This is a genomic window from Streptomyces sp. NPDC054842, assembly GCF_053611025.1.
In genome coordinates this window covers 1-115343 of record NZ_JBSGZN010000017.1, presented here as the reverse complement: position 1 = coordinate 115343, position 115343 = coordinate 1, and the positions used below count along the sequence as shown (strand labels likewise).

Annotated in this window: 70 protein-coding genes and 3 pseudogenes; 25 read left to right on the top strand and 48 right to left on the bottom strand. The window is 71.6% G+C overall.

Annotated elements, in window-relative coordinates; translation table 11 throughout:
* Window positions 1-100: 100 nt before the first annotated feature.
* Both ACWGIS_RS16105 and ACWGIS_RS16100 read right to left on the bottom strand, forming a co-directional pair.
* Complete coding sequence (locus ACWGIS_RS16105) at window positions 101-1498, bottom strand: glycosyltransferase (RefSeq protein ID WP_453363030.1); 1398 nt, start codon at window positions 1496-1498, stop codon at window positions 101-103.
* 89 nt (window positions 1499-1587) lie between these two features.
* Window positions 1588-1749, bottom strand: a complete 162-nt coding sequence (locus tag ACWGIS_RS16100) for a hypothetical protein (RefSeq protein ID WP_453363029.1) — start codon at window positions 1747-1749, stop codon at window positions 1588-1590.
* Between the two features lie 295 nt (window positions 1750-2044).
* Between ACWGIS_RS16100 and ACWGIS_RS16095 the strand changes: the two genes are divergently transcribed.
* Complete coding sequence (locus ACWGIS_RS16095) at window positions 2045-2629, top strand: sigma-70 family RNA polymerase sigma factor (RefSeq protein ID WP_453363028.1); 585 nt, start codon at window positions 2045-2047, stop codon at window positions 2627-2629.
* Window positions 2626-3378, top strand: a complete 753-nt coding sequence (locus tag ACWGIS_RS16090) for an anti-sigma factor (RefSeq protein ID WP_453363027.1) — start codon at window positions 2626-2628, stop codon at window positions 3376-3378. Before ACWGIS_RS16095 ends, ACWGIS_RS16090 begins: the two co-directional genes overlap by 4 nt.
* 208 nt (window positions 3379-3586) lie before the next feature.
* Here ACWGIS_RS16090 and ACWGIS_RS16085 read toward each other — a convergent pair whose 3' ends face one another.
* Window positions 3587-3730, bottom strand: coding sequence for a hypothetical protein (locus tag ACWGIS_RS16085; protein ID WP_453363026.1), 144 nt, complete (start codon window positions 3728-3730; stop codon window positions 3587-3589).
* 408 nt (window positions 3731-4138) lie between these two features.
* Here ACWGIS_RS16085 and ACWGIS_RS16080 point away from each other — a divergent pair, with 408 nt between their 5' ends.
* From ACWGIS_RS16080 to ACWGIS_RS16065, 4 genes are all read left to right on the top strand, one after another.
* The gene (locus ACWGIS_RS16080) at window positions 4139-4921 is read left to right on the top strand and encodes a CHRD domain-containing protein (protein ID WP_453363025.1); all 783 of its coding nucleotides are present in this window, start codon (window positions 4139-4141) and stop codon (window positions 4919-4921) included.
* Window positions 4922-4936: 15 nt separating this feature from the next.
* Window positions 4937-5674 carry a class F sortase gene (locus ACWGIS_RS16075; RefSeq protein WP_453363024.1) on the top strand — a complete coding sequence of 246 codons (738 nt, stop codon included), beginning with the start codon at window positions 4937-4939 and terminating at the stop codon, window positions 5672-5674.
* A 1233-nt stretch (window positions 5675-6907) separates the two neighbouring features.
* A complete protein-coding gene (locus tag ACWGIS_RS16070) occupies window positions 6908-8779 on the top strand; it encodes an Ig-like domain repeat protein (protein ID WP_453363023.1) in 1872 nt (623 codons plus the stop codon).
* 353 nt (window positions 8780-9132) lie between these two features.
* A complete protein-coding gene (locus ACWGIS_RS16065) occupies window positions 9133-9570 on the top strand; it encodes an ATP-binding protein (protein ID WP_453363022.1) in 438 nt (145 codons plus the stop codon).
* A 168-nt stretch (window positions 9571-9738) separates the two neighbouring features.
* Here the strand turns inward: ACWGIS_RS16065 and ACWGIS_RS16060 are convergent, their stop codons facing one another.
* Window positions 9739-10161 (bottom strand): ATP-binding protein, encoded by a 423-nt coding sequence (locus ACWGIS_RS16060; protein ID WP_453363021.1) that lies wholly within the window; start codon window positions 10159-10161, stop codon window positions 9739-9741.
* A 216-nt stretch (window positions 10162-10377) separates the two neighbouring features.
* Between ACWGIS_RS16060 and ACWGIS_RS16055 the strand changes: the two genes are divergently transcribed.
* On the top strand, window positions 10378-10743 hold the full coding sequence (locus tag ACWGIS_RS16055; RefSeq protein WP_453363020.1) for an STAS domain-containing protein: 366 nt from the start codon (window positions 10378-10380) through the stop codon (window positions 10741-10743).
* A gap of 124 nt (window positions 10744-10867) precedes the next feature.
* On the top strand, window positions 10868-11536 hold the full coding sequence (locus ACWGIS_RS16050) for a Type 1 glutamine amidotransferase-like domain-containing protein (RefSeq protein WP_453363019.1): 669 nt from the start codon (window positions 10868-10870) through the stop codon (window positions 11534-11536).
* A gap of 140 nt (window positions 11537-11676) precedes the next feature.
* On the opposite strand, the gene ACWGIS_RS16045 is transcribed toward ACWGIS_RS16050, so the two are convergent.
* The gene (locus ACWGIS_RS16045; RefSeq protein ID WP_453363018.1) at window positions 11677-12447 is read right to left on the bottom strand and encodes an aminoglycoside phosphotransferase family protein; all 771 of its coding nucleotides are present in this window, start codon (window positions 12445-12447) and stop codon (window positions 11677-11679) included.
* A gap of 621 nt (window positions 12448-13068) precedes the next feature.
* Here ACWGIS_RS16045 and ACWGIS_RS16040 point away from each other — a divergent pair.
* The 7 genes from ACWGIS_RS16040 to ACWGIS_RS16010 all read left to right on the top strand — a co-directional run bounded on the left by ACWGIS_RS16040 (window position 13069) and on the right by ACWGIS_RS16010 (window position 21544).
* Window positions 13069-14754, top strand: a complete 1686-nt coding sequence (locus tag ACWGIS_RS16040; protein ID WP_453363017.1) for a ribonuclease J — start codon at window positions 13069-13071, stop codon at window positions 14752-14754.
* A gap of 683 nt (window positions 14755-15437) precedes the next feature.
* Entirely contained in the window at window positions 15438-18737 is a 3300-nt protein-coding gene (locus ACWGIS_RS16035; RefSeq protein WP_453363071.1) for an RHS repeat-associated core domain-containing protein, read from the top strand.
* 57 nt (window positions 18738-18794) lie between these two features.
* Window positions 18795-19013, top strand: a complete 219-nt coding sequence (locus ACWGIS_RS16030) for a hypothetical protein (RefSeq protein WP_453363016.1) — start codon at window positions 18795-18797, stop codon at window positions 19011-19013.
* A 73-nt stretch (window positions 19014-19086) separates the two neighbouring features.
* Complete coding sequence (locus tag ACWGIS_RS16025) at window positions 19087-19362, top strand: RHS repeat-associated core domain-containing protein (protein ID WP_453363015.1); 276 nt, start codon at window positions 19087-19089, stop codon at window positions 19360-19362.
* A 984-nt stretch (window positions 19363-20346) separates the two neighbouring features.
* Window positions 20347-20478 carry a hypothetical protein gene (locus ACWGIS_RS16020; RefSeq protein ID WP_453363014.1) on the top strand — a complete coding sequence of 44 codons (132 nt, stop codon included), beginning with the start codon at window positions 20347-20349 and terminating at the stop codon, window positions 20476-20478.
* A 98-nt stretch (window positions 20479-20576) separates the two neighbouring features.
* The gene (locus ACWGIS_RS16015) at window positions 20577-20792 is read left to right on the top strand and encodes a hypothetical protein (protein WP_453363013.1); all 216 of its coding nucleotides are present in this window, start codon (window positions 20577-20579) and stop codon (window positions 20790-20792) included.
* A gap of 119 nt (window positions 20793-20911) precedes the next feature.
* Window positions 20912-21544, top strand: coding sequence for an SMI1/KNR4 family protein (locus tag ACWGIS_RS16010; protein WP_453363012.1), 633 nt, complete (start codon window positions 20912-20914; stop codon window positions 21542-21544).
* 32 nt (window positions 21545-21576) lie between these two features.
* Here the strand turns inward: ACWGIS_RS16010 and ACWGIS_RS16005 are convergent, their stop codons facing one another.
* The 11 genes and pseudogenes from ACWGIS_RS16005 to ACWGIS_RS15955 form a co-directional block, all read right to left on the bottom strand.
* Complete coding sequence (locus ACWGIS_RS16005) at window positions 21577-22461, bottom strand: 3-hydroxybutyryl-CoA dehydrogenase (RefSeq protein WP_453363011.1); 885 nt, start codon at window positions 22459-22461, stop codon at window positions 21577-21579.
* Window positions 22458-23447, bottom strand: coding sequence for a 3-oxoacyl-ACP synthase III family protein (locus tag ACWGIS_RS16000; protein WP_453363010.1), 990 nt, complete (start codon window positions 23445-23447; stop codon window positions 22458-22460). The genes ACWGIS_RS16005 and ACWGIS_RS16000 overlap by 4 nt, the downstream gene beginning before the upstream one ends.
* A 1-nt stretch (window position 23448) precedes the next feature.
* The gene (gene ccrA, locus ACWGIS_RS15995; RefSeq protein WP_453363009.1) at window positions 23449-24798 is read right to left on the bottom strand and encodes a crotonyl-CoA carboxylase/reductase; all 1350 of its coding nucleotides are present in this window, start codon (window positions 24796-24798) and stop codon (window positions 23449-23451) included.
* Window positions 24799-24946: 148 nt separating this feature from the next.
* Window positions 24947-28177 carry an AMP-binding protein gene (locus ACWGIS_RS15990; RefSeq protein ID WP_453363008.1) on the bottom strand — a complete coding sequence of 1077 codons (3231 nt, stop codon included), beginning with the start codon at window positions 28175-28177 and terminating at the stop codon, window positions 24947-24949.
* A gap of 196 nt (window positions 28178-28373) precedes the next feature.
* Window positions 28374-31505, bottom strand: coding sequence for a type I polyketide synthase (locus ACWGIS_RS15985; RefSeq protein WP_453363007.1), 3132 nt, complete (start codon window positions 31503-31505; stop codon window positions 28374-28376).
* A 5-nt stretch (window positions 31506-31510) separates the two neighbouring features.
* A pseudogene (locus ACWGIS_RS15980) lies at window positions 31511-38053 on the bottom strand (type I polyketide synthase); the annotation flags it as partial.
* A gap of 42 nt (window positions 38054-38095) precedes the next feature.
* Window positions 38096-43660 (bottom strand): annotated as a pseudogene (locus ACWGIS_RS15975) (type I polyketide synthase); the annotation flags it as partial.
* A 64-nt stretch (window positions 43661-43724) separates the two neighbouring features.
* Window positions 43725-46802, bottom strand: a complete 3078-nt coding sequence (locus ACWGIS_RS15970; protein WP_453363006.1) for a type I polyketide synthase — start codon at window positions 46800-46802, stop codon at window positions 43725-43727.
* A gap of 52 nt (window positions 46803-46854) precedes the next feature.
* Window positions 46855-47592, bottom strand: a complete 738-nt coding sequence (locus ACWGIS_RS15965) for a thioesterase II family protein (RefSeq protein WP_453363005.1) — start codon at window positions 47590-47592, stop codon at window positions 46855-46857.
* Complete coding sequence (locus ACWGIS_RS15960) at window positions 47589-48845, bottom strand: cytochrome P450 (protein WP_453363004.1); 1257 nt, start codon at window positions 48843-48845, stop codon at window positions 47589-47591. The genes ACWGIS_RS15965 and ACWGIS_RS15960 overlap by 4 nt, the downstream gene beginning before the upstream one ends.
* On the bottom strand, window positions 48842-49063 hold the full coding sequence (locus ACWGIS_RS15955) for an acyl carrier protein (RefSeq protein ID WP_453363003.1): 222 nt from the start codon (window positions 49061-49063) through the stop codon (window positions 48842-48844). The genes ACWGIS_RS15960 and ACWGIS_RS15955 overlap by 4 nt, the downstream gene beginning before the upstream one ends.
* Window positions 49064-49935: 872 nt before the next feature.
* On the opposite strand from ACWGIS_RS15955, the gene ACWGIS_RS15950 reads away from it, so the two are divergent.
* Window positions 49936-50787: a putative nonproteinogenic amino acid hydroxylase gene (locus ACWGIS_RS15950; RefSeq protein WP_453363002.1), complete on the top strand. Its 852-nt coding sequence runs from the start codon at window positions 49936-49938 to the stop codon at window positions 50785-50787.
* A gap of 791 nt (window positions 50788-51578) precedes the next feature.
* Here the strand turns inward: ACWGIS_RS15950 and ACWGIS_RS15945 are convergent.
* On the bottom strand, window positions 51579-52505 hold the full coding sequence (locus tag ACWGIS_RS15945) for a phytanoyl-CoA dioxygenase family protein (protein ID WP_453363001.1): 927 nt from the start codon (window positions 52503-52505) through the stop codon (window positions 51579-51581).
* An 877-nt stretch (window positions 52506-53382) separates the two neighbouring features.
* On the opposite strand from ACWGIS_RS15945, the gene ACWGIS_RS15940 reads away from it, so the two are divergent.
* Window positions 53383-54768 carry an aminotransferase-like domain-containing protein gene (locus tag ACWGIS_RS15940; RefSeq protein WP_453363000.1) on the top strand — a complete coding sequence of 462 codons (1386 nt, stop codon included), beginning with the start codon at window positions 53383-53385 and terminating at the stop codon, window positions 54766-54768.
* 109 nt (window positions 54769-54877) lie between these two features.
* On the opposite strand, the gene ACWGIS_RS15935 is transcribed toward ACWGIS_RS15940, so the two are convergent.
* The 12 genes from ACWGIS_RS15935 to ACWGIS_RS15880 all read right to left on the bottom strand — a co-directional run bounded on the left by ACWGIS_RS15935 (window position 54878) and on the right by ACWGIS_RS15880 (window position 84162).
* Window positions 54878-56110, bottom strand: a complete 1233-nt coding sequence (locus tag ACWGIS_RS15935; RefSeq protein WP_453362999.1) for a cytochrome P450 family protein — start codon at window positions 56108-56110, stop codon at window positions 54878-54880.
* A 171-nt stretch (window positions 56111-56281) separates the two neighbouring features.
* Window positions 56282-57043 carry an ABC transporter permease gene (locus ACWGIS_RS15930; RefSeq protein WP_453362998.1) on the bottom strand — a complete coding sequence of 254 codons (762 nt, stop codon included), beginning with the start codon at window positions 57041-57043 and terminating at the stop codon, window positions 56282-56284.
* A complete protein-coding gene (locus ACWGIS_RS15925) occupies window positions 57040-57984 on the bottom strand; it encodes an ATP-binding cassette domain-containing protein (RefSeq protein WP_453362997.1) in 945 nt (314 codons plus the stop codon). The genes ACWGIS_RS15930 and ACWGIS_RS15925 overlap by 4 nt, the downstream gene beginning before the upstream one ends.
* Window positions 57985-58252: 268 nt before the next feature.
* The gene (locus tag ACWGIS_RS15920) at window positions 58253-58936 is read right to left on the bottom strand and encodes a thioesterase II family protein (protein ID WP_453363070.1); all 684 of its coding nucleotides are present in this window, start codon (window positions 58934-58936) and stop codon (window positions 58253-58255) included.
* Between the two features lie 101 nt (window positions 58937-59037).
* On the bottom strand, window positions 59038-64023 hold the full coding sequence (locus tag ACWGIS_RS15915; protein WP_453362996.1) for an amino acid adenylation domain-containing protein: 4986 nt from the start codon (window positions 64021-64023) through the stop codon (window positions 59038-59040).
* The gene (locus ACWGIS_RS15910) at window positions 64020-71810 is read right to left on the bottom strand and encodes an amino acid adenylation domain-containing protein (RefSeq protein ID WP_453362995.1); all 7791 of its coding nucleotides are present in this window, start codon (window positions 71808-71810) and stop codon (window positions 64020-64022) included. Before ACWGIS_RS15910 ends, ACWGIS_RS15915 begins: the two co-directional genes overlap by 4 nt.
* A gap of 10 nt (window positions 71811-71820) precedes the next feature.
* A complete protein-coding gene (locus tag ACWGIS_RS15905; protein ID WP_453362994.1) occupies window positions 71821-79587 on the bottom strand; it encodes an amino acid adenylation domain-containing protein in 7767 nt (2588 codons plus the stop codon).
* 44 nt (window positions 79588-79631) lie between these two features.
* On the bottom strand, window positions 79632-80819 hold the full coding sequence (locus ACWGIS_RS15900) for an NAD(P)/FAD-dependent oxidoreductase (RefSeq protein WP_453362993.1): 1188 nt from the start codon (window positions 80817-80819) through the stop codon (window positions 79632-79634).
* Between the two features lie 230 nt (window positions 80820-81049).
* Entirely contained in the window at window positions 81050-81280 is a 231-nt protein-coding gene (locus ACWGIS_RS15895; RefSeq protein WP_453362992.1) for an acyl carrier protein, read from the bottom strand.
* Between the two features lie 36 nt (window positions 81281-81316).
* Complete coding sequence (locus tag ACWGIS_RS15890; RefSeq protein ID WP_453362991.1) at window positions 81317-82900, bottom strand: amino acid adenylation domain-containing protein; 1584 nt, start codon at window positions 82898-82900, stop codon at window positions 81317-81319.
* 79 nt (window positions 82901-82979) lie between these two features.
* Window positions 82980-83753, bottom strand: a complete 774-nt coding sequence (locus ACWGIS_RS15885) for an LmbU family transcriptional regulator (protein ID WP_453362990.1) — start codon at window positions 83751-83753, stop codon at window positions 82980-82982.
* 193 nt (window positions 83754-83946) lie between these two features.
* A complete protein-coding gene (locus ACWGIS_RS15880) occupies window positions 83947-84162 on the bottom strand; it encodes an MbtH family protein (RefSeq protein WP_453362989.1) in 216 nt (71 codons plus the stop codon).
* Window positions 84163-84725: 563 nt separating this feature from the next.
* Between ACWGIS_RS15880 and ACWGIS_RS15875 the strand changes: the two genes are divergently transcribed.
* Window positions 84726-85523: a thioesterase II family protein gene (locus ACWGIS_RS15875; RefSeq protein ID WP_453362988.1), complete on the top strand. Its 798-nt coding sequence runs from the start codon at window positions 84726-84728 to the stop codon at window positions 85521-85523.
* Window positions 85524-86257: 734 nt separating this feature from the next.
* Entirely contained in the window at window positions 86258-87367 is a 1110-nt protein-coding gene (locus ACWGIS_RS15870) for a serine hydrolase domain-containing protein (protein ID WP_453362987.1), read from the top strand.
* 335 nt (window positions 87368-87702) lie between these two features.
* Here ACWGIS_RS15870 and ACWGIS_RS15865 read toward each other — a convergent pair whose 3' ends face one another.
* Complete coding sequence (locus tag ACWGIS_RS15865; protein ID WP_453362986.1) at window positions 87703-88710, bottom strand: ParB/RepB/Spo0J family partition protein; 1008 nt, start codon at window positions 88708-88710, stop codon at window positions 87703-87705.
* Between the two features lie 628 nt (window positions 88711-89338).
* Between ACWGIS_RS15865 and ACWGIS_RS15860 the strand changes: the two genes are divergently transcribed.
* Complete coding sequence (locus ACWGIS_RS15860) at window positions 89339-90124, top strand: LmbU family transcriptional regulator (protein WP_453362985.1); 786 nt, start codon at window positions 89339-89341, stop codon at window positions 90122-90124.
* A 31-nt stretch (window positions 90125-90155) separates the two neighbouring features.
* On the opposite strand, the gene ACWGIS_RS15855 is transcribed toward ACWGIS_RS15860, so the two are convergent.
* Window positions 90156-90800 carry an FMN-binding negative transcriptional regulator gene (locus ACWGIS_RS15855; RefSeq protein ID WP_453362984.1) on the bottom strand — a complete coding sequence of 215 codons (645 nt, stop codon included), beginning with the start codon at window positions 90798-90800 and terminating at the stop codon, window positions 90156-90158.
* Between the two features lie 278 nt (window positions 90801-91078).
* Between ACWGIS_RS15855 and ACWGIS_RS15850 the strand changes: the two genes are divergently transcribed.
* The 3 genes from ACWGIS_RS15850 to ACWGIS_RS15840 all read left to right on the top strand — a co-directional run bounded on the left by ACWGIS_RS15850 (window position 91079) and on the right by ACWGIS_RS15840 (window position 95099).
* Window positions 91079-92431, top strand: a complete 1353-nt coding sequence (locus tag ACWGIS_RS15850) for a lysine N(6)-hydroxylase/L-ornithine N(5)-oxygenase family protein (RefSeq protein ID WP_453362983.1) — start codon at window positions 91079-91081, stop codon at window positions 92429-92431.
* 609 nt (window positions 92432-93040) lie between these two features.
* Complete coding sequence (argB, locus tag ACWGIS_RS15845) at window positions 93041-93949, top strand: acetylglutamate kinase (RefSeq protein ID WP_453362982.1); 909 nt, start codon at window positions 93041-93043, stop codon at window positions 93947-93949.
* 871 nt (window positions 93950-94820) lie between these two features.
* Window positions 94821-95099: a hypothetical protein gene (locus ACWGIS_RS15840; RefSeq protein WP_453362981.1), complete on the top strand. Its 279-nt coding sequence runs from the start codon at window positions 94821-94823 to the stop codon at window positions 95097-95099.
* Window positions 95100-95200: 101 nt separating this feature from the next.
* Here ACWGIS_RS15840 and ddaH read toward each other — a convergent pair whose 3' ends face one another.
* From ddaH to ACWGIS_RS15825, 3 genes are all read right to left on the bottom strand, one after another.
* Window positions 95201-96046, bottom strand: a complete 846-nt coding sequence (gene ddaH, locus ACWGIS_RS15835; RefSeq protein ID WP_453362980.1) for a dimethylargininase — start codon at window positions 96044-96046, stop codon at window positions 95201-95203.
* A gap of 465 nt (window positions 96047-96511) precedes the next feature.
* Window positions 96512-96976 carry a nuclear transport factor 2 family protein gene (locus ACWGIS_RS15830; RefSeq protein ID WP_453362979.1) on the bottom strand — a complete coding sequence of 155 codons (465 nt, stop codon included), beginning with the start codon at window positions 96974-96976 and terminating at the stop codon, window positions 96512-96514.
* Window positions 96977-97316: 340 nt separating this feature from the next.
* A complete protein-coding gene (locus ACWGIS_RS15825; RefSeq protein WP_453362978.1) occupies window positions 97317-98570 on the bottom strand; it encodes an MFS transporter in 1254 nt (417 codons plus the stop codon).
* A 534-nt stretch (window positions 98571-99104) separates the two neighbouring features.
* Here ACWGIS_RS15825 and ACWGIS_RS15820 point away from each other — a divergent pair.
* Window positions 99105-99241 (top strand): annotated as a pseudogene (locus tag ACWGIS_RS15820) (IS5/IS1182 family transposase); the annotation flags it as partial.
* 66 nt (window positions 99242-99307) lie between these two features.
* On the opposite strand, the gene ACWGIS_RS15815 reads toward ACWGIS_RS15820, so the two are convergent.
* The 14 genes from ACWGIS_RS15815 to ACWGIS_RS15750 form a co-directional block, all read right to left on the bottom strand.
* A complete protein-coding gene (locus ACWGIS_RS15815) occupies window positions 99308-100606 on the bottom strand; it encodes an MFS transporter (RefSeq protein WP_453362977.1) in 1299 nt (432 codons plus the stop codon).
* A 99-nt stretch (window positions 100607-100705) separates the two neighbouring features.
* Window positions 100706-102088, bottom strand: a complete 1383-nt coding sequence (locus ACWGIS_RS15810) for a M16 family metallopeptidase (RefSeq protein WP_453362976.1) — start codon at window positions 102086-102088, stop codon at window positions 100706-100708.
* A complete protein-coding gene (locus tag ACWGIS_RS15805; RefSeq protein WP_453362975.1) occupies window positions 102085-103392 on the bottom strand; it encodes a M16 family metallopeptidase in 1308 nt (435 codons plus the stop codon). The genes ACWGIS_RS15810 and ACWGIS_RS15805 overlap by 4 nt, the downstream gene beginning before the upstream one ends.
* On the bottom strand, window positions 103389-103937 hold the full coding sequence (locus ACWGIS_RS15800; RefSeq protein WP_453362974.1) for a GNAT family N-acetyltransferase: 549 nt from the start codon (window positions 103935-103937) through the stop codon (window positions 103389-103391). The genes ACWGIS_RS15805 and ACWGIS_RS15800 overlap by 4 nt, the downstream gene beginning before the upstream one ends.
* On the bottom strand, window positions 103934-104857 hold the full coding sequence (locus ACWGIS_RS15795) for an aminoglycoside N(3)-acetyltransferase (protein ID WP_453362973.1): 924 nt from the start codon (window positions 104855-104857) through the stop codon (window positions 103934-103936). Before ACWGIS_RS15795 ends, ACWGIS_RS15800 begins: the two co-directional genes overlap by 4 nt.
* The gene (locus tag ACWGIS_RS15790) at window positions 104854-107121 is read right to left on the bottom strand and encodes an alpha/beta hydrolase family protein (protein WP_453362972.1); all 2268 of its coding nucleotides are present in this window, start codon (window positions 107119-107121) and stop codon (window positions 104854-104856) included. The genes ACWGIS_RS15795 and ACWGIS_RS15790 overlap by 4 nt, the downstream gene beginning before the upstream one ends.
* Window positions 107118-108395 (bottom strand): TfuA-like protein, encoded by a 1278-nt coding sequence (locus tag ACWGIS_RS15785; RefSeq protein WP_453362971.1) that lies wholly within the window; start codon window positions 108393-108395, stop codon window positions 107118-107120. Before ACWGIS_RS15785 ends, ACWGIS_RS15790 begins: the two co-directional genes overlap by 4 nt.
* Complete coding sequence (locus tag ACWGIS_RS15780) at window positions 108392-109579, bottom strand: YcaO-like family protein (RefSeq protein WP_453362970.1); 1188 nt, start codon at window positions 109577-109579, stop codon at window positions 108392-108394. Before ACWGIS_RS15780 ends, ACWGIS_RS15785 begins: the two co-directional genes overlap by 4 nt.
* Complete coding sequence (locus tag ACWGIS_RS15775; RefSeq protein ID WP_453362969.1) at window positions 109576-110661, bottom strand: JmjC domain-containing protein; 1086 nt, start codon at window positions 110659-110661, stop codon at window positions 109576-109578. Before ACWGIS_RS15775 ends, ACWGIS_RS15780 begins: the two co-directional genes overlap by 4 nt.
* Window positions 110661-111527 carry a JmjC domain-containing protein gene (locus ACWGIS_RS15770; protein ID WP_453362968.1) on the bottom strand — a complete coding sequence of 289 codons (867 nt, stop codon included), beginning with the start codon at window positions 111525-111527 and terminating at the stop codon, window positions 110661-110663. The genes ACWGIS_RS15775 and ACWGIS_RS15770 overlap by 1 nt, the downstream gene beginning before the upstream one ends.
* A 76-nt stretch (window positions 111528-111603) precedes the next feature.
* Window positions 111604-111780 (bottom strand): hypothetical protein, encoded by a 177-nt coding sequence (locus ACWGIS_RS15765; protein WP_453362967.1) that lies wholly within the window; start codon window positions 111778-111780, stop codon window positions 111604-111606.
* Window positions 111781-111926: 146 nt separating this feature from the next.
* Window positions 111927-112442, bottom strand: a complete 516-nt coding sequence (locus tag ACWGIS_RS15760; RefSeq protein WP_453362966.1) for a hypothetical protein — start codon at window positions 112440-112442, stop codon at window positions 111927-111929.
* A gap of 125 nt (window positions 112443-112567) precedes the next feature.
* Complete coding sequence (locus ACWGIS_RS15755; RefSeq protein ID WP_453362965.1) at window positions 112568-113092, bottom strand: AAA family ATPase; 525 nt, start codon at window positions 113090-113092, stop codon at window positions 112568-112570.
* A 124-nt stretch (window positions 113093-113216) separates the two neighbouring features.
* The gene (locus ACWGIS_RS15750) at window positions 113217-114515 is read right to left on the bottom strand and encodes an aminotransferase class V-fold PLP-dependent enzyme (protein ID WP_453362964.1); all 1299 of its coding nucleotides are present in this window, start codon (window positions 114513-114515) and stop codon (window positions 113217-113219) included.
* A gap of 403 nt (window positions 114516-114918) precedes the next feature.
* Between ACWGIS_RS15750 and ACWGIS_RS15745 the strand changes: the two genes are divergently transcribed.
* Window positions 114919-115343, top strand: a 425-nt coding sequence (locus ACWGIS_RS15745) for a hypothetical protein (protein ID WP_453362963.1), incomplete at its 3' end; no start/stop codon positions are given.

Here is a 115343-nt window from a genome sequence, read left to right as displayed (position 1 = left end):
GACAGGAACGGGTGGCGCACGCGGAAGACCGTGCAGCCGTCCGCCGCCTGACTGGGAGTCGTGGCCGGCCGGGCCCTCCATCACCCGGCGGGCGCTCCGCTCATGTCCTTCCGACTGCGCCGGGCATGCCGCTGCCGCGCGCTACCTCGACGTGGGCGCGGGTGCCCCAGTGGTCGACACGGTGGCAGGTGGCCATCGCGTAGAAGTACATCGGGCGCAGCACCAGGGCCCGCCATGCCGAGGCCACGGGCGCGAGGGCGAAGAGGAGCAGGACCTGGCGCAGTCGCATGTCGGTGCGGTGGACGGTGAACAGGCGCAGGGCCATCAAGTAGCTCATGACGGTGCCGATGACCAGGCCGGCGGTGGCGAGGGCCGCGGCGTGCCCGCGCAGGCCGGGGTCGGTGAGGATCGCGGCGGGGATGGCGATGCCGAGGGCGATGTGGACGTACTCGGCGACGGTGCTCCAGAAGACGATGCCGGTCAGGGGCATGTAGCGCAGCCACCACAGGTGGCGCACGGTCGTGCCTCGCATCCAGCGCATCTGCTGGCGCAGGTAGTGCGACCAGCGTTCGGGCGCGAGGGTGAAGACGAGCGAGGAGGGCTGGTGGACGGTGTCTCCGCGGAGCAGCGCGTACATCGTGAGCATGGAGTCGTCGTTCATCTGCATCGGCCGGCCGCGAAACGATTCGTGCTCGTAGACGCCGGCGGCCTCGCGCACGATGTGCGCGCGGTAGAAGGCCAGCGTGCCGGAGTTGATGGTCACTCTGCCCAGAACCGACTGCGCGGAGCGCAGGCCACGGGTGAAGGGCAGATAGAACAGGTTGACCATCCGGGTGAGTGTGTTGGCGTCGTGGTTGAGGACGACGACCTGTCCGGCGACGGAGGTGACCCGTTCGTCGGCGAAGGGCTTGAGGCCCTCGGCGATGGCCTCCGGGTCCAGTAGCGAGTCGCTGTCGAGGGTGACGAAGACGTCCGCGTCGTCGGTGGCCAGCACGTGCATCTGGGCATGGCGCTTGCCGCGGTTGGCGGTCCGGTCCCAGGTGACCTCGACCCCGCGGGCCCCGGCCCGCCGGAGGAGTTCCGCGCGCACGTCGTCGTAGGTCATCGGGGTGCCGTCGTCGTGGACCGATCCGTCGTCGACGACCCGGATGCGGTTCACCGGTCGCGACTGGACCAGCAGAGAGTGCAGGCAGGCCCGGAGTGTCTCCGGGTCCTCGTTGTAGACCGGGATCTGCACGGTCACCGTCAGCAGGTCCAGTTCGGCCTGGTGTGCGGGTGACGCGTCCCGGGGGCGTTCCAGCCAGGACAGCGGTACCCACCACAGCAGCAGGAACGAGACCAGCCACGGCAGGGCCATGCCCCGGTGTCCGCCCGCGAGCGCGGCGACCGTGCTGTAGACGTGAGCGATGCCCCAGGCCAGGAAGCCTGTCAGCGGGATCGCGCCGAGCGCGACGAGCGCGGGGGACGACGCGTGCCAGGCCCGTGGCAGTGGAGCCACCCCCGGCCACCGCGCCGGCACCGGCTCCGCGGGTGCCGCCTCACAGACCTCGGAATCGCGCTCCCGGCCGGGCGAAACGGAACCGGGGTTCACCGCTCGATCGGGCCTTTGCCACGCCTGAACGACGCCCGCACCAGGACCGTTCCCACCAGCACGAGAACGGCGCTGAGGACCACCAGCCACAGCTGGCCGGTCGCCATTCCGGTGGCGGCCAACATGCTGCCGGGACCCACAACGGAACCGTAGGGCATGACATCTCCTCAGCCGTGAAATATCCGAGAAGCCCTTTATATGCAGAAACAGGGATCGCTGCCATCGCTGTCCTCAGTTGAACTGCCCCTTGGCGGCCAGTCCGCCCCGGAGGGTCACCCACGCACCGGGGAACGAGCCCGCGAAGCGTCTTCGTGGCAAGCGGAGGGCACCCGCGTGAGACCGTCAGTACTCACCGTCGGCATGGCGGGCTGAACACCCGGTAACTTCGGAGCATTGGCACGAAGCAAGTCCGTCCAATCTGACCCGTTTTGACCTGACCTGGAGCGTGGCGTGATGGAGAAGCCGGCACACAACGGGCGGCATCCGTCGGCTCGGCCGGACTTGGAGACACTGATGACCGAGGTGGTGGGCGGCGACCAGGAAGCCTTCGCGGTCGTCTACGACGCCACCGTCTCCCCGGTCCTGGGTGTCGCACGCAGCGTGCTGCGCAACCAGGCACAGGCCGAGGAAGTCGCCCAGGACGTTCTGGTGGAGGTATGGCGGACCGCCGCCCACTACCGGCCCGACCGCGGCACCGTCATCAACTGGATCCTCACCCTGGCCCACCGGCGGGCCGTGGACCGGGTGCGCTCCGTGGAGGCCTCGACCGCCAGGGAGCACAAGGCGGCGCTGCTGGACCATACTCCGGAGTTCGACGAGGTCGCCGAACAGGTCGAGGCACGCTTCGAACGCGAGCAGGTCAAGCGCTGCCTGAACGCCCTCACCGGCATCCAGCGTCAGTCGGTCACCCTGGCCTACTACCGCGGACTGACCTACCGCGAGGTCGCCGAGTCCCTCGCCCTTCCCTTGGGTACCGTGAAAACCAGACTGCGCGACGGCCTGATCAGGCTCCGGGACTGCCTGGGAGTGAGCGTATGACGACCGCCGACCTGCACACCCTCACCGGGGCATACGCTCTGCACGCACTGAGCGACAAGGAGGCCGCCGCCTTCGAACGCCACCTCGCGAGCTGCGAGGCGTGCGCCGTGGAGGTGCGGGAACTGAGCGAGACCGCCGCCCTCCTCGGCGTGGCCGCGTCCGTCACGCCCGGCCCCGAGCTCAAAGAGCACGTGATGCGGCGCATCAGCACGGTCCGCCAGGAAGGACCGCAAAATGCTTCCACCCCTTCCTCCCGCTCCGGTTGGCGGCCGCACCGCGCGTCGCGATGGGCGCTGGCTGCCTGCCTGGCCGCGGCGGCGGCCCTGGGCGGCACCACCATCTGGCAGCACGAGCGCGCCCAGGATGCCATCGAGCGGGCCCGCCGCACCGAGCAGCGAACCGAGTCCGTCGCAGCGGTCCTGGTCGCACCCGATGCCAAGACCCGCACCACGCAGTTCGCGGACGGCGCCACGGGGACCGTCATCGTGTCCGAGGCACTCGACCGGGCCGCCTTCGTCACCTCGGGACTGGCCGACCCACCCCCCGGCAAGGTGTACGAGCTCTGGTTCAACGACGGTGGCGGCGCCATGCGGCCGGCCGGATTCGTGAACACCGCCCGTGCGGCGACCGCTGTCCTGATGCGCGGCGAGGTGGGCGACGCCTCCGGTATGGGTCTCACCCTCGAACCCGCCGGCGGCTCCCTCAAGCCCACGTCCTCACCGATCGTGCTGATGCCATTCCCCGCCTGAGCGGCCCTACTTGACCCGCGCCGGTCGGCACAGGCTCCAGGCGCCGTGCACCATGGCGCCGGTTCGCGTGCCAGACTGTCCGGGCGCTCAACCGGCCGTGCGGCAGCTGGGAATGCGAGGTCTCACCGCTCCCCCGAGAACTGGACTTCGCCGCTCACGCCTTGCGCATCAAAGCTCGTAGGTGACGTGCTCGAAGTACGCACGGCCCTCAATGCTCACAGGCTCCGAACTCGGCATGGCGGGCAAGCATCGCGTACCGGGTGTCCTCGGTCTGGGCGAAGGGAAGCCTGGTGCGCTCCGCTTCCTTACGGGCCAGCACGATCAACTTCTCGAACTCCTCGTCCGTCATCACGAGTTCACCCCCTTTCCGCGTCTGGTGAGAAAGCCGTCGGTCCGACGGCGGCTGCACGGGTAATACGTCGCCGCGAGGGTGCACGGATGGGTTCCCGTCTTGTCGGTCTTCACGACGGGGAAATACGGCCGGCGCGGCAGCGGGCATGCGTCCGACGTCCGCTCCTGCCGCCGCGAGGAGGCATCACCGACGTGCAGATGTCACGGCCGTAAGAAACCTGCGCTCTCGGCAGTACGAAACCCCTCTGCCAGAAATCTCGCGGCGCCACCAAGCCGTCACGGGCGCGGTGTCGGATTCCTTGTACACAGCCGTCCTTCGCGTCCTGCCCCTCGTAGTGCGGCCGGCGGCCCATGGCGAGACCGTCCGGCCCCGCAGAGCGGACGGCCATCATGACGGAGGCAACTGATCATGACAGTTCGACGCACCATGCACCTCACCGCCCTGGCCGCTCTCCCCGCGGCCCTGGCGCTCGGCTTCGCCGGATCGGCCGTCGCCGACTCGGGGAACTCCTACCAGGTGAACCTGGAGCAGCTGAACAACACCGGCGCGAACGGAACGGCGGTGCTCAGCCTGGATGGCGACCAGCTCACGGTGAGGATCGAGACGGACGGACTGGTGCCCAACGCGCCCCACGCCCAGCACATCCACGGCTCCACCGACGGTCACGACTTCCACTGCCCCGACGGCAGTGCCGACAAGAACGGCGACGGAGTCGTCACCACCACGGAGGGCGTCCCCGCCTACGGCGACATCAACATCTCGCTCACCACCAAGGGCGACACCAGCAAGGACAGCGGGCTCGCCGTCGACCGCATGCCCACCGCCGACAGCAAGGGCCACGTGTCCTACGAGCGCACCATCAGCGTCTCGCAAGCAGTCGCCGACCACATCAAGGACCTGCATGTGGTCCAGCACGGCATCGACCCGAACGGCAACGGGACGTACGACTTCTCCAAGGGCAAGAGCGAGCTCGATCCCAAGCTTCCCCAGGAGGCGACCGCTCCCGCCGCGTGCGGCATGCTCCAGGGTGCGGCCGTGGGATCCATGCCGGCCGGAGGCGTCGAAACGGGAGGCGGCACCACGGACGGCGTCCAGTCGGCCGGGCTGCTCGCCACAGGTGGGATCCTCCTGGCCGGATCCGCCGGCGCCCTCGTCGTCGCCCTTCGGCACACCGCGCCTCGGGGACGTTGAGCCGGGGGGCCGGCCATGACGAACACGCCCCACAGCGGCGGCGAGCACGCGCGCAGGGTCAGGAAGCCTCACGGGCGGCGGACGCTCGCCACCGCGTCCGCCACCCTCGCACTTTCCGCCGGCGGCGCCCTCGGTGTCGGACTCGCCGACCAGCAGGACGCTGCGCCCCAGGCGCCCCGCGCAGTAGCGGCCACCGCACCGGACCCGCACGGGCCGCTCGTGACCGATTCCGACGCGCAGCGCGGCTCGCACGCCCGCGGCCTGGCGGACCCGGGTGACCTGCCCAACCACGATGTCCTTCCCGCCTCACCCCCCGTGGGTATCTCCATCCCCTCCCTGCACGTCGACGCCGCACTCGAACGGCTCGGCCTGAACCAGGACCGCACCCTCCGGACACCGAAGGACCCGGACAAGGCCGGCTGGTTCACCCAGAGCCCAAGCCCCGGCGCGCGGGGACCGGCCGTCCTGGCCGGACACGTGACCTGGAACGGCGAGCCAGGTGTCTTCTTCAGCCTGGGAGCGGCCAAGAAGGGCGCTCGCATCGAGGTCACTCGCGCGGACGGCCGCGTCGCCGTGTTCAGCGTCGAGCGCACCGTCCGCTACCCGAAATCGCAGTTCCCCACCTTGGAGGTCTACGGCAATCTCGACCACGCCGGTCTCCGCCTGATCACCTGCGGCGGACGTTACTCCGCCGCGGACCACCGCTACGCCGACAACGTCGTCGTGTACGCCTCCCTCACCGACGCCCGCTGACCTTCACGCTGCGCGGACTCGGGCACACCCGGGTGGCTCTGGTCGCATCGCCGGCCGGTACCGGGACCGTCCCGGTTGTCCGATCACGACAGTCGCTGCCGAGAAAGTCCGCGACGGTTCTCACCGGTCATGCCAGGGTGAGCGTGTGGCGAAGATCCAAAGGACGAAAAGCCTCATGCGCTGCTTGATTGACGGCGGCGGCGGTGGGTCCGCGTAGTTCGACGCGACCGACACGCCGGAGGTTGTCAGCGTGAACACCGCGATGCACGACTCCCGGAAGTACCTCCCCTGAGACGTGCCCACACTGCCATGATCGACAACTAGCATCGTGACGCCTTACCGCCTGGCGTGCACGAACTAGTTACGGCCGCCCTGCCGGACCCTGACCTGACAACACCGACGCCCGTCTCACCGCCGCATCAAACCTTCGTCAAGCGAGAGTGCTATCAAGTGCCGTCTGAAACGTTTTGCTACGGGTGCCTGGTCGGACTCTTTATAGCTGCGGCCATCCTGGAGATAAAGGAAAAACGAGGCGAGTCGCCCATGGGGGCAATCAGGACTGCCATGTTCGTGAGCGCCATGATCACGCTGGTGGCGGAGATCTTCTTCTCTGACTCCTGACCCGGCTGTGGCATCCGGGCGAGGTGACCGGCGTTGGTCCCCTTCGCTGTGATCGTCGTGCCCCTCGACGGCGGGTCCGAGGAAAAGGTGCTGCGGACAGTATGACGAAAAGGCATTATGGCGAAGTGCCCGATCTGCTGTGGGGCTCCTCGGGAGTGGCAGCAACCAAGCTTCTGGGACAACTACTTCGATCATGAGCCTGGTGCGGTTGCCGAATACGACCGGTTGCACGCGCCGATCGCGACGGGTCACGACGACATCGCCGAGGTGGCTTCCGCGGTCGGACGACCGGCGCAGCCCGTGCGGATGGATCGCCGGCCAGGACCCGTGTGGTGCGCGGGGCGCGGTCCCTGGCGCGGCCACGGAGCCGAGGCGCGCTCCGTGACGAGGAACCCAGTGGCGGTGTTGTCGGTGGCATGACTTACGCTTCGCTCACTCGCCACACGCGACACGCAGGTTCGCTCTCATCGGGAGGCCGCGCGCGTGGGCATCCACATTCGTTCCGGGGGGTTCGAAACAGTAGTGCGCAACCGCTCCCTCACGGCCGCCATTACGCTGGCGGCCCTCTTCAGCTCGGCGGCACTGGCCGCTCCCGCGGCATACGCCGACTCCGTGAGGCCCGTCACGGCCCTTGAGGACGCCACGGAGATGGTGGTGGACGGCAGTCACGGCCGAGTGTTCGTCAGCGACAGGTCCACGGACCGGATCGCCGTCACCGACGGGACCGGCGCGCTCATCGGCACCCTCACCGGTCTGCCACAGGTCCGCGGCCTCACGCTCAGCCCCGACGAGAGCACGCTGTACGCGGCGGTCTACGGCGCCGACAAGATCGTCGCCTTCGACACGGCGACCCTCACGCAAACCGCCGAGTATGCCACCGGAGACAAGACGATCCCGTCCCAACTGGCTTACGCCGACGGCCGGCTGTGGTTCGGCTACGGCGATCAGTGGGACTCGGGACTCGGCATGGTCGACCTGACGGCCGAGACTCCGACGGTCACCCTCGACATGGCCGTGGGCCACGACTTCTCCAGTCCTCCCGAGCTCTACGCCGACCCCGACAATCCGGGTACCCTGCTTGCGCTCGACGCCGGCATCAGCTCCGGTCCGATCGTCGTCTACGACATCTCCTCCGGCACACCGGTACTGCGGGTGACTGCCGACAAGGGTGGCTTCTACCACGATGCCGCGCTCACGCCCGACGGACGGAACGTCGTCGTGGCCGGCCCCGGCACCCGGGCATTGACCGAGTACCGCCTCTCCGACCTGGCGGAGGTCCGCACCTACCCCGTCGCCTCGGAACCGCAGACGGTCTCCGTCGCCCAGGACGGCACGGTCGCGGCCACTGTCCTCGACCCTGAAGGCGTCGGTGACACGTACGTCTTCCCGGCCGACCCGAGCAGGCCGGCCAGCGTGCGCAACCTGTCGCGCGAGTGGATGCCGTGGGGCGGTCACACCACCGACTGGTCGGCTGACGGCAGCAGGCTGTACGTCATCACCGACACCTACTACACGCCCCAGTTCCGGGTCGTCGACGAGCCCCGTAAGTATGCGGCGACGCTGACCGTGAACGCCCCCGCCAGCGCCACCCGCGCCAAGACCCTCACGGTGACCGGCACGCTCAAGGCCAACCTGGCCCTGCCCGCCGGCACACCGCTCACGGTCACCCGTACCGACATGGAATCGCCCAACGGCAAGTCGCTGGGCACCAAACCCCTCGGCGCGGACGGCAAGTTCAGCTTCACGGACACCCCGCCGGCCGGCGGCAAAGTGAAATACACCGTGAGCTACGCGGGCGACGCGGAGCACACCTCCGCATCCACCACCGACACCGTCGACGTCTCAAGGGTCACGCCCACACTGACGCTGAACAACAACGGCAAGGTCTACTCGTACGGGCAGGACGTGAAGTTCACCGCGCACCTGGGTACGACGTACAAGAACCGCACCGTGGAGATCTGGGCCAACCCCTACGGCGCAGACAAGCCGGACACCATGGCGAAAAGCGGCACTGTCGACTCCAACGGCAATGTGTCCGTCGTCGTGGACCTCAAGCGCAAGACCGAGCTGACGGCGAAGTTCGCGGGTGACGCCCGTTACGCGCCGAAGTCCGCGGAGAGTACGGTCGGCGCCAAGGTGTCGATCTCCACGTCGGTCAGTGGCTCGTACACGACGAAGTACACGTGGAATCACACGTACTCCTTCTTCCGCCAGTCCAAGGACCCGGTCGTCACGGCGACGCTGCCGCCGTACCCGAATCGCAAACAGAGGCTCCAGGTCCAGTACTGGACGGGCACCAACTGGACGACCACGTACAGCGAGTTCCACAAGCTCGACTCCGCGGGCCGCTCCGCCGTCCAGCTCACCGGCACCCCGCCGAAGGGCGTCCGCTTCCGGCTCCGCAACTCCTATCTCAGCGGTTCGGGCGACAGTGTGAACTCCACGACCTACGGCTCCTGGAAGTACTTCACCTTCACGAGCTGACCCGCTCATGGTGCCGCCACGGATGGGGTCGATGAAGCCGACCCCATCCGTGGCGGCACCACGCACCCCTCCTCACCGGTGGCGTGACGGGAGGTGGTCCGGCGGGAAGCTCCCGTCGCCTGTTACTCCCCTGTCCGGCGACGGCTACGCGGGTGCGCGTGCTGCCGCTCAGGGGGACAGAACGCCGGGTGCCGTGTCGCCCCGCTCCCCTGTTAATCTCACGATCCACTCACACGGCACCACGGGCTCCTTCCTGCCGTGGCAGGCAGGGGTGGCACGGAAAAGAGCAGCACTCGCGCCGAGGTACTCCAGCGGACCAGGCACAAGAGGCACTCGACGCGAGGTGAGAGCGAATGGACCAGACGGCAAGCAGCACGGCGCCCGCGCCCCAGGCGCCGCCCGCATGCGCCGCCTACGACGGACACACCTCCTGCATCGGCGCCGCCCGCCGCTTCGCCACCGCCTACCTCCGCCACGCACACACCCACTACGAGACCCCGCTCACCGACCGCGCCGTCCAGATGGCACAGCTGGTCATCAGCGAGCTGGTCACCAACGTCTGCCGGCACGCTCCCGGCCCCCTGCGCCTGGACCTGCGCCACCACCCACGCAGCCTGGAGATCACCGTCTGGGACAGCGCGCCCGCCGTCCCGACCGTCCACGGGCCGGACCCCGGCCGCGTAGGACAGCACGGGCTGGAGATCGTGTTGGCCGTCTGCGAACGCTACGACGTCCAGCCGGTGCCCGGCGGCAAGCGCACGATCGCTGTCCTGGCTCTCGCCGGCCCCTGACACCCGGTTTTCCTGCCCCGCCCGATCCGCTCGGGCCGGCGTCCCGCCCGGCAGCCACGAAGGGTGGGCCCAGCGCGCCGAAAGCGCCGCAGAAGACGCTGTGCCAGCCAGTCGGCCGGTGACGGGGGCCGGTGAGCCAGCGGGCCGGCGGGCCGGTCTCGCAGCCGGTCAGGATCGAGAGGGGCCGGGCAGGGCGAGCTGGGCTGTGATGCGTTTGCCGACCCGCTCCGCCTCGACGGTGAGGCTGGTGGCGACTGCTTTGACGATCTCCAGGCCGTGCTGGCCGATCCTGTCGGGATCCGCGGCCTGAGGTGCGGGGACCGTCGGGTCGCTGTCCCACACCACGACGTCCACGGCGGCCGCGGTGATGCGCAGGGTCAGCAGTACGGGTCCCGGGGCGTATTTGCGGGCGTTGGTGACCAGCTCACTGACCACCAGCTGGGTGAGTTCCACCACGCGGTCCGGCGCCTGGAGCCGGTGTTCACTGCGGACCCGGTCGAAGAAGGCGGCAGCGTGGGAGCGGGCTTCGGCGATACAGCCGTCGTGCCCGTCCAGGGCGTAGGCGGCATCCATCAGGTATTTGTCGGGCATCACAGAGCCCGCCCGACCCGTGCGGCTCGCGCAGTCGTGGTTGTTCTCATTCCCCGGTCACGTACGCACCGGTACCCGCCGTACTCATGCATACGCCACCTACGCCGCACTGATCCTGGCGGGCTCAGACGCTTGGCTGCACCCGGGGGACGGGATGGGGCACAATCATTCCCGCCTGCCCGGCCCGGGCCGGGCGCTGAGCGTATCGAGGAGCCCGTGACCACCACCCCGAAAGCGGACCAGCCCAAGAGGCTCTCCGCCACCTGCTCCGAGAGGGACGGCATCCGGGTCGTGGCCCTGCGCGGTGAACTCGACCACGACGTTCAGGACGTGGCCGGCCAGGCCCTGCTGTCCGAGGACGGCCGGGCGCCGCTTCGGACCGTGGTGGACCTCAGTGGCGTGACCTTCATGGACTCCAGCGGCATCAACGTCCTGGTCGCCGCCCACCAGCAGGCGGCCGGCTCCCAGGGGTGGCTGCGTATCGCCGCCGCACAGGACTCCGTGCTGCGTGTCATGCAGATCGTCGGCCTCGACCACGTCATCGACTGCCACTCCACTCTCGAGCAGGCCCTGACCGCCTGAGCCGCCCGGCACCGGGCGATCGTCATCTCGTACGTGCCGTCGCTGCGCGGCCCGCGGCCGCCTCGGTCTGATCGGTGATCTTGGACTCGTTGCGCGTGTCCGCGGGCCGTGCTTGGCTCGCCCGATGAACTTTCTGTTGACTGCGAGTGGCCTGCGCAACGAGACACTGCGGGATGCGCTGAGGGACATGCTGGGGAAGCCGTTCGAGTCGGCGAACGTCGTGTTCATTCCCACCGCGTCGGTCGCCGAGCCCGGGGACCACGGGTGGGTCGTCGAGGACATGACCCGGCTGCGCGGCCTCGGCTGGCGCGAGTTCGACATCCTGGAGCTGAACGGACTCCCCCGGCAGATGGTGCTCGACCGGCTGCTGCACGCCGACGTCATCTATGTCGAGGGCGGCAACCACTACCACCTCGCACGCAGCATCACCGGCAACGGCCTGGCCGACGGCTTCCTGGAGGCTCTGGAGAGCCGCGTCTACGTGGGGGTCAGCGCCGGGTCCATGATCTTCAGCCGTCATCTGACCGCCCACTCCGCCGACGTCATCGGGGACACGGCGGACCTGCATGTGCTCGGCGCGACGACCGTGGAGCCGCCGTTCGGCCTCTTCGACTTCTATCTCAAGCCCCACCTGTACTCGCCGGACTTCCCCGAGCGGGACGACGCGTGGGCTGATCGCATCGCCGCGCGGGCGGACTTCCCGATCTACTTCATCGACGATGAGACGGCCGTGCGCGTCAGGGACGGCAAGGTGGATGTCGTCACCGAAGGCCGGTGGCGCTTCCATCCGTGACGCAACGCCGCTCGTCGCAGCCGTGCGGGCGGCAGAGGCGCTCAGCCGGCTCACCTGCGCCCGGTACGGTCAGTGCCGGCCGAACAGGTCCGTCCGCGGCGCGCTGCTGGGCCAGAAGCAAAGTGCTCCGGGCGGATCGGCTACTCGAACAGGTGCCGGTGGGCCTTGCTCCAGTCGATCCGGTCGTCCAGTTCGGCCAGAAACCCGTCGGCGGCCCAGGTGCTCTGGGGCTCGTGACCCTGCTCGGCCAGGCGGCGTACGAGGTCGGCGTTGTCCTGCTGCCTGGCGATGACGGCGTCGACTGTCCCCGCGGCCGAGTCGAGGCCGTACGCGCCGCAGAAGTCCTCCAGCCGCGTTCGGCGGTCGGGCGGCGTCGAGTGGTGCAGCCAGCGCAGGCATGCGGCGTCGTCGCGGAACGGGGCTACGTATTCCAGTGCGTAGGCCACGTCGCGCATGCGAGGTGCCGGGTGGGCGAAGTCCCAGTCGATGATTCCCACCGGCTGGTACCCCTGCCAGACGACGTTCCAGGGGCCGAAGTCGCCATGGCAGACGACCTCGTCATCGCGTGGGCTGCCTGCGCCGGTGGACCAGTTCGCCTCCGGCGGAGGTGAGAAGCCGCTGCACGCGTCGTGGTAGTCGCGCAGCAGCCGGGCGAAGTTCCTCAGGCCACGGTCGTCCACGACCCTGGCCCAGCCCGACGGACCGGACTCACCCTCGATGTAGGTGAGGACCTCACGTCCCTCGTCGTCGATTCCCAGCGGCCGCGGCGCACAGGCGAAGCCGACCTCCGCCAGGTGCCGCAGCAACGCGTGGATGGTGGGCGTCCACGGTTGGACGGGTCTGCGGACGGTGTCGCCGATCCGCACCACTCGCCGATGGGCGCCGTCCTGCATCACATCCTCACTGGACACGCAGCTCACGTTACCCAGCCGCCCAGGGCGCGGCACCTGGGATTGCGCGAGAGGGTCCAGGCGCAACGCCCTTGCCGGTATCGCCAGTTCGCCTCTACGGCGGCCGGACCAGGTCGGCGCGAGTGGGCTCGCCCGGGCCGACGTCCTTCGCTCCTCTTGGCGTCGGAAGTTGTGCGGCCGCCTCCCATCGTCCGCGGTTCGTGGACCACCGGCGGACGACCCGCACCGGAGCGGTTTCGCATACTGGCGCCACGACGGCACGGGGAGGCGCGATGCGGGACATCACTGGAGGACGGTTCCGGGAATGGCGGAGGGGGCGTGCGCCGCGGCAGCGCTGCCCGGCGGGGGCGGCGGCCGGCGCGGCAGCGGGCCCAGGGCCGGGGACCGGGGCGGGCGGGCGGGGGCTGACCCCCTGGAGTGTGGTCTACGAGGTCGGGAAGGTGAGACGCCCGGCACCGCGGACCACCTCGCGCGGCCGCTTGTCCGCCCCTTCACCGAGAGCCGGCGGCACGAGTCGCCAAGGCTGCCGGGGCCCCCGTAAAGGCCCCCTTCGTGTGTCGACAGGCGCGAAGAGGCACAGGCAATGGATCAACCCCTCCCGCTCTCCGGTAGCGTCGAGCCATGAGTCATCCACATCCAGATCTGAAAGCCGCCCCGCCCCTTGCCGAAGGAGGGCTGCGGGTCATCGCCCTGGGCGGCCTGGGTGAGATCGGCCGCAACATGACCGTCTTCGAACACGCCGGCAAGCTGCTCATTGTCGACTGCGGCGTGCTGTTCCCCGAGGAGACCCAGCCCGGCGTGGACGTGATCCTGCCGGACTTCACCTCGATCCGGGACCGGCTGGACGACATCGTGGCCATCGTTCTCACCCACGGGCACGAGGACCACATCGGTGGCGTGCCCTACCTGCTGCGCGAGCGGCGCGACATCCCCGTCGTCGGCTCCAAGCTGACGCTGGCGTTCCTGGAGGCCAAACTCAAGGAACACGGCATCCGGCCGCGCACCGTGCGGGTGCGGGAGGACGACCGGCGGCGCTTCGGACCCTTCGACTGCGAGTTCGTGGCGGTCAACCACTCCATCCCGGACAGCCTCGCGGTCGCGATCCGCACCGGCGCCGGGATGGTGCTGCACACCGGCGACTTCAAGATGGACCAGTTCCCTCTCGACGACCGCATCACCGATCTGCGCGCCTTCGCCCGCCTCGGCGAGGAGGGCGTGGACCTCTTCCTCACCGACTCCACCAACGCCGAGGTACCGGGCTTCACCACCTCCGAGCGTGAGCTGAACCCGGCGATCGAGCAGGTGATGCGCACGGCGCCGCGCCGGGTCATCGTCTCCAGCTTCGCCAGCCACGTGCACCGCATCCAGCAGGTCCTGGACGCCGCCCACCAGCACGGCCGCAAGGTCGCCTTCGTCGGCCGCTCCATGGTCCGCAACATGGGCATCGCCCGTGACCTTGGCTATCTGAAGGTCCCCTCCGGTCTGATCGTGAGCACGAAGGAGCTGGAGAAGCTCCCGGACCACAAGATCACTCTCGTGTGCACCGGCTCCCAGGGCGAACCGATGGCCGCGCTGTCCCGGATGGCCAACCGTGACCACGTGATCCGCATCGGCAAGGGCGACACCGTCCTCCTCGCCAGCTCGCTCATTCCGGGCAACGAGAACGCCATCTACCGCGTGATCAATGGACTGACCCGGTGGGGCGCCCACGTGGTCCACAAGGGCAACGCCAAGGTGCACGTCTCCGGGCACGCCAGCGCCGGTGAACTCGTCTACTGCTACAACATCGTCAAACCCCGCAACGTCATGCCGGTCCACGGTGAATGGCGTCACCTGCGGGCCAACGGCGATCTCGCGATCCGTACCGGCGTCGACCCCGACCGGGTCCTCATCGCCGAGGACGGCGTCGTCGTCGACCTCGTCGACGGGCGCGCGTCCATCACCGGCAAGGTCCCCGCCGGCAACGTCTACGTGGACGGCATGGAAGTCGGCGGCGCCACCGAGGCGTCCCTCAAGGACCGGCTCACCCTCGCCTCCGAAGGCGTGGTCACGGTGGTGGCGATCGTCGACGCGGACACCGGCGCCCTCGCCGAGCCCCCGGACTTCCTGGCCCGGGGCTTCGTCCACGACGACAGCACCTTCGAGCCGGTCATCCCCGTGATCGAGAAGACCCTGGCCACCGCGGCCGAAGAAGGCGTCGGGGACGCGCACCAGCTCGAACAACTCGTCGGCCGCGCCGTGTCGAACTGGGCGTTCCGCACCTACCGGCGCAAGCCTCTCATCATCCCCGTCATCATCGACGCCTGAGGCCGACCCATCCGTGTCACCGGCCGGCTCCCCATGCCGGCCGGCGGCACGGCCGAACGTGAATGCGGGGCATCCGTGGCCCTGGCGGATATCGGACGGACGAGCGGCAAGGCAGGTGCGGCGTCTACGGAGCGCTCTCGCCCCTGGCGAGCAGTCGCCGGCCGACCGTGGCAGCGGCGTGGAACACCTGGTCGACCGGTGAGCTGACGGCAGCCCGGCGTCGCTTTTCCGGAGCGTCTCGCTTTTCCGGAGCGCGCAGCTCGGTCAATTCCCGGCCGCATGGCGCGGCATCCGGTTCGCAGTGGGTTTCGGAAGCGAACGGTCCGGCCGGAAGCGTCAGCAGAGTTTCGGTCATCCCTGTAAGCGCTGACAGGTCTGAACCTTCCGGGACTTCCCCTCACGGGTGTCGCTACGTTGACCTTTGCCCTGTTTAGGGCGAGGAAAAGGTAGGACTGATTCCGGGGCGTATGAAGAAGGGAATGGGGGGAACGGCGCCAAAGTCCGCACGTTTCTCGTGACAGGTTGTGTGTTCCTGGTGACTATCGGGGTTGCCGGGACTCATTTTCCTGTGGGGGGAAGTCGTGCACTCACGTGCCTTCGGCGCGCCCGTTCGGCGTGCCCGTAAGAGAGCGACCCGCATATCCATCGCGTCCGTCGTGGCGTCCGGCGCGCTCGCGCTGTCGATGCTGCCGGCCACCGCCGCGACCGCGGCGGACGACCCGAAACCGGTCTCCGCCTGGGGCAAGGACGCGCCCCGTTTCACCATGCCGGACGTCAAGGTCGGTTCCAACGAACCGGTCCCCACGAAGCCGGAGAAGACACCTTCGGAAGACCTCAAGGCCTGGCGCGCGGAACAGAAGGAACACGCCACCAAGCCGACCGCGCGGGCCGGGAAGGGCTCCCGTTCCGCGGCGCGGGATGCCGGCGCCCTGAGCCTCGTGCCGGAAGGCCAGGGTGATGTGCCCTGGCACCGCATCACCGAGTTCGCCATCACCGACGCACTCACCGCCCGGATCGACTACTCGACCGGCAACCTGATGCTCGCCGCGACCGACTTCCAGGTCGCGGGCGTGGGCCAGAAGCTGATGCTGGCGCGGACCTACAACTCCTTCGACGCCCCCTGGGGCAAGGTGTCCCAGCGCTGGTGGCAGCAGTACGAGCGCTACCTGTCGCTTGCCTCGAGCACCGAGGCCGTCTTCTACGACGCCAGCGGCGCGACGCTGCGGTTCAAGAAGAACACCGACGGCACGTTCGCCACGCCCAAGGGGTACTCGCAGGAGCTGAAGAAGAACAGCGACGGCACCTACACCCTGTCCAACTGGAAGTCCCACACCAAGGACACCTACGACACCAACGGAACCCTGACCAAGGTCACCGACCGCAACAAGGGCACCATCACCGTCACGCAGCACGACGAGGGCAGCGAGCACAAGGGCTTCAAGCTCACCGAGACCCGCTCCGGACGCTGGATCGACCTGCTGAAGACGGACGCCTCGCAGTGGCAGGCCAAGGACCACACCGGCCGCACCGCCGTCTTCAACCTCGATCCGGCCGGCAACCTCGCCACCACAACCGACACCGAGGGCAAGACGGTCACCTTCCGCTACGACGGCTGGGGCCGCGTCGACAAGATCACCACGGCCGAGGGACGCGTCACCGTCTTCACCTACGACGCCGCCAACCGCGTCACGTCCATGTTGCGCGGCACCGGCTTCAACAGCGACGGCCACACCGGCCCGACCTGGACCTACAGCTACGACACCACCTCGCCGACGGCCGCGGGCACCACCACGGTGACCGACCCCGAGTCGCACGCGACGAAGTACAAGCACGACGCCGACGGCCAGGTCACCGAGGTGACCGACGCCCTGACGCACAAGCGGTCCACCAAGTTCGACGCGAACCACAACATCGACTCCAGCACCGACGCGATGGGTTCGGGCACCACCCCGGGCAACGTCACCGAGTACGGCTTCAACAACCGTAACAACCTCGAGACGGCCACCCTGCCCACGGGCGGGGCGACGGTCAACCACTGGCAGACCATCGCCGGTGCCGGTGACGTCCCCTCCGACTCCACCAACCCTGACGGTGAGAAGACGGAGTTCAAGTACGACACCGCCGGCAACACGATGTCGGTGGCGCAGACCGGGACCGGCGGCGGCAACGTCTCCTACACCTACAACCCCGCCTCCCCCACCTGCGGCGGCTTCGAGGGCCAGCGCTGCACCGAGAAGACGAAGATGACCTCGACGAAGACGGTCACCACCACGTTCCACTACGACACCAAGGGCAACCTCGACACCGTCACCCCGCCCGCGCCCCTGGGCAAGACCACCTACACCTACGACGCGCTGGGCCGCACCGAGACCATGACGGACGGCCGCGGCATCAAGACCGTGTACGAGTACGACCAGCGCGACCGCATCAAGACGGTGTCCTCCACCAACGACACCGTCCGCTACTGGTACGACGGCGACGGCAACCTCAGCCAGCGCAGCGACGGTACCGGCACCATCACGTACAAGTTCGACCCCCTGCAGCGCGAGACGATCCGCACCCTGCAGGACGGCTCGCAGACCCTGCTCGCCTACACCCCCGCCGGTAACGTCGACTACTACAAGGACCCTGCCGGCACGACCGACTACACCTGGAACGAGGTCAACAAGCTCAAGGAGCTGAAGGACCCCCAGGGCCGGATCACCAAGTACGGCTACAACAACAACGACTTCCGCACCACCACCACCTACCCCGGTGGCACGGTGCAGACCGTCAACCCGGACAAGTCCAGCCGCCCCGAGACCATCAAGGCCACCTCGCCCCAGGGAACCCTGGTCAGCCTCTCCTACACCTACGGGTACGGCACGAACGCCTCGACGGACGGCAGCAAGATCCGCACCAGCACCGACGCCGGCTCCGGCCTGAAGCGGACCTACAGCTACGACGGAGCGGGCCGCTTCTCCTACGCCAAGGAGGAGAAGGCGGGCACGATCGCCGACTCCTGGCAGTACTGCTACGACCTCGCCGGCAACCTCACCAGCCAGGGCACCGACCCCGGCTGCCCGCGCGGCACCACCTACACCTACAACGACGCCCAGCAGCTGACGAACAAGTCGTCCACGACCGGGACTTGGTCCTACGACGCCATCGGCAACGAGACCGCGGCCGCCTCGACCGACGACTACATCCGCACCGGTGAAGCCTGGTCGGACCACTCGCAGATGACGTCGATCACGGTCAACTCCAAGACGTACGCGGGCCAGTACGGCTCCACCGACCAGAGCGAGCGGATCAAACTCGGCGACACGTTCTTCCACAACGGGCCGCTCGGCCTGTCCGCCAAGACCACCGCCGGCGTGGACATGGGATTCAACCGGGAACCCGGGGGCACCTTGAACTCCATGACGACCGGGGGCAAGGCGTACTACTACCTCACCGACGCGATCGGCAGCGTCATCGCACTGGCGGACGAGAACGGCAACAAGGTCGACTCCTACACCTACAGCCCCCGCGGCGTCCGCATCCTGGCCCAGTCCACCGAACCGGTCGCCCAGCCCTACCGCTTCGCCGGCAACTACCAGGACCCCACCGGCCTCTACCACCTCAAGGCCCGCTACTACGACCCCAACATCGGCCGCTTCACCCAACCCGACCCCTCCGGCCAGGAACAGAACCCGTACCTCTACGCCGAAGGCGACCCCGTCAACCGCATCGACCCCGAGGGCACCTTCAGCGTCGGAGGGGCGCTCGAAGGTCTGGGAAAGGGAAGTGATCTGTTGAATACGGGGATCGCCGCGTTCCAAGGCGATACCCGAGCAGCCTGGGCCAGCGTGGCGGGGTGGGCCGTCGGCACGGTAGCCGGTTTGGGATGCGGTGCCTTGACGGCGGGAACGGGAGTGGGGGCCGCAGCGGCTCCCGCCGTATGCGCAGGCGTGGGGTACTACGCAGGCGAGATCGTATCGGGCGCCATCAAGGGTGACTGAACGGCCCCTCAGTGCGGGAGAGGGCTTCGGCCCCTCCCGGCTTTCGAAGGGAGAGGTATGAAGCAGGAACGCTTTACCGACGCCAGTAACACCCGCCGCAATCTGCGGTGGACGACCATCGCCACCGTGCCGTGTGTCCTGATATTGCTCTACCTAATTTTGATGCAGGGCATCAGCGCCGCATGGATCGGGCTCGGCATTGTCGTCATGATCTGGGTTCTTCTCATATGGCGCTTCAAAGGCGTCGGCAGCGACGGCCTTCCACCTCAGCGCTGATCTCCCGTCGCAGGCGCGCGAAGAAGAGACCTCATGCAAGAAGCTGCGACCGAGACATAATTAGCCACGAGCTATGGGAAGGGTCGTCACATTACTGACGAGGACGGCAACGAGGTCGGCTCCTACGCCTACAACCTCCGCGGCGTACGCATCCTGGCCCAGCCCTACCGCTTCGCCGGCAACTACCAGGGCCCCACCGGCCTCTACCACCTCAAAGGCCCGCTATTACGACGCCAACATCGGCCGCTTCACCCAACCCGACCCCTCCGGCCAGGAACAGAACCCATACCAGTACGCCGAAGGCGACCCGCCAACCGCATCGACCCCGAGGGGTTGCTGTCTTTCGTAGATGTGGTGGGCGTTGTGGTTGGCACCGTTGCCAGCACCCTGTTGGACGGAGTCCTTGGCCCCGTGGCGGGAGGTGCAATCGCCGGATGCATCGGTGGCGGGATCACAGCAGCCATTGACGGATCCTCGATCGGACGGGCTTGCTTGGAGCAGGGGGCGTTGGGCGCTACAACCGCCGGCGCAGGAGCCCTGACCAAGCTGGGGGCGAAGGCGGTGAAGTCGTACCGTGCGGGATAGGAAAGCCGACTAGGCGCAGGTACTTCCTATTCTGTGGGGGGGGCGCTTCGGCGCCCCCCCCACACATGAAAAATGAGGAGCGCGAATGGACAAGTATTCATCTCGACTTACTGTCTTTCTGTTAGGACTTGTTGCTTTCGGGGTGACCGCATTGCTGGTCATGTGGTCGGTGAGCGGCGGGCCTTACGGGCTGCGCCTGTCACTCGGAATCATCTTGTTGCTCGCCCTGTTTGCTTACATGTTCTTCGGTGGCATATGGGCGAACAAAGGAAAGCGAACTGGCCAACAAGTGCACGGCCGGGACCGTTAAGAATCTGGGTTCTCCTCATATGGCGCTTCAAGGGCGTTGGCAGTGACGGCCTCCACCTCAGCGCTGATCTCCCGGCACAAGCACGCGAAGAAGGAGAGCTCATGCAAACCACTGCGGCCGAGACATAACCAGCCACGGGGCATGTGGAAGGGTCGTCGCCTCACCGACGAGGACGGCACAAGGTCGACTCCTCCGTCCACAGCCCCCGCGGCGTACGCATCCTGGTTCAGTCCAGCGAATCGGTCGCCCAGCCCCAACGCTTCGCCGCCTGTTTACGCCGACATGGGGTAACCGGCAGGCGAGTTCGTCTGTGGCACCCTCGAAGGTGACTGAACGGTTCCGGCAGTGCGAGACGGGGCTCGGGCTCTCACAGAGTCTGCGCACCCCGCCACGGGTTGCATCCGCAACACACGTTCTGCCTGCCCCCAAGGAGACATCGTGCGATCAACCGCAGAGTCGACTGTGCTGGCCTACAAGGGGCTTGATGGCGTTCCGCTCTGGCTGGTGTTCGGCATTGCCATCCTGGCCTTCATCGTCTTCACCGTCGCCCATGCTCGAAAGAGGAAGTAGCACCTGGAAGTCGAGCACCAGGCGGGGTGTCGCCCGCCACCATCGTGGGCGATGTCGAGCCACTTCAACCACTACTCGTAGGTCACGGAGTGAGGTTCTTGTCGGGAGATCTCGAAGTCAGGGCAACCATCGCGAAGAATGCGCTGTCCGTGACATTCGTGCTCGCGGTGCTTCTGAACCTGGCCGACGCTTTCTGGAACCCTTCGGGTGGCATCTGGGAAGCCGCCCGATTCGTCGCTACCGTCCTCTTCAGCGCAGCACTGATCGCATTCGCGGTGACACACATTCCTCTCCGCCGAAAGGGGAGCAGCTGAGCCACCCGCCGGGGCAGCAGTCCGGCAGGGAGACTCCGTTTGTCCCCACGCACGTGCGGTCCCCCAGACGCTTCCCGTGCCGGACACGATGTGTCAGTGGGCCGCATTAGTGTGACGCCGTGAGCGACATACAGGGGCAGGGTGTCGGGTCCGTCTTCACGTGGCGGGAGTTGTTGCAGCGCTGGAGTGAGGAGTGGCTCGATCCGGTGCTGTATGAGCAGGAGCGGGCCGAGCCGTTTCCCGACGCGGTGCGCGAGGCGCGTTGGCTGGGTGGTGCCGGCGCCACGCGCGAGGAGGTCGACGCGCTGGAGGGCCGTCTCGGTGTCGCGCTGCCGCGCAGTTATCGCCAGTTCCTGCTGGTGAGCAACGGCTGGCGCAACACCACCGCCGATATAGAACGGATACTGCCGGCCCAGGAGGTGGGGTGGACGCGCGACCTCGATGCCGACCTCGTCACCCTCTGGGCCGACGCAGACGGTCAGGCCGACGTCCGGGTCGAAGACGACGAGTACTTCGTCTACGGCGAAGAGCAGGACACGCTTTCGTTCCGGCCGGAGTACCTGGCGCACACACTGAAGATCAGTCATACGCCGAACGCGACGGACGTCTACCTCCTCAACCCGTGCGTGGTCACGGAAGACGGTGAGTGGGAAGCCTGGTACCTGGCGCAGTGGATGCCCGGCGCGGTCCGCTACCGGTCGTTCTGGGACCTGATGAACGACGAGTACCGAAACTTCCGCGACGAGGAGTGACCTGCCGACGGCGAGCCCGGCCGGCGGACCGGTCAGGGGTAGGTGTAGAAGCCGCGGCCCGACTTCTTGCCCAGGAGGCCGCCTTCGACCATGCGCAGCAGGAGCGGCGGGGGTGCGTAGAGCGGCTCCTTGAACTCCTCGTACATGGCCTGGGCGATGGAGACGGTGGTGTCCAGGCCGATGAGGTCGGCCAGCCGCAGCGGGCCCATGGGGTGGGAGCAGCCCATCGTCATGCCCTGGTCCAGGGTTTCGGCGGTGGCCAGGCCTGACTCGACCATGCGGACGGCGGAGAGCAGGTAGGGGAAGAGGAGCGCGTTGACGAGGAAGCCGGCGCGGTCGGGTGCGGTGATGGGGTGTTTGCCCAGGACGTCGCGGACGAAGTGCCGGGCTCGGGTGGTGACCGATTCGTCGGTGAGGACGGACGGGATGAGTTCGACCAGGGGCAGGGCCGGGACCGGGTTGAAGAAGTGCAGTCCCAGGACCTGGCCGGGGCGGCGCGTGGCGGCCGAGAGGCGGACGACCGGGATCGACGAGGTGTTGGTGGCCAGGATCGCGTCGGGGTCCTCGACGATCTTGTCGAGGGTGGCGAACAGGTCCAGCTTGAGCGGCTCGTCTTCCTTGACGGCCTCGATGACGAGGTGGCGGTCGGCGAGGTCGGCGAGGTCACGGGTGAACGTCACGCGCTCCAGGGCCGCGTCGCGTTGTGCGGTGGTGAGCTTGCCCTTGCTCACGCCGCGGTCGAGGGACGCGGCGAGGCGGCGCGGGGCGGTGGTGAGGGAGGATTCGGAGAAGACGGCGACGACGACGTCGAGGCCTTTCTTGGCGCACAGTTCGGCGATGCCGGTGCCCATGATGCCGCTGCCGACGACGCCGATCCGCTCGATGGCGGTGCTGTGGTGGGCGGAGGTGGTGGTCATGTGGGTGTCCCCCAGGTCAGAAGGGTGGCTCCGATGGACATGCCGCCGCCGAATCCGGCGAGCAGCACCAGGTGTCCCGGTGCCAGGGCCCCGGTGCGGTGGGCTTCGTCGAGGGCGATGGGTACCGAGGCGCTGCCGACGTTGCCGTAGCGGGTGAGGGTGCGGTGGGTGTGGGCGGCGTTCAGTCCGGCGCGTTCGATGACGTCGTCGAGCATGACGCCGTTGGCCTGGTGGGGGACGAAGTGGTCGACCGAGCCGATGTCGACGCCGGCGGTGCGGGTGAGGGCTCGCAGGGCGGGCGGGACGTGTTCGGTGACGAAGTCGCGGACGCCGCGGCCGTCCATCTTGAAGTAGTGGCCGCCGTCGGCGACGGTGGCGGCCGTGGCGGGTTGGCGGCTGCCGCCGGCTTCGACGCGGATCAGGTGGTGGGCGTCGCCGCGGCTGGAGAGGTCGGTGGCGATGATGCCGCTGGGGTGGGGTACGGCGCCGACGACGGCGGCTCCGGCGCCGTCGGCGAACAGGATGGCCGTCTTGCGGTCGGTGAAGTCCAGGATCCGGGAGTAGATGTCGGCGCCGATGACCAGGACGCGGGCGTCGGGGCGGACGGTCACCAGGCTGTGGGCCAGGGCGAGTGCGTAGACGAAGCCGCTGCAGACGACGTTGATGTCGAAGCAGGCGGCGCCGTAGGCGCCCAGGTGGTGCTGGACGAGGTAGGAGGTGGGGGGCTGGGGGAAGTCGCCGGTGGAGGTGGAGACGATGAGGTAGTCGATCTGACTGGGCGTCAGTCCCGCTTGCTCCAAGGCACGTTCGCCGGCTTTGACGGCGAGGTCGGAGGTCGCTTCGTGGGGGGCGGCGTAGCGGCGGGTGCGGATCTGGGTCTTGTCCTCGATCCACTGGGCGCTGACGCCGACGCGCGCGGCGACTTCTTCGTTGCCGACTTCGTGCTTGGGCAGGTAGGAGCCGGTGGAGAGGATGCCGATGCCCATGTCAGGCCGCCCGCGCGGGGGTGGTGGTGCGCAGCGGGTTGAGGCGTGCGGTGCCCAGCTGTTCGCGCAGGGCGGGGTCGGTCACGCCGAGGCCCTCCTGGGGGGCCAGGCACAGGACGCCGACCTTGCCGGTGTGCTGGTTGAGCTGGACCAGGCGGGCGGCTTCGCCGACGTCGTCGAGCGGGAACACCCGGGACAGGACCGGGGATATGTGCCCGAGGCGGACGAGGCGGTTGCACTCGGCCTGTTCCTGGAGGTTGGCGGCGTGGCTGCCGATGACGCGTTTGAGGTTCATCCACAGGTAGCGGTTGTCGAAGTGGTGGTCGTAGCCGGTGCTGGATCCGCAGGTGACGACCACTCCGCCCTTGCGGACGACGAACACGGAGATGCCGAAGGTGGCGCGTCCGACGTAGTCGAAGACGACGTGGGGGTCCTCGCCGACCCGGCGGCGGATCTCGCGGCCCAGGCGTTTGCCGAGCTCGATGGTCTGCTCGGGGGTGGGGGCGCTGTCCGTGCCCAGGCCGATGTCGTTGCGGTCGATGACGACGTCGCAGCCCAGGCGGCGCAGTGCGTCGGCCTTGGACGCGGAGCTGACCACGCCGACGGCGATGCCGCCGGCGTTCTTGACCATCTGCACGGCGAAGGCGCCGAGGCCGCCGGTGGCGCCCCAGATGAGGACGATGTCGCCCTGTTTGATGCGGGCGCCGTTGGCGCCGACGAGCATCCGGTACGACGTCGCCGCGGTCAGCAGGACGCCGGCCGACTCCTCCCAGGTCAGGTGGGCGGGTTTGGGCAGCAGCTGGCTGGCGCGGACCACCGCGTAGTGGGCGAGGCCGCCGAAGTTGGTCTCGTAGCCCCAGATCCGCTGTCCGGTGCCGAGCATGGCGTCGGCGTGGGTCTGGGGTTCCTGTTCGTCGACCTGGACGCAGCTGGCGACGACGTGGTCGCCCGGTTTCCAGTGGCGTACCCCGGCTCCGGTGCGTACGACGACGCCGGCCGCGTCGGAGCCGACGACGTGGTGGGGCAGGTCGTGGCGGGTGGCGTAACCGCCTTGTCGGGCCTGGCGCTTGAGGAATTCAAAGGTGGACACGGGGGCGAAGGTCGCGGACCACACGGTGTTGTAGTTGATGGAGCTGGCCATGACGGCGACCAGGACCTCGTCGGGTGCGATGTCGGGCATCGGTACCTGTCCCACGTGCAGTGACTTGCGTACGTCCTTGTCCTCGACGCCGTCGAACATGCCGGTGTCGCGGGCCAGGATGTGCGCGGCCGTGTAGGTGGCGGGCAGGTCGTGGCGTTCGAGTTCCTGCGGGCCGGCCCCGGACAGCAGGGCCTGGGTCAGAGAGTCCATGAGTTGCCTTTCTCCGTCGCCGGGCCGGGGGGTGGGCACGGGTGGGGCGCGGCGGATCGTTGGAGAGCGCGGAAGGGGGCCGAGTGCGGGAAGGGCTTGCCGGAGGGTGCTCCCCCGCCGGGGCGGGAGAGCGGGGCGGGGGCTCGCCCTACAGGACGGCGCCCTGCTTGGTGCGCCTGCGCAGGCTGGGCCTGCTGGACTGGCCGAGGTCCTTCCACATGTCCGACAGGCCGATGACGGTGCGTGCCGCGAACAGCCGGCGGATGGACACCTCCTGCTTGAGTTCGGTGCGGATCAGGCCGACGAGGCGGATCGCGCGCAGGGAGTTGCCGCCCAGGTCGAAGAAGTCCTCGTCGATGCCGACCCGCTCCCGCTCCAGGACGTCGGCGAACGCGGCGGCCAGTACCCGCTCGGTGTCGTTGCGCGGTGCCCGGTAGCTGCCCTCTTCGAAGGCGGGCTGCGGCAGTGCCGCCCGCTCCACCCGGCCGTCGGCTCCCACCGGCAGGGTGTCCAGGACGGTGAACACCGCCGGCACCAGGGATTCGGGGAGCCAGCCGGCGGCGAAGCGGCGCAGTTCGTCGGCGGCGACGCTGTGGCCGGGCGCGGGGACGACGTAGGCGGCCAGGCGCTGCGCTCCGGTGGTGTCCTGCCGGAAGGCCGCGACGGCGTACGCCACTGCGGTGTGTTCGCTCAGCACCTCCTCGACCTCGGGCAGTTCGACGGCGACGCCGCGGACCTCGCCCTGTTCGCCGGCGCGGGCCACGTATTCCAGGCGGCCACCGGTGCCCCAGCGCACCCGGTCGCCGGTGCGGAGCATGCGGGTGCCGGGCGGCCCGAAGGGGCAGGGCACGAAGTGCTGCGCGGTCAGGGCGGGGCGTCCCGCGTAGCCCGGGGTCACGCCGGGGCCGGCCACGTAGAGTTCTCCGCTCACGCCGACGGGGACCGGGGCGAGTCCCGGACCGAGGACGTACAGGGCGGTGTCGTCCAGGGGGCGGCCCGCGGTGCCGGCGTGGCGTACGGGTTCGTCGGCGGCCAGGCGGTGGCAGGCGGCGAACAGGGTCGCTTCGCGCAGCCCGTGGCCGTGGACGACGGCGAGTTCGGGGCAGGCGGCCTTGACGCGGCGCAGGGCGGCGGCGGACACGCGGTCGCCGCCGGTCCACACCTCACGCAGTCCGGCCAGGCTCTCGGGGCGCTGGGCGGCGATCCGGGAGAACTGGACGGCGGGCAGCCACAGCGTGGTGAGGTCGTGGGCGTCACGGGCCGCGGCGAGCGCGTCGGCGTCGAGAGCGGCACCGGCATTGGTGGCGGGGGCGGTGACGACGTGGCCGCCGTTGAGGAGCGGCTTCCACAGTTCCAGGGCGAGGGCGTCGTGGGTGGGCGGGGTGTGCCAGAGCACGGTGCTGTCGCCGGCGCCCTGACCGTGGTGGTCCTGGACGAACTGGCTCATGTTGCGGTGGCTCACGGTCACCGCGGGGTTCACGCCGGGCCGTGTGGAGGCGGGCAGTACCGCCAGCAGGCTGTCGGGGCGCGGCGGCCGTACCGTCTGCGTGGCAGCGGCGGTGGTGTCGTCGGTGGCGCCCCAGGCGAGGTCGGCGGCGGTCAGCACCGGCAGGTCGAGCTGCCCTGCCAGGTGTGCGGTGTGGGCGGCGTCGGTCAGCAGGACGCTCGCCGGTGTCTCGCGCAGCTGCGCGGCGAGGTGGTCGGCGGGGGCGTCGGGGTCGAGCGGCAGGTAGGCGCCGCCGGCCTTCGCGACGGCCAGCAGGGCGACGGCCAGGTCCGCGGAGCGGGGCAGGGCCAGCGCCACGGCGTTCTCACCGGTGAGGCGGCCGGCGAGTGCCTGGGCCGTACGGGTCGAGCGTTCGTCCAGCTCCCGGTAGGTGAGCGTGAGTTCGCCGACGGTCAGGGCCGGGGCGTCGGGCCGGTGGGCGGCCTGCCGGGCGAACAGCTCGGGGACCGTGGGGAGTTCGGTGTCGGTGGCCGGGCGGCGTGCGGGCAGCACCTGCTCGCGTTCGGGACCCTCGAGTACGTCCAGTGCGCCGACGGGCGCGTCGGGGGCGGCCACCGCGGCGCGGATGAACGCGATCAACTCCTCGCCGATGTGGCGCAGTTCGGCGCGGTGGTAGAGGCGGGCCGGGGCGTCGAGGCGGATGAACAGGTCGCTGTCGGCGCTGCCGTCGGTGTAGACGCCGATCGACAGTTCCTCGAAGGTGCCGGTCGTCGCGCCGCTGTAGCGGGCCGGGCTGTCGCCGAAGTGGAGCTGTTCCACGAATTCGACGACGTTGACGACGGCGCCGTAGCTGCCGCGTCCGCTCAAGGGGGTGCCGGCGGCGCGCTGGATGTCGGAGTAGTGGCAGGCGGTGTGGCCGGAGATGTCGTAGGTCTCCTCCACCAGGGCGTCGGCGACCTCGGCGAACGTCGCGGCGAGGTCGACGCGCGCCCGGACGGGCACCACGTTGACCGCGAGGCCGGGGGTGCGGCTGGCCACGCCGACGCGGTTGCCGACGGCCAGCGAGAGGAGGAACTGCGGGCGGTCGCAGCGGTGGCGCAGGAACACCGCGGTGGCGGCGCTGAGCATCTGCGACATCCACAGGCCCATGGACTGCGCGGTCTTGGTCCACACCTCGGCCTCGGCGTGCGGCACGGACAGGGTCCGGCTGACCATGCCGATGGTCTCGGCCACCTCCGACCAGCGGTCGGCGCTGCCGAGCGGTTCGGACAGGTCGCTGCGCTGGGTGTCGGACAGGGTCACGCGCGGCACCTGGGCCGGTGCGGGCGCCTCCGTGAGGTAGGTGCGCCAGAACTCGGTGTCCTGGGTGAAGGTGTCGGAGCCGAGGTACTGCGTGGCCTCGCTCGCGAAGGAGGCGACGTCCCAGGGGTGCGGAAGCGGCGGCACCTGCTGTCCGGCCGCCAGCGCCGTGTACACCTCAGCCAGGCGCTTGGAGAGCAGGCCGCCGGCACCGAATCCGTCCGAGATGAGGTGGTGGTAGGCGATCACCAGCAGGGAGCGGGTGGGAGCGAGGGTGACCACGCCGAGCCGGAACAGCAGGTCCTGCCCGAGGTCGAAGGGCCGGCGCACCAGGTCGGCCATGGCCTCGCGGGCCGCCTGCTCGGGATCGGCCTCGGCGCTCAGGTCGAGGAAGAAGGGCTGCCAGTCGCCCAGGTCGCGGGGCACCAGGCGCAGTGCGCCCTCGTCGTCGACGAAGTTGACGCGCAGCACCTCCGCCTCGGCCATCACGTGCCGGAACGCGGCGGCGATGACGGCCAGGTCCAGCTCGCCGTCCACGTCCCACATGGTCAGCGCATGGTTCGGCGTGTCGGGAGCCATTTCCTGCGCCCGCCACATGCCCTTGTGTGCAGACGACGCACCGAATGAACGCACAAGATCAACCCCTCGACAACAAGCCCGGTTTTCAGCGGAATTCGTGGATCGCCCCCCATCGTCGGGGGGTTTCGGTCGGCCGTTCAAGACAAGGTGGTGCCCGGCGGGACAGGTCGCGTTCGCGCTTGCGCTGTCCCGCCGGCGGGACACTTCCGGTGGGGCCGGGACGCCCGCCGCGGTGTGGGCGGGCGTCCCGTCACCGGGGATCGTCGGCCATCAGCGACACGATGTGCCCGGCGATCAGCCTGGGTGAGGGATGGCGCAGCACCACGTTCGGCTTGAGCTTGCGCCCCGTCGACGCGCTGAGGCGTTTGCTCAGCTCGGAGGAGAGCATCGAGTCGAAGCCGAGTTTCATGAACTCGTCGTCGGGGCCCAGCTGTTCGCTGGAGGAATGCCCGAGGACGACGGCCACCCGTTCCAGGACGTGGTCCAGGACCAGTGCCTGCGCGTCGTCGGGGGACAGCGCCGAGATCATCTCCGACAGCGGCACCAGGCGGTCCTGGTCGTCCTGCCCGGCCGGCTGCTCCGTCGCCTGTGCGGCCGGGGCCGCGCCGGCGACGGAGCTGAGCCAGTACCGGCGGCGGGCGAACGCGTACGTCGGCAGGTCCACCCGCCGACGCGTGGTGAACAGGGCGTCCCAGTCGACGTGGCCGCCGCGCACGTACAGCGCCGCCAGTGAGGTGAGCAGCGCCTCCACCTCGCCTCGACCGCGCCGCGAGGAGGACAGCACCAGCGCGTCGTCCACGTCCTCGACGGTCTCCTGCACGGGGACGGTCAGCACGGGGTGCGGGCTCATCTCGATGAACACCCGCGCACCGTCCTGGGCCAGTTGCCGTACGGACGATTCGAAGCGCACCTGCTCGCGGAGGTTGTCGTACCAGTAGCCGCCGTCCAGGCGGGCGGTGTCGACGGTCTCGCCGTACAGGGTGGAGTAGAACGGCAGCGCGGACGAGGCGGGCCGCACGTCGGACAGGGAGGCGAGGACTTCCTCGCGGACCCGGGTCACGTGGTGGGAGTGGGAGGCGTAGTCGACGGAGATGCGCCGGGCCTGCGCGCCGTCGGCCTTCATCTTCTCGACGAACTCGTCCAGCGCGTCCGGCTCCCCGGAGACCACCACCGAGCGGGGCCCGTTGATCACTGCGATGCTGACCCGCCCGTTCCAGGGAGCCAGCCTGTCCTGCACGTCCTGCGCGGACAGTGCCACCGAGGCCATGCCGCCGTGCCCGATCAGGTGCACCAGTGCCTTGCTGCGCAGGGCCACGGTCCGGGTGGCGTCGCGCAGGGACAGCGCGCCGCACACGTACGCCGCGGCGATCTCGCCCTGGCTGTGGCCCACCACCGCGGAAGGCCGCACACCCCAGGACCGCCACAGGGCGGCCATGGACACCATCACCGAGAACAGCGCGGGCTGCACCACGTCCACCCGGTCCAGGGTCGGTGCGCCGTCCCGGCCCCGGATGACGTCCAGCAGCGACCAGTCGACCCACTCGGCCAGTGCGGTCGAGCAGGCGTCCATGCTCTGTGCGAAGACGGGGAAGGCGTCGTACAGCTCGCGGCCCATGCCGGCCCACTGCGAACCCTGGCCGGGGAAGACGAAGGCGACGCCGCCGACCGGTCCGGCGGTGCCGCGGACCACGGCTGCGGACTCCTTGCCCTCCGCCAGCTCCGTCAGGCCGGTGAGCAGTTCCTCGCGGTCGCGGCCCAGGACGACCGCGCGGTGCTCGAAGCGGGTCCGGCCCGACGCCAGCGACCAGCCGGCGTCGGCGGCCTCCACCCCCGGCTCACGGGTGAGGTGGTCGCGCAGCTTGCCCGCCTGCAGGTGGAGGGCCTGGGCGCTCTTGCCGGACAGCAGCCACGGCACCAGTCCGCCGACGACACCCTCCCCGCCGCCCGGCTCCCGCTCCGGCTCCGGACGGGGTTCCTGGGGCGGGGCCTCCTCCAGGACGACGTGCACGTTGGTGCCGCTGACCCCGAACGACGACACGCCCGCCCGGCGCGGGCCCTGCTCCCGGGTCCACTCCCGCCCCTCGGCGAGGAGTTCGACCCCGCCCGCGGACCAGTCCACGTGCCGCGACGGCGCGCCCACGTGCAGGGTCTTGGGCAGGTGGGCGTGGCGCAGGGCCATGACGGTCTTGATGACGCCGCCGACCCCGGCGGCGGCCTGGGCGTGGCCCATGTTCGACTTCAGCGAGCCCAGCCACAGCGGCCTGCCCTCGGGCCGGTCCTGCCCGTAGGCGGCCAGCAGCGCCCCCGCCTCGACGGGGTCGCCCAGAACGGTCCCGGTGCCGTGCGCCTCCACCAGGTCCACCTCGGCGGGGGTGACACCCGCGTTCGCCAGGGCCCGGCGGATCACCTTCTCCTGGGCGCGGCCGTTGGGGGCCGTCAGCCCGTTGGAGGCACCGTCCTGGTTCACCGCGGTACCCCGGACGAGCGCCAGCACCGGATGGCCGTTGCGCCGCGCGTCGGAGAGCCGTTCCAGGAGCAGTACGCCCGCTCCCTCCGCCCAGCCCGTCCCGTCCGCCGTGTCCGCGAACGCCTTGCACCGGCCGTCCGCAGACAGCGCGCCCTGGCGGGAGAACTCGACGAACATCGCGGGCGTCGACATCACCAGCGCGCCGCCCGCCAGCGCGAGGGAGGACTCCCCCGACCGCAGTGACTGCACCGCCATGTGCAGGGCCACCAGCGACGACGAGCACGCCGTGTCCACCGACACCGCCGGCCCGGTGAGTCCCAGTTCGTAGGCCACCCGCCCGGAAGCCACGCTCAGGGCGCTGCCGTACAGCAGGTACCCCTCCAGGTCCTTGTGGCCGCCCTCCAGGAAGCGCCAGCCGTACTCGGAGGAGCTCACCCCGGAGAACACGCCGACCTCGCTGCCGCGCACGTCGGCGGGGACGATGCCGGCCCGCTCGAAGGCCTCCCACGAGGTCTCCAGCAGCAGGCGGTGGTGCGGATCGACCGCCAGCGCCTCACGCGGGCTGATGTTGAAGAAGTCCGCGTCGAAACCGGCCACGTCGCTCAGGAAGCCGCCCTGGCGGGTGTACGCGCCGCCGACGGCGTCGGGATCGGGGTCGTAGACGTCCCGCCACCCCCGGTCCTGGGGGAAGTCGCCGACGACGTCGCGGCCCTCGCGGACCACCTCCCACAGGTCCTCGGGCGTGGAGACGCCTCCCGGGAAGCGGCATGCCATGGCCACCACGGCGATGGGCTCGCCGCGGCCGGCCTTCAGTGCGTCGTTCTCCTGCCGCAGGCGGTCGCGCTCCTCCAGGAGCGTGCGCAGGGCGCGCTGGACCCGGACCGCCCCGTCGGCATGTTCGGCGGAGTTGGTCATGTTCCTTACCTCTTCTCGTCCAGGGCCAGCTCGACCAGTGCTTCCAGGTCCAGGTCCGACAGCTCGTCCGCGCCGGCCAACCCGTCGGGGTCCGCGCCCGGTGTGCCGCCGTCCGGTGCGGACGTCTCGGCGCACGCCAGGACCAGTTCCAGGACGCCCGCGGCGCGCAGCCTCTCGATCGGCACGGTGCGCAGTACCTCGCGGATCTCGGCGTCCTCGCCGCTACCTTCCGGCGGGGCGTCGTCGGCCGGACGCAGCAGGTCGCAGATGTGCTCACTCAGTTCGCGGGGGGTGGGGTAGCTGAAGACCAGGGCGGAGGGCAGCCGCAGCCCGCTGGCGGCGGCCAGACGGTTGCAGAGTTCGACCGCGGTCAGCGAGTCGATGCCCAGCGGGGTGAACGCCTGATCGACGTCGATACCGGCGCCGGAGGCGTGTCCCAGCACGACGGCGACCTGCTCGCGGACCCAGTCCAGGGCCGCCTGCCTGGCCTCGTCGGCGGGCAGCTGGGCCAGCTTCGCCGACAGCGCGGGCGAGGCGCCGGGGCGGGTGTTGTCCGCCCGGGTGCGACGGCTCGTGCCGCTGTCGGCGAGGTCGCGCAGCGGCGGCGGCAGCTCCTGCGGCACCCTGGCCCGCAGCGCGGCGACATCGAGGCCGGCCGGCACCAGGACCGTCCGGCCGCTCGCGCACGCCGCGTCGAACAGTGCCAGTGCCTGCCCGGTCGGCATCGGCGTGATACCCGCGCGCCGCAGCCGGGACAGGTCGCTCTCCTCCAGGTCCGCGGTCATGCCGCCGGCCTGTTCCCACCAGCCCCAGCACAGCGAGGTGGCGGGCAGGCCCGATGCCCTGCGCCGTAGCGCCAGTCCGTCCAGGAAGGCGTTCGCCGCCGCGTAGTTGGCCTGGCCAGCGGTGCCGAGCGTGCCCGCCAGCGCGGAGAAGTGGACGAACGCCGACAGCGTGTGGTCGCGGGTCAGTTCGTGCAGATGCAGGGCGCCGCCCGCCTTGGCGCGCAGCACGTGGTCGATGTCGGCGGCGGTCAGCGACTCGACGGTGCCGTCGGCGAGGACGCCGGCCGCGTGCACGACGGCGGTCAGCGGGTGGCGGGCCGGCAGGTTCGTGAGCAGTTCCGCCACGGCGGCCCGGTTCCCGACGTCGCAGGCGACGACCCTGACGAGCGCGCCCTCGGCCTCCAGTGCCGCGACGAGTTCGGCCGCGCCCTCGGCGGCCGGTCCGCTGCGGCTGGCCAGCAGCAGACTGCGTACGCCGTGTTCGGCGACCAGGTGGCGGGCCACGACCGCGCCCACTCCCCCGGTCCCGCCGGTGACCAGCACGGTGCCGCCGCCGAAGCCGTCGCCGACCTCCAGGACCAGCTTGCCGGTGTGGCGGCCCTGGCTCATCTCGCGGAAGGTGTCGCGGGCGTCGCGGACACCGCGCACCGAGATCGGGTTGAGCCGGAGGCGTCCCTTGGCGAACAGGGCCATGACGGCCGCGAACATCTCCTGGATCGTGTCCGGGCCCGCCTCGTAGAGGTCGAAGGCCTGGTACGCGACTCCGGGATGGTCGATGGCCACCTGGCGGGGGTCGCGGATGTCCGTCTTGCCCATCTCCAGGAAGTGCCCGCCCTCGGGAAGCAGCCGCAGTGAGGCGTCGACGAAGGTGTGGGCGAGCGAGTTCAGGACGACGTCCACCCCGCGGCCGGCGGAGCTGCGCTGGAAGGTGTCGAGGAAGTCCAGGTCGCGGGAGGACGCCAGGTGCGCGTCGTCCAGGCCCAGCGCGCGCAGTGCGGGCCACTTGGCGGGGCTGGCGGTGGCGTAGACCTCGGCTCCGGCGTGCTGGGCCAGCTGGACGGCGGCCATGCCGACGCCGCCCGCCGCGGCGTGGATGAGGACGCGCTGCCCCTTCCGGAGCCGTATCGCCCGGAAGAGGGCGTAGTAGGCGGTCAGGAAGGTGCAGGGCACGGACGCCGCCTGGGCGTAGGTCCATCCGTCGGGGACGGGGACGAGCATGCGGTGGTCCGCGACGGCGGTGCGGGCGAACGCGCCGGTGAAGATGCCGGCGACCCGGTCGCCGGGTGCCAGGTGGGTGACGTCGTCCGCGACCTCCAGGACGACTCCGGCGCCCTCGCTGCCGAGCCCGGCGTCGATGGCGGTACGGTCCACCAGTCCCAGCGCGATGGTCACGTCGCGGAAGTTGAGTCCCGCGGCCTGCACGGCGATGCGGACCTGTCCGGCCGTCAGGGGTGCTTCCACCTCGGGGCAGGGCAGCCAGGTCAGGTTCTCCAGCGTGCCCCTGTCCGTGATGCCCAGGCGGTGCGGGCCGGCCGGCGGGGCGTCCAGGCGCCGCGCCTCGGGGGCGACGGCGGCCAGCCGCGGTACGAGGCAGGCGCCGTCACGCAGCGCCAGCTGCTCCTCGGGCTGGGCGAGCGTGCCGGCGAACCGTGCCCACGAGCTGTCCGCCTCGTCGATGTCCACCAGCCGGAATCGGCCGGGGTGCTCGCTCTGCGCGGAGCGCACCAGACCCCACACCGAGGCGCCCGGCAGGTCCTCGACGCGGTCGCGGGCCGCGGTGGCCACGGCGTGGCGAGTGAGCACCACCAGGGTGGAGGCGGCCAGGGATTCGTCGGCGAGGAAGCGCTGCAGCAGGTCCAGGACGCGTTTGTCCGCCTCGCCGACGCTGTGCAGGACGTCGGCGCCGTCGCCGGCGTCCTCCAGGCACATCACGAGGTGCCCGGGGGCCCGGCCGGCCGTGGCGTCGCGCAGTGACGGGTAGGCCACGGCGTTCTCGCCGCCCGTCTCCAGCAGGCGGCGGGTCAGGGCGCCCGAGGTGCCGAGCACCCCCCAGCGTCCCCGGTGGGGTGCGGGCGCGTGGGCCGTGGCCGGCCGCCAGTCCAGCGCGTACAGCGGCTGTCGCCCCGCTCCGCGTGCCGCGCGCACCTGTTGGGCGACGGCCGGGCGGAACGTGAGCGTCTGGATGTGTCCGCAGGCCCGGCCGTCCTCGTCGGCGAGTGACACGGACACGGCGCCCTCACCCACTCGGGACAGGCGCACCCGCAGGCTGCCGCCGACGGGCCGGTCGATGGTGACACCGCTCCAGGAGAAGGGCATCCAGCCCTGCTCGCCGGTCACTTCGATGACGCCGCCGGCGACGACCGCGTGCAGGACGCTGTCCAGCAGTGCGGGGTGCAGGGCGAAGGCGTCGGCGGGCGGGGCGTCGGCGGTGTCGGGCAGGGTGGCGAGGGCGTAGACGTCGTCGCCGTGCTGCCAGACCTCGCGCAGCCCGCGGAAGGCGGGGCCGTAGTCGAACCCGGCGTCCGCGAAGGAGTCGTACAGGGCGTCGATGTCCAGCGGGCGGGCGCCGGCCGGCGGCCACGCGGTGAGCGTGTGGGTCTCGGGCGGTGTGCCGGGCGCCAGGTCGCCTCTGGCGTGGCGGATCCAGCCGCCCTCGGTGGCCGGGTCCTGGTCGGGCCGGGCGTACACCTCCACGCCGCGGCGGCCGGTGTCGTCCGCCGCGCCCACGACGACGCGTACCTGCACGTCGCCGTCGGGGGGCAGGAGGAGCGGGACTTCGAGCGTGAGTTCCTCGACCGTGCCGCAGCCGGTGTACTCGCCCGCCGACAGCGCCACGTCCAGGTAGGCCGTGGCCGGTACGACGGCCGCGCCGAACACGCTGTGATCGCCCAGCCAGCCGTGGGTGCGCAGGGACCACCGGTCGGTGAAGACGACCTCACCGGTGGCGGGGTGCTCCAGTACGGCGCCCAGGAGCGGGTGCCCCGGGGCCGACAGTCCGGCGGAGGCGACGTCCGCCGGCCGGCTGCCCTCCTGGAAGTCCAGCCAGTAGCGGCGGCGCTGGAAGGCGTACGTCGGCAGGTCCGTCCTGCGGCGCGTCCCGTACAGGGCGTCCCAGCGGACGGGGTGGCCCTTGACGTGCAGGGCGGCCAGTGCGCCGACGAGGGCCCGCGGACCTTCGCGGTCGCGTCGCGAGGCGGACAGCACGACGGCGTCGTCGATGCCCGCGCCCGCGAAGGCCTCCTGGGTGATGGACGTCAGGGTCGCGCCCGGCCCCACCTCGACGAAGACGCTCGCCCCGGCGGCGCGGGCGCTCTGTACGGCGTCGTGGAAGCGCACGGGGTGGCGCACGTGCTCGACCCAGTACCGGGCCGACGTGAGCTCCGCGAGGGTGGCCTGGCGCCCCAGCCTGGTGGAGACGACGGGGATCGACATCTCGCCCGTGGGCAGCTCGCCCAGCGCGTGCGCGAACTCCTCCAGGATCGGGTCCATGAGCGGGGAGTGGAAGGCGTCGTCGACGGCGAGGAGCTTCGCCGACCTGCCGTCGGCGAGGAGCCGGTCGCGCAGGGTGTGGACCTGCTCGCGCAGGCCGGAGACCACCACCGAGTCCGGACCGTTGACGGCGGCGATGGCGAGCCGGTCGTACGAGGCGAGCAGCGGGCTCACCTCGCTCTCCGAGGCGCGTACGGCCAGCATGGCGCCGGGTTCGGTGACGGTGCCCATCAGGCGCCCGCGGGCGGCCACCAGACGCGTCGCGGTGTCCAGGTCCAGCACTCCGGACACCTGGGCGGCGGCGATCTCGCCGACGGAGTGGCCGATCAGGTGGTCCGGGCGCGGGACGTACTGCTCCAGCAGCCGATAGAGGCTGACCTGGAGGGTGAACAGCGCGGGCTGGGCGACGTCGGTGCGCCGGCGTTCGGCGGGTTCCTCGGCCAGGAGCAGGGGTTTGAGGGCGAAGGGCAGGTGCTCCTCGAAGCGCGCGCAGATCTCGTCCAGGCTCCGTGCGAAGACGGGGCAGGTGTCGTAGAGCTGCCGGGCCACGCCGGCCCACGCCGATCCCTGTCCCGGGAACATGAAGGCGGTGGTGCCCTGGGGGGTGGCGACGCCGCGGACGACCGCGGCGGACTCCCCGCCGGTGGACAACGCCTGGAGCGCGTCGCCGAGTTCGGCGCGGTCGCCGCCCAGGACGACGGCGCGGTGCTCGAAGCAGGTGCGGGTGGAGGCCAGCGACCAGCCGGCGTCGGCGAGGTCCAGGTCGTCGGAGGCGGCGACGAAGTCGTGCAGCCGTTGTGCCTGCTCCCGGAGTGCCTGGGCGCTCTTGCCCGACACGATCCACGGCACCGGGCCGGCGGCCACCCCCTGCGCCGCGTCCTGGTCCGACGGCTGCGGCTGCGGTTCGGACGGGTGCGACGGGGCCTGCTCCAGGATCAGGTGGGCGTTGGTCCCGCTGGCCCCGAAGGAGGACACGCCGGCGCGGCGGGGCCTGTCCTCGGGGGTGGTCCACTCGCGGGTCTCGGTGAGCAGTTCCACCGCTCCCGCGGACCAGTCGACGTGGGTGGAGGGGCGGTCCACGTGCAGCGTGCGGGGCAGCACCCCGTGCCGCATCGCCATCACCATCTTGATGATGCCGCCGACCCCCGCCGCGGCCTGCGTGTGACCGATGTTCGACTTCAACGAGCCCAGCCACAACGGCCGTCCGGACTCCCGTTCCTGCCCGTACGTGGCCAGCAGGGCGCCCGCCTCGATGGGGTCGCCGAGGGTGGTGCCGGTGCCGTGCGCCTCCACGGCGTCCACGTCGGCGGCCTGGAGGCGGGCGTTGGCCAGCGCCGAGCGGATCACCCGCTGCTGGGCCGGTCCGCTGGGCGCGGTCAGTCCGTTGGAGGCGCCGTCCTGGTTGATCGCCGAGCCGCGGATCACGGCCCAGATGTCGCGGCCGTTGCGCCGGGCGTCCGAGAGCCGCTCCAGGACCAGCACGCCGACACCCTCGGAGAAACCGGTGCCGTCGGCGGCGTCCGCGAACGCCTTGCACCGCCCGTCGGCCGAGAGCCCGCGCTGGCGTGACATCTCCCGGAACACCTGCGGTGTCCCCATGACGGTGACTCCGCCGGCCAGGGCCAGGCCGCACTCGCCCTGCCGCAGCGACTGCACCGCCTGGTGCACGGCGACCAGTGACGAGGAGCAGGCGGTGTCGGTGGACAGCGCCGGGCCCTCCAGACCGAGCGTGTAGGCGATCCGGCCCGAGGCCACACTCAGCAGGGAGCCGATCTGCCCGTAGCCGGCGATGGCCTCGGGGGTGAAGAAGTGGTTGCCGTATCCGAAGTAGGCGAGTCCCGCGAACACGCCCGTGTCGCTGCCGCGCAGGGTCTCGGGGTCGATCCCCGCCCGCTCCAGCGACTGCCACGAGGCCTCCAGCAGCAGCCGCTGCTGCGGGTCCGCGGACAGCGCCTCACGCGGGCTGATCCCGAAGAAGTCGGCGTCGAAGTCACCGGCGTCGTAGAGGAACCCGCCCGAGCGGGTGCTGCACGTGCCCGGGTGGTCGGGATCGGGGTCGTACAGCTTCTCGATGTCCCAGTGGCGGTCGTCGGGGAAGCCGGACACCACGTCCGCGCCCGAGCGCACCAGCTCCCACAGCTCCTCGGGGGAGCCCGCCCCTCCGGGGTAGCGGCAGGCGACACCGACGATCGCGATGGGCTCGGCGGCGGCGTCCGTCAGTTCCCGCAGGCGCTTGCGGGTCTCGACCAGTTCGATCGAGGTGCGCCTGAGGTAGTCGAGGACGTCGGCGTTGTTGTCGTTGGTCATCGCTCTCCCCTAGCCGAGCTCTTTGTCGAGCAGCGAGAGGAGCTCTCCCGCCGAGGCCGAACTGATCTGGTCGACGATGCCGAGGGGTGACCCGGCGCCCGCCATCGAACGGACCCGGCCCTGCAACTCGCCGAGCAGTGCGGAAATGGCCGTCTGGTCTTCTTGGGCGAGCGCGGTGAAGGCGTCCTCGAGCCGGGCGCCCAGTGACTCGATCTCCTGGACCAGGTGACCGGCCGGGGACACCGGTCCGGTCTCGTCGGGGGTGATGCTCTGGTGCAGGAACGCCGCCAGGGCCTGGGGGTTGGGGTGGTCGAAGACGAGGGTGGCGGGCAGCTTCAGACCGGTCACCGCCGCCAGTTTGTTCCGCAGTTCCAGCGCCGTGAGCGAGTCGATCCCGAGCTTCTTGAACGTCTCTGCGGGGCCGACCCGCCCGGTGTCGGCGCCCAGGACGAGGGCGGTCTGGGTGCGTACGGCGTCCAGCAGCGCGGTCTGCGCCTCGGCCGGCGCCAGCGTCCGCAGCCGCTCGGCCAGAGCGGGCTCGGTGGATTCCGGGCCTGCCGTCGTGTCGCCGCCCGGACGGGTGGCGAGGGTGCGCAGCAGGGGCGAGGCCATCGAGGCGGCGCCGGGCGTGCGCAGTGCCGCCAGGTTCAGCCGCACGGGCACCAGGACCGGGCGGTCCGCGGCCAGCGCCGTGTCGAAGAGCGCGAGTCCTTGCCGTGTCGACAGGGGCAGTACGCCCTGGCGCCGCAGGCGTTCGACGTCGGCCTCGGCGAGGTCGGCGCCCATGTCGCCGCGCTCCGCCCAGAACCCGAAGCACAGGGCGAGGGCGGGCAGGTCCTGGGTGCGGCGGGTCTCCGCGAGGCCGGTGAGGAAGGCGTTGGCGGCCGCGTAGTTGGCCTGTCCCGCCGTGCCGAGCACGCCCGCGACCGAGGAGAACAGCACGAACGCGGACAGGTCCAGGTGGCGGGTCAGCTGGTGCAGGTGCCAGGCTCCGCGCACCTTCGGGGCGAGGACGGTGTCCAGGCGGTCCTCGCTCAGGGCGGGGACGATGCCGTCGTCGAGTACGCCCGCGCAGTGGATCACCGCGGTCAGCGGGTGCTCGGCGGGCACTGCGTCGAGGAGTGCGGCGACCGCGTCGCGGTCGGTGACGTCGCAGGCCACGATGTCGACGTGGGCGCCGGCGGCGGTCAGTTCCTCCCGCAGCGCCGTGGCCGCGGGGGCGGCCGGACCGCGCCTGCTGGTGAGCAGCAGCCGGCGTACGCCGTGCCGCTGGACGAGGTGGCGGGCCAGCAGGGCCCCCAGACCGCTGGTGCCGCCGGTGACGAGCACCGAACCGGAGCCCAGCGGCGAGTCCTCGGCCGCCCGGGCGGCGGCCGTCCGGGGCGCCGGTACGGCGGGGGCGCCCACGAGGTGCGGGGTGCTCACGCCGCCGGCGCGGATCCTGAGCTGGGCCTGCGCCGTCGCGGCCGCCGCCGGGACGAGGGCCCAGGAGTCGGGCCGGCCGTCGGTGTCCACGAGGGTGAACCGGCCCGGGTTCTCGGTCTGCGCGCTGCGCACGAATCCCCAGACGGCCGACGCCGCGGGATCGACGTGGGCGGCGTTCCCGTCGCCGAACGCGTCCCTGGTCACCACGACCAGGCGGGAGTCGGCGAACCGCTCCTCGCGCAGCCAGGTCTGCGTCCACCGCAGCACCTGGTGCGTGGCGGCCTCGACAGCGGCCGGAGTGCCGGTGTCGGTGTCCGGGCCGCCGGCGTGGGCGATGACCACCGCAGGCGTCGGTCCCTCGTGCGCGGCGAGTTCCGCGACGTCGGCGAACACGGTCCCCTCGGCGGTCGGCGGGAGGTGCGCGCCGGCCTCTCCCAGTACCGCGTACGAGTCCGTCACCGTGCCGGGCGCGGGCGGGAGGGGTTCCCACTCCACGTGGAACAGCGAGTCCTGGTGGTCGAAGCTCAGCTCGGTCAGCTGCGCGATGTCGGCGGGCGCGAGGCTCAGCGAGGCGATGGAGCCCAGCGGGGCTCCCTCGTGGTCGGCGAAGGTCACCGACACGGTGTTCTCTCCCGCCGGAGTCAGCCGCACCCGCAGCACGCCCGACGGGGCCGCGGTCAGGCGCACGCCCGTGCAGCGGGACGGCAGCCAGCCCTGGGGACCGGAACGGTCTGTGAAGTCTCCCGTTCCGAGGGGGAGCAGCGCGGCCTGGAGCAGTGCCGGGTGCAGGTGGAAGCGGGCGCTGTCCGTGATGCGGGGTGCGGGCAGTTCGACCTCGGCGAACAGTGTCCGGCCCTGGCGCCACAGCTGCCGCAGGCCGCGCAGCTGGGGGCCGTGGTCAAAGCCGAGGGAGGCCAGCTTCGCGTACTCCTCCTCCACGGCCACGCTGGCCGCGCCCGGCGGCGGCCACGCGGTGAGGGCGTCCTGCCCGCCGGGAGGCGTGCTGTCGGATGCCGCCCGGCCGGTGGCGTTGCGCGTCCAGCCCTCCTCGTCGCGGTTGCGCGAGTGGACGCTGATCAGGCCCGCGCCGTCGACCTTGACGCGGATCTCCCGCTCGGTCGTTCCGGTCAGTACCAGGGGTGTGTCGAGGGTGAGTTCCTCGACGACGTCGCAGCCGGCCTTGTGGGCCGCCCAGAGCGCGAGTTCGGTGGGCACGGAGGCCGGGACGAGGGTGGTGCCGTGCACGGTCTGCTCGGCCAGCCAGGGGTGGTGCTCGGGCGAGAGGCGTCCGCTGCCGACGACGGCGCCGTGCTCTCCCTCGTCGGGCAGGTCGATGACGGCGTCGAGCAGCGGGTGGTCGGAGGTGCCCGCGGTGGTGGTCTCGGCGGGGGTGTTCAGCCAGTAGCGCCGGCGCTGGAAGGGATAGGTGGGCAGTTCGGCCCACGCCGTGTCCTCGCTGCCGAACGCGGCCTGCCAGGACACCTCCGCGCCGGCCACGAAGGCCTCGGCCGCCGACGCGTAGAGCCGGGCCAGGCCGCCCTCGTCGCGGCGCAGTGAGCCCACCACGACGCCGGTGGCGCCGGGGGTGGTGTCGAACATCTCCTGGATGTTCATCACGAGCAGCGGGTGCGGGCTCAGTTCGACGACCGTGCTGTGCGGCTCCTGCTCGACGAGGCGGGTCATGGCGGGCCCGAACTGGACCGGCCGGCGCAGGTTGCGGAACCAGTAGGCGGCGTCCAGGTCCGTCGGGTCGATGACGTCACCGGTCACCGTCGAGTAGATCGTCACCGGTGAGGGCCGCGGGGTGAGGTGTCGCAGTTCCGCTTCGAGGCGGCCCTGGAAGCGGTCCATCAGCGGCGAGTGGCCGGGCACGCTGGACTTGATGAGCCGGGCGCGGGCGCCCTGGGTCTGGCAGGCCGCGACGAGGTCCTGGACCGCGCCGCTCTCCCCCGACACCGTCGTGGAGTTCGGCCCGTTCACCGCGGCGATGCCGATCCGGGACTCCTGGCCCTCGATCAGCTGCCGTACGCGCTCTTCGGGCAGCAGGATCCCGGCCATGCTGCCCTGCCCCGTGACCTCGGCGAGCAGCCGTGAGCGCAGTGCCACGATCTTGGCGGCGTCCTCCAGGGTCAGGGCGCCCGCGACGTGGGCGGCGGCGATCTCGCCCTGGGAGTGGCCGATCACCACGTCCGGTGTCACGCCCAGCGACTGCCACACCCGGGCGAGGGACACCATCACCGCGAACAGCACCGGCTGGACGACGTCGATGTCCTCCAGGTCCGCCGAGGCGGGTCCGTCGCACAGGGTGTCGATCAGCGACCAGGACACCCACGGCTCCAGGGCCCGGGCGCAGGCGCGCAGTTCCTCGGCGAACACCGGGGAGGTCTCGAACAGTTCGCGGCCCATGGCCGTCCACTGGGCACCCTGGCCGGGGAAGACGAACACGGTCCGGCCGACGGGTCGCGCGGTGCCGGACACCGTGCCGTCGGCGGTGGCGCCGCCCGCCGCGACGGCGGCCAGCGCGGTGAGCAGTTCCTGCCGGCCGGCGCCGATGACGACCTGGCGGTGCTCGAACAGCGAGCGGGTGTCCACCAGGGCGCGGCCCACCCCGGCGGCCGTCAGTGCCGGGTTGGCGGACACGAACTCGGCCAGCCGGGCGGCCTGTTCGCGCAGGGCCTGTTCGGAGCGGGCCGACAGCACCCACGGCACCGCGGTGGGGGTGCCGGCGGACAGGGGGCCGGTGTTCCCGGTGTCCCCGGCCGGCCGCTCGGCGCCCGGTACCGGCTCGGGGGCCTGCTCCAGGATCAGGTGGGCGTTGGTCCCGCTGATCCCGAAGGAGGACACGCCGGCGCGGCGGGGCCTGTCCTCGGGGGTGGTCCACTCGCGGGCCTCGGTGAGCAGTTCCACCCCTCCGGCCGACCAGTCGACGTGCGTGGAAGGCCGGTCCACGTGCAGTGTGCGGGGCAACATCCCGTGCCGCATCGCCATGACCATCTTGATGATGCCGCCGACCCCGGCCGCGGCCTGCGTATGACCGATGTTCGACTTCAACGAGCCCAGCCACAACGGCCGATCCGGCTGCCGCTCCTGGCCGTACGTGGCCAGCAGTGCCTCCGCTTCCATGGGGTCGCCCAGCCGGGTGCCGGTGCCGTGCGCCTCCACCGCGTCCACGTCGGCGGCCCGCAGTCCGGCGTCGGCCAGGGCGGCCCGTACGACCTGCTCCTGCGCCAGGGGGTTGGGGGCGCTCAGTCCGTTGGAGGCGCCGTCCTGGTTGACCGCCGAGCCGCGGATCACGGCCCAGACGCGGTGGCCGTTGCGGCGCGCGTCCGAGAGCCGCTCCAGGACGAGCACGCCCGCACCCTCGGAGAAACCGGTGCCGTCGGCGGCGTCCGCGAACGCCTTGCACCGCCCGTCGGCCGACAGGCCGCGCTGGCGGGCGAGTTCCACGAACATGCCCGGGGTCGGCAGCGTCGACACTCCGCCGGCCAGCGCCAGCGTGCACTCCCCCGAGCGCAGGGACCGCACCGCCTGGTGCACGGCCACCAGCGACGAGGAGCAGGCGGTGTCGGTGGACAGCGCCGGGCCGTGCAGGCCCAGCACGTACGCCACCCGGCCGGAGGCGACGCTGAGGTGGCCGCCGGTGAGCGCGAAGCCCTCGACCTCGCCGTTCGCACCGCCGCCCATCCGCGGGCCGTAGTCGACGCCGTAGATGCCGGTGAACACGCCCGTCGCCGAACCGCGCAGGGTGGCCGGATCGATCCCGGCCCGCTCCAGCGCCTCCCACGTGGTCTCCAGCATCAGCCGCTGCTGCGGGTCCATCGCCAGCGCCTCGCGCGGGCTGATGCCGAAGAACGGTGCGTCGAAGTCCGCGAGGTCGGGCAGGAAACCGCCGGTGCGGGTGTAGGTCCTGCCGTGCGCCTCGGGATCGGGATCGTAGAGCGCCTCCACGTCCCAGCCGCGGTCCTCGGGGAAGTCGCCCATGGCGTCCACCCCCTGGGACACCACGTGCCAGAGCCCTTCGGGGGAGGTCGCACCGCCCGGGAAGCGACACCCCACACCCACGACGGCGACGGGTTCGCGCGCGGACTCCTCCAGCTCGCGCACGCGCTCGCGCAGTTCCTGCGCGTCCGTGACGGCACGTCGCAAGTAGGAGCGGAGCTTGTCGACTTCCTCCACCGGGTCCTCCCTCAACTCTTGGAAAAAACGGACTGGGCTACACGTATCCGCGCTCGATCAGCGCGTAGAGGTCGTCGTCGCTGTGCTCCGCCGCCCCCACGTCCTTCGCGGTGTCCTGGATGTCGGGCACCGTCGGCCGCAGCAGGTCGAACAGGCGCTGGGCGAGCCGCTGGGGAGTGGGGTAGGTGAAGGCGACGGTGGCGGGCAACCGGACCCCGGTCACCGCGTGGAGCCGGTTGCGCAGCTCCACCGCCATCGCCGAGTCGAAGCCCAGCGCCTTGAACGTCTGCGCCGACCGCGCCTCGACGCCGGGCCCCGTCAGCTCGGCGCCCTTGGTGTTCAGCAGCGTCGCCGTCTCGGCGCTCACCAGGGTCAGGACGGCCCCCGGGGAGTCGAGGTCCGCGGCCAAGGCGGGTGAGACCGGTACCGCCCCGCCCTCCCCGGCATCGGAGGTGGCCCTCAGCCAGTACCGCTGCCGCTGGAAGGGGTAGGTGGGCAGGCTGATCCGACGGGGCCGGCCTGCGGCGAACACGGCCGTCCAGTCGACCGGCACCCCGCGCACGTACAGCTCGGCCAGCGCCGTGAGGACCTTGCCGACGCTGCCGTCGTGCTTGCTGAGGGTGCCGACCACCAGGGGCGGACTCGTCAGCGTGTCGGCCGTCTCCTCCATCGCCACCTGGAGCACGGGATGCGGGCTGACCTCGACGAACACGCCCTGGCGGGTCCGCATCAGGTCGTCGACGACCGAGGCGAAACGTACCGGGGAGCGCAGGTTGTCGTACCAGTACGCGCTGTCGAGGCCGCGGGTGTCCAGCACCGTCCCGGTGACCGTGGAGTGGAACTCCACCGCCGAGCGGCGCGGGCTCACGCCCGCGGCCGCCTTCAGCACCCGGTCACGGATGCGTTCGACGTGGTGGGAGTGGGAGGCGTAGTCCACCTTGACGCGGCGTACCCGCACGTCCTCCTCGGCGGCGGCGGCCGCGAACCGGTCGAGCGCCTCGCCGTCCCCGGACACCACCACGGACGCCGGCCCGTTGACGGCGGCCACGGACAGCCGCCCGGCCCAGGGCCGCAGCCGCTCCTCGACCCAGTCGGCGGGCGCGGCGACCGCGCTCATCCCGCCCGGGCCGGCCAGTTCGGACAGGCACTGGCTGCGCAGCGCGACGATGCGCGCCGCGTCGTCCAGGGAGAGGGCGCCCGACACGCAGGCCGCGGCGATCTCCCCCTGCGAGTGTCCGACCACCGCGTCGGGGACCACACCAAGCGAGGCCCACACCCGTGCCAGGGACACCATCATCGCGAACAGGGCCGGCTGGATGACGTCCACCCGGTCCAGTGAGGCGGCGCCGGGCGCACCGGTGAGGACGTCCACCAGGGACCAGTCCACCCAGGGCGCCAGGGCCTGGGCGCAGGCGTCCACGGCGTCGGCGAAGACCTCGCTCTGCGCGTACAGCTGCTTGCCCATGCCGAGCCACTGCGAGCCCTGGCCGGGAAAGACGAAGACGACCGGGCCCGTCGCCCGCGAGGTGACGCCGCGTACCGCGCGCGCCGTACCGTCGCCGGCCGCCAGCGCGTCGAGACCGGCCAGCGCCTCCTGGCGGTTCGCGCTCAGTACGACCGCGCGGTGGGTGAACGCGGTCCTGGTCGCCGCCAGTGAGTAGCCCACGTCGGCCGCCGCGAGGGACTCCTCGGCCGCCACCCGGTCCCGCAACCGGGCCGCCCGTTCCCGCAGGGCAGCCTCGGAACGCGCGGACAGCACCCAGGGCACGGCCCCGCCGAGGTCCACGGCGCCCGAGCCCTCCGGCACGGGCAACTCGGCGGGTTCGGGGGCCTGTTCGAGGATGACGTGGGCGTTGGTTCCGCCCATGCCGATCGAGGACACGCCCGCCCGGCGCGGCCTGTCGGGGGTGCCGGGCCACGGCCTGGAGGCCCGCAGCACTTCGAAGTCCTGGGAGAAGTCGGTGATGGCGGGGTTCGCGGTGCGGAAGCCGGGCTGGGCGAGGAGCTGGCCCCGGTCCAGGCACAGGGCCGCCTTGACGAAGCCGACGATGCCCGCGGCCGGTTCCAGGTGTCCGACGTTGGCCTTGACCGCGCCGAGCACCAGGGGCCGGTCGCGTCCGCCGTCCCCGATCACCTCGCGCAGGCCCGACGCCTCGGCGGGATCACCGAGACGGGTTCCGGTGCCGTGCGTCTCGACGTAGTCGATGTCGGAGAAGTCCAGTCCCGCACGGGCGAGCGCCGAGCGCACGGCCGCGGCCTGTCCGGTGGGGCTCGGGTCGGGCATCCGGGAGGTGGCCCCGGCGCCGGCCACGCCCCACCCGCGGACCACCGCGTAGATGTGGTCGCCGTCGGCGACGGCCCGTTCGAGCCGTTTCAGTACGACGAACGCGCCGCCCTCCCCGCGGACGAAGCCGTTGGCCCGGGCGTCGAAGGGGAAGCAGTTGCCGTCGGGTGACAGCGCGCCCAGGTTCGCCAGACCCGCGCCCGCCTCCGGGTCGGTGATCAGGTGCACGCCGCCGGCGATCGCCATGTCGATGGCGCCGGCGCCGATGCGCTCGCAGGTCAGCGCCAGCGACACCAGCGAGGAGGACTGGCCGGAGTCCGCGCACAGGCTCATGCCGCGGACGTCGAACAGGTGCGAGATCCGGTTGGCGATCAGCGCGCCGCTGGAGCCCAGGGCCGCGTAGTGGTCGTCCCGGTCGCTGCCGGACAGCCTGCGCAGCAGGTCGTATCCGGACGGGGCGGCGCCGACCACGACGTCGATGTCGCGGCCCGCGAGTGCCTCCGCCGGGATGCGGGCGTCCTCGACGGCTTCCCAGGCAAGCTCCAGACCGAGCCGCTGCACCGGGTCCATGGCGGCGGCCTCGGCGGGCGCCGCCTGGAAGAAGTCGGCATCGAAGGTGTCGACGGAGCCGAGGAAGGAGCCCGCGTTCAAGGTGGCGGCGTCCGGGTGGGACAGGTGGCTGCTGTGGGCGTCGACGGCCCGCTGTTCCGGGAACGTGCCGACGGTGGACGTCCCCTCGGCCAGCAGCCGCCAGAACTCGGCCGGGCTGTGTACCCCCGGGAAGCGGCACGACATCCCGATGACGGCGATGCCGGTGGCTGCGCCACTCATACGTTTTCCTTCCCTTGCCTCGGTCTGCGGCCCTGGTCGGCCTGGTGCGCGCTCAGAGCCAACGGGTCAGCAGTTTTCGCAGCTCGTCCGGCGCGTTCATGAAGTCGTAGTGGCCGCCCTCGACCACCCGGAACTCGACCGATTCCGCGTACCGGCGCCACCCCTGGAGGCCGCTCAGGCTCACGTCCGTGTCGTCGCGCCAGTGCACGACGACGATGGGGCAGGGCACGGCGACGGGCTCCTGGCGCCGGTAGGCGCCCGCGGCGGCGTGGTCCCGCAGCAGCACCATCAGGCCCAGCGCGACCATGTCCGGCCGCGGCTCGATGCCCCGGCTGCGCACGAACGACTCGACCTCGGCGCGCAGTTCGGTCTCGCTCATCGCGAGCATCCGGTCGCCGGCGGCGTCGTGGGGAGCCGGCTGGCCCGACACGATCAGGCAGTCCGGCGTGGGCAGCCCGCGTGCGGCGAGTTCGAGCACGGTCTCGTAGGCGGGCAGGGCGCCCGCGCAGTGCGCGAAGAACGCGAACGGCCTGTCCAGCAGCGGCGTCAGGGGTTCCACCAGGTCGGCGGCGAGCTTCTCGTAGGTGCCGTAGTGGGGGTGGCCCAGCCGGTTCTCCCGGCCGGGGAACTGCACCGGGAGCACGTCGACGTCGTCGAGCACGGCCGGCCAGGCGCTGAAGGCGGAGGCCCCGGAGCCGGAGAAGGGGAAGCAGAAGATCCGCGCGAGGGGATCGGGGGACGGCGGCCGGACGAACCACGGCGACAGGGTGGCGGCGGAGGCGGTGGTCATGGCGTGAGTCGTTTCTGCGCGACGATGGGGAGGTGGGTCATCCCGGCGATGAAGTACGACCGCAGGTGCTGCGGTTCGCCGGCGAGTTCGATCGAGCCGAAGCGCTGGAGCAGTTCCTCGAAGAAGATCCGCAGGGTCAGCCGCGCCAGCGGCGCACCGATGCAGAAGTGCGGACCGAATCCGAACGCGACGTGCCGCTTCGCGTTGGGGCGGGTGAGGTCGAAGCGGTGCGGGTCGGGGAACTGGGCCGCGTCCCGGTTGGCGGAACCGATCCAGGCGACGACCGCGCCGCGGGCGGGGATCGTGCCCCCGGCGACCTGGACGTCGTCGACGGCGTAGCGCATGAAGTTGCAGGCTCCCGACGTCCAGCGCAGCCCCTCCTCGACCAGGTTGGGGATGAGCGTGGGATCGGCCTGCGCCTTCTCGAACTGCTCGGGGTTCTCGATGAGCGCCTGCACCGTGCCCGAGACGGTGCTCGGGGTGGTCACGTTGGCGCCCAGGAGAATGCTGTAGCCGTCGAGTGCGATCTCCTCGTCGGACAGCGGCGCGCCACCGGGCCGCACACTCATCAGGTGGTTGAGCAGGCTCCCGTCGTCGTCACCGCTCCCGTTCGCCCGCCGCTCCGTCACCCAGTCCTTGACGTAGGTGACGAGCTCGTGGTGGGAGATGGCCAGCGTGGCGGCTTCGCTGCCCTGCTGGAAGTGCGGGTCCGAGGGGGCCGTCACCATCGCGGTCAGCTGGACGAGTTCGGCCCAGTCCTTCTCCGGGATCCCCAGCAGCGGGCCGGTGACGATCGCCGGCAGCAGCAGCGCCTGCTCGGCCAGGTCGAAGACCTCTCCGTCCAGGGCGGGCTGGAGGAACGCCACGATCGAGCGGCGGATCGAGTCCTCCCAGGACTTCACCGCCCGGGCGGTGAGCTTGGAGCCGAGCGGGCGGCGGACCTCGGTGTGCCGCGGCGGGTCGGTGGACGTCAGCAGCACGCCGGCCGCGACGTCGTCCTGCCCGAGGTGGGTGGGCACCGTGCCGCGCTCGGAGGTGAACTCCTTGTGGTCGCCGAGCACCCGGCAGACGTCCTCGTGACGGGTCACCGACCAGAACTCCCGCCCGTCGGGCAGCACCTGGTGGTGCAACGGCGCCCGCTCCCGCATGACGTCCCAGATCGGATGGGGATCACCGAAGGAGTACAGGTCCAGGTCGAACAGGTTGAGGGTGTCGAGGTCGACGTCGCGCGGCGGACCCGGCGTCAGCCTCACGTCCCCGCCCTCCCCTGCTCGATCAGCTCACTGACCTTGGCCGGAGTCTGGGCGAGGTAGAAGTCGCGGACGGACAGCTGGACGCCGTAGTCCTGCGCCACCCGGTCGATGATCTTGATGCCGGTCAGCGAGTTGCCGCCGAGCGCGAAGAAGTCGTCGTCGGGCCCGACTTCACGGCCCCCGAGGTACTCCCCCCACAGCTCCGAGACTTCCCGCACGAGCGATACCGGAGATGTCGAAGGTGCGGCCTGCTGTTCCCGTGACGTCTCGTCCTGCCCACCTCGCTGGTGGAGCACCTGCGGCGACGATTCCATTGCCAGCCATTTCCTTCCTCTGTCGAGCGGGAATTCCCGCCCACGCCATTACGGACCCGCCCCGGACAACCGACCGCCTTCTTGAACGGAGAGGCCGTGTTCTCGCTGTTGCGCCGACGCGGCGGATCCTTCGACGGCCGGGTTCTTTCCCGATCGTCGTGCCCGCCGCCGGGGGACGGCTCGTGCCGTAAGTCATCGACCCCCTGGGACGGAAATCCGTTCCGCAGGGAGAAATACCGGGGAGCGGTGATTCTGGTCCGCCCCCGCCGGCGTCGCTTCCGAAAGCGGCCGGCTCCTGGCGTGCGGCACCTTTCCCGAAATCGATCAGGAAGGGGACGTGTCACCGGGAAGCCATCGCGACGCCAACGTAGAGGGCCCAGGAAACCGGGGGCAAGCAATGACCGCACGGACAGGCCCGACGGGCACCCGATGTCCCGCCGACAGGACAGTCATGGCCCCGGCACCCCGGCGTCCGCCCCGGCCGACCGGTGCGAGAAGGCTTCTGGGAGCAGGTGCGGGCCAGCCCGCCCGCAGCGCCCGGGCCGCATCGCACCGCCGGCGGCTCCACTTCGGCCGGCACGCGGTATTGATCATCCACGGCGAGCATCCGCCACCACATCCGACCCCGAAAAGGGAATAGCTCCGCTCGCTGGACAACTCCCCTGCTGAGCAAGCCGGTCGAGTCGTCCCTTTTGTTGCCAGCCCATCGCACCGCATTTTATGGTGACGGCCGGGAGGAACCCTCGGCAGCTTCCGGGTTCATCAACCAATCACGTATGGAGGGGATTTCCTTGCTCAAGTCCGAGCGCCTTGCGGTACTGCCCATCGACTCGTACGACCTGGATTCCGAACTGTCGATCGTGGACAGCCACGAGTACGGCGGCGAATACGACACCTTCACCTTCGGTTCGTGGTCGTCCCACGTCCTGGCGAACGGCACCGGCGCCGATTCCGACACGGCCTTCCGCCCCCACGAAGGCAGCCTGTCCCTCACCGAACTGGGTAAGCAGCTCCCGGGCATCATGTCCATGGTGACGAAGCACTTCCCGCTGGACCGGCTGCAGTGGGTCCGCATCTTCAGTCTCCGTGACGGGATCATCGCCCCCCACGTGGACTTCCTCGAGTGGGCCAAGCCGGGCACCCGGGTGCAGATTCCGCTGCGCACCAGCGAGGAATCCCTCCATTCCGAGAACGACACCGTCTACCACATCCGCCGCGGCGAGGTGTGGAAGATCCACTCGACCGACCCGCACTCGGCGCGCAGCACCTCCAAGGCCGCCCGGCTCTCGGTCTGCCTCGACTTCTCGGACGCCGACGAGCCCATCGACATCCGCGGTGACATCCCCGCCACCGAGCCGGTCCGCATCATCGAGCGGCCCGAGGTCGGCGAGGCGGAGCTAGAGGACCTCATCGCCACCGGCGAGACCTTCACTCCGGAGACCATGCGGGCGGCCTTCCGCCGCTTCGCCGAGATCCACTTCGAGCGGCGCGCGCACGCCACGGCGGCCTTCGACTGGTACGTGGCCGCCGCTCGGCGCACCGGAGACGAGGACCTCGTCGCCAAGGCCCAGGCGTTCCGCACCTACTGCGTCGAGAAGCGGGGCGACGGCGAAGCCTTCGTCTGGTGACCTGCCATGGCCGGCCGCCGTGCGGGGCTCGGCCCGAGCCCCGCACACGCCCGGCTCGCCTGAGCCCCGCACGCGCCCGGCCGTATTCCTCGGCCGTGACCGCGACGCCGCTCAGTTCGCACCTCCCCTTCGACACCGCCCAGAACGTCAACTTCCGTCCTTCCAAGCGTTGTTGACCCCGCCCCCCCGCCATACGCGACTCACAGTGCCCCGCTCCGGCCGCGCCCGTGCGTTCACGCACCGGTGAGCAGCCCTGAGCGGGGCACTGTTCGGCATGCCCGGATGACACTCCCCTCTTGACGATGGCACTCCGCCTCAACTCCCACGCCTCCGTGACGTTCCAGAGGCATACCGCGCCCCCGCGCGGACGGGGCAGCCAGGGGCCTTCCGCGGTGTCGACGGCGCCTGTTCATGGAACGGGGAGTTCTTCGACGGGGGCCTCCCCCTGCGGGCGCCCAGGCTTGCGCGAGCCCTACGGCCCCTTCAGGCCTCGGCGGCCGGCGCCGGCGCTCTGAGGGCCGGGGACCGAGGGCATGTGCTCCACAGGGCAGCTGCCCCAGCGCGCCGCCTCCTTCGACCTGTGCACGGCCCGACGGACCTGCGTCGCCCTTTCGTCCACGGCGAGGGACAAGGTTTGCCGGGCCGGCCTCGCCGTGCCGATCGGCCGGATCCAAGGGGCCGACCGGTCAGCGGGGGTGAACCTGCCATCGCAATAAGGCAGTTGACGTTCCGTGACATGACGGATGGCACGCCGCGCGGAGGCGGCGTGCCATCGGTCGGGTCGGCTGCGATCAGCCCTTCGTGGTGCCTTCACGCAGGCGCTGGATCATGTGCCGGGTCGTCTCGATGGGGCTCTCGTCGGGAAGCTCGCGCGAGCGCGGCGGCAGTGCCGCGTTGAGCGAACCGATCTTCTCGCTCCAGCCCTCCTGGCCGGCGAAGGGGATCGTCTCGCCCTCCTGGAAGTCGGGGAACGGGCGGTAGCTGTTGAGGCCGCTGGCGTCACTGCCGCGGACCAGCAGCGGGTCGAGATAGATGCCGTTGCTGTGGATGCGCGTGGTCGTCGATATGTAGCCCATGTCGAGACCGCAGCGCCGCTTGGCCGAGGTGTTCGGCTCCGAGTAGTGCAACAGGTTGGGGTGGTGGATCGAGACGTCGCCGGGCTGGAGCTCGATGTCCACGACACCGCGCTTCTCCACCCACTCCTGCACCAGGTCCTCGTCGGAGGCGGAGAACAGCATGTTGTCCGTGTCGGTCCGTGAGGAGGGCTTGTGCAGCGGCAGCTCGTGGCTGCCGGGGATCATCCGCAGGCAGCCGTTCTCCGTGGTGCTCTCGTCGACGGCCAGCCACACCGTCAGCGCCTCCATGGGGCTGAGCGTCCAGTACGCGCCGTCCTGGTGCCACAGCACCGGCTGCCCGTCGTAGGGCGGCTTGCAGATGTAGTGGGCGGTGAAGCAGGCCACGTCGGGACCGAGGAAGAACTCCGCGATGTCCACCAGCCGGCGGTCGGAGACCAGACGCGCCCAGAAGGCGTCGTTGCGGATCAGCGGGTGGTGGAAGTGCTCGGGACGCAGGTCCGGGTACTTCCGGGTGAGCCAGTCAACGTGGGCGTGAACCTCCTCCAGGAGGTCCTTGGGCACGACGTTGCGGATGATGGAGAAGCCCTGCTCGGCGTATTCCGCCGCAGCCTTCTCCAGAACGCCCTCGCCAAGTGAGGTCATGTGTCAACTCCTTGTCAGGTGTCAGGTACCGCTTGCCGCGCGGAAGGAGGTCGTGGAGCCGCCACGGCGTACCATCTGCCAGCTCCGGGAGTTCAGCCGCGGACATGTGGGGGTGGAGGTGGTGGTGACCGGGGTGCTTCGGCGGCGCCGCCCTGCTACGCGGCCGTTGTCGGCCCGGTGGACGGCCCGTGACCGGGTGTGCCGGCCCACGGGCAGCGGACAGGGTGTTCTCGTGACTCGTCCGCGTGTACCGGCGGGTGCTTGCGTCCCACAGCGGCCCGTCCGGATCGCATCGGCTCGTCGCAGCAGCGGGTCCCGCGACCTCTGGCCGTTCCCCGGCGCTCCCGTACTCTGTCCGCCGACAGTGCAACACTCTGTCCGCCGGGCAGGAGGGTGTCAACGTCCTCGGCCCTCGGTGGCTCTTTCCCCGGGCGCGGGCGGTGAGAGGTGACTGTCCTGCTGACAGGACAGTGATGTGCCCGCTCCCCCGGACGCCGACGACGTGCGGCGTGGGTGCCGTTCGTGTGCCGGCCGTGCGTGCCGCGGTGCGGTCACGCGGGCGGGTTCGGCTCCGTACACCTCGGGCCTGCGCGGCCCGTGGTCGCGTGCCGTCGTACGGGTTCCGTTTCTGTCAACTTCCCCCGCCTGTTTCGGCCTTCACGCCGAAAGGAGCGGGGGCATATATTATTGAGGGCCCCGACCAGGCAGCGATGAAGCGCCGGTTCGGGGCATCGTTCGACGCGGGCCGCGAATGCCGTCCCACTCCGATCTGCCTCTGTCCGGGCCGTGGCATCACGAGAGCCCTCGCAGAGCACTGCCCTACCTGGCCGACACCAGCTCACCACTGAGTTGTCCGGCGGATGAGGATGACGTGACTATGTCCATGCACCCAGGGCCCAATCGGCTGAGCATCACCGACCTGCACGAATCGGTGGACGACCCCGCACTCACTTCCATGACGCTGCTCAATGAGCTGGCGGGAAGGTATCCGGACGCGGTCTCGTTCTCCGCGGGGCGCCCGTTCGAGGGATTTTACGACGTCGAGAACCTATCACGTCACCTCGCGACGTTCCGGAATTACCTGGAGGACGAGATAGGGCTTCCCCCGGAGCAGGTGCGGCGCACCTTCTTCCAGTACGGCCGCACCAAGGGATTCATTCACGAACTCATTGCGCGGCAGCTGGAGTTCGACGAAGGTCTGACGGTGAATCCGGAGAGCATCGTGGTGACCACCGGCTGCCAGGAGGCGATGGTGCTGGTGCTGCGGGCGCTCGTCCGCGACACCCAGGACGTCATCCTGGCCGCGACGCCGAACTACGTCGGGTTCATCGGCGCGGCCCGGGTGGCGGGCGCCCCGCTGCGCTCGGTCCGGGAGGGCGAGGGGGGCATCGACCTGGAGGATCTGGAGCGGCAGATCGCCGGAGCACGGCGCGAAGGGCTTCGCCCGCGTGCCTGTTACGTCGTCCCCGACTTCGCCAACCCCAGCGGTGCGAGCATGTCGTTGGCGGACCGGATCGCCCTGCTCGAACTGGCCAGGCGGGAAGGGATTCTCGTCATCGAGGACAATCCCTATTCCCTTTTCTCGGACGGCGGTTCACCGCTGCCGCTCCTCAAATCCCTGGACGCGCACCATCAGGTGATCCACCTCGGCTCTTTCGCGAAATCCGCGTTCGCCGGCGCCCGCGTGGGTTACGTCATCGCGGATCAGCCCGTGATGTCGGCACAGGCCACGTCCGCGGATCCGGTATTGCTCGCCGACCATCTCGCCAGGCTGAAAAGCATGGTGACCCTGAACACCTCGACGGTCGCTCAGGCGGTCATCGGCGGTTACCTCCTGGAGAACGGCTGCAGTCTCAAACGCGCCACCGCTCGGGAGGCGGCGGTCTACCGCAGGAATCTGACCGCCGTGCTGGACGGACTGACGTCCGTGTTCAGGACCGGGCCGGAATCGTCGCCGGACGTTTCTTGGAACACGCCGCGCGGCGGCATGTTCGTCGTCGTCACCCTGCCTTTCCTGGCCGACGACGACATGCTCGAATACTCGGCCTCCAAGTTCGGGGTCCTGTGGACGCCCATGCATCACTTCTACGGTGGCACCGCGGGATTTCACCAGGCCCGGCTCTCCTTCAGCGTGCTCACCCCTGAACAGATCGCCCTGGGTGTCGAGCGGCTGGGCCGGCTCGTCCAGGACCAGCGGGGCAAGCAACTGGTCGCGGCGGCCCCGGCCGGCCACGGGCAGGTACTTCAGCCGCAGACCATGTGACGTGTGCCGCGCACGTCCGGACGGCTGCGACGGACGACACGCGAGGCAGCGGACGGCCCCCGAACGTGATGCGTTCGGGGGCCGTCCGTCTGTCCGCCGGCGCCTTCCCTCACAGGCGCACCGGCAGGGCGTTGAGCAGGCGGGCGCCGCCCGGTGTGGCCTCGGTGTACCGCAACGCCTTGCGGCTGACGGTGACTTCGAGGGTGTCGCGCTGGATCAGCAGGTGGTTCAGCGCGATCTCGCCCTCCAGATGGGCCAGGGCCGCACCAGGGCAGTAGTGCGGGCCGGCCCCGTAGGAGAGATGGCCCTGTCCGCGCTTGAGTTCGCGCTCGACGTCGCACTGCTCGGGCTTGTCGAAGACACGCGGGTCGTGGTTGGCGGAGAGGTAGGAGCCGGTCAGGGCGTCGCCCTTGCAGATGGAGTATCCGGCGAACTCCAGGTCCTCGGTCGCGTACCGGGGTCCGGCGGTCGGGACCGGGTTGGCGACGCGCATCAGCTCGTGGATGGCGTGCGGCAGGGCGTCGGGCCGGGCGCGCAGCAAAGCGAGCTGGTCGGGGTTGTCGAAGAGGGCGAGGACCGCGTTGGGGATGAAGTGGGAGGTGGAGTGGTGTCCGTTGTTCACGACGGTGAGCACCATGGAGATGATCTCGGCTTCGCTGAGCCGGTCGCCGTCCTCGCCGCTGGTCTGGACGAGGGTGGAGATCATGTCGTCCGCGGGTTCGGCCCGGCGTCGCTGGATGAGTTTCTTGACGTAGGCCACCATCTTGCGGGCGCTGGTCGCGAGGTCGCCGTCGGGATCGGTGTACTCGTTCATCCACTTGCGTACCTGCGGCTGGTCGGCCTCGTCGATGCCGATGAGTTCGCAGATGACGGTTCCGGTCAACGGTGAGGAGTAGTCCTCGATGAGGTCGCCGGAGCCCTTGGCGGCCAGCTCGTCGAGGAGCTGGGCGGATATCTCCTCGATGCGGGGCCGCAGTGCGTTGATCCGCCGGACGGTGAAGGCGGGAGTCACCAGGCGGCGCTGGCGTGTGTGCTCCTGGCCGTCCAGGAGCATCATGTTGGCCGCGACGTAGGGCCGGAACTCTTCGGGCAGGTCGAGGGCGGCGACCATCTGGTCGGCGACGCTGGGCCCCTGGTGGCCGGGGACGTTGCTGTAGTCGACGACGAGCCGCGGGTCGCTCAGCACCGCCTTGATCTCCTCGTTGCGCGTGACCAGCCACACGCGCGGTCCGCCGGGGAACCCGATGCGGACGAGCGGGGCGCTCTCGCGCAGGCGCCCGTAGGCCTCGATGGGGTCGTCGGTGAATTCGGGGTTCGTCAGGCTCACGATCGGATCGGCCATGGCCGCGTCTCCTCAAGGCATCCGTGTCGATGGGGGTGGGGCTGGGTCGGGAGTCCCGCCGGGCGGCCGGAGCAGGTTCCTGGGGCCACGCGCGGTCGCGCCCCGGCGGGTGTCGCCGGGGCGGCCGGGGCCGGGCGGTCGCGGTGCGGCTGCGGCCGCTCCGGCGGGGGGTCAGGCTCGCTTCTTGAAGGTGGACAGCGCCCACACGTAGCCGAGGACGGCGAGTCCCAGGCACCAGGCGACGGCCGCGAAGGCGTCGCCGCTGTCGGGGTTGCCTGCCAGCAGTCCGCGCAGTGTCTCGATGATGGGGGTGAAGGGCTGGTACTGGGCGAACTGCTTCACCCCGGCCCCCATCGTGTCCGCGGGCACGAACGCGCTGCTCAGGAACGGCAGCATGATCAGCGGCACGGTGGCCAGGCCCGCCGACTCGGTGGACTTGGCGGCCAGGCCCATGGCGACGGTGAGCCAGCTGGCGCCGACGGCGAGCAGGACGAACAGGCCCAGTACGCCGAGCCAGTCCATGGGGCCGGCGGCCGGGTCGAAGCCCATCGCGAAGGCGACCGCGACGATGGCCGCGGAGGCCACCAGGCAGCGCACCGTGGTGACGACGACGTGTCCGGTCAGCATCGCGCCGCGGGAGACGTCCATGGTCTTGAACCGGTTGATGATGCCCTTGGTCATGTCGTCGTTGACGGCCGTGGCGGTCGCGCCCAGGCCGTAGCTGACGGCCATCACGAGCAGGCCCGGTGTGGCGTAGTCGATGTAGTCCTCGCCGACGCTGAAGGCGCCGCCGAACACCTTCACGAACATCAGCATGATGACGATCGGGAAGAGGACCGCGTTGAAGACGGTGGTGGGGTTGCGCAGGGTGTGCTTGACGTTGCGGCGCAGCATGATGGCCGAGTCGGTCAGCGCGGTCGAGGCGGTACTCATCGGGCGATCGCCTCCTTGTCCTTGGTGGTGTGCTCGGTCAGGGCGAGGAAGACGTCGTCGAGGTCGGGTGTGTGCACGGAGAATTCCTGGGCGTTGAGGGTGTGGGCGTCGAGCCGGTCCAGCAGGGCCCGCAGGGACCTGGACTCGCCGTCGCTGGGCACCCGCAGGGTGAGTTCCTCGTCGTTGCGGGTGGAGTCGGCGAAGATACGGGCGGCCGCGTCGAGCTCGAAGGTGTCGGTGAAGCGGAGCCTGACGTGGGTGCCGGGGATCTGGCGCTTGAGTTCGTCGGCGGTGCCCTGCGCGACGAGGCGGCCCTGGTTGAGGACCGCGATGCGGTCGGCGAGCTGGTCGGCTTCCTCCAGGTACTGGGTGGTGAGGAAGATGGTGGTGCCCTCGGCGACCAGTTCGCGGACGATCGCCCACATGGTGCGGCGGCTTCGGGGGTCGAGGCCGGTGGTGGGCTCGTCCAGGAAGATGATCTGGGGGTTGCCGACCAGGGTCATCGCCAGGTCCAGCTTGCGCCGCATGCCGCCCGAGTAGGTCGAGGCGAGCTTGTCCGCCGACTCCCCCAGGTCGAAGCGGTCGAGGAGCCCCGCCACGACCTGGTCGCCCGAGCGCACGCGCTTGAGGTCGGCCACCAGCTGCAGGTTCTCACGTCCCGACAGCAGGTCGTCGACGGCGGCGAACTGGCCGGTCACGCCGATCGCCGCGCGTACCTGTTTGGTTGCGGTCGCGACGTCGTGCCCGGCGACGTGCACCGTGCCGGCGTCGGCCGTCAGCAGGGTGGTCAGCACGTTCACGGTCGTCGTCTTGCCGGCCCCGTTCGGGCCCAGCAGGGAGAACACCGAGCCGGCGGCCACCTCGAAGTCGATGCCGTCGAGCACGACGGTCTCACCGTATGCCTTGCGCAGCCCGGAAACTGCGATCGCGGAACTCTTCATGCCGCTACTGTCCCGGCCCCGCTGACACGGGCCTGCCACGCCCGTGACGCGGCGCTCGAGATCCTCTCGATGTCCCCGACCGGGAGGCGGGCGGGTCCGGCGACGGCGCGCGACCGAGGGCAAGCGGGCCTACGGGACGCGGAGGAGCGGGGCCTACGGGACGCGGAGGAGCGGCGGAGCAACGACGGTAAGGGCGTCCGCCGGGGCGGACGCCCTTACCGTCACGCCGGGCCTGGCGGCCCGGTGCTCGTGTGCCTGTCTGCGCGTGTCAGCGGGCCGTCTGGGCCTCGATCACGTCCAGCACCTGCCGGCCGAGGTCGACCAGGTACATGTGGTCGCCCGGGAACTCCACGTAGGAGAAGTCGGCGGTGGTCGCGTCGCGCCACTGCCGCGCCTCCTCGGCGGTGACCAGGCCGTCGCTGTCGCCGCGCAGCGAGCAGATCGGCACGGTCAGCGGGGTGTCGGTGCTGGGCACGTAGGCCTCGTGCATCTCGCAGTCGGCCTGCAGGACCGGCAGGATCAGCTCGCGCATCTCCGGGTGGTCCAGGGCCTCGTGCCGGAACCCGGCGAACTCCTCGACGCGGGCGAGGAACTCCTCGTCCGGGAGTCCCGCCGCCCGCCGCTCGCGCTGGGTCCAGGGCCCCGGGGAGCCGCTGACGACGAGCCGCTCGACGTGCACGCCTCGGTCGGTGAGCAGATGCGCCAGTTCGTAGGCGAGGACCGCGCCCAGGCTGTGCCCGAACAGGACGGTGCGCGCGCCCTGTCCGAGGTCCGCGGCGACGGCGTCGGCCTCGCTCTTGGCGGCCTCCACGACATTGCGGTAGGGCGGCTCCATGAGCCGGCGTTCGCGGCCGGGCAGGTCGACGGTGCTGATCCGCCAGCGGCCGGCGGACAGCTCCCGCCACGGGTGGAAGAACGAGGGTCCCGCTCCGGCGAACGGCACGCACAGCAGCGTGGCCTGGTGTGCGTGTGGTGCGGACGTGCCGGGTTCTGTCACCGTGACCAACCCCAATCATCCAGTCGTCGGTGTGTCCAGGTGGTGGCGGGCATCGGTCAGGTCGCTGCCAGCTTGCGGGCGACGACCTTCATGATCTGGCCGGCCGGTTTGGGCATGTGCAGGTCGTGGTGGGTGGCGTCCACGTCGTACTCCTCGAAGGAGCCGTTCACGTAGGGGCGCCATTCGGGCCCGTAGGAGGACTGTCCGTCGGTCTTGTCCAGCGTCGCGTTGAAGTACAGCACGTCGCCGCCGTAGACCGGGGAGACGAAGTCGCCCATCTTCTGCAGGTTGTTGGCGCCGACCTTGGACATGGTGTCGAGGAAGGCGTCCATGTTGCCGGTGTTCATGAACTTGCCGAACACCTCCTCGATGTCCGCCCGGTAGAGGTCCTGTGTGCGGCCGGCGACCTGCTTGAAGCCGTTGTCCGCGGTGCCGGTGGCCGGCTGGGTGTCCAGGACGGCCACCAGGCCGACCTCGTGTCCCAGGCGCTCCAGGGCGGTGGCCAGGGCGTGGACGATCGGGCCGCCGTAGGACCAGCCGACCAGGTTGTAGGGGCCCTGCGGCTGGACCTTGAGGATCTGGGCGAGGTAGTCCTCGACCATCTCCTGCACCGAGCCGGCCATCGGATCCGTGCCGTTGGAGCCCCGGGACTGCAGGGCGTAGGAGGCGCGGTCGGGCACGTGCGGGGCGAAGGTGAAGTACGCCCAGCCCAGGCCGCCGCCGCCGTGCACGAACCACACCGGCGGCTTGCCCGTGCCCGGGTCCCGGTTGAGGGGCAGTACGACGGCGAAGGAGTCGGCGTGGTCACCGGGGACGCTGCCGATGAGGAGCAGCGCGGCCAGTTCGGCGACCGTGGGGTACTGGATGATCGTGCGCAGCGGCATGTCGGCGCCGAACGCCTTGCGGATGCGGGCGCTGAGCCGGGTGGCCAGCAGGGAGTGCCCGCCGAGGGCGAAGAAGTCGTCGTTGATGCCGACACGCTCCAGGTTCAGCAGGTCGCTGAAGAAGGAGCACAGCTTCTCCTCGTGGGAGTTGCGGGGTTCTCCGCTGCTGACGGTGCTCATGTGCTCGGCCGGCAGCGCTCCCCGGTCGATCTTGCCTGCCGGGTTCAGCGGGAGCTGCGACAGCGGCACGACCGCGGCGGGGACCATGTAGTCGGGCAGCCGTGCGCGCAGGTGGTCGGGCAGTTCGGCCACCAGCGGGCCGATCGCCTGCGCCAGGGCGGGGGTGTTGTGGCGGATCCGTCCGGCGACCGTGCTGGGCACGAAGGCACCGCTGACGGGACGCTGTTCGGGCAGGAGGATCACGTCGAAGCTGTGGACGGCCTCGCTCGACCAGGTCAACACCGCTTCCTGGCCCCGGCGTTCCGCCCAGGCGGCCACGTCCTGCGGGTCCAGGGGCCTGCCGACGGGTGGCTCCGCGGCGAGCACGCCGGCGAACAATGCCGCGGCGCTCTCCTCGGAGAGCCGGGCGTTCGGGATGCCGCTCACCCGCACCGGCCCGCCCTCCTGACGTGCGCGCTCGCCGAGGCCGGCCAGGTCGGACACCTCGCGTCCCCAGGTCAGCGCGGGGACGGAGGAGAGGTCCAGGACGTCGGACGGCTGGGTGTGCAGCACGACCTCGTAACGGTGGCGGGTCAGCGCGTTGTGCGCCTGTCCGGCCTTGAGGCGGATGTCCGCGCTCAGCCGGTGCCGCGCCGCCCACTCGGCGAACCACTGCGGCGCGACGGCCAGTTCACGCTGGGCGAGCAGTGCCTGCTCCACCGCCGAGCGGATCTCCTCGTGGGAGGCGTACGGCTGGGCCGCCTGGGCCTGCGCGGTCGCGAGGATGCGCAGCGTCTCGGCGTTGCGGACGTCGCCGACGACGAGACGGCCGCCCGGGGCGAGGAGGCCGAGGAGGGCGGACAAAACCTCGTCCAGGTACTCGGCGCTGGGGAAGTACTGCACCACCGAGTTCACCACGACGGTGTCGAAGCTCCCCAGGGGCAGCCCGGAGAGGTCGTGGGCGGGCTGGGCGAGCAGCGTGACGCGGTCGCCGTGGCCCGCCTCCTCGGCCTGCGCGCGGAGCCTGTCGACGGCGGTGACGCTGAGGTCGGTGCCCCAGTAAGCGTCGACCTTGCCGACCACCCCGGCCAGGAGCAGGCCGGAGCCCACCCCGATCTCCAGCACCCGGCGCGGCGCGTACCGCAGGACCTGCGCCGCCGCCGCGTCCTGCCACTGCCGCAGCTGCTCCAGCGGGACCGGCTCCCCGTCGTACACGGAGGTGAACTGCTGGAAGTCCTCACCGAAGGGCTCGTCGCCGGCCTGGGCGGCCTGCTCGTCGAACAGCCGGCGCCACTCCTCGATCTGGGCGTCGGCGTCGGCCACGGCGGCGTCCGGGTCGGGCTCCACGTAGGCCACCAGGCGCTGGTCGCCCTTCTGGTCCTCGCGGACCACGACGGCGGCCTGCGCCACCGAGGGGTGCCCGCTCAGGACGTGCTCGATCTCGCCCAGTTCGATGCGGAAGCCGCGGACCTTGACCTGGGAGTCGGTGCGCCCGAGGTATTCGACCTGGCCGTCCTTGTTGAACTTGACCAGGTCGCCGGTGCGGTACATGCGGGCGCCGGCCGGACCGAAGGGGCAGGCCACGAACCGCTCCGAGGTCAGCCCGGTCTGGCCGAGGTAGCCGCGGGCCAGGCAGGTGCCGGCCAGGTACAGCTCGCCGGCGACTCCGGGTGCCACCGGGCGCAGCGCCGCGTCCAGGACGTAGACCTGGTTGTTCCAGATCGGGGCGCCGATGGGCACGCGGTCGGCGCCGGGGACGTGCTGCCAGCCGGTGACCTCGACGGTGGCCTCGGTGGGGCCGTAGAGGTTGTTGGCGCTGCAGCCGGGCAGCAGGTCGGTGAACCGGTTGGCCAGGGCGGCGGGGAACGCCTCGGCGGCGACCTCGATCCACCGCAGGCTGGAGCAGTCGCCTGCCGTCGGCTCGGTGACGAACGCGGACAGCAGCGAGGGCACGAAGAACGCGCCGGTGACCCGCTCGCGCTGGATGAGGTCGGCGAGGTAGGCGGGGTCACGGCGCCCGTCCGCGCTGGCGACGACGACGGAGGCGCCCATCTGCAGGTTGGAGAACATCTCCGGCACCGAGGCGTCGAAGCTCGCCGAGGTGCTCACCAGCATCCGGTCCTCGACGGTGACGTCGAAGTGCTCAAGCCCCCATTCGATCCGGTTCATGATGGACCGGTGGGCCACCGGGACGCCCTTGGGGCCGCCGGTGGAGCCGGAGGTGAAGATGACGTAGGCGGCGTTGTCGGGCGACAGGTCCCGCTCGGGGTCGGTGTCCGCATACCCCGACACGTCCGGCAGCGTCCCGTCGAGCAACAACAGCGGCTTGGCGCCGTTCAGCACGTGCCGCACCCGGTCCTTGGGCAGTTCGGTGTCCAGGGGCACGTAGGCCGCGCCGGCCTTGACGATGCCGTACACGGCCACCAGCAGGTCCACGGAGCGGGGGATCTTCACCGCGACGAGCTTTTCGGGGCCCGCGCCCTGCTCGATGAGCCAGTGCGCCAGCCGGTTCGCCCGCCGGTTGAACTCCCCGTACGTGAGCTGCTCGTCCTCGGCGATGACCGCGACGCGCTCGGGGTCGCGGCGCACCTGGGCCTCGAAGGCGTCCGGCAGGGTGGTCGCGGCGACCGGGTGCGCGGTGTCGTTGACCCGCCGCACCAGCCAGTCCCGCTCGTCCTGTCCCAGCACCTCGATGGTGCTCAGCGGGGCCTGCGGGTCGGCGGCCACCTGCCGCAGGACGCGCACGAACCGGGCGGCGATCTCCTCGGCGGTGTCCCGGTCGAAGAGCTGGGTGGCGTACATCAGGTCGCCGCGCAGGGTTCCGGTGTCGGTCACGGCGAGGCTGAAGAACAGGTCGGCCAGCGAGGTCTGCGTGAGGTACTGCTCGAACACGACGCGCAGTCCGGGCAGTTCGAAGTCGGCCTTCTCGAAGCTCTGCCAGGCGAACATCACCTGGAACAGCGACTGGTAGGACGTGGAGCGGTCGGGGTTGATCAGTTCGACCAGCGTCTCGAAGGGCACGTCCTGGTGCTCGTAGGCGGCGAGCGCCTTGTCCCGCACCTGCGGGAGCAGGTCGGCGAAGGAGGGGTTGCCCGCGAGATCCACCCGCAGGACCTGGGTGTTGACGAACAGGCCGACCAGGTCGGCGAGCGCCTCGTCGGTCCGCCCGGCGATCGGGTTGCCGATCGTCACGTCCTCGCCGCCGCCCAGCTTGTTCAGCAGCACGCCAAGCGCGGCCTGCACCACCATGGCCATGGTCATGCCGCGGTCCTCGGCCAGCTTCCGCAGGCCGGCGGCCACCTCCGCGTCCACTTCGAGGGTGAGGGAGTCGCCCTGCGAGTTGCGGGTCGCGGGCCGGGGGCGGTCCAGCGGCAGGCTCAGGGGCTGCGGCACCCCGGACAGTTCCTTGCGCCAGTACTCGGCCTGCGCCGCGGCCAGGCTGCCGGGGTCGCTGACCTCGCCCAGCAGCTCGCGCTGCCACAGCGCGTAGTCCTTGTACGTCACCGGCAGCGGCTCGAAGTGCGGTGCCCGGCCCTCGATGCGCGCGGTGTAGGCGGTGGTCAGGTCGCGGGCCAGCGGGCCGCCCGAGACGCCGTCGGAGGCGATGTGGTGGATGAGCAGCACCAGGACGTGCTCCTGCGGCGCGCAGCGGAACAGGCGCACCCGCAGCGGGATCTCGGCCATCAGGTCGAAGCGGTGCGCGATGAACGCCTCGACCGCCCCGTCGAGGTCCTCGGGGGCCACGTCGACGACGGGCACCTCGACGGGTGCCTGGCCGATGGGCAGGATCCGCTGGTGGGGTTCGTCGTTGTCGTCCGTCACGTAGGTGGTGCGCAGCGGTTCGTGGCGGGCGACCACGTCGCCGACGGCGGCGACGAGGGCGGCCTCGTCGAGCGGCCCGGTCAGCCGGAACGCGGGAGAGATGTTGTAGGTCTCCGCGCCGCCCTCCAGTTGCTGGGTGAGCCACATACGGCGCTGGGCGAATGAAAGCGGAATCACTGGGTGTACTCCTCTACGGTCATCCTGCGGAGAGCGGGGCGGAGCGGGACGGCCGATTCCTCGGACCAGGCGGCGAGCGCCGCCACCGTCGGCAAGTCGAAGATCTTCCGGATCGGGATCTCCATCCCGATCTCGGCGCGGGCGCGGGTGATCAGCCGGGTGGCGAGCAGGGAGTGCCCGCCCAGTTCGAAGAAGCCGTCGTCGACGCCGACCTTCTCCACGCCCAGCACGTCCGCGAACAGCTTGGCCAGGTCCCTTTCGCGGGCGGTCCCCGGCGCCCGGAAGGGAGTGGCGGAGGTCAGGTCGGGGGCGGGCAGGGCCTTGAGGTCGAGCTTGCCGTTGGGGGACAGCGGGAGCCGCTCCAGTGGCACGTAGACGGCCGGGACCATGTACTCCGGCAGCCGGTCGGCCAGGTGGTCCTGGAGCTCGGCCGTGCCGGGGACGCTCGCGCCGTCGGCCGGGACCAGGTAGGCGGCCAGATAGGGCGTGGTGTCGGCGGGCCTGTGGGTCACGACGGCGACCTGGGCGATGTGCGGATGGCTGGTCAGGGCGGCCTCGACCTCGGCGGGCTCGACGCGGTAGCCGCGGATCTTGACCTGGGTGTCGATACGGCCCAGGTGCTGCAGCTCCCCGTCGGGGGTGAGGCTGGCGAGGTCGCCGGTGCGGTACATCCGCGAGCCGGGCGGCCCGTAGGGGTCGGGGACGAAGCGGTCGGCGGTCAGGGCGGCCTGCCCGTGGTAGCCGCGGCCCGCGCCGGCCAGGTACAGCTCGCCCGGCGTGTCCGGCGGCAGCAGGCCCAGGCCGGGGCTGAGCACGTAGGCGCGCACTCCCGGGAAGGGCCGCCCGATGGGTACACCGGCGGTGTAGGGCTCGTCGGGGTCCAGGGTGTGACCGGTGGCGTAGAAGGTCTCGCTGGGGCCGTAGCTGTTGATGACGCGGGCCTTGGGCCAGCGGGCGCGCACCCGCTGCGCCAGGACGGGGGTGAGTACCTCGCCGGAGATGTTCAGCGCCGTCGGGTCGATGCGGTCCGCGAGCTGGTCGACGAGTTCGGCGAAGGCGGAGGGCACCGAGCAGATGACGTCGACGTCCCAGCTGTCGCGTTCGGCCAGCTCCAGCACGTCGCGCACGATCTCGGCGGTGCCGCCGGTGCTCAGCGCGGCGAAGGTCTCGAAGGTGGCGACGTCGAAGCCGAACGAGGCGGCGACCAGGACCCGCCGGCCGGACTCGGCCCCGGCGTGCGCGACGAGGGCGTCGACGGCGTTGACGACGGTGCTGTGGGTGACGCCGACTCCCTTGGGGACGCCCGTGGAGCCCGAGGTGTAGATGACGTAGGCCAGGTTGTCGGGGCCGGCCGGGGTCCGCTCCCCCGCCGGGCCGGGAGCGGTGAAGTCGATGTCGTCCAGGACGAGGACGCCGATGTCGGTGGCCGGTACGAGCGTGCGGGTGGCGCGGTCGGTCAGGATGAGGTGCGGGCGGGCGGTGGGCAGGACGTGCGGCAGCCGGGCCGCGGCGTAGGCGGGGTCGACGGGCAGATAGGCCCCGCCGGCTTTGAGCACCCCCAGCAGCGCCACGACCGCGTCCACGGTACGCGGCAGGACCACGCTCACCACGCTCTCCGGGCCCACCCCGCGCCCGGCGAGCTCGGCGGCCAGGCGCTCGGCGCGTGCGTCCAGTTCGGCGTAGGTCAGCGAGGTGGTGCCGGAGACGACGGCGACCGCGTCGGGGGTCCGGGCCACCTGCGCGGCGACCCGCTCGGTGAGGGTGGTGTGCGAGGCGGGCACGCTCCAGTCGTTGACCCGGCCGAGCACCCGCTCGCGTTCGGCCGGCTCCATGGACTCGATCCCCGCGATCCGCAGGGCGGGGTCGGAGGCCAGCCGGCGCAGGAAGCGCGCCAGCCGCTGGGCGTACGTCCGTACCGTGGCTTCGTCGAAGACGCCCGGCGCGTACTGGATGACGAGCTGGAGGTGGGTGTCGGCCGCCGCGGTGAGGCACAGCGCGTAGTGGTTGCCGGCGAAGGGGCGCAGGCCCGTGAAGGTGATGCCGTCCGCGGCGTCGCTGGCGGCGCCCAGACCCTCCCGGTCGACCGGGTAGGACTCGAAGACGACCAGGGTGTCGAACAGGGACCGTACGCCGGCGGACTTCTGGATCTCCGGGAGCCCGTAGTAGTGGTGTTCCACCAGGTCGGCCTGGCGGCTCTGCAGGGCGCCCAGCAGGTCGGCGACGGTGTCGCCGGGCGAGTGGGCGACCCGGACGGGCACGGTGTTGATGAACATGCCGACCATCGACTCGACGTCGGCGACCGCGGGCGGGCGCCCGGAGACGGTCGCTCCGAACACCACGTCCTGGCGGCCGGTGAGCTGGCTCAGCAGCAGCGCCCAGGCGCCCTGCACCAGGGTGTTGACGGTGATCCCGAGGGCGGCGGCCCGGCGGACGAGTTCGCGTGCCTCCTCGGCGGGCAGCTCGACGTCGACCTGGCCGCGGGTGCCGTCGTCCTCGCTGCCGGAGTCGGGCACCAGGAGTGTCGGCTCCTTCAGTCCTTCGAGTTCGCCGGCCCACGCGCGGGCCGCCTCGTCCTTGTCCTGGCGGTGGAGCCAGGACAGGAAGTCGCCGAAGTCGCGGGGTGCGGGCAGCCGGCTGCCGTCGCCGTCCGCGGCGTAGAGCAGCAGCAGGTCCTGCATGAGCAGCGGGGTGGACCAGCCGTCGTACAGGGCGTGGTGGGCGGTCAGGACGAGTTCGGGCCGCTCGGGGTCGAGGACCGCCAGGGCGAGGCGGATCAGGGGCGGGCGGTCCGCGTCGAAGTAGGCGCGCTGGTCCTGCTCGAGGAAGCGCTCGAACTCCTCGGTGCGCCGCGGTTCGGGCACCGCGCTCAGGTCGAGGTGGGTGAAGGGCAGCGTGACCGAGGCGGGGACGACCTGCACGAGGTCGCCGTCCGCGCCCTCGACGAAGGCCGCGCGCAGCGCCGGGTAGCGGTCGAGCAGGGCCTGTCCTGCGCGGTGCATGCGCTGCGGGTCGACGCGGCCGGACAGGTGGAAGACCAGCTGGATGTGGTAGGGGTCGACGTCGGCGAGCTTGGCCTGGAAGAGGATCCCGGACTGGGCCGGGGTGGCGGGCCAGATGGTGGTGAGCGCGCCGAAGCGGCTCTCCCAGGCGTCGATCCGGGGCTGGCCCACGGTGACCAGGGGGACGTCGCTGGGGGTCAGGCCGCCCGCGTCGGGGCCTGCGGCGTGGCGGGCCAGGGCGGTGAGGGCCTGGGTCCACAGTCCGGCCAGTTCCTGGACTTCCTGGCGGGTGAGGACGCCGGTGGGGAAGCCGAAGTAGGCGCTCAGTTCCTCGCCGCGGCCGCTGTCGGTGGCCACCGCGTTGATCTCCAGTGCGGAGAGCACCGGCATGTCCGCGTCCGGTGCGGCGATCAGGTCCGCGTGGCTGGTGTCGGGCGCCCAGCCCAGGTCCCGCAGCTCCTCGGGGAGGTCCGCCCCGGAGGCCTTGCCGAGGTAGTTGAACCCGATCTGCGGTTGGCGGGCGCCGGCCAGGCGGGCCGCGGTGTCGGGGTTGAGGTGGCGCAGCAGCCCGTAGCCCATGCCGTGGTCGGGTATCGCGCGCAGCTGTTCCTTGACGGCCTTGACGGCGCGGCCGGCGGCCGGGCCGCCGGCGAAGGCGTCGGCCAGGTCGACGTCGCCGATGTCGAGGCGCACCGGGTACATGGCGGTGAACCAGCCGACGGTGCCGGAGAGGTCGGCGCCGGGCACCAGGTGCTCCTCGCGGCCGTGGCCCTCCAGGCGCACCAGTGCCGAGGAGGCGGACCGGCCGCGGGTGCGGTGCCAGCGGGCCAGCGCCAGGGCGAGTCCGGCCAGCAGGCCGTCGTCGACGCCGCCGCGGAACAGGGCGGGCACCGTGTTCAGCAGAGTGTGGGTGACGTCTGACGGAAGCTGCACGCGCACGGTGTCCACGGTGGCGGTGACATCGCGGGCCGGGTCCAGCGCGCGGGCGCCCAGGACCGGTTCGTCGTCGCGCAACAGGTCCTGCCACACGGGTACTTCCGCCACGCGCTCGGGGCGGGCGGCCTCCTCGGCCAGGGCGTGCGTCCAGCGCCGCAGCGAGGTGCCGACGGCCGCCGGTTCGCCGGAGGCGGCGCCGGTCGCCTGCTGCCAGGCGGCCACCAGGTCGGGGAGCAGGATCCGCCACGACACCCCGTCGACGACCAGGTGGTGCAGCACGATCAGCAGCCGGTCCGCGCCGCCGGCACGGGTCAGCCACACGAACTGCGCCATCACCCCGGCGTCGGGGTCCAGTCGGTCCGCGGCCGCGTCCAGCTCGCCCTGCACGGCGGCCTCGGCGTAGACGGCCTCGCGCAGCAGGGCGGCGGCGTCCACGCCGCCCGCCGGCCGCATCCGCAGTCCGGGCTCGTCCCTGTCCAGGCGCGAGCGCAGCACGTCGTGGCGGTCCAGGACCGTCTGCAGGGTGGCGGTCAGCGTGGTGCGGTCGATGCCGGGCGGCAGGGTCAGCAGGGCGGACATGCAGAACCGGCCGATGCCGCCGCCCAGGGCGAGCACGTGTGCGGCGGTCGGGGGCAGGGGCGCCCAGCCGACGCCGCCGCCGGGCAGCTCGGCCAGCGTCACGCGCTCCTCCTGGTCCCGGCCTTCGACCAGTTCGGCGAGCCGGGCGACCGTGCGGTGCTCGAACACCTCGCGGGTGGTGACCTGTACGCCGCGGGCCTTGGCGCGGGCGACGACCTGGATGGAGCGGATGCTGTCGCCGCCGCTGGTGAAGAAGTCGTCGTCGACGCCGATCCGTCCGGCGCCCAGGACGTCGGCGTACACCTCGGCCAGCACCCGTTCCGCGTCGTTTCGCGGCGCCCGGTACTGGGCGCCGGTGAACTGGGGAGCGGGCAGCGCGGCCCGGTCGAGCTTGCCGCTGGGGGTCAGCGGCAGCCGGTCCAGGACCACGAGCTGGGCGGGCACCATGTAGTCGGGCAGCCGTTTGGCGGCGAAGCGCCGCAGGTCGGCCGGGGACACGGTGGCGTTGATGTCCACGTCGCCGCCGTGGGCGTCGGCGCCCGTCTGGGCGACGTAACCGACCAGGCGGGGGGTGCCGTTGTGGTCCTCGCGGACGGTGACCACGGCCCGGCTGACCGCGGGGTGCCGGGCCAGGACGGTCTCGATCTCGGTGGGCTCCAGGCGGATGCCGTTGACCTTGACCTGGTTGTCGGCCCGTCCCGCGTAGGTCAGTTGGCCGTCCTCGTCCCACCGGGCGAGGTCGCCGGTGCGGTACATGCGGGTGCCGGGTGGGCCGAAGGGGCAGGGCACGAACCGCTCGGCGGTGGTCGCGCCGGCGCGGTGGTAGCCGCGGGCGATCGGCCCGGCGACGTACAGCTCGCCCACCACGCCCTGGGGAACCGGGGCGAGTTCGGGTCCCAGGACGTGGGCGCGCATGTTGGCCAGCGGTGCGCCGATCGGCACCGCGCCGCTCCCGGACGCCTGCGGGGGCAGGGTGAAGGTGGAGGTGTAGAAGCTCTCGGTCTGTCCGTAGGCGTTGATGACGCGGGTGCCGGGCAGCGCCTGGTGGATCTTTGCCACCAGGTCGAAGGAGAGCGCCTCGCCGGCCAGGACGACGGTGTCCACGTCCAGTGCCAGACCCCCGGGGGCCTCGGGGGTCCCGGGGGGCGCGAGTTGGTCCAGGAGGGCGGAGAACACGGCGGGTACGGCACTGAGGGTGGTGCCCGACCAGTGGTCGCGTTCGGCGAGTTCGAGGACGTCACGGACGATCTCCACGACGGCCCCGGTGGTGAGCGCCGTGAAGATCTCGAAGACCGACACGTCGAAGTTCACCGACGTGGCGGCCAGCATCCGCGAGCCCTGCTCGACGTGGGTGCGCCGGCGCAGGTCCTGGATGCCGTTGACCACACCGGCGTGGGTGACGGCGACGCCCTTGGGCGTGCCGGTCGATCCGGACGTGAACATCACGTACGCGAGGTTCTCGGGCCCGATCCCCAGGTCGGCGTTCTCGACGACGGGACCGTCCAGGTCCAGATCCAGGTCCAGGTCGTCCAGGACCAGTACGGGCGCGGCGCTCTCCCCCAGCAGCGCGGGTGCGGTGGAGCGGTCGCTGAGCACCAGGGCCGGGCGGGCGGTGTCGAGCAGCAGGCCGACACGGGCGGCCGGGTACTGCGGGTCGACGGGGAGGTAGGCGCCGCCGGCCTTGAGCACGGCGAGCAGGGCGACGACGAGGTCCGCGGAGCGGGGCAGGGCCACCGCCACCAGGACGTCCGGTCCCACCCCGCGCTCGCGCAGGACGGCGGCGAGCCGGCCCGCGCGGGTCTCCAGCTCCCCGTACAGGAGGGTGGTGTGCCCGCACACCACGGCGCTCGCGCCCGGTGTCCGGGCCGCCTGCTTGGCGACCAGTTCCGGCACCGTCGCCGCGGGCACCGGTGCGTCGGTGGCGTTCCAGCGGGCCTGCCGCTCCTGCTCGGCGTCGCTGAGCACGTCCACCGCGCCCAGCCGCGTCCCGGGCTCGGCGACCAGCTGCCGCAGCACGCGCACGTAGCGCTCGACCAGGCTCTGGGCGGTGGCGGCGTCGAACAGCTGCGTCGCGTACTCCAGGCGCCCGTGGGCGTGCCCGGCGGGGGTCGGCACGATGTTGAAGAACAGGTCGAACTTGGCGGTGTCGGTGCCCGTCGGCAGCGGCGTGATCCGCAGTCCGGGCACCTCGATCTGCGACCAGGAGAACTGCCAGGCCAGCATCACCTGGAACAGCGGCTGGTAGGCGGTGGTGCGGTCGGGGTTGAGGAGTTCCACCAGGTGCTCGAAGGGCACGTCCTGGTTGTCGTACGCGGCCAGCGCCCGGTCGCGGACCTGCTCCAGCAGGTCACCGAAGGAGGGGTTGCCGGACAGGTCGACACGCAGCACCCAGGTGTTGGCGAAGAACCCGATGAGGTCTTCGAGCTGCTCGTCGGCCCGCCCCTCGATGGGGCTGCCGATGGTGAGGTCGTTGCCGGCGCCCAGGTGGTGCAGGAGCACCGCCAGGACGGCCTGGGCGACCATCGGGCCGGTGGCGCCGTGGTCGGCGGCCAGCTTGCCGATCCCGGCGATCAGGTCGGCGTCCAGCCGGAAGTCGGCGTGGCCGCCGCGGTGACTCGCCGAGGTGGGACGCGGCCGGTCGAGCGGCAGCTGCACCGGTTGCGGAACCCCTGCCAACTCCTCCTTCCAGTAATGGAGTTGCTCGGCGGCGACGCTGTCGGGGTCGTCCACCTCGCCCAGCATCTGCCGCTGCCACACCGTGTAGTCCTTGTACTGCACCGGCAGCGGCGTCCAGTCCGGTGCCCGGCCCTGGGCACGGGCCGCGTACGCGGACAGCAGGTCCCGCATGAACGGCGCCATCGACGCCCCGTCGGCCGCCACGTGGTGGAAGACGAACACCAGCACGTGCTCCTGCGGGGACAGCCGCAGCACGGTGGTGCGCAGCGGCAGGTCGCGGTCCAGCTCGAAGCCCGCGCCCGCCGCCTCGCGCACCTCCTCGTCCACCGCGTCGGCGGCCACGTCCCGCAGCGAGAACAAGGGGGCGGCCTCGTCGGCGGACAGGATGTGCTGTTCGGGTGTGCCGTCCTGCGTCTCCACGAGCAGGGTGCGCAGGCTCTCGTGCCGGGTGACGACGTCCGTCACCGCCGCGGACAGGGCGGCCGTGTCCAGTGGCCCGTCCAGACGCAGCACGAAGGGGATGTTGTACGTCGCGGAGGGCCCCTCCAGACGGTGGAGGAACCACAGCCGACGCTGGGCGAAGGACAACGGGATCATCGTGCAGCTCCTAAACGTTCATCTGGCGCAGCTGGAGGCGGTTCGACTTGCCCGACTTCTTGATGTGGCCCGCCAGTTCGGCGACGGTCGGACTGCGGAACACGGTGGTGACCTTCACGTCGACCTTGAGCTCGTTGCGGATGCGGCCGATCAGCCGGGTGGCCAGCAGGGAGTGCCCTCCGTTGTCGAAGAAGTCGGCGTCGATGCCGATCTCCTCGACGCCGAGCAGCTCCGCGAACAGCCGGCACAGGACTTCCTCGTCACGGTTGCGCGGTCCTCGTCCGGTGGCGGTCTCGGTGCGTTCGGGTGCGGGCAGCGCCCCGCGGTCGAGCTTGCCGCTGGGTGTCTGCGGGAACCGCTCCAGCACGACGATCGCCGAGGGGACCATGTAGGCGGGCAGGTGCTCGCGGGCGAGGGCCGTCAGCACGGCGACGTCCGGACCGGACGGCTCGTGCGTGCCGGCGGCGGGCACCACATAGGCGACCAGGCGCTGGTCGTCGGCGTGGTCCTCGCGCACCACGGCCACCGCGCTCTCCACGCCCGGGTGCGCGGCCAGCACCTGCTCGATCTCGCCGAGCTCGATGCGGAACCCGCGCATCTTGACCTGGAAGTCGGAGCGGCCGATGTACTCGACCTGCCCGTCCCCGGTCCACCGCACGACGTCGCCGGTCCGGTACATGCGCGTTCCCGGCGTGCCGAAGGGGCAGGCGACGAAGCGGGCCGCGCTCAGGGCACTCTGGCCCAGGTAGCCGCGGGCCAGCTGGGTGCCGGCCAGGTACAGCTCGCCGGTGACGCCGGGCGCCACCGGGCGCAGGGCCGCGTCCAGGACGTACACCTGCGTGTTCCAGATGGGGGTGCCGATGGGGACGCGGTCGGCACCGGGCACGTGCTGCCAGTGCGTGACCTCCACGGACGCCTCGGTGGGCCCGTAGACGTTGTGGGCGGTGCAGCCGGGCAGCAGGGTGGTGAACTTGTTGGCCAGGGCGGCCGGGAACGCCTCGCCGGCGACCTCGATCCAGCGCAGGCTGGTGCACTGCGCGGCGGTGGGTTCGGCGACGAACGTCTCCAGCAGCGAGGGCACGAAGTCCGCGCCGGTGACCTGGTGCCGCTGGATCAGCTGCGCCAGGTAGGCCGGGTCGCGGCGCCCGTCCGGGCGGGCGACGACGACGGCGGCGCCGGCCTGCAGCGGTGCGAACAGCTCGGGCACCGACACGTCGAAGCTCGCCGTCGTGCTCAGCAGCACCCGGTCCTCGGGCGTCACGTCGAAGTGCGCCAGTCCCCACTTCAGCCGGTTCGTGATCGCCCGGTGCGCGACCGGCACGCCCTTGGGGCCGCCGGTGGAGCCGGAGGTGTAGATGACGTACGCGGCGTTGTCGGGCGACAGGGTCCGCGCGGGGTCGGTCTCCGGGTATCCGGCGACGTCGGGAAGGGCGCTGTCCAGGACCAGGAGCGGCTTCGCGCTGTCCAGCACGTGCCGCACCCGGTCGGCGGGCAGTTCCGTGTCGACGGGCACGTAGGCGGCACCCGCCTTGACCACCGCGTAGATCGCCACCATCAGGTCCACCGAGCGGGGGATCCTCACCGCGACGAGCTGCTCGGGACCGGCGCCCTGCTCGATGAGCCAGTGCGCCAGCCGGTTCGCCCGCCGGTTGAACTCCCCGTACGTGAGCTGCTCGTCCTCGGCGATGACCGCGACGCGCTCGGGGTCGCGGCTCACCTGGGCCTCGAACGCGTCCGGCAGGGTGGTCGCGGCCACGGGGTGCGCGGTGTCGTTCACCCGCCGCACCAGCCGGTCCCGCTCGTCGTCGGCCAGCACGTCGACGCCGGCGACGGGCACCGTGGGGTCGGCGAGCACCTGCTCCAGGACCCGTACGAGGCGGGCCGCGATCGTCTCGGCGGCTGCCCGGTCGAACAGGTCGGTCTGGTAGTCCAGGGACAGCCGCAGGTAGGGGTCGGAGGAGTTGAGGGTGAGGGGGTAGTGCGAGCCGGCGAACGGCCTGATGGCGTCGATGGTGAAGCCCGCCGAGGTGTTCGCCTCGACGATGCCCTCCCGGTCCACGGGATAGTTCTCGAACACCACGATCGTGTCGAACAGGCTGGGCAGCCCCACACCGCGCTGGATGTCGGCCAGCCCGTAGTAGTGGTGGTCGAGGAGGCTGATCTGCCGGTTCTGCAGATCGGTGATGACCTCGCCCAGGCTCTGGCCGGGCCGGCACAGGGCCCGCGTCGGCAGGGTGTTGATGAACAGGCCGACCATTTCGTCCGAGCCGCTGAGGTCCGAGGGGCGGCCGTTGACGGCGGCGCCGAACACCACGTCCTGCTGCCCGGTCAGCTTGCCCAGTAGGACCGCCCAGGCGCCTTGCAGCAGCGTGTTCAGGGTGACACCCAACTGGGCGGCGCGCCGGGCCAGTTCGCGGCCCTTGTCGATGGACAGCGGCACCTCGATGCGCCCCAGTGAGGACGCCTGTCCGGTGGGGACCAGGTCCGCGGCGACCAGGGTCGGCTGGTCGAATCCCTCCAGCTCGCTCTTCCAGCGGGCGGCCGAGGCCGGCCGGTCCTGCCTGGACAGCCAGGCCAGGTAGTCGCCGTAGCTGCGCACCGGGGCGAGGTCCCCGCCGTCCGCGTACAGCCGGACCAGATCGGTGATCACCATCGGCGAGGACCAGCCGTCGAACAGCGTGTGGTGGGCGGTGATGACGAGCTTGGTCCGCGTCGGCCCGCAGGTCAGCTGGGTGAGGCGGAACAACGGGGGCCGGGCGGGGTCCAGTTGCTCGGCCCGGTCGTCGGCGAGGGCCTTGTCCAGGGCGGCTTCCTGGCCGCTGTCGTCCAGCCCGCTCACGTCGATGTGCCGCCAGGGCAGCGCGACGTGCTCCGGCACGACCTGCACCGGTTCGCCGTCGGCGGTGGTGACGAACGCCGAGCGCAGGTTGGGGTGGCGCTCCAGCAGCGCCTGCCCGGCCGCCCGCATGCGTGCCGCGTCGACGGGTCCGGACAGATGCAGCACGAACTGCATGTGGTAGACGTCGAAGGCGCCGTCGGCGAGCGCCGCCTGGAACTGGATGCCGGACTGGCCCGGGGCCTGCGGCCACACCTCGGCCAGCCGGCCGTAGCGCTCCTCCCAGGTCTCGATGTCGCCCTGGCGCACGGTGACCAGCGGGGCGTCGGAGGGGGTGAGCCCGCCGACGAGCGGGCGGGCGGCGTGCGCGGCCATGCCGTGCAGCACCCGCACCCACAGCTCGGCCACCTCCGTGGCCTGCTCGCGGGTCAGCACCCCCTGCGGGAACAGGAACGCGGCCTGCAGTCGCGTGCCGTCGGCGGTGTCCGTGGCGACGGAGTTGACCTCCAGGGCGGACAGCGCGGGAAGGTCCCCGTCCGGCTGGGCGATCAGCTCCGCGGACCAGGACGCGGGGCCCCAGCCGTCGCTGCGCAGCTCCTCGGGCACATCGGTGTCGGAGATCCGGCCGAGGTAGTTGAAGCCGATCTGCGGCACGGCCAGGTCTTCGAGCTGTTCGGCGCCGTCCGGGTTGAGATAGCGCAGCAGCCCGTAGCCCAGGCCCTTGTCCGGGATCCGGCGCAGCTGCTCCTTGACCAGCTTGATCGCGGTGGCGGCGGCGGGGCCGCCGGCCAGCACGTCGGCCAGGTCGACGGTGCGGACGTCGATCCGGGCCGGGTACATGGTGGTGAACCAGCCGACGGTGCGCGAGAGGTCGGCGCCCGGGACGGCGTCCTCCTCGCGGCCGTGCCCCTCCAGGCGGACCAGGGTCGGGGTGTCTGCGGAGCGCCAGTGGTCGACGGCCAGGGCGAGTGCGGCGAGCAGCACGTCGGTCCCGGTGCCGCGGAACGCGGCGGGCAGGGTGGTGAGCACCGCTTCGGTGACGTCGGCGGGCAGCTCCACCCGGACGGTGTCCAGGGTGGACCACACGTCCTGTGCCGGGTCGAGGGCCCGGCTGCCCAGCGGCGGGTCGGACGCTTCGAGGAGGTCGCGCCAGTACGCCAGTTCGGTCTCCCGGCGCGGGTCCAGCGCCTCGTCGGCGAGGGCGGCCGCCCAGCGGCGGGCCGAGGTGCCGACCGCGGGCAGTTCGGGCCGGTGCCCGCGCCGCACCTGCTGCCAGGCCTGGGCGAAGTCCGCCATCAGGATGCGCCAGGAGACGCCGTCCACCACCAGGTGGTGCAGGACCACCAGCAGCCTGCCCGCACCCGACGGCGGGGCGAACCAAACGAAGTCCGCCATGGTGCCGGCGCGCGGATCGAGGCGGCCGACCGCTTCGTGGAGCTCCTGCCGGGCGGCCGCCAGCAGCGAAGGATCGTCCCAGCGGCCGTCGCACGCGACGCGCCGGACGAGGTCCGCGGCGCGCACGCTGCCCGGGGCGGGCACCACGAGCTGGGGCTGCGGGCCGTCTTCGAGGCGGGCGCGGAGCAGGTCGTGGCGTTCCAGAACGGCGTCCAGGGTGGCGCTCAGGGTGTCGGCGGTGATGCCGTCGGGCAGTTCGAGGACCATCGACATGGCGAACCGGTTCATGCCGCCGCCGTGCTCGAACACCTGGCGGGCCACCGGGGGCAGCGGCATCGCTCCGATGCCGCCGCTCTCGTCCTCGGCCAGCACGGGCACCCGGCCCTGGCGGTCGCGGGCCGCCTCGGCGAGGCGGGCGGCCGTACGGCACTCGAAGATCTCCCGGGTGGACAGCTCCAGGCCCCGGGCGCGGGCGCGGGCCACCACCTGGATGGAGCGCAGGCTGTCGCCGCCGGCGGCGAAGAAGTCGTCGTCGACGCCGACCCGGTCCACGCCCAGGACGTCCGCGTACGCGGCGGTGATGATCTTCTCGGTGTCGGTGCGGGGCTCGCGGTAGGTCTCGCCGCCGAACTCCGGCTCGGGCAGGGCCGAGCGGTCCAGTTTGCCGGTGGGTCCCAGCGGCAGCCGGCCCAGAGCGACGAACGCCGAGGGCACCATGTAGTCGGGCAGACGCGCCGCGACGAACTTGCGCAGCTCGGCGGAGGACGCGCCGGCCAGCACATCCACGTCGCCGATCCCGCCGGCTCCGTCGTCGCCGACGCCGCCCTCGCCGGTGTGCACCACGTAGGCGACCAGCCGACGGCCGCCCGCGGGCACCTCCCGGCTGATCACCAGGGCCTCGCTGATGCCGGGGTGGCGGGTGATCGCCGCCTCGACCTCGGCCGTCTCGATGCGGAATCCCCGCACCTTGACCTGGCCGTCGCTGCGGCCCACGCACTCCAGTCGGCCGCGCGCGTTCCTGCGGGCCAGGTCGCCCGTGCGGTACATCCGCTCGCCGGGGGCCCCGAAGGGGCTGGCGACGAAGCGTTCGGCGGTCAGGGACGGCCGGCCGTGGTAGCCGCGGCCCAGGCAGGTGCCGGCGACGTACAGCTCGCCGATGACGCCCGGCGGCACCGGCGCCAGTCCCGGGCCCAGCACGTAGGCGCTCATGTTGCCCAGCGGGGTGCCGATGGGCACGACGTCGCCGTCGTCCCACTCCTCGGACGGCTCCAGGGTGAAGGTCGTGGCGTAGAAACTCTCGCTCTGCCCGTAGCAGTTGACGATGCGCGCCTCGGGCAGGGCCTGGCGCACCTGGTGCACGAGCCGGCCCGGCAGCACGTCGCCCGCGCAGACCACGGTGTGCACGTCCGGCGCCTTGTCCAGGCGGCCCGCCAGTTCGGTGAGCACGGTGGGCACGCCGCTGACGACGTGGCCGTCCCAGCCGTCGCGCTCCCCCAAGGCCAGTGCGTTGTCGACCAGTTCGGCGGTTCCGCCGGTGCTCAGGGTGGTCAGCAGCTCGAAGACCGAGACGTCGAAGTTGACGGAGGTGGCGGCCAGCATCCGCCGGCCCGGCTCGGTGCCCACGACGCGCACCAGCTCGCGCACTCCGTCGACGACACCCCGGTGCGTGATGGCCGCGCCCTTGGGGGTGCCGGTGGAACCGGAGGTGTACATCACGTAGGCCAGGTTGTCGCCGGTGAGCGGGGCCCTGCGGTCGCTGTCGTCCGGTGCGCCCTGCGGGGTTTCCCAGTGGGCGCGCCCGTCGACGTCGATCACGGTGAGGCCGCTCGCGGGCAGCTCCTGGCCGGTCGCGGTGTCGGTGACCGCGAAGCGGGGGGCGGCTTCGCGCAGCACGCTGGGGGCACGGCCGGCGAGGTAGCGCGGGTCCAGCGGCACGTATCCGGCGCCGGACTTGAGGATGCCCAGCAGGCCGGCCACCAGGTCCTCGGTGCGGGGCAGCGCGAGCAGGACCAGGTCCTCCGGTCCGGCGCCGCCGCGCAGCAGCTGCCAGGCGACGGCGTTGGCGCGGTCGTCCAGCTCACGGTAGGTGAGGATGCGTCCCTGGCATTCCAGGGCCGGGGCGTCGGGGGTGCGGGCGACCTGGCGCTCGAACAGCCGCGGGACCGTCGTCTCGGGCACCGCGGCGGCAGCCTCGACGGAGGGGGTCAGCAGCAGGGTGCGCTCGCTGTCGTCCAGGACGTCGAGGGTGGCGACCGGGCGCCGCGGGTCGGCGGTCAGCCGCCGCAGGACGCGGACGAAGCGCCGCGCGATGCTCTCGGCGGTGTCCCGGTCGAAGAGGCCCGCCGCGTACTCCAGGCGGCAGTTCGCCCCGCCGGACCCGTTCGGCAGCAGGTCGAAGAACAGCTCGAACTTGGCCGTGCCGGTCTCCAGCCGCTCCACCTCGACGCCCAGGCCCGGGAGTTGGAGGTCCGGTACCGGCGGCTGCCAGGACAGCATGACCTGGAAGAAGGGGTTGTAGGCGGTGGAGCGGTCCGGGTTGAGGAGCTCCACCAGCCGCTCGAAGGGCAGGTCCTGGTGGTCGTAGGCGGCCAGCGAACGCTCCCGCACCTGCCCCAGCAGCCCGCGGAAGTCCGGGTTCCCCGAGAGGTCGACGCGCAGCACCCAGGTGTTGACGAAGAACCCGACGAGATCGCGGAGTTCCTCGTCGGTGCGGTCGGTGATCGGCGCGCCGATGGACACGTCGTCGCCGCAGCCCAGGTGGTGCAGGAGCACCGCCAGGGCCGAGTGCATGACCATCGAGACGGTGGTGTCCGCCTCCGTGGCCAGCTTCTCCACGGCCGCGAGCAGGTCGGCTTCGATGTCGAAGGGGATCCGGTCGCCGTCGGGGCTCATCACCCGGGGGCGCGGCCGGTCCGTGGGCAGGGCCAGCGGCTGCGGCAGGTCGGCCAACGCCGTGCGCCAGTAGTCGAGTTGGCGGGCGGACAGGCTCTCCGGGTCGCTCTCGTCGCCCAGCACCTCACGCTGCCACAGCGTGTAGTCGGCGTACTGCACCGGCAGGACCTCCCACGCCGGCGCACGGCCCTCGGCGCGGGCGGCGTAGGCGGTGGTCAGGTCGCGGAACAGCGGCCCGAAGGACTCCCCGTCCACGGCGATGTGGTGCGCGACCACGACGAGGGTGTGCTCGCGCGGGCCGCTGCGGAGCAGCCGGGCGCGGATCGGGATGTCGGCGGCCAGGTCGAAGGTCCCGGTGGCGGCCTCCTCGATCGCCGCCGCCCGTTCCTGCCGCGTGACGTCGAGGACCGGCAGCGCCAACGGCGCCTGCTCCAGCGGCAGGACCCGCTGGTGCGGCACGCCGTCGTCACTCTCGACGATCACCGTGCGCAGCACCTCGTGCCGGTCGACGACATCGCCCAGCGCCGCCTCCAGCGCCGCCACGCTCAGCTCGCCGGTCAGCCGCAGGGCGAAAGCGCCGTTGTAGGTCGGCGAAGGGCCTTCGAAGCGGTCCACGAACCACAGCCGACGCTGCGCGAACGACAACGGGATCATTGTTTCTCCAAATCGGCGAGAACCAGGAGGGAGCGGGTGGCAGCTCAGCTCAGGTCGAGCAGGGTCAGCAGGTCGTCGTTGTAGAAGTCGTCGATGGAGCACGCCCCCGACAGCGTCGAGAAGTAGCGGTCGATGTGCTCCTGGTGGCCGACCAGTTTCTGGAGCATCTCGACCCGCCCCTGGGGCTTGAGTTCGGCCACGTTCAGCGCGCCCTGGTACTGGCTCAGGGCTTCGCCGCTCAGATCGTTCTCGTAGCGGCGCAGGGCCGTGCGCAGTGCGGCGTCGTCGTGCAGGTTCTCCCCGATGTGGCCGGTGAGGGACTGGGCCTGGACGAACGCCTCGGTGATGCCGCGGGCGGTGATGGAGTCCTTGTGGTTGACCGCGTCACCGACCAGCACCCAGCCGGGTCCGTACGCCTTGCGGAAGTAGTTCTCCTGGTGGCCCGTGCCGTACAGCTGCTCCACCCGCCGGCCGGCCGCCATCCGCTCGTACAGCTCGGGCGCCGTCGTGCGGAAGGAGTCGAGGTAGAAGGGTTCGACCCCCTTGCGGACGTCGTTGTACTCCTCCTGCGGGAAGTAGGTCATGAGCAGCGTGAGGTCGTCGTTGGTCGGGATGACGCCGATCCAGCGGCCCGGCCGCTCGTACAGCTCGAAGTGCGACGGTACGTCCGCCCAGTAGCTGTAGTAGGTGCACGTCACCCGCGGGTGCTCGATGACGTTGGGCGCGCCGGCCTTGCGGGCCACCACGGAGCGCATGCCGTCCGCGCCGACGACCAGGCGGGCCCGGTCCTCGGTCTCGGTGCCGCCGGGCGTGCTGTAGCGCACGCCCACGACCCGGTCGTCCTCCCACACGAGGTCCTTGACCTGGCAGGACTGGCGGAACTCCACGCCGGCCGCCACGGCGCCCTCGGCGAGGATCGGGTCGAGGACGTAGCGCCGGGGCGCGTAGGTGTGGTGCAGGCCCTCCAGCGGCTCGGAGAAGCCGTCGATGCGAACACCCGGGCCCTCGTAGCTCTGGCGGGTGATCGGCCGGCAGCCCGCGTCGCGCAGCGCGTCCAGCAGGCCCCAGCGCTTCAGCAGCGCCATGCCCTGCATGTGGATGTAGTGGGAGGACAGGGTGTCCTGCGGGAACTGCGCCTTCTCCAGGAGCAGGACACGGTAGCCCTGCCGGGCGAACAGCATGGCCGTCGGCGAACCCGCACAACGGGCACCGATGACAATCACGTCGTACATGGCGCGCCTCTCTTACCAGGTAGTTGTCTGACGCACTGCGGCCGAGGCCGTGAAGTGCCCGTGCGGTGCGGCCCGTTGGGGGGTGCGGCCCGGCGAACAGGTCGCGGCGGGGCACGGGCGGCGGGGCAGCGACCGCGCCCGGGGTGGGCCAGCGGCCGCGGTGGTGTGCGGTCGCTGCCGCCGTGCTGTGCCGCGCGGCGGGGCCGCGACGGTGGTGCCGGCCCCGGATGTCAGGGGGCCAGGGTGCGCTGGGACTCGATGTAGGCGGAGATGGAGGCCACCGTGGGGTTGAGGAACATCTGGTCCATGGGCACCTCGACCCCCAGTTCCTCCATGAAGGCCCCCTGGATCCCGACCATGATCACGGACTGGCCGCCCAGGGCGAAGAAGTCGTCGTCGGGCGCGATGTCGTCGCGGCCCAGTTCCCGGCACCAGATGGCGCGCACGCTGTCGGCGGTCATCGCTGTCCTTCCTGATGGTGTCGCAGGGCGGGACGGCTAGGCCGCCGTGCCGCTGCCGGCATAGGTCTTGAGTGAGCCGATGAGTGCCGCGCGGTCGACCTTCCCGTGCGGACTCAGCGGCAGGCGCAGGATGTTCACGAAGCGGGCGGGGACCATGTTCCGCGGCAGCGTCCTGAGCAGCCGGGTGCGTACGTCGTCCTCGGTGAGCTCGTCCCGGCTGGGGACCAGGAACGCGGTCAGCTCGGCCTCGCCGGAGTCCGTGTACATGGCCACCACGGCGGCCTCCCGGACACCGGCCAGCTTGCCCAGGGCCCGTTCGATGTCGGTGGGGTCGATGCGCATGCCGCGCACCTTGACCTGGGCGTCCATCCGGCCGGCCACGACCAGGTGGCCCGCTTCGGTCACGTAGCCGCGGTCGCCCGTGCGGTACAGCCGCAACGGTGCGCCGTCGACGAGGACGGTGGCGAACTTGTCGTTCTCGGGCCCCGCCGCGCCCAGGTAACCCGCGCCGACTCCGGCCCCGGCGATGCAGATCTCGCCGTACTCCCCCGGTCCGACGCCGCGCAGCTGCTCGTCCAGGAGGTGGATGTCGGTGTTGTAGGCCGGGGTGCCCACCGGGGCGATGTCCTGCTCGCCGGAGCGGTAGTGGGCCAGGTCGTAGGAGGTGGCGACGTCCGTGCACTCGGCGACGCCGTACTGGTGCAGCAGGGTGCAGGTGTTGCCCTCTCGGCGGGCCCACCCGGTGAGACGTTCGGGCTTGAGTGCCTCACCGCCGAAGAGCACGTAGTCGAGGCGGGTGAGCGCGTCACCGCCCCGTGCCCGCTCCCAGTCGACCAGCACGTACAGGGTGCTGGAGGCGCAGTGCACCACGCGGATCTCGTGCTCGCTCAGGATGCGGTACGCCATCATGGCATCGAAGTTGCGGCTGGCCATCAGGTACTGCGTGGCACCGCAGAAAAGCGGTGTCATCAGGGCCCGTTGGGAGAGGTCGAAGCCGAACGCGCTGACGATGAGGTTGTGGGAGCCGCTGTGCAGGCCGTACTCGGTCTTGAGCCAGTTCATCAGGTTGAACCAGCCCTCGTGGCGCACCGCGGTCAGCTTCGGCGTGCCGGTCGAGCCCGAGGTGAAGACGGCGTAGCACACGTCGTCGCCGGTGACGTCGACGTCCGGTGAGGTCGCGGGGAGCGCCTCCAGGTGCTCGGTGAGCTGCTCCAGGTCGATGACGTCGACGGTCGCCGACTCGACCATGCCCGCGGTCGCCGGGGACGCCACGATGAGCGCGAGGTCCGGGACCTGGCCCAGCAGCAGCTCCAGCCTCGCCGCGGGATAGGCGGGGTCGAAGGGGACGTAGGCCGCGCCCGCCTTCAGGGTGCCGAGGATGGCGACGAGCATGTCGATGGAGTAGTCGAGGCAGACGCCGACCTTCGCGCCCCGGCCGTGGCCGCGCAGGCCCAGGAAGCGCGCGAACCGGTTCGCCCGCACGTCCAGCTCGGCGTACGTGATCTGCCGGCCGGCCCAGCGGACGGCGACGGCGTCGGGGGTGGCCAGCGCGTGCGCCTCGAACTGGCGGTGGACGACGGGCACCGGGGGCAGGGCAACCCGCTTTCCCTGAAGGATCATCAACTGGCTCCGATGTGAGGAAGGTCGGTCGAACAGTGAGCCGGGTCGCCCCGCGTGGGCGGGACCGGCGTTCGTGGCGTCAGGCGCCGGGCCGAAGGACGGCCGGCCGGTCGGCGGCCTCCAGCACGCGGGCCGCCCACTGGGTGAGGGACAGACCGTGCGCGGCAGCGGCCTTCGAGCAGTGCTCCAACTGGCCTGCGGAGAGCTCGATGGTGAGCGTGGCGCCACCGGCCGCGCCCTGCCCCTCTTGTCGGTCCTGGAGGACGGTCGAGCCGGTGGCCGGCTCGGTGGGACGGGACGCCTCCGGTCGCTCGGCGCCGCCCGTCGCGGGGGATCCGGCGGCATCGCTCTGCACCGCCAGGCCCGCGCGCAGGGCGCGGCGCAGTTCGTTGCGCGACCACTTGTGCTGCTCGGCCTTGCGCAGCCAGTAGTCCTGCTCGGGGGGCGAGAGGCGGGTCACCTCGGCGTGATGGGCGAAGCTGAGACCGTCGCGCCGTCGGTCGTGCTCGAACCTCCGGGCCACCCACGCGTAGTTGCGCAGGGTCTGGTAGTCCAGCCCGGTCCGCTCGACGGCCTCCTTGTAGCGCCGCCAGCCGTAGGTGGCCTCCCCGTAGATCAGCCAGTCGCCGAGCCACCACGCGGAGGAGTTCACCAGTTCGCGCAGGTTGGTGCCGATCTGCTCCCAGGACCGCTCCGGCAGATTCTGCGGGAAGGTCATGCCCGACTTGCCCACGGTGGCCTGCCTGCCCACGAAGGACAACAGCGCGTCGCCCTGCACGGGCTCGCCACGGTGCTCCGCCGGCCTGGCCCGGTACCCGCTCGCGGTCCTCACAGCCCCCGTCACAGCCTTCATCTCCCCACTCGATGTGTCTCTCTTCCCGGGCTTCCCGGGCATGCCGCCGCGGTCGGGCCGGCCCGGCGGCGATCGCCGCTTCTTCCCGCGGAGCCGGGCCCGGCGGGCCGCGGCGCTCGCGCCGGGGGCCCCTTCCGGTGCACGGGGGCGGATTCCGGCGGTACTCGGACCCGGCCCCGCGCGGCGGGCCCGCTCAGTCCGCCGCCATCGCCTCCTGCAGGCTCTTGGGCCGCAGGTCGGTCCAGTTCTGCTCGACGTACTCCAGGCAGTCGGCCCTGGCGGCCTCACCGAACACCACACGCCAGCCGGCGGGCACCTCGGCGAACACCGGCCACAGGGAGTGCTGCTCCTCGTCGTTGACCACCACGTAGAAGCGGCCGTCCGCGTCGTCAAAGGGGTTCGTGCTCAACTGGCACCGTCCTTGTCCGTCATGGGGTGACTGCAGATGGGAAACCGCCGGGCCGAAGGCCGGCGGACGCCGGGTACACCTCACCGAGGGGAGGCCCGTCCGGTCGACAGGACACCCGTGCGAGTGTCCGGTCGACAGGACACCCCGCACCGGCGGCGACCCGGCGATGCCACGTCACGTTAGGGACCCGGCCCTCGGCGCTACAAGGGCGGAGGAAGCGCCGGGCACCCCGGCACCAGGCGGCACCGGCCACCGCCGGCAGTCTCTGTACCGGGCGGCCCTCCTGTGCCACGATGCCGCGCTCGCGGACCGGCCGGGCGGAACGCCTGAGGATCACTCGAGAGCCGCCACACCTGCGGCGGAGCGCGCCTCCCTCCCCCGCCCGGGCCGCCCGGCGCCGCTCTAGGGTCTGTCGTTCGGAGCAGGCCGGCCGTGACAAACAGTTCGCCTTGGCCGACCCGAGCGGGGTCTGGTGCGTGCCGGACCCCGCGACGCCGGCATGATCCAAGTGACAGGCCCTAGGGTGCGAGGTGCGCCGCCGCCGAACGAGAAGGGTGATCGCGATGGACAGTGCCCCGGACGCCCTGCGCCTGTTCGTTCTGCACCACGCGGGAGGCTCGCACGTGCTCTACCGGCACTGGCCCGCCCAGCTGCCCGCCGCCTGGGACGTACGGCTGCTCGACGCACCCGGCCACGGCGTACTCCTCGACCAGCCGCTGATCAGCGACGCGGGTCTCCTCGCCGACTTCCTGCTGCGCGCCATCGAGCCGGAACTGCGTTCCCCCTACGCCCTGTTCGGGCACAGCATGGGCGCGCTGGTGGCGTACGAGATGACGCGGCGGGCCGCCGAGCGGGAACTGCCGCCGCCGGTGTGGGTCGGCGTCTCCGCGCGCCCGGCACCGCAGTCGGCCGGCCCCGACCGGCGGTACCACGAACTGCCCGACGCCGAACTGTGCAGCCGGCTGAAGTCACTCGACGGCACGCCTGACGAGATCTTCGACGACCCAGAACTGTGGGCCCTCCTCGCGCCCGTCATCCGGAGCGACCTGCGCCTGGTGGAGAGCTGGCGGCCCACCCCCGGCGCCCCGCCGCTGCCGGTGACGCTGTCCGCGTACGCGGGCGGCGAGGACCACTCGGCCTCCCCCGGCCACATGGCGGGCTGGGCAGAACACGCCGTGCGCTTCGCGGGCCTGCGGGTCTTCGAGGGAGGTCACTTCTACTTCCAGGACGACCCGGGGCCGCTGCTGCGGCAGATCGCGCGGGACGCGACCGATGCCCTCCACGCGTCCCGCGCGTCGGCGGTGACGGCGGCAAGGGCAGTGAGGGCGGTCCCCGGGACGCCCGACACGGCGCACTCCTGACGAACCACCGCTGAACGCGCCGGACCGCCGCCGCCGGATCCACGGCGCATGCCGTCCTGGCCGCAGTGCCGGGCTGCACTGAGGTGCGGCGCGCTGCGGCGCGGTGGGGTGCCAAGTCGACGGTGAGCTGGGGTGCCAAGTCCCCGGTGCGCCACCGTCGTTCGCGCACCGATCAGGCGATGCCGAGCAGGGTGACAGGCATGCCCAGGTGGCATCTCCGCGGTTCCGCTGTCGGCCCCTCAGGCCACGCGCCCAAGCCCTCGCACGGCTGGTCACCTACACCCACCGGACTCGCGCATCCGCGCCGTCGGGCGCTGCCCCCTGCCCGGGAACATCCCGGAGAACGGCCACGGCCCGCCCCCCAACCCCGCCTCCGCCCGTCGCGTCGTCGCGTCGTCGCGTCGTCGCGACGACGCGTCCAACGGTCTCGCCAGATGCGGAATCAAGGACCTTCTTTTAGCCAACTCGGTGCAGTGCAAGGGTTATTGAGTGGCCGGCGTGGGGGTCTTCTACGCGCCAGGCCGGCGTTCGGTTCCGTGTGTGTCCGCGAAGGCGCCCGACCGCTATGTCGCCGTTCGGGGTCGCGCCTCACACGCTGTTCGCACACAACACCGGTGACCTACTCTGCCGCCGACGGACCGCACAAGTACGGCATCAGCCAATAAGACGACTGTCAGGAGCGGGGAATGACGATGCGTAACAAGCCAAGAACCGGCGCGGTGGGTGTGGCGGCAGTGGCGATCACTGCCACCTTCCTCACGGGGCAGGCGGGGGCGGACACAGCGCCCACTCCGGGCCACCAGGCGACGAAGGCCGCCATCGACGCGGCCGTCGCGGGCGGTATCCCCGGTGTGGCCGCCGAGGCGCGGGACGCGGCGGGGGTCTGGAAGACGGCGTCGGGCGTCGGCGACCTCAAGACGCGTGAGCCCCGCGGCAAGAACGACCGCTTCCGCGTCGGGCACCTCACCAGCACCTTCGTGGCGACGGTGCTGCTCCAGATGGAGGCGGAGAAGAAGCTCTCGCTGGACGACACCGTGGAGCGCCATCTGCCCGGACTGGTGCAGGGCAACGGCAACGACGGCGGCGCCATCACCGTGCGGCAGCTCCTCAACCACACCAGCGGGCTGCCGGACTACTTCGCCGACAGCGACTACGTCGCCACGTACGTCCAGGGCGAGGGCTACCTCCAGCACCGCTACGACACGCTGCCGCACGACAAGCGCGTCAAGGTCGCGCTCACCCACCCGCCGGCGTTCGCGCCCGGCACCCGGCACGGGTTCTCCAACACGAACGACGTCCTGGCCGCGATGGTCGTCGAGAAGGTCGGCGGGCGCCCGTACGAGAACGAGGTGCGCCAGCGCATCATCGAGCCGCTGGGGCTCAAGGCGACGTCCAACCCCGGCACGGGCGCCCAGCTGCCCGCACCGAGCAGCCGCGGCTATTCCAAGCTGTTCTGGGACACGCAGCCGGACCGCATCGACGACGTGACGGAGGTGAACGGCTCGCAGCTGTGGGGCAACACCGACCTCATCTCCAGCGCGGGCGACCTGAACAGGTTCTACGGGGCCCTGCTGCGTGGGAAGCTGCTTCCGGCCCAGCAGCTCAAGGAGATGAAGACGACCGTCGTCAATCCGGACTTCCCGATCTCGTCCTACGGGCTGGGCATCGAGCGGCTGTCACTGGGCTGCGGCGTCGACATCTGGTATCGCGACGGAGGCACCGTGGGATGGCTGTCCCTGGTCGCCCTCACGGACGACGGCCGCCACCAGCTGGCGTTCAACTACAACGGTGACTGGCGGGCGGACGAGATCCTGCCCATCCTGAACGCGGAGTTCTGCTCCTAGCTCCGGGCACGCGGCACGTCTCGTACCGAGGTCGAGGCGGGCCACCACACCCCCACACCGTCGGCGGTCCCGGCTCCCCCATGGCCACGCCGGGACCTGGCGGCCGAGGCCGCGCCCCACTCGCTCCCCCTGCCGGAGACGGCCGGACGCGTCGAGACGGCCCGCAGGGCAGCAGCAACTCACAGCGGCAGCGACCTGACGGGCAACGCACGTCCGACTCAGCCGCGGCGCACGGCAAGCGCCCGACGTCGCAGGCCGGAGGGCCTGTCTCCCTCAAGTGCATACGTACGCACCGGTGTTGTCGCGTACTGCCGGCCTTGCCTACGGAGGCCCCGTCACCGTCCTCGGGTCTCGAGCTCGTCGGCCAGGCGCAGCCAGTGGTCGGCGCAGCGGCGGGCCGCCTGCGCGAGAAGGTCGGCGCGGTGGCCGGGCACGCTCCGCGCCAGGCGCCGCCACTTCGCCTCGTCGCCGAGGGAGTGGACGCTGAGCAGGTGCATCAGTGTCCGGCCGGCCTCCGTGCGCAGCGAGGGGTCCTTGCACACGTTCGGCAGGAGAAGCCCGATGGCGGCGGCGGAAACACGGGCGCCGGTGCGGTTGCCGGCCGACCGCGCGGGAGTGGCGGAACTGGTCTTCTCCGTGGGCTTCTTGGGGAGCAGGGGGTCCTGCCCCCGCCGTATCCGGTCCCGCACGTCCTTGGCGGTGGCCGTGGCGATACCGGCCTGCATGGCTATCTGCCGGAGCGACGCCCCGGGGTCGGCGGCGATCACCCGGCTCGCGCGCAACCGGCCCTCGGCCGCCTGCAGCGGCCGGCTGCGCCCGTCCCGGCCCACCCGGGTGTTCAACTGCTCGTCCTGGCCGGTTGAACGGCGCCGTAGAGAGGCGACGGTGCTTGCCGCGAGCCCGGCGGTGGCGGCGATCCGCCGGTCGGACCAGTCCGGACAGGCCCGCAGGATGCGCTGCGCCGCGGCCGCGCGGTCGGCCTGCGAAAGCGGCATCCCGTGGGCGAGGTTCAGCCGGACCGCCAGGGCGAAGGCCTCCGTCTCGCCGCCTTCGAAGAACTCCACGTCGATGGTGTCCTCACCGCGCAGCCGCGCCGCCTTGAGCCGGTGCATGCCGTCGATGACCCGCATGGTCGGGCGGTGCACCGTGATCGGTGGCAGCGGTGAGTCGACCCCGGCGAGCATCCGCACGCGCGCACCGCTCTCACCCTCGATCCGCGGGGAGTCGGCGTCCAGCAGCTCGTCCACGTGCACCGTGACCCGCCGCCCAACGCCCTGCTTGCCGGCGGCGACGGGAGCGGCGGGGTCCGGGCCGGGCCGGACGGTGACCAGTCGGAGACCCATCACAGTCCCCTCCCGTGCGCGGGGGTACGGGCCCCTGCCGGCACCCATTCACGGACGTCTGCAGCGGTGATCGCGAAAAGCCTGTTCAACAGAGAACTCCCCTCCACGGGCATATGGGCCCAAGAGGCACAAAATACATTCCATCCGGTTCTTTTCGGCGTCCAGGCGGTCGGCACACGCGAAAAAAGCCGAGCCCGTCAGAACGGGGAAACCCGTGACCGGAAGACCTCGCGAAGGCGCACGGCTCACCGGGTTCAAAAGAAACATACCCACCGCATTCGCGTACCGCCCTGTGGTGACGCCGCCGTCACGGGAAATCCGGTCGGGCGCCCGGGAAATGGCCGTTGCGGGGAACGAGGGGGCGAGCAGCGGCCTCGGTGGCTCCGACCGGGGCGGAGGTGTCCCGTCGCCGGGACAGCTCGTTCGGACCGCCGCAGGACCGCCGGCCACCGCGGGCGCCGGTGCGCGCGGACACCGGCGAGCGGGTGTCGGGGCCCGGACCAGGCACCGAAGGTTTCACGCCGGCACGCGGATGTGTTCGACGTGCGGCCGTTCGAGTGCGGCTCCGGTTGCCCTCCACCCCGCCCTGGGAGGGTTCTCAGCGGTTAGGGACCCATCTCATGGAGGCATGATGACGCGTCAGGCCGGTCAGACGGCGGGATCGCACGGCGGCTCGGCAACGGCCCTTCCGCAGCCCCCGCCGCGCACCGCGCCGCGCCGGGCCCCGGTGCTGACGACCAAGGTGGGCCTGCAGATGCCGGCCAAGATGGCCTACGACGAGTGGGAACGCGCCGGGCGTCAGCTCGCCGACGTCCTGGACTCCTCGTCGTGGTGGCTGGGCGACTGGCTCGTGTACGGCAAGGACCACTACACCGACCGCTACCAGCGCGGCATACGCGCGGCGGGCCTGTCCTACCAGACGCTGCGCAACTACGCCTGGGTGTCACGGCGTTTCGACCTCACCCGGCGCAGGGCGGCCCTGAGCTTCCAGCACCACGCGGAGCTGGCGTCCATGCCGCTGGAGGAGCAGGACGTGTGGCTCGACCGCGCCGAGCAGCGGCAGTGGACCACGAAGCAGTTGCGCGCCGCCATCCGCGCCGACCGCCAGGGCGAGCCGCAGCAGCCGGCGACCGCCGCCGAACCGAGCCGCCGCCTCGACGTCCCCGGCAGCCGCTTCCAGTGGTGGCACCGGGCCGCGGAACAGTTGGGCGTCGACTTCGAGCAGTGGGTGCTCGCCACCCTGGACACGGCTGCCGCCAGTGCGCTGGAGGAAGCCGCCGCTCCGCGGGAACGGGAGGCCGGGGAGAGCTCCGGGCTCGCGGCGGTCGAGGCGCCCGCCACGGGCGTGAGGGCGGACCACGCCCGGGCCGACGGCTTCCCCGAGCAGGTCCACCCCGTGGCCATCAGCGCCTGAGACGCCGCGAGCCCGTGGCGGCGGCCCTCGTTCAGGGCAGGCGGCTCATCAGCGCCGAGGTCTCACGCCGATAGGTGCACTCGCTCTGCCCGAACGACTCCCGCACCCGCTCGCGCACCTCGCCGGGCTGCTCCTGGCTGAGCTTGAACATGCCCTCGGCTCCGGTCACCGTGAACCGGAAGGCCCCCACGGCGGGCACGATCTTGCGGAAGTAGCCGAGCGATTCGGTCATGTCCCAGCCGGTGCCGAACCCCTCCTCGAAGGCGCTCACGGTGGACTGCACCACGCCCAGCGTCTCCTCGGTCGAGGAGATCTTCTCCACCACGCCCCGCACGTGGACCGCGGTGAAGTTCCAGGTCGGGGCCGCCGGCGTCTTCTCGTAGACGGTCGGGGAGACGTAGGAGTGCGGGCCGGTGAACGTCAGCAGCAGGACGGCGCCCGTCTCCAGCGCCTCCCAGTGCGGGTTGGCACGGTTCATGTGCCCGAGCAGTGTGGCTCCCGGAAGGTCGCCGCTCCAGTCCCCGGACGTCTCGGGGTCGAAGATCACCGGCAGGTGCGTGGCGAACGGGCCGTTCTCGCGAGTTCCGTTGGTCACCGCGAGCGCCAGCGGGTTGCCTCGGATCAGATCCACCATCCACGAACTGCCGGGTTCACGGTAGAAGCTGGGAACGAACATGCGGAGTCACCTTTCGGCAATTGTCACGGGGCATGACTGCGAATCGGGGCGACGCGCATACGCCGGAGGCCGCCACGCGCATATCTTGGGAATCCGCGCCGACCGTACCCCCGTCCCGTCGACGGGACAACACTTTCGGATATCGGGCGATCGTTACGGCCGTCGAACCGTCCTCATGCCACTCTTGAGTTGCCTTTCAGAGACTCTCCGGAGAACACTGTACGACGGTCTCTCGAGCCACCTGTCGAGTTTTCCAGACGCAAGCGGGAGAAATTTCTATGGACATAGCGGATAGGCCCAGCCAGGAAATCTACGACGTGGTCGGTATCGGGTTCGGCCCGTCCAACATGTCGCTCGCCATCGCCCTGGAGGAACACGAGGCAAGCTCTCCGCAGCATCCGATCACCTCGCATTTCTTCGAGCGGCAGACCACCTTCGGCTGGCACCGGAACATGCTGCTGCCCTCGACGACGATGCAGATCTCCTTCCTCAAGGACCTGGCGACCTTCCGGAACCCCACGTCCCGGTACAGCTTCGTGTCGTACCTGCACGCCTCGGACCGCCTGGTGCAGTTCGTCAACAACCAGGACTTCTTCCCGACCCGGCAGGAGTTCCACCAGTACCTGGAGTGGGCGGCCGCCGGGCTGGACGACCGGGTCACCTACGGCGCGGAGGTCACCTCCATACGGCCCGCCACCGGCGCCGGGGCCCACACGCCGGACCTCCTGGACATCGAGGTACGCGCCGGCGATGGCACCACCACCGTGGTCAGCGCACGCAACGTGGTCATCTCCACCGGCCTCGTACCCCGCCTGCCCGAGGGCGTGACGAACACCGAACGGGTCTGGCACAGCTCGCAGTTCCTCAGCCGGTTCCACGCCCAGTCGCCCGGCGACCTCAAGAGCGTGGCGGTGGTCGGCGCCGGCCAGAGCGCGGCCGAGATCACCCGGTTCCTGTACGACTCGCTGCCGCACGCCGAGGTCTGCGCCGTCATCCCCTCCTACGGGTACTCCGTCGCCGACGACACCCCCTTCGCGAACCAGGTCTTCGACCCCAGCGCGGTGGACCAGTACTACTACGGCACCGAGCGCGCCCAGGACTCCTTCTGGCGCTACCACCGCAACACCAACTACTCGGTGGTCGACGCCGACGTCATCCGGGCCCTGTACCAGCGCTCCTACGACGAACAGGTCCGCGGCAGCCAGCGGTTGCACTTCCGCAACCTCACCCGGGTCGACACGATCGAGACCGCCCGCGACGCCACACGGGTGGTGCTGCACTCACTGCTCGACGACAGCAGGGAGGAACTGGCCGTCGACGCCCTGGTGTTCGCGACCGGCTACGACGGCCTGGACCCGGCTCGCCTGCTCGGCGACTTCGACCACAACTTCCAGCGCGACCAGGCGGGCAGGCACCGGGTGACGCGTGACTACCGCCTGGTCACGGGAACCGAGCTGACGTGCGGCGTCTACCTGCAAGGCGGTACCGAGCACAGTCACGGCCTGTCGTCGTCACTGCTGTCGAACGTCGCGGTGCGCAGCGGTGAGATCGCCGACTCGATCGTGCTGCGGCGTACCGAGCGGGAGTTGGACGGCAGCCGCCCCGTGCGGGCCGCGTCCTCGGCCGCCTGAGACGGCGACCGAAGGGGGGCGGGTCCCGGGTGCCGCCGACGCGGCACCCGGGCCCGCCTCACGCCAGTTGTGCGACCGCGGCAGTGAAGGCGTACCTCTCGCGACACGCTGTCGCCTGTGCGGCGGGCCGCGGGAAAGGGCGCGGAATGCCCTCCGTCCGCGCCGTCACCTCTGCCCTTCCATTCGCCCTCGAGCCGTATGCGACTGGTCTTCGAGGACCGTTGGGACCGTTCGCGCGAAACGTCGAGGAGGGAGCACCGTCCCGAATGCGAAAGGCCGAGGCGGGAGCACCGTCCGGAACGCGAAGGGGTAAGTGGGCAGCACCGTCCTTACAGGCCAACGAACCATCCCCTCCATCAGAGTTGACGAGAATCGCTGTTCCCCGGCCCATGTCCGCGCGCGATGATTGCGGCGCGTGTCCCCGCTCGGGCCGATAGGTGTTCACCCTCCCAAGTGCCCGCGGCGCAGCCAAGACCTTTCGTGCCGCATTCCAGCGCATGTCCACCGCTCGTCACGGCCCGGCCGTCTCCGGGCCCCTTTCCGAAGGAGTCGACCCATGAGCAAGAACCGCCCGGCCGGCCATCCCGTTGCCCGGCGTGCGAGGTTCTCGTGAACGCCGGTGCGGACACGGCCCTGGCCAAGGCCCGGTCCCTCGGTGACGCCCTGCCGTGGCTCGCCCGCCACCAGGGCCGGACGGTCGTCATCAAGCTGGGCGGGCACGCCATGGTGGACGCGGACCTCACGGCCGCCTTCGCCCGCGACGTAGCCTTCCTGCGCTACGCCGGACTGCGGCCCGTGGTGGTACACGGAGGCGGCCCGCAGATCGACGCCGAACTCGCCCGGCGCGGGCTGCAACGGGAGTTCAAGGCCGGGCTGCGCGTCACCTCGTCGCCCGCGCTGGACGTGGTGCGGATGGTGCTCGCCGGCCAGGTGCAGCGCGAGCTGGTCGGACTGATCAACCGCTGCGGCCCGCTCGCCGTCGGTCTGACCGGCGAGGACGCCAACATCCTCACCGCGGTGCGGCACCTGCCCTGGATCGACGGGGAACCGGTGGACGTCGGACGGGTCGGAGACATCCGGCAGGTGGACACCACCGCCCTGAACAGTCTGCTGGCGGACGGCAGGATCCCGGTGGTCTCGCCGCTGGCCCGCAGCGCCGAGGACGGTCTCGTCTACAACGTCAACGCCGACACCGTGGCCTCGGCGCTCGCCACAGCCCTGCGGGCAGAGGCCCTCGTCATGCTGACCGATGTCGCCGGCCTGTACGCGGGCTGGCCGCACAGCGACGAGGTCATCCAGCGGCTGACCGCGGGCGAACTGGAGAAACTGCTGCCCGAGCTGAGCGAGGGCATGGTTCCCAAGATGACAGGCTGCCTGCACGCCGTGCGGGGCGGCGTGAACGCGGCCCGGGTGATCGACGGACGGGTGCCGCACTCGGTGCTTCTGGAGATGTTCACCGACGACGGTGTCGGCACCCTGATCGTCCCGGACCCCGACGAGGCGGAGGTCATGCCATGACCGCGCCGCAGAACCGGCACCCCTCGCGGACCGCCCCGTGCGCCGGACCGCCCCGCAGCCCCATCCCGGGTTCCTGCGGTCGAAGCGGGCCCCCGTCCCGCCGTACCGGAGCCTTCCGCATGCCCGGCGCACGTCCGTCCCGTCGTACCAGGACACCCTGCGGGCCGTCGGACCCCGGCGTCAGCCCGGCGACGACAACGACCCGACGGCGAGAGCAGCGCCCGTGACACACACACCGTGGATCCCCTCCTCCCCCGACGGCCGCCGTCACGCGCCTCGGCCGGCCTCCCCAGGAACAGCGCAGCCCCGCAACCCGGTAGATCCCCGCCCGCAGCCTTCCCGCCGGCCCCTGCACTCCGTACCGCCCATGCCACCCCGCCTGCCGAGCGACGACACGGCCGCCAGGTGGGACCTGCCAGGGACGCACGATGTGACCGATCCGGGTACCGTCACCGGGGCGGACGAGGCCCGAGCGCTCCTGCTCCAACTCGCCGTCTCGCTCTCGCCTGGCACCCGGCTCGCTCTGCTGCACGCCCTGGCCGAGGCCGACACCGCCTACGCCCGCGACCGCCCCGCGGGATACGCATACGACCGTCCCACAGGAACGGCGAGCCCGAACGGGCAAAAATGTCCCTGTCACGAGAGGCGACCTTCTCACGGCACGTCCGGGACGGTGATGGCCGAACCCGGCAGTCTCCTGAGCATCCTGCCGCGCGCGGACCGGGAGCCGGGTGGGGACCCCGACCCCGCGGCCCGCTCCGTGCGGCCCGGCCTCGCCCGCCCCGCGGATGTCGCGTCCACGGCCCCGCCGTCCGTTGCTCCCCCGATCCCCGCTCCCCCACCAGGCCCACTTCCGCTGCGGGCGGAGGGGGTGAGTGATCCGCCCGAGGCCGTGATCCGTCTGCGGTTCGCCGACGCGCTCGCCCTCGAACGTGCCGCCGCCGCCTTCGCCGCCGGGCCGCATCCGGGACTGGGTCCGGCCGGCATCGATGCCGGCACGCTCACCCTGCACATCCCCGGCGACGCCGGTGTCGAGACCCTGCGGGGTGTGCTCGCGGTCCTGGACGCGGCAGCGGTCACCGCCGATTCCATGACCGTGCACACGCACGAACTCGACGACGTCCTGGCCGCGTTCACCGGCCTGCCCTGAACCGTGGGCGGACCTCGCGCCGCCCGACTGCGCGTCCGTGCGGCCGGGAGAAGGGCCGCCGGCCCGTGTCGCAGCGACCGGCGGTGACCTTCAGCGGCTCCCTACGACAGGGCGAGCGTGCAGCACTTCACGCTGCCGCCCGCCTTGAGCAGCTCGCCCAGGCTCACCCCGATCGGGTTGAAGCCGCGCTGCTTCAGCTGGTCGGCGAGCCCGGTGGCGGCCTGCGGCAGCAGCACGTTGAGGCCGTCGCAGAAGGCGTTGAGGCCGAACACCGCGGCGTCCTGCTCCGAGGCGAGGATCGCGTCGGGGAACATCTCCCGCAGCACCGCCCGGCTGCCCGCGCTGAAGGCCCGCGGGTAGTACATGACCTCGTCCGGCGAGAGGACGGCGAGCGCGGTGTCCAGGTGGTAGAAGTTGGGGTCGACCAGGGTCAGGCCCGTCACCGGCAGGCCGAAGAACTCCTGGGCCTCCGCGTGCGAGCGGGCGTCGGTACGGAAGCCGGTGCCGGCCAGCAGCCGTCGTCCCACCCGCAGGTAGTCGCCCTCGCCCTCGTTGATGTGCTCCGGCCACAGCACGTCCGCGAACCCGTGGTCGGCGAACCAGTCGAGGTAGGCCGGCCCCTCCGCGGTGCGCTCCCGGTGCCGGAACCGGGCGCCGAGGACCTTGCCGTCCACCACGGTGGCGCCGTTGGCGGCGAACACCATGTCCGGCAGGCCGTCGACCGGCTCGATCACCTCGACGGTGTGCCCGAGCGAGAGGTACAGCTCCCGCAGTTGCTCCCACTGCAGCAGCGCCGTCCCGGTGTCCGTCGGCTTGTCCGGGTCCATCCACGGATTGATGCTGTAGGTCACGTCGAAGTACTGCGGGCGGCACATCAGCAGGCGGTGTGCGACCGCCTGCCGCGCCCGTGGTGCCCGTTCCTCGGCTGCGGTTGCGTTCGGAGCCATGCGGGGTCCTCCTGGTGTCCTTCGTGGGAGAGGGATGCGTGCACGGCGCGGCGGGGTGGGCCGCGCCGGCAGCCCGGGCCGTGAACGGGCCCGGTCACGTCTCGGCCGGTCCCCTGCGCCCGGGCCGGTCGGGGCCGGGGGCAGCGGTGGCTGCGTGTCGGGGTGGGCACAAGGCGTGGGTGTGCGTCGTGGGTGGATGTGCGGCCGGACGGGATGCCGCGGCCGCGCGCGCTCGTGCACCCTGGTCGTCGACGCGCCCGCCCTCGTCACGTGGACGCAAGACGGGCGCGGACAGGGAGGTGATGAGCACGGCCCACCCTAGGCAGGAACGGCCCCCACGTCCCGCGCCCCGGACGGAACCTCGAGTTCAGCTGCAGCGCGGTTCCATGTCGTACACCGCGCCGGGCCACGGTCGCGGCACCCCGGAGCACGTCGTCCAGGGGCCGGACCAGCTCGTCCCGTGCGTCAGATCAGGTCGTCGCGGATCACCCGGCGGTGCGCGGCGCGCCACTCACCGCTCAGCGCGCACACCAGGACGTCCTCCATGACGCACACGTACAGCACCTTGGCGCTGCCGTCCACGGGCGCCACGTGCACCAGTGCCGAGCAGCGGGTGCGCAGGGCCCCGTCCGGGCCGGGCTGTACGTCGAGCATGCCGACCCAGTGGTGGAGGCGGCCGCCGGCCTCCCGCAGCCGCTGCGCGCCGGTGCGCACGCAGCGGGCCAGGTCGGTCCGGACGCGTACCGGCTCGGACTGGGACGGCAGTTCCAGGACCGCGTCCTCGGTGAAGGTGTCCGGCCACGAGTGGTGGGTGTCGTGTGCGTCCAGGAGCTGCATCTGGCGCACGTAGAAGTGCTGCGCCTGGGCGTAGAGGGGAGCGAACTCCCCGCCCGGCGAGGTGCGTTCGGCGCTGCCCAGCGCGACGGTCATCTCAGCCTCCGCTTGTGTCCATGTCCATGAGGGTGTCGGACTCCGAGAGGCCCTCCGGGTGCTGGAGGGAGACCGAACTCGGTACGGACAGTTTGTGAGGCCCCGATCGAGCATCTTTCGCGTGCACCTCAAGCGGTGCGCGGCGGGGTGAGCGGTGAGCGACCGGGTGAGCGGTGAGCGGCCAGGTGCCCAGGGCTGGGGCATGCGACAGCCGCCGGCTGGTGGGGTTTCGTTCCCCTGCGCTGCGCGAGGGCGGACCCAGGGCTCATGGCCCTGCCGGGGCCGGGCCAGGCCTGATCACCTGCGAGTAATCCCAGAGGGCCCCGAACTGGGCCTTGGCTCAGGCCGCGGTTCCCAGCGCCTCCCGGCCCGTGAGCTCCTCCCCCGGGCGGGTCGGTAGCTGGACGGGGCGGGGCGTGCGGCGCCTGCGCAGGACGTGACCGGCCGCGATGGTGATGGCGACGACGAGTCCGCCGGTGACCAGGGCGCCGCGCGGGCCCGCCAGTTCCATCAGGAGGCCCAGGGCGGGCGGGCCGCCGAGGCCCCAGACGGTGCCGATGGTGCTCCACACGCCCAGTACGCGTCCTCGCAGGTGAGCGGGCGGGTCGGTCTGGAGGACGGCTGTTCCGGCCGTGTCGGAGACGGACTCCACGACGGCCATGGGAAGCACGAGCACCAGCAGGACGGCCAGCGAGGGCGACAGCCCGGCGATCACCTGGAGCAGTCCCCCGACCGCCGCCAGAGTGCCCACGACACGCACAGAGGGCCGACGCAGGCGGGCGCCGAGAACCGCCCCCAGGATGCCGCCGACGGCAAGGACGGTGGAGACGGTGCCGAAGGCCCCCGGGCCACCGGCCAGCGGGCCGGTGACGAGCACCGCGAGGGTGAGCCCGTAGTTGCGCCCGAAGACGGCGCTGATGCCGGTGACTCCGGCGAGGGCGACCAGGCGGGGCCTGCGGGCGAAGAAGGCCAGCCCTTCGCGGATGGTCATGTCGTCGCGTTCGCGTTTCCCGGCACCGGGGCGGGCGACGGCGCTCACGACCGCACCGGCCGCCGGGCGCAGGAACGGGATGACCGCGGCCACGAAGAGGAACGACAGCCCGTTGGCCGCGTAGGCGGCGGCCGTGCCGAGGAAGCCCACCGTGACACCGGCGAGCGCCGCGCCCACGAGCCGGCCCGCGTTGTGGACCAGCGCGCCCACGCCGATCGCGGAAGGCACGTCCTCCACCGGCACGAGATCGTTGCCGAGCAGGGCGCAGGCCGGGCCGTCGACGGTGGCGATGGTGCCGGTCACGGCCGCCAGCACCAGCAGGGAGGTCATGTCCAGCAGGTCCAGCGCGACCAGTACGGCCGTGGTGAAGGCGACCATGCCCAGCAGGGCCTGGCTGACGGCGGCCGTCACCTTGCGTGGCCAGCGGTCGACGGCGGCACCGCCCAGCACGCTCATGAACAGCGCGGGGGCGGCCTGCACGGACATCGACAGGCCGGTGGCGGCGGCGGACCCGGTGATCTGCAGGACGAGCAGGTTCTGGACGGTGAGCTGCATCCAGGTGCCGGCATTGGACACGAAGTTCGCGACGGACCACCAGCGCATGCTGCGATGCCTCAGGGACCGCCACGGCGAACGTGAGGCGTCACCGGAGGGTCTGCCGGGGGCAGGGGCGGGCGCGGAAAGGGAAGGCGAAGACACAGTGCGGTACCCGAGGGTGCGAGGGGAAGTCACATGGCGGCGGAACCGAGGAACGCCGGCTGCGCTGCGCGGCCACTCCACCTGATCGGTTGCGGCGCCGACCATCGTGGCAGACGGGACGGGACAGTGGTCGCCGGACCGTGCCCGCCACAGCGCCCTCCCGTGCCTAAATGGGCCTATTCGTTGGGTACTTGCCGTGTCGAGTGCGGTTGCTCACAGGGGCTCGTGGGCGCTCATGGCAAAGTGCCGGGTCCGCCGCCGTCAGCGACGGACCCAGGTGCCCCGTGCCCTGTAATCCCGGTGGTTTCGTGCTTGGCGCGCCCGGCGCGTCAGCCCACCCCGCCACATCCGTGCCGCCGAGCGCCGGACCGTACCTCCACCGATCACGTCACCCACCGGAAGCACCGGCTCACATAGCAGCCGACCCCGTGACCGTGAACTGTCATGTGCCTTGGTTCCACGACCGTGCGGGCCCACCGGCACGCGGCCGAGCCCGGGAAAAGGAGGGCTAACCGGGCGAGGCGATCGGCCGGTCCCGCGACGGGCTGACCACGAAGATCCACCTGGCCTGCGACGTCGTGCGGAGCAGGCGGACTGGCTCGGCAACTGCCTGCCCGGCAGGTGAAGGAGAAGACAGCCGCTCAGGCCGGCGTACGGGGCTGGGAGGCGGCTTCGGCGTCCTCGGCCGGCTCGGTGTGCGCGACCGCGGAGTCCTGCGGCCGCAGCCTGCGGCGGGACCGGGCGACCGACGGGCCGATGGCCGCCGTACCGGCCAGGAAGAGCGCGGCCAGGGCCAGCCAGCCCAGGGAGTCGTGGCCGACGACCAGGAAGCAGACCAGGGCGGGGCCGACCGTGGCCTGGATGACCACGTGCAGATGGAAGGCGCCCAGGTATTCGCCGCGTGCCTGCTCGGGGGCCAGGGCGAAGCCGAGGCCGAAGCCGCTGGCGGACTGCCACAGCTCGGCCAGGGTGAACAGCAGGACCGCGGAGAGCACCACGGCACCGGTGCCCCACGAGCCGGTGAACCGCCCCGCCGCCAGTACCGCACAGGCCAGCACGCTGATGAGCCCCGCTCTGCGGGCCGCGCCGACAGCGCCGTCCAGGCTCTCCGAGCCGCGGGCCGCCGCGACCTGGAACAGGACCACCAGGACGGTGTTCACGGCGAGGATCAGCGGCACGACGGAATGCGGCAGCTCGGTGTTCCTGACGATCCACAGCGGAATCCCGGCGAGCAGGACCGCGCTGTGCAGGGCGAGCAGGCTGGAGGCGCCGATGACACCGAGGAAGGGCAGGTCACGCAGCACGCCGAAGCCCTTGCCGCCGCCGGCCGCGGCGCGTGTGCCGGTGACCGGCAGCCGCAGCACGAGCCCGGCTGCCACCAGGAACGTCAGGCCGTTGCCGAGCGGGAGCAGACGCAGGGCGTCCTCGCCCAGGGAGATGAGTGCCGCCGCCGTCAGCGCGCCGGCCGAGAAGCCGGCGTTGAACAGCGAGCGCAGCGCCGCCCGCGCCGTGACGCGCTCGCCCTCGGGGACCAGCTCGGCGATCAGGGCACCGAAGGCCGGGCCGCAGCCGTACTCCAGAGCGCCGGTGATCACGACGACGGGGAAGTAGGCGGCGGGCGAGTGCACGGCCGGGTAGAGGGCGTAGGCGCCCGCCAGCAGGAACAGCAGGACCGCAAGCAGGCGGCGGGCGCCGACCTTGTCGGCCAGGCGTCCGAAGACCAGGCTGGCGACGAAGCCGCTGAGCCCGGCGAGGGACAGGCCCAGGCCCACGACGGTGGCGGGCAGGCCGGCCACCGTGACGAAATAGACCGCGGAGCCGGCCATGAACAGGCCGTTGCCGAGGCTGTCGGCGAAGTGCAGCGCGCCGAGCGTCCTGGCCGGGCCGCGCAGTGACGAGAACGTGCGCTGGACGAACTTCTTCACAAGCCTGGGTCCCATCTCTTCGGTCCGGGGGGTGCGGGCCGGGCCTTCTTCGGGTGGTTCGCGCCGGGCGGGCGGGGAACGCCGGGGTGTTCGTCCGCCGGTGAGCGCTCGCGTTCAGGTGCCGTGCGGGGTGGGCGGCGGAAGGCCCGGTTCCCATTGGGGGGCGATCACCACTCCGGTCAGGCCCGGGGTGCTGAGGTGGGTCGCGGCGGCGTGGGCGACGTCGGCGGCGGTCAGGGCGCGCAGCCGGTCCTCGTAGTCGGTCAGCCAGCTCGCGGGCAGGCCGCTCGCCAGGATGGCGGCGTAGGTCGACGCCAGCCCGGAACGCGAGGAGCAGGCCATCGCCATCGAGCCGACGGCGTAGTTCTGGGCGTTGCGCAGTTCCTGCGCGGTGAACGCGCCGGCCGCCAGTCGGTCCGTCTCCTCGGCGATGAGGTGCAGGGCGCGGACGGCGCCCTCGTGCGTCACGTCGGCCTCCACCGTGAGCACGGCGTGCGGTCCCAGGGGGTCCAGGACGGCGCGTGGCGCGTAGGCCAGACCCTCGCGTTCCCGCAGGACGCGAGTGAGGCGGCTCGCGTAGTAGCCGCCGAGCATGAGCGCGGCCAGTTGGAGCGCCGGGTAGGCGGCGTGGCCCCGGCCGGGTACCAGGGCGCCCAGGCGGATGAGCGTCTGCGGGGTGGCGGGGTGGACCACGCACGTACGCGGGAGCGGCCGCGGGGCGGGCACCGCGTCCGTCGGCGTGGACGTGTCGGTGGCGGACGCCGTGCTGGTCGGTGGGGGCGTCGCGGTGGCGGGCGCCGTCGGGTGTACCTCGGGCCGGAAGGGCCGAGGGGTGTCCGCAAGTGTGCCGGGCAGCAGGGCGACGGCTTGGTCCAGGAGTTCGTCGGCCGGGCCCGGGCCGACGACGATGCCGTGGCGGTGGGCGGGGCTCGCGCCGCGCACCAGGGTCGCGGTGTCGAGGCCCTGGACTCCGGACGCCAGGTCGGCGGTCGCCGTACGGCCGTAGGGGTGGGGGCCGTAGACCGCGGCGAGGAAGCCGCTGCGGGCCAGTTGGGTCGGTGCGGGTGCTGCGGCGGTCAGCCGCCGGGCGACGCGGTCGGCGGCCTCGCCCACGCGTCCGTCCTCGTGGGGCCGGCCGGCGTCGAGGCAGTCGCGGACGCGGACGCAGACGGCGGGGAGGTCGTCGGCGAAGGTGCGTACGGCGATGACGGCCCGGTCGCTGCGTGCCTCCACCCGTACGGTCGCCAGGTCGCCGGCGGCCTCGGTGAGCGCGTCGCGCAATGCCTCGGCGCTCACCTCCACCCGCGCCTGGTGCGGGCCGGGCGTCGGTGCCAGCCGCAACAGCAGCCGGGCCTCGGCCAGTTGACCGGTTCCGCTGCGCCGTACGGCGACGGCGGTGCCGCGGTCCGTGACGTACTCGTCCGGTACGGGGGCGGTGAAGGACGGGGTGGGCGCGCCGGCAGCCACGGCGGGGCGAGGGGCGGTGGGGGCGGTCATGCGGCGGCTCCTGTCCGGCCTGCGGTCACGGCGGTCGCGGAGTTCGGCGTCGGTGTCGGCAGGCTGGTGATGCGTGCGCAGGGGGCCGCCGCGTAACGGGCGGCGGCTGCGGCCACCTCGGTGTCGGGGACCCGGTCCAGGGCGCCCGGCAGTGCGGCCAGGTACAGGGGGTCGTCGTGGACGGCGGCCCCCACACAGAGCCAGGACGCCTGGCCGGCCACGGAGTCCAGTTCGGCGTGCAGGGTCAGGGCGAGCTGTCTGCGGATGCGGGCCAGGGGCGCGGTGGGCACGGTCCCCTCGGCGACGGCACGCAGCCAGGTACGGAGGCAGTGTTCGGCCTCGTCGACGTCGGTGTCGACCGGGTGGGGGAAGTCCACGGCGAACAGGGCGTCCTGGGCGACGTCGAAGGGGTTCCCCGTGCGGTGGGCGCGGGTGCGGAAGCCGCCCCAGGCGCGGCGATCGCCGGGGTGGCAGGCGCAGTCCGCGCCCTGCGTCTCCAGGAGTTCGCCGAGCAGCACGGTCGCGAGATGGGCGTCGGGTGCGGTGGCCGGGTCCGGGGTGCGGAAGCCGAGCACGGTGCGCGCGGTGCGGGAGATGCGTTCGGCTCGCTGGGCCCTGCGGTCGGCGACGAGGGACCGCTCCGCGACATGAGGGCGTGCGGGGAGGGGGCGGGGCGGGATCGAGGACAGGTGTCGCTCCACCAGGTCGCGGGCGTACCCGGGTTCGAAGTCGCCGACGAGGGCCAGGTGGATGTTGCCGGGGGCGTACGACTGGTCGAAGAACCGGCGCAGGGTGGCGGGGCCGAGTTCGTGCAGGGCGTCGATGTCGCCGTAGCCGTTGTGCCGGTTGTGCCAGGTGTCGTGCAGCAGGGCGGGCAGGTCGAACAGGACCAGGCCGCCGTGCGGGCGCTGGAGCATGTTGCGGCGTATCTCGGCCTGGACGACGGCGATCTGTGCCGCGACGTGGCCGGCTCCCAGATCCGGGTCGCTGAGCCGGGCGTGCTCGATGCGCAGTCCCAGGTCCAGGGCGCCGGCCGGCAGGACGGCGGTGTACTGGGTGTAGTCCGCCGCGGTACGCGCGTTGGTGGTGCCGCCGGTGGCCGCCACGGCGTCGGTGAGGGGCCTGCTGCTGGAGGCGCCCTGGGCCAGGACGTGTTCCAGCAGGTGGGCGGCGCCCGCGAGGGGCTCGTTGCGGAATCCGGTGCCGACGTGCAGGCAGGTGGCGACGACCTGGCAGCCGGGCAGCGGTTGCAGCAGGACGCGCAGGCCGTTGTCGAGGCGCAGGGTGGTGGGCTGCAAGGTCATCGGGGCTCCTCGTCCCACAGGGGTGTGTCGGTGCGCAGCACCGCGTACAGGATCTGGTCGTGCCAGTCCCCGTCCCGCCACTGGGCGGATCGCAGGGTGCCCTCGCGGGTGAAGCCGGCCTTCTCCAGGGCCCGTTGCTCGGCGACGTTGGCGTGGTCGGTCCAGGCCTGGACGCGTTCGGCGCGGGTGTGGGCGAAGAGGTAGCGGGCCAGCAGCCGTTGGGCGGCGCTGCCAGTGCCTCGGCCGCGGACGGCGGGGAACAGGCCGATCGCCAGGGTCCAGCAGGAGGAGGTGTCGGGGCGTCCCCAGGCGGAGGCGAACCATTCGACGCGGCCCACCACGACGCCCGCGACGGTGACGGTGAGCACGCCGCCGTCCCGGCCCAAAAGCCCGTCCTCGGTATGGCGGGCGCGTATCCGGCGGGTGGGAGTGAACCCGAACCACTGGAAGGCTCCGGTGCCGTCCCGGGTGGCGAACTGCTCGTCGAACAGGTCCAGGTCGCCGGGCGTGACGGGGCGCAGCCGCACGGGATCGACGGCGCTCACGAGGCGAGCTCCGCGACTTCGAGGGGGAGCCGTGGTGCGCCGGGCAGCCGTCCCGCCGGCAGGGGGCGCGGCGCGTGGACGACGTCGCGCCAGCCGGGCGGGGGCAGGCCCCGGCTCAGGTCACGATGACGGGCCAGCCAGTGGCAGGCGAAGCGCACCACCTCGCGCAGCGGCACGGCCCGGCAGAGGGCGCCGCCCACACGCGCGGTGGTGAGCGGCCGGCCCGCGGCTTCGTAGGCGTCGCCCAGGGCGTCGAAGTCGCCCTCCCACACGAGGAGTTCGGGTACCTCGCGCCATGAGGTGCGTCCGTGCGCGTCGGGGGCGGGCACCGCCCACCGGCCCGCGCGTCGGCCCGGGTAGGCGGTGGCGTACTCGGCCAGGTGCAGAGCGGTGCACTTCTGCCAGGGGGTGCCGAGCAGCAGGACCGTGGCGTCCATGTCCCACAGCCGGCCGAGCGGCCCGTGGGCGGCGAGCCGCCAGGCGAGGGGGTGCTCACGCACGATGCGCTCGGCGCGCGGGCCCTGGGCGGTGAAGGAGACGTGCGGGTGGGTCGAGCGGCGGGCGCCAGGCTGGGTTCTGAGCAGTTCCGGCAGCGTGCCCATGGTGCGGGCGGCGGGGGTGCGCAGCGGATCGAAGCAGGGCATCTGGGCGGCGGTGCCGGGGTCGGCTGCGGCGGCGGCCAGTTCGGGGCGCCGCCAGGTGTGCGGGTGGCACAGCTGGGGGGTGAAGGCGGGCATGACGAGGGTGCCCTGGGGGCCGACGGCGTCGCGCAGGGCGAGCAGGACGCTCTGGGCGCCTCCGACGACGTAGCCGAAGGAGCTGAGCGAGGTGTGCGTGATGACGGTGGCGCCGGGACGGACGCCCAGGGCGGCCAGGCCCTCACCGATGGCGTCCCGGGTGACGACGTGCCGGCCGGTCATGATGCCTCCTGGTCGGTGCCGCCGCCCGCGGACGGAACGACCGCCGCGGGTGTCCTCGCCGGTGGGCGGGCCACCCCGGCGAACTCGGCCATCAGTGGGCGGGGTTCGCGGTGAGGTCCGCCGCCTTCACCTGCGGCCCAAGCCAGTTCGCGGGTGGCAGACACCTGGTCGTCGTCCACGGGGCGGTGCATCTCGCCTGTGACTGAGCCGAGTTGGTCGCTGGACGGGTCGCCAGGGCGGGCAGGCGAGGTGAGTCGTTCGCTGGGCGGGTCCGGTAGGCGGGCGGACGAGGCGAGTTCCTCGGTGGCGGCGTCGAGGACCCAGCGGTACCAGGCGCGGATGTTGCCCGGCCGGCTCAGCGGGTGGGCTTCGGAGCGGAAGAACGCCACCTCGCTGCGGACGCCCTGCCGGGCGAGCGCGCGGTGGGTGCGCAGGGTCTCGGTGGGCGGGACGAGTCCGTCGTGCAGTCCGTGTGAGAGCAGGACCCGGGTGCCGGGTGCCACGGGTCGCGGGAAGAGGCTGTTGAGCTGGTACAGGGGCCGCCACTCGGTGGGGTCGCCGAACTCGCGGATCCACTGCCAGCCCACGTCACTGCCTTCGGCGACCTGGGTGAGGTCCAGGGGCGCGGCGTGCGCCACGACGAGATCCGGGTTGAGGGACTCGGCGGTGATGAGGGCCAGATAGCCGCCGAAGCTGCCGCCCATGAGCGCGAGCGGGGAGTCGAGCAGACCTTCGGCGGCGCGGACGGCCTCGACCTGGGCGGCGGCGCAGGCGGCGGTTCCTCCGCGCCACTGCCGCCAGCCGGTGCGTACCGCGTCGGGGTAACCGAGGCTCATCGGCGGTTCGACCAGGACGACGGCGAAGCCGCAGGCGACGAACGGCCAGGGGTTCCACCGCCAGGACCACTCGCTCCAGCTCTTGAACGGGCCGCCGTGGTAGAGGACGACGGTGCCGCGGGCCGGTGCCCGCTCGGGCAGGCACACCCAGCTGGCGACCTCGCCGTGCGCGGTGGGGATGCGCTGGGTCCGGTGGCTGACCTGTCCCGGCAGCGGCGGCGCCTCGGCCGACACCACACGTTCCAGGACGGTTTCGGCGGTGGTCTCGGGGCTGCTCGCGGGGGGCAGGGTGAACACGTCGAGGGCGGGCGGGGTGTCGGGGGCCGAGCTCAGCACGGCCACCCGCCCGGCGTGGACGCGGGCGCTGTTCACCGAGGTCCGCAGCGGCACCGGCTGCCAGGTGCCGCGGTCCAGGTCGTGGACGTACAGCCCGCGGCGGGGCCCGGACTCGGCGGTGCAGACGAGGCGGCGCGGCCCGTCCCAGCCGACCGGTCGCTGCCACAGACCGTTCTCGGCGGGCAGCAGGACGGGCTGCCTCAGGTCTTCGCCGACGAGGCAGGCGTACTGGGTGACGGGCTCGTTGTCCCGGCGCAGTGTGGTGGCGAGGTAGGCGACGTGGCCGTCGGGCCCCTGGACGGGAAAGCAGACGTCCACCACGTCGCTGAACAGCTCGGTGACCGACGCCCCGCCGTCCCCTCCCCCGCCACTGCCGTTGCCGTCGCTGTCGTTGTCGACGGTCAGGCGGAGGAGGCCGAAGTTGCGGACTCCGTGCGCGTGGTGGCGTTGGGCGCCCAGGAGGAGCGTGGCGGGGCCGCTCCAGGCGCCTTCGCCGGTCAGGGCCAGGCCGGTGGGGGTGTCGGGGGTGAGCTCGCGCGGTGGGGTGCCGTCCAGCGGCAGCAGGTGGAGCTGCCAGGCGCCCTGCGGCTGTTTGGCGTGGCTGAGTGTCATGTCGCTGCCCTGGGCCCAGACGGCGTCGGAGCCCGCCAGGAGGTCCTGCGGGTGCTCTCCCGGTCCGCCGTAGGTGCTGGTCGTCACCGCGATCGCGGCGCCGCCGGGGCGTACGGCCAGGGTGCCGGCGCGCCCCCGGGTGCTCAGCAGGAGGTCTTCGGGACCGCCGTCGGCGGGGCGCCGCACCACCAGGGTGCGGCCCTGGTCGCGGCGTGCGCAGACGTAGCCGCCGGGGACGGCGACGGCTTGGGTGGCCCAGGGCATCGTCCAGGTGGCTTCCCAGCCGCCTTCGTCGTGGCGCCGGTAGTGGACGAGGTGGGGCTGTTCGGCGCCGTGCCGGGTGGGGACGTCCACGCGCAGCAGCAGTCCGTCGTCGCCGTACGCGGCGACCTCGGTGGGGCGGGGCTCGGTGCACAGTGCCTCCGCCCAGGCCAGGGCCCGGCCGAGCGCGGTGGGGGCGGAGGGCGGGGTGGCTGTCATCGGGCGGCCGCCGGGGCGTGGGCGAGGCGTGCGACGAGGGCGAGGTCGAAGTGGCCGGCCAGCCGGGCGGCCTCGGCTGTGTCGCACAGGCCGCGTTCCAGGGCGCAGAGCCGGTACTCGTGCTCGGAGCCCGCCTGCCACAGCTCGCGCAGCAGGGCGTGCCGCTGCGGGGTCGGCGTCGCGGGGGTGGAGGGGACCCGCAGCAGTTTCAGGCAGCGGTCCTGTAGTTCGTCCAGGGTGGTGCCGGCGACGGCCTCCCCCGGCAGGTCCTGGTAGACGAGGCGGCCCGGTGGCAGGCGGAAGGTGCGTGCCAGGAGGCGTTCGTCGGCGCTCCAGTGGGCGGTGGCCTCGGTTGCGCGGGCGAGCTGGGCATCCGGACGGGGCGCGGGCGCGAAGCCGACCGCGGCCAGGAGCTGCCCGGCGGAGCCGGTGCGGCCGGTGGTCGCGGCGGCCAGGCGCAGGGCGTAGGCGCGGTGGCGTTCGGGGAAGTCCGCGGCGAACAACTGCAGGCAGGCCAGGGCGGATCGGGCGCTGACCGGCGATCCGGGCTGGAGCGGCCGGTGCTCGAAGTCCCACTGCCGGCCGTAGGAGCTGGTCCAGGCGTCCGCCGGGTGAGGGCTTGCGGCAGGTGGCGTGAGGGGGCGCGCGGCCAGGGTGTCGAGGGCCTCGCGGGCGTCGCGGGCCTTGATGTCGCCGTGTGCGGCCAGGTGGTCCAGGAGAAGGTCCATGGCGTGCTGGTCGGCGCCGGCGGCGTGACGCAGGCCCGCTGCGGAGCGCTCGGTGAAGTGCAGGCGCGCGGCGGCCTGTTCGAGACGGGTGGCCTGACCGTCGTCGAGGCGGCCGACGTCGCGCAGTTCCGCGAGTCCGTGGCGTACGCAGACCATCGCGTGGGTGAGCCGGCGCGCCTCCGCGCTGTCGTCGGCGTGCAGGACGGCGACGTCCGCGTCGGAGACCAGTCGGCCGGAGCGCACTTGGGCGTACACCTGCCCCAGACCCTCCATGCCGAAGTCGGCCAGCTCCGCGGCCCGCAGCGCGCCCAGGCTGGCGGTGCCGGCGATGTGCACGCCCCGGGCGAGCTGGGCGAGGATCTCCTTGTGCCGGATCGGCGCGAAGTGCTGGTAGACGCCGTCCACGATCAGGACTTCGTCGCCCGGTCGCAGGCACAGGTCGAAGAGGTCGCCGTGCCGCACGGGCGGCCGGTACTCGAAGGGGCCCGCGGGCCGTTGCGAGGGCGGCAGGGTCGGGCCGACGAAGGCGATACGGCGACGGCTCACGCGTGGCTCCTGCTGGCGACGGACTGCGGGCGGGGGTGCTGCAGGGCGAGTCCCAGGCCGGGCGCGAACACCTGGACGACGGCGGGCCACGGCTGGGCGCCAGGGGTGAGGTCGGCGGCGATCACGGGCCGGCCGGTGGCACGGTGGACCGCGGTGACCAGGCCCTCCAGCACCTCGTCGAGCGAGGTCGCCGTCCGCGACGTGCGGGGCATCGCCTCGGTACGGCGCGGGGCGGGGCGCAGCCGGCCGGGTGAGGCGGCCAGCGGGCGGAACGTCCACTCGGGAATGTCGTCGCGGCCCCCGCTGATGGTCGAGCCGCGGCTCTGGACGGCTTCCAGCAGGGCCCGTTCGGCGGCGATCGCGGCATCGGTGTGACAGCCGGACCCGGCGAAGATCTGCCACATCTCCGGCTGGGTGAGCCAGCAGGTGTAGGCGAAGGTGCCCGGCACCGAGGGGATGCGTTCCAGGGCGACGTCGGCGCCGGCCGTGTGGATGCGCTCGATGACCGCGCCCAGCCGCTCTCCCACGGTGTCCAGGTCGGTGGCGACCGCGTCGCCCTCGCGCAACCGCGCCAGCGCGTCGCGTTCCACGCTCTCCAACAGGGCGTGCACGGTGGCCTCGACGTGGTCGTTGCCCGAGGCCAGACCGTTGGTGGTGGTGACGAAGGTGGCGGGCTGCCAGCGGTCGGCGGCCCACCCGCGCAGGCCGACCGCGGCCACCGGGAGCAGCGCGGGCGTCCCGGACGCCAGGTCCCAGCCCCGCGTCCAGTTCAGCACGGTGCGCTCGTCGGCCAGCGAGACGGGGTGCAGGGACAGCTCGTCCACCCGATAGCCGGCGTCCACGGCACGCGCCGTGTCGCGGGTGGTGACGGGAGGCCGGGTCTGCTCGGCGACGGCGACCTCGATGGATTCCATGACGGCCGAGATACGGGCGGCCGTGTGTGAGAGTCCTTTGCCGGCGCTGGCGGTCAGAGTGGCCGCACCGGGACGGATCGCCGTCCACACCGGCACGTCGAGGACGTCGAGGCCGGTGAGGTCCGCCACGCGGGTGATGCCGCGGGCGGACAGCTGCGGGCCCAGTCGATCCCATGTCTCGTCGAGGCGGACGGTGCGCAGGGTCCCCTCGGTGACGGCGGCCTCTCCTCCGCCCCGCATCCAGCCGGGTGCGCGCCGCGCGGCTGTCACCGGTGTTCCCTGCGCAGGGTGACGGCGGCGGCGGTCACCGCGTCCTCGTCCACGCCGGAGAGATGCTCCAGCAGGGCCGTGCGCAGCAGTTCGGTGCGCTGCCGCAGGGAATGCCGGTGGTGCTGTTCGTGCAGGGCCGTGAAGGCGGGACTGCCCAGGAATCCGGCGAGGACGACCTCGGCGAGGTTGCCCGCGGTGGGCTCCTCGATGGTGACGGCCACGTGGATGGAGTTGCCCTCGCGGGCGGTCGCGTAGTGCGGGGTGCCGTGCGGCATGTACAGCACGTCGCCGGGGCGCAGGGTCAGCTCGACACGGGACTCGTCGGCGATGGGGCCCTCGTGCAGGGTGGAGTCGCTGGTGGAGGTCTCGTCGATGCGCCCGACGACCCAGTCCTTGACGCCGGCGACCTGCAGGATGAAGACGTGCGCGCCGTCGGTGTGGGCCTGCATCGCGGTCTTGCCGGGCGGGCTGAGGAAGACGAACGACTCCAGGCCGCCGCTGAAGTGCGGTTCCAGGGCCTTGACCAGGGTGCGGATACGCGGGTGCCAGTGCTCGGCCTGGTTGAACTTGAAGGTGGCGCCGTCCGCGAAGTCCTGGCGGATCTGCTCGGGCTCGATGAAGCCGGGCAGATCGTGGTTCACCACGCGGCGCTTGCGGGTCATGTCGCTGATCGCGGTGCGCACACCCTCGTTGAAGACGGTGAAGTACGGGCGCGACAGCAGGCCGCAGTCGACCTCGTCCCACATCTCCTGCTCGGTGATGAGCCGGGTGAGGTCGCTGTGCGCGCGCAGCACGACGGGCTGGTCGGCCCAGTGCTCGCGGAAGAAGGCGTCGACGTCACCGACCAGGTGCTCCAGGCGTGCGGGCACCGGCGCGGCCTCGCTGTCCCCGGCCGACGTGGCGGCGGGGAGTCCGCTGACCCGTGTCGCCGCCGCGTCGCTCTCGCCGGACCCGCCGACCGCCGGGACGGTCTCGCCCGGACGCGTGGCCGGTGCGATGGTCCCGGCTCCGCCGGTGGCCGACGGGGTTCCCTCGCCGGCGCCGGTGGCCGGTGGGGTGGTCTCGGTGGTGGTCGTCGTCATCAGCCGATCGCCTCCCGCATCGTCTCGAGCGCCGTACGTCCCCAGTGGGCGTCGTCCAGCGTCTTGGCCTGCCTGCTCAGCGCCGCGCGGACCTCGCTGGTGCGTGCCGCGAGCGGGCGGGTGTGGAAGTGGTGCACGAGGTCCTGCTCGTCCTCCAGGAACCGGCGCAGGAACGCGTCGACGAGGTCTTCCGGCGTCGGCTCGGTGAGCGTGAACGTCAGGTGCAGGGAGTCGCCGCCGCGGGCGGTCGCGTCGTGCGGCCAGCCGTGCGGCAGATACATGACGTCACCCGGTTCCAGGGTGAAGACGTGCGAGGGGCGGGCGGCGTCCACGTCCAGGCCGGCCGAGGCGCCGATCTGCTCGGGCGCGGCGTACAGGTGCCATTCCTTACGGCCTTCGAGCTGGACGACCAGCACGTGCGCGGCGTCCCGGTGAGGGAGCATGCCGCGTGACTCCTCGGGCGTCCAGAAGACGTAGGAGTTCACGGCCACCGGCAGCAGCTCCTCCAGCTGACGCGCGATGTCGCGGGTGGGCCGGTGCCAGTCGCCGACCTGGTTCAGCTTGAGGGAGGCGCCGCCCGCCATGTGGCGGTCGACGGCCGGGGCGTCGGCGAAACCGGCGACCTTGTGCCCGATCACGTCCCGCTGCCTGGTGTAGGACGACACCGTGGGTACTTCGCCGTGCTTGAGGAGGGTGAAGTAGGGCCACTTGAGAAGACTGGCGTCCAGCAGGCGCCGGATGCGCTCGCCCGTGAGCAGACCCGCGGGGTCGAGCGCCTGCTTCTCGACGTGGTGCGAGACGCCCCAGACGGCGTCTCCGAAGAGCCTGCCGGTCAGGGCGGCAGGCCAAGGAGTGGCTGTGGTCATGCGGATGCCAACCTTCCCGGTCCGTGGCGCCCGGGAGCTGGCAAAGGCTCCCGGGCAACCCCCTGCTGGGTGCCTGTCAGGCCTCGTTGATCTGGCTGAGGACCGTCATGGGAGCGTCCGCGGCTTCCTCGTTGTTGTTCAGGACGGCGGCCTTCTCCGGGTCGAGCACGCCCTCGCCCGCGAGGCGGGACTCGGCCGGAGAAGCCAGGGCATCGGTCTCGTTCAGGGACTGGAAAACGTCACGGAGAGCCATGCGAAACCTCCTAGTGAGCCACTGCCGATCAGTGGCCGTGCGTTGAGACAACACCAGTGGCCTTGCACCACACCTGCGCCGCCCTCGAACCACACTGGAGCCGTCGTGTCGGCCATCGCTCACCGGCGAAGAGGTCGTGCTCTGTCTCAAGGAAGCGAAGGTCGAGACCGCTGGATGCGTCGACTTGCGGCAGGGCGCGGGCTCGACTCCTTGAAGTTGATTCGGGCCGTGTTGCGAATCCGCTTGGTGCGACCGTGCTCGGCGAGGACGTCAACGGCCTCGGTGTTCGGACCGGCGGCGGTCTTGAGTTGCAGCCAGTCGGAGGACTCGAGCAAGGCGTCACGGCGCCAGGGCTGCCCGAACGTGATGGCACGGAAGAGGGACCATTCCCGCACGCGATGTGCCAGGAACGGATGGCGGACGGTGACCTGGGTCATCCGCTCGGCCCATGGCTCGTAAGCCGGGCCGGAATGGATGTCGGTGGCCCGGCGGTCCAAGTGCCGCAGGACGGCGGACTGGGCCATGGACTGGTCCGGATCAGTCAGGACTTCGCTGACCAGGTCGAGCTCGTCGGCGTCAGAGACGTGCTCCAGCTCGGTCAGGTAGGCCGCGAAGCGCAGGTGCTCGGCCGGTTCCTCCTGCGGAGCGTTGTGGTGGTTCATTCAGTCTGTTTCTCTCGCTCGAACCAGGACGCCGTTTCCGAAACTGACGCCCAGGCGGACCAGGGAGACAAGGACCTTGATCAGGACCGCTCGGCCGACCTGGCCTTGCCACCGCCCGCGCTTTCTCAACTCGCGACAGCCGCCGCGATCTGCTGGGCGGCCTGAACGGGCGTGAGGTGTGTGGTGTCGACGACTTCGGCCTCGGCGTGCAGCCACGTGCGGGTCGCCTCGGCGTAGGGCTCAAGGTGTCGGAGCCGGAAAGGGGAGTCGGGGCCCAGAACCGTATCTCCCGCGATGCGCCTGCGGAGGGTGTCCTGGTCGGCGTGCAGGACGAAGTGCCTTACAGGGATGCCATGTTGGGCGAGGCCCGAACTGACCTCGTGCCAGTACTGCTCGACCAGGACGGTCATGGGCATCACCAGCGTGCCGCCGGTGTAGTCGAGGATGCGCCGCGCGGTCTCGACCACGAGGGGCCGCCACGGAGGCCAGTGCTGGAAGTTGTCCGTCGCCGGCAGCCCTGGCTCGATGTCCATGAGCGTCTCACCGACCTTCTCGGCGTCGAACACCCGTGAGTCAGGGATCAACCGCTGCACAAGTGCACTGGTCGTCGTCTTGCCTGCCCCATGGGTGCCGTTGAGCCATACGATCATGGGCTCGACGTTAGTGTCCCGCCGGCCGCTCAGGCGGGCGGTGCGGGAGATTCGGGTGGACTTCCGTGCGCGCCGGGACGGAGTGCGGCGCAGGCGATGGGCGACCAGAGCGAACCCGCCGTCGTCAGCGGCACAGTTGAGGATCTTGCCCCACGCAGGACATCGGGGCCGGCACGGAGGACGGCAGCGGCACGCAGGCCGAGATGGGTGTGCCGACCGGCGCCGGCACGGCACGCAGAGCGCGGCGAGCGCGTGGGGCCGGCTCGATCGGTGCGGTGAACTGCACTGTCCGCAGGGCGCCTTGTCGTGCACGGGCCGTGGGCTGCGGGAGCCCTTGGGCGATGGCGTCGCGCAGGGCGTCGGCGAACAGGGCGATGTCGCGGGGGGTGGTGTCGTGGTGGACACCCGCGCGCACCGCGGTGGTGATACCGCGCCGGGGCAGGTAGAGGGGACTCTCATCGGCGACGATCTTGCCCACCAGGACGCCACGGTCGGCGAGGCGGCGGCGCAGCAGGGCGGCGGGCAGCTCGTCGTGCCGGAAGGTGACGATGCCACTGTGGTGGCGGCCCGGGGCGATCAGCTCGGTGCCGGGACTGTGGTGGACCGCTGTCCGCAGCAGGGACGTCAGGTGCGCGGTGTCCGAGGTGGCTGCGGCAGTGGTGGCGTGGTGGGCCAGCGCCGTGTTCAGGGCGGCGAGGGCAGGAACGGAGGCGGGTGAGGAGGGCAGGCCGCCGTGCGGGGCCAGGACCTCGTGCAGACGAGGCGCCGCGTAGGCGAACCCGGCACTTTGGGGGCCGCGCAAGAAGCGCCAGCCGTCACCTACGAGCAGGTGGCAGCCGATACCGGCGACGTCCACCGGCAGTTGACCCACCGCGTACGAGGCGTCGACGGCGTACAGGCAACGACGCCCGGCCAGCAGGCGGCCCACCTCCTCGACAGGGTGGACGGTGCCGCACGCTGCGGACACATACGGCAGGCACACCAGCGCTACGTCGTCGTCGAGGTGCCGGGCCATCCACGACACGTCCAGGTCCCCGTCGGGACCCAGCGCGATGACGTCGATGTGACAACCGGTGCGTGCGCGCAGGGCGGACAGCGCGGCGAGGTGGGCGGGCGACTCGTAGGGGCTCACCCAGACGCGGTCGCGGGGGCTCAACGGCAGCCGGGACATCACCGCCGCGAACACCTGGGCGGCCCCTCCGCACGCCAGGGTGTCGGCGGCCGGCGCACCCAGCAGGGCCCCCAGCCGCGCCGGCAACTGCCCGTACAGGACGTCCTGAAGACGAACGTGCAGCTCGAAGGACCCGTCCCGGTCCTCCACCCGTGTCCAGCGGGCAAGGACGTCCGCGACAGCGGCGGGCAAAGGACCGGCACCGGCCGCGTTCAGATCCACCCGCAGCCGACTGTGGCGTATCGCGTTCACTGTGTGCCTCCCCCTCAACAGCCCGTGAGGCAATGTGTTGCCTCTTGCTTGGCAACACTTTGCCTGCCGAGAACAGGAATTGGCAACATGGGCTCCGTCCATACTCAAGTGACGACGGCAAAACAGCAGGCCGCGGCCCACCTGGAGGGATTTACAGGTCTCCCTTCGAGGGATTTCCCAGCGTTGCCAAAGACTTTCTCAGTTTGCCAACAATCTGAGTAAGTGCAGGTCAGAGGGCATATGTGTAGGCATGTCGGACGGGATATCGCTACATCTGCAGCGTTCCTGGCGGGTATGTCGAGCGAAATGCGATCCATTCCCCACCAATTCACGAGATTCCCTTGCCAATCTTCTTGGCAGAAGGTTGCCAAGTACCGAACACGAAATTGACGAGGAGCTCGCCATGAACCGCATCGCCCGCATCGCCGCCACCGCCGCCGCCCTGACCGCCGCCGCCCTCACCGCCGCCGGCGCGATCAACGCCACGGACACGAACAACCGCCCCGCCGCCGACACCACCAACTTCGTCGCCGGCAACATCGGCTGGCCGACCGCTCCGAACGCGGTGCAGGCCGGCGACATCGGCTGGCCCACCGCCCCGCAGGCTGTCCCCGCGGGTGACATCGGCTGGCCCACCGCCCCCAACGCCGTGCAGGCCGGCGACATCGGCTGGCCCACCGCCCCGCAGGCTGTCCCCGCGGGTGACATCGGCTGGCCCACCGCCCCCAACGCCGTGCAGGCCGGCGACATCGGCTGGCCCACCGCCCCGCAGGCTGTCCCCGCGGGTGACATCGGCTGGCCCACCGCCCCCAACGCCGTGCAGGCCGG

What these genes read in the sequence shown, in the direction of transcription:
- ACWGIS_RS16100 (WP_453363029.1), bottom strand. Translation starts at nt 1,749, where the DNA reads ATGCCCTACGGTTCCGTTGTGGGTCCCGGCAGCATGTTGGCCGCCACC.
- ACWGIS_RS16095 (WP_453363028.1), top strand. Translation starts at nt 2,045, where the DNA reads ATGGAGAAGCCGGCACACAACGGGCGGCATCCGTCGGCTCGGCCGGAC.
- ACWGIS_RS16090 (WP_453363027.1), top strand. Translation starts at nt 2,626, where the DNA reads ATGACGACCGCCGACCTGCACACCCTCACCGGGGCATACGCTCTGCAC.
- ACWGIS_RS16080 (WP_453363025.1), top strand. Translation starts at nt 4,139, where the DNA reads ATGACAGTTCGACGCACCATGCACCTCACCGCCCTGGCCGCTCTCCCC.
- ACWGIS_RS16075 (WP_453363024.1), top strand. Translation starts at nt 4,937, where the DNA reads ATGACGAACACGCCCCACAGCGGCGGCGAGCACGCGCGCAGGGTCAGG.
- ACWGIS_RS16065 (WP_453363022.1), top strand. Translation starts at nt 9,133, where the DNA reads ATGGACCAGACGGCAAGCAGCACGGCGCCCGCGCCCCAGGCGCCGCCC.
- ACWGIS_RS16060 (WP_453363021.1), bottom strand. Translation starts at nt 10,161, where the DNA reads ATGCCCGACAAATACCTGATGGATGCCGCCTACGCCCTGGACGGGCAC.
- ACWGIS_RS16050 (WP_453363019.1), top strand. Translation starts at nt 10,868, where the DNA reads ATGAACTTTCTGTTGACTGCGAGTGGCCTGCGCAACGAGACACTGCGG.
- ACWGIS_RS16040 (WP_453363017.1), top strand. Translation starts at nt 13,069, where the DNA reads ATGAGTCATCCACATCCAGATCTGAAAGCCGCCCCGCCCCTTGCCGAA.
- ACWGIS_RS16035 (WP_453363071.1), top strand. Translation starts at nt 15,438, where the DNA reads ATGCTGCCGGCCACCGCCGCGACCGCGGCGGACGACCCGAAACCGGTC.
- ACWGIS_RS16030 (WP_453363016.1), top strand. Translation starts at nt 18,795, where the DNA reads ATGAAGCAGGAACGCTTTACCGACGCCAGTAACACCCGCCGCAATCTG.
- ACWGIS_RS16025 (WP_453363015.1), top strand. Translation starts at nt 19,087, where the DNA reads ATGGGAAGGGTCGTCACATTACTGACGAGGACGGCAACGAGGTCGGCT.
- ACWGIS_RS16005 (WP_453363011.1), bottom strand. Translation starts at nt 22,461, where the DNA reads ATGACCACCACCTCCGCCCACCACAGCACCGCCATCGAGCGGATCGGC.
- ACWGIS_RS16000 (WP_453363010.1), bottom strand. Translation starts at nt 23,447, where the DNA reads ATGGGCATCGGCATCCTCTCCACCGGCTCCTACCTGCCCAAGCACGAA.
- ccrA (WP_453363009.1), bottom strand. Translation starts at nt 24,798, where the DNA reads ATGGACTCTCTGACCCAGGCCCTGCTGTCCGGGGCCGGCCCGCAGGAA.
- ACWGIS_RS15985 (WP_453363007.1), bottom strand. Translation starts at nt 31,505, where the DNA reads ATGACCAACTCCGCCGAACATGCCGACGGGGCGGTCCGGGTCCAGCGC.
- ACWGIS_RS15970 (WP_453363006.1), bottom strand. Translation starts at nt 46,802, where the DNA reads ATGAGTGGCGCAGCCACCGGCATCGCCGTCATCGGGATGTCGTGCCGC.
- ACWGIS_RS15965 (WP_453363005.1), bottom strand. Translation starts at nt 47,592, where the DNA reads ATGACCACCGCCTCCGCCGCCACCCTGTCGCCGTGGTTCGTCCGGCCG.
- ACWGIS_RS15950 (WP_453363002.1), top strand. Translation starts at nt 49,936, where the DNA reads ATGGAGGGGATTTCCTTGCTCAAGTCCGAGCGCCTTGCGGTACTGCCC.
- ACWGIS_RS15945 (WP_453363001.1), bottom strand. Translation starts at nt 52,505, where the DNA reads ATGACCTCACTTGGCGAGGGCGTTCTGGAGAAGGCTGCGGCGGAATAC.
- ACWGIS_RS15940 (WP_453363000.1), top strand. Translation starts at nt 53,383, where the DNA reads ATGTCCATGCACCCAGGGCCCAATCGGCTGAGCATCACCGACCTGCAC.
- ACWGIS_RS15935 (WP_453362999.1), bottom strand. Translation starts at nt 56,110, where the DNA reads ATGGCCGATCCGATCGTGAGCCTGACGAACCCCGAATTCACCGACGAC.
- ACWGIS_RS15930 (WP_453362998.1), bottom strand. Translation starts at nt 57,043, where the DNA reads ATGAGTACCGCCTCGACCGCGCTGACCGACTCGGCCATCATGCTGCGC.
- ACWGIS_RS15925 (WP_453362997.1), bottom strand. Translation starts at nt 57,984, where the DNA reads ATGAAGAGTTCCGCGATCGCAGTTTCCGGGCTGCGCAAGGCATACGGT.
- ACWGIS_RS15910 (WP_453362995.1), bottom strand. Translation starts at nt 71,810, where the DNA reads ATGATCCCGTTGTCCTTCGCCCAGCGTCGGCTGTGGTTCCTCCACCGT.
- ACWGIS_RS15905 (WP_453362994.1), bottom strand. Translation starts at nt 79,587, where the DNA reads ATGATCCCGTTGTCGTTCGCGCAGCGTCGGCTGTGGTTCGTGGACCGC.
- ACWGIS_RS15900 (WP_453362993.1), bottom strand. Translation starts at nt 80,819, where the DNA reads ATGTACGACGTGATTGTCATCGGTGCCCGTTGTGCGGGTTCGCCGACG.
- ACWGIS_RS15895 (WP_453362992.1), bottom strand. Translation starts at nt 81,280, where the DNA reads ATGACCGCCGACAGCGTGCGCGCCATCTGGTGCCGGGAACTGGGCCGC.
- ACWGIS_RS15890 (WP_453362991.1), bottom strand. Translation starts at nt 82,900, where the DNA reads ATGATCCTTCAGGGAAAGCGGGTTGCCCTGCCCCCGGTGCCCGTCGTC.
- ACWGIS_RS15885 (WP_453362990.1), bottom strand. Translation starts at nt 83,753, where the DNA reads ATGAAGGCTGTGACGGGGGCTGTGAGGACCGCGAGCGGGTACCGGGCC.
- ACWGIS_RS15875 (WP_453362988.1), top strand. Translation starts at nt 84,726, where the DNA reads ATGGACAGTGCCCCGGACGCCCTGCGCCTGTTCGTTCTGCACCACGCG.
- ACWGIS_RS15865 (WP_453362986.1), bottom strand. Translation starts at nt 88,710, where the DNA reads ATGGGTCTCCGACTGGTCACCGTCCGGCCCGGCCCGGACCCCGCCGCT.
- ACWGIS_RS15860 (WP_453362985.1), top strand. Translation starts at nt 89,339, where the DNA reads ATGATGACGCGTCAGGCCGGTCAGACGGCGGGATCGCACGGCGGCTCG.
- ACWGIS_RS15855 (WP_453362984.1), bottom strand. Translation starts at nt 90,800, where the DNA reads ATGTTCGTTCCCAGCTTCTACCGTGAACCCGGCAGTTCGTGGATGGTG.
- ACWGIS_RS15850 (WP_453362983.1), top strand. Translation starts at nt 91,079, where the DNA reads ATGGACATAGCGGATAGGCCCAGCCAGGAAATCTACGACGTGGTCGGT.
- ddaH (WP_453362980.1), bottom strand. Translation starts at nt 96,046, where the DNA reads ATGGCTCCGAACGCAACCGCAGCCGAGGAACGGGCACCACGGGCGCGG.
- ACWGIS_RS15830 (WP_453362979.1), bottom strand. Translation starts at nt 96,976, where the DNA reads ATGACCGTCGCGCTGGGCAGCGCCGAACGCACCTCGCCGGGCGGGGAG.
- ACWGIS_RS15825 (WP_453362978.1), bottom strand. Translation starts at nt 98,570, where the DNA reads ATGCGCTGGTGGTCCGTCGCGAACTTCGTGTCCAATGCCGGCACCTGG.
- ACWGIS_RS15815 (WP_453362977.1), bottom strand. Translation starts at nt 100,606, where the DNA reads ATGGGACCCAGGCTTGTGAAGAAGTTCGTCCAGCGCACGTTCTCGTCA.
- ACWGIS_RS15810 (WP_453362976.1), bottom strand. Translation starts at nt 102,088, where the DNA reads ATGACCGCCCCCACCGCCCCTCGCCCCGCCGTGGCTGCCGGCGCGCCC.
- ACWGIS_RS15805 (WP_453362975.1), bottom strand. Translation starts at nt 103,392, where the DNA reads ATGACCTTGCAGCCCACCACCCTGCGCCTCGACAACGGCCTGCGCGTC.
- ACWGIS_RS15795 (WP_453362973.1), bottom strand. Translation starts at nt 104,857, where the DNA reads ATGACCGGCCGGCACGTCGTCACCCGGGACGCCATCGGTGAGGGCCTG.
- ACWGIS_RS15790 (WP_453362972.1), bottom strand. Translation starts at nt 107,121, where the DNA reads ATGACAGCCACCCCGCCCTCCGCCCCCACCGCGCTCGGCCGGGCCCTG.
- ACWGIS_RS15775 (WP_453362969.1), bottom strand. Translation starts at nt 110,661, where the DNA reads ATGACGACGACCACCACCGAGACCACCCCACCGGCCACCGGCGCCGGC.
- ACWGIS_RS15770 (WP_453362968.1), bottom strand. Translation starts at nt 111,527, where the DNA reads ATGACCACAGCCACTCCTTGGCCTGCCGCCCTGACCGGCAGGCTCTTC.
- ACWGIS_RS15765 (WP_453362967.1), bottom strand. Translation starts at nt 111,780, where the DNA reads ATGGCTCTCCGTGACGTTTTCCAGTCCCTGAACGAGACCGATGCCCTG.
- ACWGIS_RS15760 (WP_453362966.1), bottom strand. Translation starts at nt 112,442, where the DNA reads ATGAACCACCACAACGCTCCGCAGGAGGAACCGGCCGAGCACCTGCGC.
- ACWGIS_RS15755 (WP_453362965.1), bottom strand. Translation starts at nt 113,092, where the DNA reads ATGATCGTATGGCTCAACGGCACCCATGGGGCAGGCAAGACGACGACC.